This window comes from Streptomyces deserti, from assembly GCF_054782695.1.
Window position 1 is genome coordinate 1 of the sequence record NZ_BAAGRZ010000018.1, and the last position, 115343, is coordinate 115343.

Sequence of the window (115343 nt, forward strand, 5' to 3'; positions counted from 1 at the left end):
ACCCGATTCCCAGTCGGCGGGATTCGCCTTTCGGCTGCCTTTCCAGGTTCCCGCTTCCGCGTTTCCCTTTCCGGCGCATCCGACTTTATCAGAGGTTCTGAGTCGGAATTACCGCCCCCTTCGGGGACTGGATCCGGCGCACGAGGTGGCCGGGTTCCCGGTTGGGCGGAGCTGTAAACGTACTGGAGCGGGGCGCCTCGATGCAAATCGAGGCGCCCCGCTCCCAGTTGGCGCGGACGACGGTCCGACGGTCCGACGGTCCGACGGACCGTCAGACCTCCACCACCACAGGCAGGATCATCGGCCTGCGCCGGTACGTGTCCGAGACCCACTTGCCGAGGGTCCTCCTCACCAGCTGCTGGAGCTGGTGGGGTTCGACGATGCCCTCCTGGGCGGAGCGTTCGAGGGACTCCGTGATCTTGGGGATCACGTCGCCGAAGACCGAGTCCTCGATGCCCGAGCCGCGGGCCTGGATGTGCGGGCCGCCGGTGATCTTGCCGGTGGACGAGTCGATGACCACAAAGACCGAGATGATGCCCTCGTCGCCGAGGATCTTGCGGTCCTTGAGGGCCGGCTCGCCCACGTCGCCGACCGAGAGGCCGTCGACGTAGACGTATCCCGCCTGGACCTTGCCGGAGATCTTGGCCTTGCCCTCGACGAGGTCGACGGCCACGCCGTCCTCGGCGATGACGATGCGGTCGTGCGGGACGCCGGTGAGGGCGCCCAGCTCGGCGTTGGCACGGAGGTGGCGCCATTCGCCGTGCACCGGCATCAGGTTCTTCGGACGGCAGATGTTGTAGAAGTACAGCAGCTCGCCGGCCGAGGCGTGGCCCGAGACGTGAACCTTGGCGTTGCCCTTGTGGATGACGTTCGCGCCCCAGCGGGTCAGGCCGTTGATCACGCGGTAGACCGCGTTCTCGTTTCCGGGGATGAGTGAGGACGCCAGGATCACCGTGTCGCCCTCGACGATGCGGATCTGGTGGTCCCGGTTGGCCATGCGGGACAGGGCCGCCATGGGTTCGCCCTGGGAGCCCGTGCAGACCAGGACCACCTCGCTGTCCGGGAGGTCGTCCAGGGTCTTGACGTCCACGACCAGGCCCGGCGGGACCTTGAGGTAGCCGAGGTCCCTGGCAATGCCCATGTTGCGGACCATGGAGCGGCCGACGAAGGCGACCCGGCGGCCGTACTCGTACGCCGCGTCCAGGATCTGCTGGATGCGGTGGACGTGGCTGGCGAAGCTCGCCACGATGATCCGCTTGCGGGCGCCGGCGAAGACCTGGCGCAGGACGTTGGAGATGTCCCGCTCGTGCGGGGTGAAGCCGGGGACCTCGGCGTTCGTGGAGTCGGAGAGGAGGAGGTCGATGCCCTCCTCGCTCAGGCGTGCGAACGCGTGGAGGTCCGTCAGGCGGTTGTCCAGCGGGAGCTGGTCCATCTTGAAGTCGCCGGTGTGGACCACCATGCCCGCGGGGGTGCGGATGGCGACGGCCAGGGCGTCGGGGATGGAGTGGTTGACCGCGACGAACTCGCAGTCGAAGGGGCCGATGCGCTCGCGGTGCCCCTCCGCCACCTGGAGGGTGTAGGGGCGGATGCGGTGCTCCTGGAGCTTGGCCTCGATGAGGGCGAGGGTCAGCTTGGAGCCGATCAGCGGGATGTCCGGCTTCTCGCGCAGGAGGTAGGGGACGCCGCCGATGTGGTCCTCGTGGCCGTGGGTGAGGACGATGCCCTCGATGTCGTCGAGGCGGTCCCGGATGGACGAGAAGTCCGGCAGGATCAGGTCGATTCCGGGCTGCTCCTCCTCGGGGAAGAGCACTCCGCAGTCGACGATCAGCAGGCGGCCGCCGTATTCGAAGACCGTCATGTTCCGGCCGATCTCGCCGAGGCCGCCGAGCGGGGTGACCCGCAGGCCGCCTTCGGGGAGCGGCGGGGGTGCGCTGAGTTCAGGATGCGGATGACTCAAAAGACTCTCCTCACCACACGCGCCACGTACCGGTAGGGCACGTGGCGCGCATGACGTTCGTGCAGAAGCAGTTGTCGTTGTGGGGTGCAGGCACCGGTGGCCTGCTTATTCAGTTGTGGAGTCTGCGTGCGCGTGCGGTCGCGCGAAGTCTGTTGTCAGAGCTGTACCCCGCCTGCGGCAAGATCGATCTTGAGTTGTTCGATCTCTTCCGGCGTGCACTCCACCATGGGGGCGCGCAGGGGACCGGCGGGCAGGCCCTTGAGGGCGAGCGCGGCCTTCGTGGTCATCACGCCCTGGGTGCGGAACATGCCCGTGTAGACCGGGAGGAGCTTCTGGTGGATCTCGGTCGCCTTCTGGACGTCGCCCGAGGTGTACGCCTCGACCAGGGCGCGCAGCTCGGGGGTGACCAGGTGGCCGACGACCGAGACGAAGCCGACCGCCCCCACGGAGAGCAGGGGCAGGTTCAGCATGTCGTCGCCGGAGTACCAGGCGAGGCCGGAGCGGGCGATGGCCCAGCTGGCGCGGCCGAGGTCGCCCTTGGCGTCCTTGTTGGCGACGATCCGGGGGTGCTCGGCGAGGCGGACGAGCGTCTCCGTGTTGATCGGCACGCCGCTGCGGCCCGGGATGTCGTAGAGCATGACCGGCAGCTCGGTGGCGTCGGCGATGGCCGTGAAGTGCCGGTACAGGCCCTCCTGCGGGGGCTTGTTGTAGTACGGCGTGACGACGAGCAGGCCGTGTGCGCCGGTGCGCTCCGCCGCCCGGGCCAGTTCGATGCTGTGGTGGGTGTCGTTCGTACCGACACCGGCGACCACATGGGCGCGGTCGCCGACCGCCTCCAGGACCGCTCGTACGAGATCCGATTTCTCCGCGTCACTGGTGGTGGGCGACTCGCCGGTGGTGCCGTTGATGACCAGGCCGTCGTTGCCTGCGTCCACCAGGTGCGTGGCGAGCCGCTGCGCGCCGTCGAGGTCGAGTGCGCCGTCCGCCGTGAAGGGCGTGACCATGGCGGTGAGGACCCGCCCGAAGGGGGTCTGCGGAGTGGAGGTCGGAGCCATGGGTTACACGCTACTCGTTGCTCAGGACCGGGTCTGCCCTCGGGGCAGGCGACAAGTCGCGACAAAGGGGGAGCCCGGCACTGCCTGCTCGGGGGTTCAAGCAGTGCCGGACCCGTTTGATCAGGCTAGATGAACTTCGCCAAATGCCGCAATACGGACACTTCGCGCGACTGATGCGCACATCTGTGCCCTGCTGGGGAACGGAGGTGCGTTACGGCGCCACACGGCCGTTCGCGTTGAAGGCGGCGTAAGTGAGCGGCATGAGCTTGGCCCACTCCGCTTCCATCTGCTCGCCGACCATCTCGATCTCCCGCTGCGGGAAGGACGGGACCTTGGCCAGCTCGTGCTGGGTGCGCAGGCCGAGGAAGTGCATCAGCGAGCGGGCGTTGCAGGTGGCGTACATGGAGGAGAACAGGCCGACGGGGAGGACCGAGCGGGCGACCTCGCGGGCGACGCCGGCGGCGAGCATCTGGCGGTACGTCCGGTAGGCCTGGCGGTACGTCTCCTCCATGGCGTCGCTCACGAGTGTGTGCTGCTCGGGGGTGCCTTCGACGAACTCGTACTTGCCCGGCCGGCCCTGCTGCACCAGCTTGCGGGATGCGTCCGGCACGTAGAAGACGGGCTGCAGCTCGCGGTAGCGGCCCGACTCCTCGTTGTACGAGTTGTGCACGACAATCCCGTCCGCGAGGAAGTTGTGCCAGGGACCTTCGACGGAGAGGTCGTACGTCATCTCCTCGCCGTCGTCCTCAATGGTGACGATCACGTCCGGAACGGCCTGTGCGACCGTGCCGCCGCGCCGGGCCAGCGCCTGTTCTCCGGCGCTCTTGGCAGCGTGGCAGGGCTCGCAGGCGGGGGCGAGGTTCTTCTCGTCGAGAGCCTGGACCAGATCGCGCGCGACGGGGATCACATGGTCAAGGGCGAGCTGGTCGCGAGGGAGGTCGCGCCCGCAGAGATGGCAGGCGTCGATCTCCTTGATCAGCCGCTCGCGCTGCATGGCGGTCCATACGCCGATGCCCCGTCGCAGGCTGGGCGGGACGAGGGCCTGGGAGGGGCGCGGGCCTGTGCCCGCGGCCATGACCGCGTCCCCGACAGCGAGTTCGCCCGCCTTGCACCAGCCCTCCGGGGTGAACACGGCGTGATCGACCGTGCACCGGAGCACCTTCCCGGAGGCCGTGGTGATCTTGATCAGGGACTTCACGCCGGACTGGATCACGTCGACGATCCTGGCCCGCTGGGCGAGGAGCGTCTCCTCGTCGTAGCAGCGCACGTGGTTGCGGCGCACCGATTCGAGCTTGGGCAGACGCGTGCTGGGGTGCTGCTCGCGGAATTCCACAACGGCGGACTCGGCCGCCTCCCGGTTGTGGTAGAGGCCGAGATGGTGGTTGGTCTCGCCGCTGCGGACCTGGGCCATCCACTTGCCGGCACCGCGGTGCCAGCTCACACCGCCCGCCGAGTGCGGGAGCCGGTCCTCGACGCCCGCGTGCCAGAGCTCGTACAGCTCGGCGATGGTGCGTCGACGGAGGTTGCCCGCTTCGCTCTCGAGTGTGATCTCGGTGTCGCCGGCGAGGCACCAGCCCACGCGGTGACGCATGAACTCGCGGAAGACGAAGATCGGGGCGCTGATGAAGAACGTCATCGAGTTGTGCTCGAACGGGCTGCCGTGCCGGTCCCGCATGAGGAAGTTGATCAGGCCCTTCGAGCGCTCCGGGTCCTTCTTGAGCTCGTCCAGGGACTGCTCCCCGAGGGTCGACACACGGGCCGCGAACAGCACGTCGGAGTCGCTCGCGCTGTGCTTCACCAGTTCAACGGTGACGTCACTGCGGAGGTCGATCTTGAAGTCGTCGGGGGTCTCGGTCACGGTTCGCAGGGCCTTCCCATCTCGTCTCTTGGCGACGCCACTCTACGGCCCCCCTCTCCGCGGCCCACCGAACGGGGCTTTTGTGCCGCGCCGCTATGAAGTCGGTGAAACAGGGCACCTCTGGGGGAGTTCGTTCGTCTCTACGGATGACAGTGATCCGTACTACCCCGAAGGGAGCTGCACCCCCGATGTTCGGTCGGCGCGAACCCGTACCGTTCGCCTTCCTCGCCGAAGCCGACAGGTTCCGCAGCAATGTCACTCCCCCGCCCCGTGAGCGGGCGTCCGCCGGTCAGATGGCCGGGCGCTGGCTGCTGGGCCTCACCATCGTCACCGGCCTCGTGGGTTCCCTGGTGCTCGGGATGCCCGCGCTGTCCCTCGATCACTCGGCGACGCAGACCCAGCAGTCACAGGCGTCCGACAACCGTTGAGCCGTCACAGGGCCAGGGGCTGACTCCACCGGACCCCCGAGGGTGGTGACCGGGGACACAGGTCCATTAACCTCACCGGGCACAGCCCACGTATGGATCGAGTGAGGACCAGTCGTGCCCCTGCCCTTCCTGACGGCCGACCGCGCTTTCGAGGGAGCGGACGATGTCCCGCTGCCGTACCACGACCGGGACCGCTGGCGGCGTCCGTACCGTCCCGGGCCGTGGCGCGTGGGGGCGTCCGCGCTTGCGCTGCTGCTCGCCTCGTTCGTGCTCTTCGCGGCGGTGATCATCGCGGCGACGGCCTCGGTGTCCTCTGCCGGAGTGGTCTTCGGTATCGCGCTGGCCGTCATCGCCGGTGCCCTGCGGCTGCTGCGCATGGGTGTGTGGGTGAGTGCCCAGGGGCTGCGTCATGTGGGGTTCTTCAGCACGCGTACGGCGCCCTGGGAGCAGGTGGTCTCCGTGCGCACAGTGCAGCAACCGGTGCGCTTGCTCGGGCTGCCGCGGGCGGTGCAGGGGCAGGCGCTGCTTCTCGTACGGCAGGGGCGTGCGGCGGACGCCGTGCCGCCGCTGCTGACCTCGCACAGCGCGGACTTCCTCGCGCGTCCGGAGGCGTTCGACCGGGCGGCCGACACGATCGAGGCGTGGGCCGCGGAGAACAGGCCGGGCGCCGCAGTGGTCCGCGGCTGAACCCGGGGAATTCCGAGAGCGGCACGAAGGGGCCGGTCCGCACTCGCCGCGGACCGGCCCCTTCGGCGTGACCGCCGTACGCCTCAGACCTCGGCGTGCTTGCCGTCGTGCAGGGCGATGGCGCGTTGCATCGCCTTGCGGGCGCGGGGGGTGTCGCGGGCGTCGTGGTAGGCGATGGCGAGGCGGAACCAGGTGCGCCAGTCGTCGGGGGCCGCCTCGGTCTCGGCCTTGCGTTTGGCGAAGACCTCGTCGGCCGAGTCCCGGTCGATGCGGCCGCTGGGGGTGCGCTTCAGCTCGTCGACGGGCAGGCCGCCCTCGGCGTCGAGCTCGGCGGCGAGCTGGTTGGCCCTGCGGACGAACTGGGTGTTCTTCCACAGGAACCACACGCCGATCACTGGCAGGATCAGCACAGCTAGGCCGAAGGTGACGGTGAGGGGCGTGCCGGCTTCGATGAGCAGGACGCCGCGGCTGCCGACCAGGACGAAGTAGACGACCAGGACGGCGGCCGTGAGGGCGTAGGAGATCTTCGCGCGCATGACGGTCAGGGGCTCAGCTCAGGTCCAGGAAGTGTTCCAGGCCGAAGGTGAGGCCCGGGGTGGTCACCACCCGGCGAGCGCCCAGCAGGATGCCCGGCATGAAGCTGCTGTGGTGGAGGGAGTCGTGGCGGATGGTGAGGGTCTCGCCCTCGCCGCCGAGCAGCACCTCCTGGTGGGCGAGCAGGCCGCGCAGGCGGACGGCGTGGACGGGGATGCCGTCGACCCTGGCTCCGCGCGCGCCGTCCAGGGCCGTCACGGTGGCGTCCGGGGCCGGGGCGGAGCCGGCGGTGCGGCGGGCCTCGGCGATGAGCTGGGCGGTGCGCGTGGCGGTGCCGGACGGGGCGTCGACCTTGTTCGGGTGGTGCAGTTCGACGACCTCGACGGACTCGAAGTACGGGGCGGCGATCTGCGCGAACTTCATCGTCAGGACCGCGCCGATGGAGAAGTTCGGCGCGATCAGGACGCCCGTCTCCGGGGACTGGGCGAGCCAGCTCTTCAGCTGCGCGAGGCGGTCGTCGGTCCAGCCCGTCGTACCGACGACCGCGTGGATGCCGTGGCGTACGCAGAAGTCGAGGTTGCCCATGACCGAGGCGGGCGTGGTCAGCTCGACGGCGACCTGGGCGCCGGTCTCGGCGAGACTCTCGAGCTTGTCGCCCCGGCTGAGGGCGGCGACCAGTTCCATGTCGTCGGCGGCTTGGACGGCTCGTACCGCCTCCGAGCCGATCCGGCCCTTGGCGCCGAGGACCGCCACGCGCAGCTTGCTCATCTGTTGTGCTTCCTTACCGGAGGGGATTAGGCGACGGCGTCGTTCAGCCGGGACGCCTGCTTGTCCTTCAGCGGGCCGATGACCGACAGGGAGGGCCGCCGTCCCAGGATCTCGCGGGCGACCGAGCGGACGTCGTCCGGGGTGACCGAGGCTATCCGGGCCAGCATGTCGTCGACGGACATCTGCTCGCCCCAGCACAGCTCGCTCTTGCCGATACGGTTCATCAGCGCGCCCGTGTCCTCCAGGCCGAGGACCGTGGAGCCCTGGAGCTGGCCGATGGCCCGCCCGATCTCGTCGTCGGAGAGGCCGTGCTCGGCGACGTGGTCGAGCTCGTCGCGGCAGATCTTCAGCACGTCGTGCACCTGCGACGGCCTGCAGCCCGCGTACACGCCGAACAGGCCGCAGTCGGCGAAGCCGGAGGTGTACGAGTACACGCTGTAGGCCAGGCCGCGCTTCTCTCGGACCTCCTGGAAGAGGCGGGAGGACATGCCGCCGCCGAGGGCCGTGTTCAGCACGCCGAGGGCCCAGCGGCGCTCGTCCGTGCGGGACAGGCCCGGCATGCCGAGGACGACGTGCGCCTGTTCGGTCTTGCGGTCGATGAGATCGACGCGGCCCGCGGTGCGGATGGTGCGGCTGCCGCTGCGCGGGGTGACGGGCTCGGCGCCGAGGTCCCGGAAGGCGTCCGCCCTCTCGAAGGCCGCGCGGACCTGGCGTACGACCTTGCCGTGGTCGACGTTGCCGGCGCAGGCGACCACGAGGTGGGTCGGGTCGTAGTGCTTCTTGTAGAAGCGGCGGATGCGGTCGGCCGTGAGGGCGTTGACCGTGTCGACCGTGCCGAGGACCGGGCGGCCGAGGGGGTTGTCGCCGAACATCGTGTGCGCGAACAGGTCGTGCACGCAGTCGCCCGGGTCGTCCTCGGTCATCGCGATCTCTTCGAGGATGGCGCCCCGCTCGACATTGACGTCCTCTTCGAGGATGAGGGAGTCGGTCAGCATGTCGCAGACGACGTCGATGGCGAGCGGCAGGTCGGTGTCGAGCACGCGCGCGTAGTAGCACGTGTACTCCTTCGCCGTGAACGCGTTCATCTCGCCGCCGACGGCGTCGATGGCGGAGGAGATGTCCAGGGCCGACCTGCGGTTCGTTCCCTTGAAGAGCAGGTGTTCCAGGTAGTGCGTGGCGCCGTTCAGGGACGGGGTCTCGTCGCGGGAGCCGACGTGCGCCCAGATGCCGAAGGTGGCGGAGCGGACCGAGGGCAGCGTTTCGGTGACGATGCGCAGGCCACCGGGGAGGGTGGTCTTGCGGACGGTGCCGATGCCGTTGGTGCCTTTGATGAGGGTTTGGGTACGGGCGACGGCCCGCGCCTCCGAAGAGGTGCGGGCCGTCGCCTTCGAGCCGGGGGACGTCACTGGTCGGCGTCGTCCTTCTTCTCGTCGGAGGAGCCTTCCTCGCCCTCGATCACCGGAACGAGGGAGAGCTTGCCGCGGGAGTCGATCTCGGCGATCTCGACCTGGACCTTGGCGCCCACGCCGAGCACGTCCTCGACGTTCTCCACGCGCTTGCCGCCGGCCAGCTTGCGGATCTGCGAGATGTGCAGCAGACCGTCCTTGCCGGGCAGCAGGGAGACGAACGCACCGAAGGTGGTCGTCTTCACGACCGTGCCGAGGTAGCGCTCGCCGACCTCCGGCATGGTCGGGTTGGCGATCGAGTTGATCGCCGTACGGGCGGCCTCGGCGGACGGGCCGTCGACGGCGCCGATGTAGATGGTGCCGTCGTCCTCGATGGTGATGTCCGCGCCGGTGTCCTCCTGGATCTGGTTGATCATCTTGCCCTTGGGGCCGATGACCTCGCCGATCTTGTCCACGGGGATCTTGACGGTGATGATCCGCGGGGCGTTGGGGGACATCTCGTCCGGCGTGTCGATCGCTTCCATCATCACGTCGAGGATGTGGAGGCGGGCGTCGCGGGCCTGCTTGAGGGCGGCGGCCAGGACGGAGGCCGGGATGCCGTCCAGCTTGGTGTCGAGCTGGAGGGCGGTCACGAACTCCTTGGTGCCGGCGACCTTGAAGTCCATGTCGCCGAAGGCGTCCTCCGCACCGAGGATGTCGGTGAGGGTGACGTAATGCGTCTCGCCCTCGATCTCCTGGGAGATCAGGCCCATGGCGATACCGGCGACCGGGGCCTTCAGCGGCACACCGGCGTTCAGCAGCGACATGGTGGAGGCGCACACCGAGCCCATGGACGTCGAGCCGTTGGAGCCGAGGGCCTCGGACACCTGGCGGATCGCGTACGGGAACTCCTCGCGCGTCGGCAGGACCGGGATCAGGGCGCGCTCGGCGAGGGCGCCGTGGCCGATCTCGCGGCGCTTCGGGGAGCCGACGCGGCCGGTCTCGCCGGTGGAGTACGGCGGGAAGTTGTAGTTGTGCATGTAGCGCTTGCGGGTCACCGGGGAGAGGGTGTCCAGCTGCTGCTCCATGCGGAGCATGTTCAGCGTGGTGACGCCCAGGATCTGGGTCTCACCGCGCTCGAACAGGGCCGAACCGTGGACCCGCGGGATCGCCTCGACCTCGGCGGCCAGGGTGCGGATGTCGGTGAGTCCGCGGCCGTCGATGCGCTTCTTCTCCTTGATCACGCGCTCGCGGACCAGCTGCTTGGTGAGCGAGCGGTACGCGGCGGAGATCTCCTTCTCGCGGCCCTCGAACTCCGGCAGGAGCTTCTCGGCGGCGAGCTGCTTGACGCGGTCCAGCTCCGCCTCGCGCTCCTGCTTGCCGGCGATGGTGAGCGCCTGGGCGAGCTCGGGCTTGACGGCGGCGGTCAGCGCCTCGAACACGTCGTCCTGGTAGTCCAGGAAGATCGGGAACTCGCCGGTCGGCTTGGCGGCCTTGGAGGCCAGGTCCGCCTGGGCCCTGCAGAGCACCTTGATGAAGGGCTTCGCGGCGTCCAGACCGGCGGCGACGATCTCCTCGGTGGGCGCCTCGGCGCCGCCCTCGATCAGCTTGATGGTCTTCTCGGTGGCCTCGGCCTCGACCATCATGATCGCGACGTCGCCGTCCTCCAGGACACGGCCCGCGACGACCATGTCGAAGACGGCGTCCTCGAGCTCGGTGTGCGTCGGGAAGGCCACCCACTGGCCGCGGATCAGCGCGACGCGGACGCCGCCGATCGGGCCGGAGAAGGGCAGGCCGGCCAGCTGCGTGGACGCGGAGGCCGCGTTGATCGCGACGACGTCGTACAGGTGGTCGGGGTTGAGCGCCATGATCGTGGCGACGACCTGGATCTCGTTGCGCAGGCCCTTCTTGAAGGACGGGCGCAGCGGGCGGTCGATGAGGCGGCAGGTGAGGATCGCGTCCTCGGAGGGCCGGCCCTCACGGCGGAAGAAGCTGCCGGGGATCTTGCCGGCGGCGTACATCCGCTCCTCGACGTCGACCGTCAGCGGGAAGAAGTCGAGCTGTTCCTTGGGCTGCTTGGAGGCGGTGGTGGCCGACAGCACCATGGTGTCGTCGTCCAGGTACGCCACGGCGGAGCCGGCGGCCTGCTTGGCCAGTCGGCCCGTCTCGAAACGGATGGTGCGGGTGCCGAAGGCGCCGTTGTCGATGACGGCCTCGGCGTAGTGGGTCTCGTTCTCCACTAGCGTTTTCTCCTCGTCTTCGTCCCTCCTTGCCCGTGTGGCAGGGGGACGGTGGCGGAGAAGCGCTCCGTCTGGTGCGGGCCGGTCTTCGATCGAAGCACCCGGGGCTCGTTGCCCGGGGGCCACTACCGAGGACCGGCGGCGGCGAGGTGCGCTTCTCCTCGTTACTTTTTGTCGTCGTGACGGTCGTCAGGATGACGGTCGTCGGGTGACGGCCGTCCTGGGGACGGTCGTGTTGACGTTCGTTGTGACGACGTACCCGGTACCGGACCGGGTCATCACGCTGAGTCGTACCTATTGCGTTGTGCTACCACACTACAAAGGGGCAGTGACACTCCGCACGTACAGCAAAGGGAGCGGCCCCCTTTCCCCAGGGAACCGCTCCCTTCACGGCGTCTTACTTGGCGCCCGCCGCGCCGCGGCGGATGCCGAGGCGGTCGACCAGCGTACGGAAGCGCTGGATGTCCTTCTTGGCGAGGTACTGCAGCAGGCGGCGGCGCTGACCGACCAGGATCAGCAGACCACGGCGGGAGTGGTGGTCGTGCTTGTGGGTCTTGAGGTGCTCGGTCAGGTCGGAGATCCGACGGGACAGCAGAGCGACCTGGACCTCGGGGGAGCCGGTGTCACCCTCCTTGGTACCGAACTCGGAGATGATCTGCTTCTTCGTAGCGGCGTCGAGCGACACGCGTACTCCTCATAGTCTGTGAGTGGCCACCGAGTGCCCCCGGTCTTCTTCTCGGGGGATCTTCCGTGACTCGGAAGGCGGGGATCCGCTGGGCGCGGCCTCCAGAGCGGTGGGCTCCGGGGGTGCGTACACAAACGGCCGTCACTCAGGGTACCAGCCCCGCCGGATGCGATGGTCCGGGGGCTGGTGCGGGCCTCGGCCGACGCTCGTCGGTGCCGACCGCGACCACGTCCCATTCCCCGCCTCGCCCTCGGCGGCGAGGTCGTACGCCACGACGTCGTTCGCCGTCGTCATGTACAGCCGGCCCATTCCCACGACCATCCTGTCGCAGCCCTCGACCACGGCGCTGAAGACCCTGTCACAGGCGAAGAGCTGGTGGTCGGCATACCAGTCTGATCGTCGCCCGGGCCTTGCCGCCCTCTGCAGAGAGGTCAGGTCGGTGATCGATATCCGTCGGCGGCGACGGCGATGACAGCGGCGACGCGGAGACGAGGAGGACGCCCTCGATGCTCGGGGCCACTTTGCAGTCCACTGCGTCTTCCCGGTGCGCGGGGCGATCCGCTGCGCCCGGAACGTCGGTGACGCCCGTATCCATGGAGACCTGCTCTCCGAAGGCGCCGATCCGGAGGCCTGCGACACGGTTGCCGAATCCCTCGGCGAGGATCGTGTCTGTCGGCCACGTGCCCATCGCCGGAACCTTCTGGCCTACGGTGCGGATCGTCTCGGTGCAGTAGACCGTTCCGTTCTCCTCCGGGGACTTCGAGCGGGTCTCGGCCATCTCCCGGATGTCGTCCGGGTGATGCGTATGAGCAAACCTCTGACCAGCGAGAACGGCGGCAAGTAGGGTAGCTGCACAGCTCGTTGGAACAGACAGAAGGGGCCGAGCCACGATGGCCGAAGCCGAGGACAGGGAACTCAAGGCACGCAAGGAGCGCGAGAGGGACGAGCTGTACGCACTCGACATCTCGGGCGTGGAATGGCACTGCGCGCCCGGTACGGAGGAGCACGAGGAGCGGGTCGAGATCGCCTACCTTCCCGGCGGCGCCGTGGCCATGCGGTCCTCCCTCGATCCGGACACCGTGCTGCGCTATACGGAGGCCGAGTGGCGGGCGTTCGTGCTGGGCGCGCGGGATGGGGAGTTCGATCTGGAGCCGGCGCCGCACAACGGTGGGATGGCATCGGAGTGAGGCGTTGACGGGCGGCACGTATACGTGCCGCCCGTCAACCCGTCAACCCGTCAGCGCGCGGCCGGAGGTTACGGCGATCCGTTGCCGGTCATCGACCGGGCAGCCGCGTACACGTCGCGCCGGTACTCCGCCGACGGGTTCAGGGCGAGCCCGAGACCGAGGAAGACGAGGCAGGCCAGGCCGGCGGCGAGCGTGGCCGCCACCCGAGCCGTGTAGCGGAACGGCTGGGCGGTTCCTCTTCGCCGTGGGGCAAAACCCAGAAGTTACGCAGCCGACGGACGCAGAGATCGGGCGTGATGGGTACCCCGCGTCGGATGGACTAGCGGGTCGGGCCCTTGACCCCTCACGGGACGGTCGGGCCGAGTTCGACGGCGTGCGACGATCGAAGCGTTCCCCTGGTGACCATTTCGCGCTATTGAGTTCTGAATGTTCACATCCCTTGCCGCTGCGGGCGGCGTGAACGGCTGGTGCCGAGAGGTGGACGGGGCTGCCGGGGCAGGGCTTGTGGTGATTAGGCTGGGACTGGGCGCGACGTCAGACCCGTGGACCGGGCGTCGGCGCCTCAGGGGGAGAGCGGGGGAAGCCGGTGGATCGGACGACCTCGAACGCCTTCGGACTTATTCGAAGCACTTCGGACGACAAGCAAGGGTCGCCCCAGCACGGCATGAGGGTGCTCGACCACACCAGGAGGAACTGTGAGCAGCGAGCGGGACGGGAACCGCGGGGGCTGGGCGACACCCGGCGATGACCAGCCCGACGCGGAGTCCGCAGTAGAGACGACGGGCGAGTTCACCATCGACTACGCGCCGCCTGCGTGGTACACGCAGAACGCGTCGGGGAGTTCGGGGGCCGGGGCGGGGGGTTCTGGTGCGTCCGGGAGCTCTGGGGGTGCCTCGGATGGGGGGGCGGCCTCGGGCGGTTCCTCTTCGTCTTGCTCCCCCTCCTCTTCCTCCCCCTCCTCCGCTTCGCGTGCCTCTTCCCCGTCTTCTTCGGGTGCGCCCATGCCCCCGCTGCCGGGGCTGACTCCGCCGCCGCACGCGACCGGCGCCGGGGGGCCGAGCGCCATTCCGGCTCCGGCGCCCGGGGCACCGTTCACGCCGTCGGCGCCCGCGCCCGCTCCTGACGCTCCGTTCACGCCGCCCGCGCCCGCTCCTGACGCTCCGTTCACGCCGCCCGCGCCCGCTCCTGGCGCCCCCTTCACGCCGCCCGCGCCAGCGCCCGGGCCGGTTGCGCCTTTCACGCCGCCCGCGCCGCCCGTGGGGAGCCCGGTCGCCGTGCCCAAGCTTCCGGTGGGGAGCGGGTTCGAGCCGCAGCAGCCGCAGTCGGAGGAGCGGACCGAGGCGCCTGCGGCGGATCCGGCCTCTCCCACGGCCGTGCCGAACATCCCGGTCGGCGGGTTCCAGGCGCAGTGGACGCAGCCGGCTCCGACTGCTTCCGAGGAGGCCGAGTCCGGTAACGGGGATCTGGAGAGCGGCGCCACCATGCGCTTCTCCTCCGCCGCCCTGAAGCGGGAGATCGCGGAGCGTGCCGCCGCGGTCGAGGCGCGGCTGGAGTCCGTGGACGGCAAGGACGACGACGAAAACAACGACGACGACAAGGACGACAAGGACGCCCGGTCCGCTGTCGGCGAGGCCGGGCAGGACGCAGGGGTCACGGCAGGTGGTGCCCGTGAGCCCCAGGGCGTCGGCGGTGACGCCGAGGGTGCGGTAGCCGATGCCGCCGGCGATGCTGCCGATACTGCTGATACCGCTGGTGTTGATACGGCTGATGGGGTCGGCGACTCCGACGTGAGCGCCGTGTCCGGCTCCGCTGAGGCGGAGGGCGATGGCGCCGCCCCCGGCGCGGACGATGCCTCCGGCGTCAGCGACGCCGATGCCTCCCAGGACGCCGAGCCCGCGGACGCGGAGCTCGCGGTGACCGGGCCGGAGGACGCCGCACCGGCGGAGCCCGAGGACGCCGCGCCTCAGGACGCCGCGCCTCAGAACGCCATTACTCAGGACGCCGTTACTCAGGATGCCGAGGCCGAGGCAGACGCCCAGGAGGGCGCCGAGCCGCAGGACGCGGTGCCCGCGGACGTGGCGCCCGCTACGCCCGAGCCCGCTGACGCGGAGCCCGCCGACGCGGCTCCCTCGGACGCCGCGACCGCCGACGCCGCGCCTCACGACAGCGCACCCCAGGACGCCGTCCCGAACGGCCCGTCGGACGCCCCGCCGCCCGCCTGGACTCCCCCGGCGCCGCAGGGTGGCCTGCCGCCGTTGCCGCCGACGTACCAGCCGGCCGCGCCGGCGCCCGCGGGCCAGTGGCCCGCCCAGCCGCAGCAGCAGCCCCAGCCCTCCGCGCAGCCGACGGACCCGAACGCTCCGGCTCAGCCGCAGCCGGCGGCCGCGCAGGGCCACCCGACGGCACCTGCCCAGCCGTCGGTACCGCCCCAGCAGCAGCCGTTCCAGCCCCAGGCGCCGCAGTCCGCGCCCGCCGCGTGGAACCCGGCGGCCGTACCGACGCCGCCGAACCAGGCGCCGGCCCAGCCCGCACCGCAGCCCGGCTACGGCTTCCCCCACCCCGGCGCTCCGGCCCCGGCGGCGCAGCAGCCCCCGGCCCAGCAGCCGGACGGCACGCCTGCGCCCATGCCGAACCCGCAGGGCGGCTACGGCTTCCCGCAGGCGGGAGCCCAGACCCCTGCCGCACCCCACGCCCAGGGCGGCTACGGCTTCCCGCAGCCCGGCGCACCGACTCCGCCCGCACCCAACGCCCAAGGCGGTTACGGTTTCCCGCAGCCGCCGGCACAGCAGGCAGAGGCACAGGCACAGGCACAGCCGCAGAGCCAGCCGCAGTACGGCGTCCCGCAGCCAGGGCAGCCGCAGCACGACGTCCCGCAGCCAGGGCAGCCGCAGCACGACGGCCAGGCCCCGTCGGCCGCTCCGCAGGGCGCACCGCAGGGATTGGCCCAGCCCACCCATCCTGGCCAGGCTCCCCAGCAGCCGCAGGCCGGACCACCACAGGCATCCCCGCACGCCCCCCAGCAGCCGCAGCCCGGACAGCCGCAGCCCCCGAACCAGCCCCCGCAGCCCGGCTACGGCTACCCCCAGCCCGGCCAAGCCCCGCAGCCGGGACAGCCCGGACAGGCCCCGCAGCCCGGCCAACCGCACCCCCCGGTCGACCCCCGCGCCGGTGCCGCCTGGCCGCAGCCCATGCAGCACGACCAGCGGCAGCCGACCAACCCCGGTGCCGCGCCGCTCGGTTACACCGCGGCCGTGGAGCTGTCGTCCGACCGGCTGCTCAACAGCAAGAAGCAGAAGGCGAAGAGCAGCCGTCCGGCGGCCGGTGGTGGCCGGTTCAAGCTGGGCGGCAAGAAGGAGGAGGCCGCGCGGCAGCGGAAGCTGGAGCTGATCCGTACGCCGGTGCTGTCCTGCTACCGGATCGCCGTGATCAGCCTCAAGGGCGGGGTCGGCAAGACGACCACGACCACCGCTCTCGGTTCCACGCTGGCCAGTGAGCGGCAGGACAAGATCCTCGCGATCGACGCCAACCCGGACGCCGGTACGCTGGGCCGCCGCGTGCGCCGCGAGACCGGGGCCACCATCCGTGACCTCGTCCAGGCGATCCCGTACCTCAACTCGTACATGGACATCCGGCGGTTCACGTCCCAGGCGCCGTCCGGGCTCGAGATCATCGCCAACGACGTCGACCCGGCCGTGTCCACGACCTTCAACGACGAGGACTACCGGCGCGCGATCGACGTGCTCGGCAAGCAGTACCCGATCATCCTGACCGACTCGGGTACCGGTCTGCTCTACAGCGCCATGCGCGGTGTGCTGGACCTCGCCGACCAGCTCATCATCATCTCCACCCCGTCCGTGGACGGTGCGTCCAGCGCCAGTACGACGCTCGACTGGCTGTCCGCGCACGGGTACGCCGACCTCGTCTCGCGCTCCATCACCGTCATCTCGGGGGTCCGCGAGACCGGGAAGATGATCAAGGTCGAGGACATCGTGGCGCACTTCGAGACCCGCTGCCGCGGGGTGATCGTGGTGCCGTTCGACGAGCATCTGGCCGCCGGTGCCGAGGTCGACCTCGACATGATGCGGCCGAAGGTGCGGGAGGCGTACTTCAACCTCGCGGCGATGGTCGCCGAGGACTTCGTCCGTCACCAGCAGATGCACGGCCTGTGGACCTCCGACGGCAACCCGCCGCCGGTGGCCGCCCCGCCGCTGCCGGGCCAGCCCCTCCCGGGCCAGCAGCCGATGCCCGGCCATCAGGTCCCGGGCCAGCCGGGCCCGTATCCGCAGCAGCCGCAGCCGCAGCCGCAGCCCGGTCAGCCGTACGCCCCCGGCCAGCCCTACGCCCAGCCGGGACAGCCGTACCCGCAGCCGGGACAACCGGGGCAGCAGCCGTACCCCCAGCCCGGCCAGCCCCCGGCAGGCCCCCCGCAGCCGGGCTACGGCTACCCGCAGCCGGGCGGCCAGACCCCGCCGCCTCAGCCGCCCGCTCAGGCCTGAAGCCGTCCCCCTGTCACCCGATCGGCCCCTTTCGAGGGGCCGATCCCCTTCCCGGCCCGCGCCGATCCCCTCGGCGCGGGCTTTTCGTGTCCGGGGAGGCTCCGAACGGCGAAACCCGTCGTCAGGCCCTGGCCAGGAGGGCGTCAGTGGTCTCGACCAATGGTCGAAAAACCCTCGTCAATTCGTTATTTCCGCAGGCCACAAGGGGTTCACGCGCCGTTGACGCGTGCAGACGGCCGCTGATAGACACACTCATCATCCATCTGACACCTGATCAACCGTCCTTCCCGTGCGAGCGATGACGCGAGGTCACCGAGCCATGGACACACCCGATCAGACCCGTAACCCTGCGCGCGGCGTGCGGCTCGCCGCAGCGGCCGGCGCGGCCGCGCTCTCCCTCACCGCCTCCCTCGCGACTCCGCTCAACCCGGCGCCGCCGCAGGCCCGGGCGGCCGACGACGGCAAGAAGGTGCTGACCGTCGCGGTGGCGCAGAGCGTCGACTCGCTCAGCCCGTTCCTCGCGGTCCGGCTGCTCAGTACGAGCATTCACCGGCTCACGTACGAGTACCTGACCAACTACGACCCCAAGGACAACCACGTCGTCCCGGGTCTGGCCACCCGGTGGCAGTCGTCGCCGGACAAGTTGACCTGGACGTACACGATCCGCTCGGACTCCACGTGGTCGGACGGGAAGCAGGTCAGCGCCGAGGACGCGGCCTGGACGTTCAACACGATGATGACCGACGACGGCGCTGCCACCGCCAACGGCAGCTTCGTCGCCAACTTCCGGAAGGTGACGGCCCCCAGCCCCACCAAGCTGGTCATCGAGCTGAAGAAGCCCCAGGCCACGATGACCGCCCTGGACGTGCCGATCGTGCCCAAGCACGTGTGGGAGAAGGTCACCGACTTCTCGAAGTTCAACAACGACAAGAGCTTCCCCGTCGTCGGCAACGGGCCGTTCATCCTCACCGGATACAAGCCCGACAGCTACGTACGCCTCAAGGCCAACAAGGACTTCTGGCGCGGCGCCCCGAAGTTCGACGAGCTGGTCTTCCGCTACTACAAGGACCAGGACGCGGCGGTGTCGGCCCTGCGCAAGGGCGAGGTCTCCTTCGTCGCCGGGTCGCCGACCCTGACACCCGCTCAGGCCGCCTCGCTGAAGGGCGAGAAGAACATCCACGTCAACGACGCCCCCGGCCGGCGCTTCTACGCCCTGGCCACCAACCCGGGCGCCCGGGCGAAGAACGGCCAGAAGTTCGGCGACGGGCACCCCTCCCTGCTGGACCAGCGGGTGCGGCACGCCCTGTTCATGGCGGTCGACCGCAAGGCCATCGTCGACAAGGTGTTCCAGGGCCACGCGGTCGAGGGCCAGGGCTACATCCCGCCGCGCTTCTCGCAGTACTTCTGGAAGCCCTCCCCGAGCCAGGAACTGGCGTACGACCCGGCGCAGGCGGCCCGGCTCCTCGATCAGGCGGGCTACAGGAAGAACGGCGACGGCAGGCGGGTCGGCAAGGACGGCAAGCCGATCACCTACCGCGTGCTGTGCCACGCCACCGACCCGAACGACAAGGCGGTCGGCAAGTACCTCCAGGAGTGGTGGGGCGAGCTCGGCATCGGGGTCACCCTCAACTGCCTGGACAACGTGACCGATCCGTGGCTCGCCGGGAAGTACGACCTCGCCTTCGACGGCTGGTCCGTCAACCCCGACCCCGACTTCGTGCTGTCCATCCACACCTGCGCGGCGCTCCCGGCGACCCCGAAGGACACGGGCGCCACCGACAACTTCATCTGCGACAAGCGGTACGACGAGCTCTACGCGCAGCAGCTCGCCGAGTACGACCCCGCGAAACGGGCCGAGATCGTCAAGCGGCTGGAGTCGCGGCTGTACGACCTCGGGTACATGAACGTCATGGCGTATCCGAACGCGGTCGAGGCCTACCGCACGGACCAGATCGAGTCGATCACCACCATGCCGGCGAAGGCGGGCAACATCTACGGCCAGGACGGCTACTGGAGCTGGTGGTCGGCGGTGCCGGCCGACTCCGGTGACTCCTCCGGCGGTTCGTCGTCGACGGGAGTCGTCGTCGGCATCGTCGCGGCGGTCGTCGTCCTCGCGGGGCTCGGGGCGTTCGTGGCGATGCGCCGGCGGGCCACCGCCGAGGACCGTGAGTAGGCGATCGGATCCACATGACCGCTGACGCGACACCCGCGCTGGTCGAGAAGGCGGAGACGGCCGGGACCCGGGCGCGCCGCAGCACGGCCTATCCGCGGTACGTGGCGTGCAAAGTGGCCGGGGCGGCCGTGTCTTTGCTGGCCGTCCTCGTCACCAGCTTCTTCCTCTTCCGGCTGATCCCCGGCGACCCGGTGAAGACCATGACCGGCGGACGCCAGGTGTCGGAGGAGCAACTGGCCGCGTACCGCAGGGAGTTCGGGCTCGACCTGCCGTTGTGGCGGCAGTTCACCGACTACTGCGGCAAGGCGCTCACCGGTGACTTCGGCACGTCGTACCAGTTCCGTGCGCCCGTCGTCGACAAGATCACCGAGGCGCTGCCGAACACGCTGCTGCTCACCGGTACCGCCTTCGTCCTGTACACCGTCCTCGGCATCTTCCTCGGCACGCGCTCGGCGTGGCGGCACGGCCGGCTCGGCGACCGGCTCAACACCGGCCTCGCGCTGACGCTGTACTCCGTTCCGTCCTTCTGGCTGGGGCTGCTGCTGATCATCACGCTGTCGGTGGGCATCGGGCCGGTTCCCGGGCTGTTTCCCACGGGCGGCATGGAGTCGGGCGGCAAGGAGGGCTTCGCGTACGTCGTGGACGTGGCGCACCATCTGATGCTGCCGGTGGTGACGCTGGTGGCCGTGGAGTACGGGCAGACGCTGCTGGTCACGCGGTCGGCGCTGCTCGACGAGATGGGCAGCGACTATCTGACGACCGCGCGGGCGAAGGGCCTGCGCGACGACCTCGTACGGCGCCGGCACGCCGTGCCCAACGCGCTGCTGCCGACCGTGACGCTGATCTTCATCAACCTCGGCCGGACGGTGGCGGGCGTGATCCTGGTGGAGACCGTGTTCTCCTGGCCGGGGCTCGGCGGGCTGTTCTACCAGGCGCTGAGCGTGCCCGACCTGCCGCTGGTGCAGGGGCTGTTCTTCGTGTTCGCCGCCGCGGTGATCGTGATGAACACGCTCGCCGACCTGATCTATCCGCTGCTCGACCCCAGGGTGGGCCGATGACCGCCGAGATCGTTCCCGTGAGTCCACGCGCCCTGGCCTGGCAGCGGCGCCGGGCCTCTGCCGCGCGCTTCTGGCGGCAGTACCGCACCCACCGGACGGGGCTGTTCGGCCTGGCCGCGCTCGTGCTGTTCGGGCTGCTGGCGATCGCCGCGCCGCTGCTCGTCGGCTCGGACGTGAGCAGTGTGACCGACGCTCCGGGCCGTCCGATGGAGAGCCCGAGTGCCCGATTCCCCTTCGGTACCGATCAGTTCGGGCGGAACCTGCTCGGTCTGGTGGTGTGGGGCGCGCGGGTCTCGCTGCTGGTGGGGCTGCTGGCCGCCGTGCTGTCGGTGGCGATCGGCACGCTGATCGGTGTCACAGCCGGGCACTTCCGCGGTTGGTACGCGACGGTGATGATGCGGATCACCGACTGGTTCCTGGTGATGCCGACGCTGGTCCTGGCGATCGCCCTGGCCACCGTGATGTCCCGCTCGCTGACCACGATCGTCGTGGCGATCGGTGTGACGACGTGGCCGACGACGGCCCGGCTGGTGCGCGCGCAGACGCTGGCGGTGGAGACCCGGCCGTACATCGAACGCGCCAGGGCGCTCGGCGGCGGCCACTGGCACATCATGTCCCGGCACGTGCTGCCCAATGTCATGCCGCTGGTGCTGGCCCAGACGACGCTGATCATCTCCTCGGCGATCCTGGCCGAGGCGACCCTCGCCTTCCTCGGCCTCGGCGACCCGACGGTCGTGTCGTGGGGCGGGCTGTTGCAGGACGCCCGGGAGGCGGGGGCGGTCAGTGCCGGGGACTGGTGGTATCTGGTGCCGCCGGGCATCGCGATCGCGGGGGTGGCGCTGGCGTTCACGCTGTGCGGGCGGGCCGTGGAGTCCGTCCTCAACCCCAGGCTGGGGGTGGCGCGGTGAGCCTGCTCGACGTCAGGGATCTGACGGTGACGTACGCCGGTGGCGCGGCCGCCGTGCGCGGGGTGGACGTGCGTCTGGAGGCGGGCCGGAAACTCGGGATCGCCGGGGAGTCCGGCTGCGGCAAGTCCACGCTGGCGCTGGCGCTGCTGCGGCTGCTGCCGGCCGGGACCCGGATCACCGGCGAGATCCTGCTCGACGGCGAGGACGTCCTGACGATGAAGTGGGGCCGGGTCCGGGCGGTCCGCTGGGCCGGGGCCTCCATCGTCTTCCAGGGCGCGATGCACTCCCTCAGCCCCGTGCACCGCGTCGGCGACCAGATCGCCGAGCCGATCCTGCTGCACCGGAAGGCGACCGCGGCCGGGGCGAAGAGGCGGACCGGCGAGTTGCTGGAGCACGTCGGCCTCCCGGCGGCCCGCGCGGACGCCTACCCGCACGAACTGTCCGGCGGGCAGCGGCAACGCGTCATGATCGCCATGGCTTTGGCCTGCGATCCGCGGCTGATCATCGCCGACGAGCCGACCACCGCCCTGGACGTGATGATCCAGGCCCAGATCCTGCGGCTGATCGAGCAGCTGGTCACCGAGCAGGACCTGGGCCTGATCATGATCAGTCACGACTTGGCGGTCCTCGCCGACACCTGCGACCGGCTCGCGGTGATGTACGCGGGCCGCGTGGTCGAGGAGGGCCCGGCCCGGCAGGTCTACGAGGACGCCCGGCACCCGTACGCCCGGGCCCTGTCGGCCGCGTTCCCGCGGATCGGCGACCCGGCCTCGCGGTTCGCGCCGCGCGGCCTGCCGGGCGACCCGCCCGACCCGGCGGCGCTGCCGTCCGGCTGCACGTTCCATCCGCGGTGCCCGGTGGCGCTGGAGTCCTGCGCGACGCGGGACCAGCCGCTGCGTGAGGCGGGCCCTGAGCGGCGGGCGGCCTGCGTCCATGTACCGGACACCGCGGCGGAGCCCCTGGAGGAAGCGAGGCGCAGCACCCCATGACGACGTCCCCCGAGGTCACCGTGGCGCCTCTGCTCAGCGCCCGGGGCCTGCACGTCACCTTCCCCGGCCAGCACGGCGCGCCCCGCGCCCGCGCTGTGGACGGCGTCGACCTCGACATCCGGCCCGGCGAGATCGTCGCGCTGGTCGGCGAGTCGGGCTGCGGCAAGACGACGCTGGCCCGCTGTCTGCTGGGCCTGGTCGCGCCGACCGAGGGCCGTGTCACCTTCGACGGACGGCCGCTGGAGTACTCCGGCCGGGCCCTGAAGGCGTACCGCCGGCGCGTCCAGCTGGTGCTGCAGGACCCGAGCGGCTCGCTCAACCCGCGGCACACCGTGTACGACGCGGTGGCCGAGGGGCCACGCATCCACGGGTACGGCGGCGACGAGCGGGCGGCGGTCGCCGAGGCCCTGTCCCGGGCCGGGCTTCGCCCCCCGGAGCGCTTCTTCCTGCGCTACCCGCACGAACTGTCGGGCGGGCAGCGCCAGCGCGTCGTCATCGCCGGCGCGCTCGTCCTGGAGCCGGAACTGCTCGTCGCCGACGAGCCGGTGGCCTCCCTCGACGCCTCGGTGCGTGGCGAGATCCTGGCCCTGCTGCTGCGGCTGCGCGACGAACTCGGCCTGTCCGCGCTGGTGGTCACGCACGACCTGGGGCTGGCCTGGAACATCGCCGACCGGGTCGCCGTGATGTATCTGGGCCGGATCGTGGAGACGGGCGCCGTGGAGCAGGTCCTCACGGCGCCCAGGCACCCGTACACGCAGGCCCTGTTGTCCGTCCTGCCGGAGGCTCCGGGCGACCCGGTCGTCCTCACCGGCGAGCCCCCGGACCCGTCCCGCATCCCGGCCGGCTGCCGTTTCCGCGCCCGCTGCCAGATCCTGGCGAGCGGCGAGGCGGACCGGGCGGGCGTCGCCGGAGCGTGCCGCGACCGGGACCTGGAGGTCCTCGACGGGAGCGGGGCGGCCCAGGTGGCATGCCACTGGGCACGCGCCAAGGGGACCGCCCAGGCCCTCTCAGAGCTGCCGGAAGGCGGCTTCAGCCCCGCTCGGCCTCGGCCTCGGCCTGGGCCACCAGCTCCCGGCACCGCTTGACGTCCTCGGCCATCTGCTCCAGCAGCGCCTCGACGGTGTCGAACTTCGCCTGCCCGCGGACGAAGGCCAGGAAGTCCACGGCGACATGCAGCCCGTACAGGTCCAGCCCGACCCGGTCGATGGCGTACGCCTCCACCGTGCGCTCGGTGCCGTCGAACTGCGGGTTGGTGCCGACGGAGATCGCGGCCGGCATCGCCTCACCCTGGGCGTGCAGCCAGCCGGCGTAGACGCCGTCGGCCGGGATCGCGGTGTGCGGCAGCGTCTCGACGTTGGCGGTCGGGAAGCCGAGCTCGCGGCCGCGCTGGGCGCCGCGCACGACGATGCCCTCCACCCGGTGCGGCCGGCCCAGGATCTCGGCGGCGCCCTCGACGTCCCCCTCGGCGACCAGGCGCCGGGTCAGCGTCGAGGAGAACGGCTGCCCGCCGCCCGCCGCGCCGGTCACATACAGGTCGACGACCTCGACCTCGAAGTCGTAGATCTTGCCCTGTTCGGCGAGGAACTCCACGTTCCCGGCCGCCTTGTGCCCGAAGCGGAAGTTGGGGCCCTCGACGACGGCCTTGGCGTGCAGCTTGTCGACCAGGACCTTGACGACGAAGTCGGCCGGGGACAGCTTCGAGAACTCGGTCGTGAAGGGCAGGATGAGCACGGCGTCCACGCCCAGTTCCGCCATGAGTTCGGCGCGGCGGTGGTGCGGGGCGAGCAGCGGCGGGTGGCTGCCGGGGCGGACGACCTCGCTGGGGTGCGGGTCGAAGGTGACGACCACGGCGGGCACGCCCAGTTCACGGGCGCGGTCCACGGCATGCCGGATGATCAGCTGGTGTCCGCGGTGCACTCCGTCGTAGGAGCCGATGGTGACGACGCTGCGCCCCCAGTCCTGGGGGATGTCCTCCAAGCCACGCCAGCGCTGCACTGTGCCTGCTCCTTGTCGAAACCTCGTCGAACCCGGGTACGTGGTTGCCCCTACGCAGGTCTAAGGGTGCCATGCCGGGTGCCCCCGCCCCGCATCGGCATGGGCGCTGTGACGGGGTGCACGCACGGCGGGCCAGGGTGCCGGGGACACAGACAGCCCGGTACGGGGGTGGTTCACGCGAGGACCCGGACCCCCGCCAGGTTCTCGAGCGTCCGGCAGGCGCTGGGTCCCACCAGCACCGCCCACTCCTGCGGGGCCTCGGCCAGCCAGCCGGTCACGCGGGAGGCGAAGCCGGGGACGTGGCGGCCCAGGTCGACCAGGGCGCGGTCGAAGCGGGCGGCACCCTCCGGGGTGCGGACGAGCAGGCGGCCGAGGCGGTGGACGAGGGCGCGGAGCTCGTCGCCGCCGGTCCGCGCGGCGGCGCGCAGGAGGGCGTCCAGGACGGCGGGGTCCTGCTCACGGGCCAGCAGGAGGTCGCGCAGTTCGCGGCGCAGCGGGCCGGCGTCCGGGGCGCCGGGGTCGCCGAGTACGCCGGCGAGCGCGGCCCGCAGCGGCTCCGGTCCGCCGTCCAGCAGCCCGGTGACCAGGGGCAGGAGCACGGCCCGGGCGGCGGGCCCCTGGTCGAGGCGCCGGTCGACGTACGCGGCCACCTGCCCGGCGAGCTCCGGCCGCCGCGCCACGGCCTCGCCCACGAGCGCGGCGACGCGTGGGGCCAGGCCGGGCGTGGTGGCGTCGGCGAGCGCCCGCAGGGCCTCCCCGGCGTCCGGGCGGCCCAGCCGTGCCCGGAAGGCGTCGAGGGCCGGCTCCGGGTGGCCGCCGAGCGCGTCGGCCGCCACGCTCGGCGCCAGATACGGGTCGCCCGCCGCGAAGTGCTCCAGCGCCTGCGGGAGATACCGGGCGCGGGTGAGGGGGTCGCGGACCAGGAGGGCGAGCGCGCCGCCGTGCAGGGCGTGGTCGGCGGGGCGGGCCAGCAGGGCGAGGGCGGCGTGGCGCAGCAGGGCGCCGTCGGCCTCGCCACGGACGTGCGGTGCGGCCCGCAGCCCGTACGCCGGGGCCGCCGCTCGGCGGGCGGGGCGTTCGTCGTGCGCCCACCGGCCGACGGCCCGGCACACCGCGGACGGCTCCTCCTCCGCCAGCACCTCGAGCAATTGACCGGCCCGCCGGTGTCCGCTGTGGACGAGTACCTCCGTCAGGTCATCCAGGGCGCGGTGCCGGTGCGTGTGCAGCAGCGCCTGCGCGGCCGCCGCGACGGTGGCGTGCGGGGTGGCGGGCAGCGGCCGCTCGTCGTCGAGCCAGCGGGCGAGATGCCGTTGGACGGCGGTGGGGTCGGCGGCGAGAAGGCGTGCTACGGCGTCGAGGTAACGCGGGCCGGCCTCGCACGGCGGACCGTCGGCCAGGACCAAACGGCGCAGCAGCGCGAAGCGCGCGTCCGCCGCCACGGGCAGGGCGGTCCAGAAGGCGGGCCCGAACTCCCCGGGCACGGCCCCCTCCCGCCGCCGCCAGGCCACGATCCGGTCGGCGAGCAGCCCCAGCACGCCCAGGTACGGCGTCGCGTCCGGCACCCGCGTCAGGGTCCGGGCAAGCAGCCGGGCGGCCCACCAGGAGTGCGGGTCGGCGTCCAGGGCCTGCACCAGGTCGGCGAGACGGGAGGCGAGGTGGCCGGTGCCGTGCTGGCGGGCGAGGAGCAGCAGGGCCTCGACGACGGGGCCGATGCGGTGGTGCGGTACGGGCACGGCGTGGTCCGCGTGCGCGGGGCGGTGGACCAGGGCGAGCAGCGCCTCGTCGAGGTCGAGGTGCATGCCGTGGATCCAGTCGGCGAGTTCCTCGTGGGCGAAGCGGTAGCCGGTCCCGGCGGGGACGATCAGGCCCTCGGTCAGGACGGCGGAGGCCCAGCCGGTGCCGCCGCCGAGCCGCGCCGGGGCGGGCCCCCACGGGAACACCGCCTCGAACGACTCCCGGTCCAGCTCCCCCTGCCCCGGGCCCAGGCTGCGCCGGGCGGCCTCGTGGACCTGCCCCGCGACCTTCGCGGCCAGCCGGCGCACGGCGGTGCCGCGCAGCCCGTTCTCGGCGGCGAGCCGGACCGCGATGCGCAGGCACATCAGGTCCAGGTAGGCCGAGAAGACATCGTTACGGTCGACGCGGATGCCCGGGGCGCCGGGGGCGTCGGCCAGGGCGGCGCGGACGTCCGCGAGCAGCCGGAGGGTGAGCGGGTGCCGGGCGTCGGCGTCGACGAGGGCGCCCTGCGGGAGGCCGTACCGGAGGTGGGCCTCCCGTGCCTGAGCCGCCGTGAGATCACCGAGGTACACGCACGGGGGAAGGCCGTCGGGGCCCGCTGCCCGGTCCCCGCCGTGCAACAGCTCCGCCGGGAACTCGGCCCCCGCGCTCTCCCAGTGCTCCTCCCGGCACGCCACCACCAGCCGTGCCCCCGTCTCCCGCAGCCACCGCACCGTCCCGTCGGTCCACTCGGCGAGCCGGTGGGCAAGCAACGGCGGCATCTCCTCCGGTCCGTCGAGGAGGAGCAGCAGGGGGTGCCCGGCGGCGCGGGCGAGGTGCGCGAGGCGTTCGGGGCCGGTGTCGCCGAGGCCGGCCGGGAACGGTGCGCGCGAGGCGGCCACGATACGGGCGGCCCGCTCCAGTGCCCGGCGCGCCGCGTCCGCCACCGACCCGTCGCCGTCGCGCAGCTCGGCGCCGCGCAGCCACAGCGTGGGCTCCCCGCCGCGGCCGCGGCGGGCGGCGAGCACCGCCAGTTCCGTCGTACGACCGCTGCCGGGCGCCCCGACGAGGCCGAGCACGGCCGCCGGGCCCTGGGTGAACGCGGCGAACTCCGCCGCCGTCGCGGCCCGTTCGACCGGTTCCACTCCGGCGAGCTCTGTCGGCCCGTCCTGCCCCACCGAGGTGGCGGTGAGCTCCAGCACCCCGGCGAGGTTGAGGTCGGCGCCGTACGCGGGGACCGTCGCCGCGTTCTCGGCGAGCAGTTCGGCGAGCGTTCCGCCCCCGGCGAGGGAGGCCCCCTCCGGCCGGGCGAGGCCGAGAAACCGAGGAAGCAGCGGTACGGCGAAGCCGACGTCGCCGTGGCTCGCCCTGAGCGCGGTGCCGAGGACACCGATGACGGTGCCGGTCGCGGCGTCGAGCACGGGACCGCCGGCCGCGCCGCCGCCCAGCCGCAGCGCGTCACGGCCCGCCGTGCCGATCGCCAGCTCCAGCACGTCGTCGAGGGAGCGGGAGCGGTCCGTGGCCGGGTACGTCACGGCGGTCGTACCCAGCACGCGGGCCTCGCGCCAGCACCCGGCGGCGATCCGCACATACGTGCCCGTCTCGATCCGGTCCCGCACGGTGACGGGGAGCGGTGGGACGCCGAGACCTTCGGTACGGACGACGGCGAGATCCAGCCCCGGCAGCGGCGTGACGGCGTCGGCGGTCACGACGCACTGGCGGTCCCCGGCGGCGTGCAGGACGAGCCGGGACAGGCCGTCGACGGCTTCGTGGCTGGTGATCACCGTGCCGTGGTGGTCGGCGACGAAGCCGGTGCCGCGCGGACGGCCGGCCAGGTCGTGGATGCGGACGAGGACGCCGTCGGGCGCCTCCCGGGACCCTGGCGCGCCGTCGGGCGCCTCGCAGGATCCCGGTGCGCTCTCGTGTGTCTCCCGGGACCGGTTCCGCGACACCATTGCCGGACCTCCCCGCCGTACATCCGTGCCCTCGTCCTCGACGGTACGGGCGGGATGATCAGCGGGGCAGATGACGTCGCGAACGCGCCCCCTTCCGCTCCCCCGGTTCACTCCGAGCGCCTGCACGGACGGGTGAACGAACGGGGGCGGGTGGATACACCCTAGGGGTGGGGGAACCGAGGGGGGACCGTGGAGCGGCGGCATCGCAGTTCCCTGTGAACCGCCGCTCCACGGGCGGACGTCCACCGCCCGCCACGACCATCAGAGCGGTGCAGGCCGTCAGGTGAAGACGGCGACGCTCTTGGCCTTGCCCCGGTGGTGCTCGACCAGGGCGAGGAAGCGGCCCTCGGGACCGAAGACGGCGACCGGACCGGAACCGGCGTACTCGTCGGGCATCTCCAGCCGTACGCCGTTGGTCAGCAGACGGGCCCGCCGGGCATCGACGTCCCACCGGGGGAACGCGGCCACGGCCGCCTCGGCGATCGGCATCACGGTCAGCTCCTTCTGGAGCTGGTCGAGGGTCCGGGCGGCGTCGATCCGGTACGGCCCGACGCGGGTGCGGCGCAGGGCGGTGAGATGTCCGCCGACCCCGAGGTCGGCGCCCAGGTCGCGGGCCAGGGCCCGGATGTACGTGCCGGACGAGCAGACCACCGACACCACCAGGTCGAGCACGGCCGTGCCGTCCTCGGCGACGGCGTCGCGGACGTCGTACACGCCGAACGACGACACGGTGACGGGCCTGGCCGGGATGTCGAACTCCTCGCCGTCCCGGGCCCGCTTGTAGGAGCGCACGCCGCCGATCTTGATGGCGCTGACCTTCGACGGCACCTGCATGATCTCGCCGGTCAGCTTGGCGATGCCGGCGTCGATGGCGTCACGGGTGACCTGGGAGGCGTCAGTGGAGGAGGTGATCTCCCCCTCCGCGTCGTCCGTGACCGTGTTCTGCCCGAGGCGGATGGTGCCCAGGTACTCCTTCTCGGTCAGCGCGAGGTGGCCGAGGAGCTTGGTCGCCTTCTCGACGCCGAGGACGAGGACGCCTGTCGCCATGGGGTCCAGCGTGCCGGCGTGCCCGACGCGCCGCGTCCGCGCGATGCCGCGCATCTTCGCGACGACGTCGTGCGAAGTGAAGCCCGACGGCTTGTCGACGATGACGAGGCCGTCGGGCGTGGTGTGCTTGTGGGTCATTCGGCGGTGTCGTCCGTCTCGTCGTCCTCGCCCGGCTTCTTGTACGGGTCGGCGTCACCGGCGTACTTCGCGCCCGCGGACGCCTCGCGCACCTTCGCGTCGGACTGGCGGGCCTTGTCGAGGAGGTCCTCGATGGTCCGGGCGGTGTCCGGGAGGGCGTCCATGACGAAGGTCAGGGTCGGCGTGAACTTCACGCCCGCCGCGCGGCCGACCTCCGAGCGCAGGATGCCCTTGGCGCTCTCCAGACCGGCGGCCGCGGCCTGCCGCTCCTCGTCGTCGCCGTACACGGTGTAGAAGACGGTCGCCTCCCGCAGATCGCCGGTCACCCGGGTGTCCGTGATGGTGACGTGCGAGCCGAGCCGCGGGTCCTTGATCCCGCGCTGCAGCTTCTGGGCCACCACCTCTCGGATGAGGTCCGCCAGCCTTTTAGCCCGCGCGTTGTCGGCCACTGGTCCGTCTCCCGTTCTTTCTTCTTCTGCGTTCGTTGGCCTGGGGCCTGGATGGTCAGTCGTCGTCGCCGTGGAAGCGCCGTCTGACGGACAGCAGTTCCACCTCGGGGCGTCCGGCGACCAGCCGTTCGCACCGGTCGAGTACGTCGGTCAGGTGCCCCGCGTCGGCGGAGACCGCGGCGAGGCCGATGCCGGCTCGCCGGTGGAGGTCGATGTGGTCCACCTCGGCCGCGCTCACCGCGTACTTGCGCTGGAGCTCGGCGACGATCGGGCGGACGACGGAGCGCTTCTCCTTCAGCGACCGTACGTCACCGAGGAGAAGGTCGAAGGACAGCGTCCCCACGTACATGTGTCAAACCGGATGACCCGCCGGTACGGGATCGATGGCCCTGCCATCTGGGTGGGCAGGGACATCAAGAACGGTACAACGAACCTGCCCGGTGGCTCGATCGGGTTTTGCCCGGCCCCCACCCGACACGGCCGGCCGGGAGGCAACCGCCGCCTGGGGCTCCCCAGCGGGTGCTCGCCCACCCACCCGAATCGGCGGTAGGTCCCGCTCCGGGGCTCCGCCCCGGACCCGTCAGCCCCTCCAGAGGACAGCGCACGAACCGATGGCCCTGCCGGCAGACGCCTCGCAGAACCGGCCGGCACGTCCCAGGCGGGTCGACGCGGGACCCGGGACAGCTGCCCCGGCACGACGGTGCGCCGGCCGAGAGGAGGCGACTCCTCTCGGCCGGCGCACCACCGTGTTACGCCCGCGGCTTCTCGCGCAGCTCGTACGTCGCGATGACGTCGTCGACCTTGATGTCGTTGAAGTTGCCGAGGTTGATACCGCCCTCGAACCCTTCGCGGATCTCGGTGACGTCGTCCTTGAAGCGACGCAGACCCTCGATCGTGAGGTTCTCCGCGACCACCTTGCCGTCGCGGATGAGGCGCGCCTTGGCGTTCCTCTTGACCTCGCCGGAGCGGATGAGGACACCCGCGATGTTGCCCAGCTTGGACGACTTGAAGACCTCGCGGATCTCCGCCGTACCGAGCTCGACCTCCTCGTACTCCGGCTTGAGCATGCCCTTGAGGGCCGCCTCGATCTCCTCGATCGCCTGGTAGATGACCGAGTAGTACCGGACGTCCACGCCCTCGCGCTCGGCCATCTGCTGCGCACGCCCTGCGGCGCGCACGTTGAAGCCGATCACGATGGCGTCCGAACCCATCGCCAGGTCGATGTCCGACTCGGTGACGGCACCCACGCCGCGGTGCAGGACGCGGATGTCGACCTCCTCGCCGACGTCGAGCTGGAGCAGGGAGGACTCGAGGGCCTCGACGGAACCAGAAGCGTCGCCCTTGATGATCAGGTTCAGCTGCTGGACCTCGCCGGCCTTCAGCACCTTGTCCAGGTCCTCCAGCGACACGCGGCGCGTGCGCTTGGCGAAGGCCGCGTTGCGCTCGCGGGCGGCACGCTTCTCCGCGATCTGACGGGCCGTACGGTCCTCGTCGACCACGATGAAGTTGTCGCCGGCACCCGGGACGTTGGTCAGACCCAGCACCTGGACCGGCGTGGACGGGCCCGCCTCGGCGACGTTGTTGCCGTTGTCGTCGAGCATGGCGCGGACGCGGCCGTAGGCGTCGCCCACGACCATCGTGTCGCCGACGCGGAGCGTGCCTCGCTGGACCAGAACCGTGGCGACAGCGCCTCGGCCGCGGTCCAGGCGGGACTCGATCGCGATGCCCTGCGCGTCCTGGCTCGGGTTGGCCCGCAGGTCGAGCGAGGCGTCGGCGGTCAGGATGACCGCTTCCAGCAGCGCGTCGATGTGCAGACCCTGCTTGGCGGAGATGTCGACGAACATGGTGTCGCCGCCGTACTCCTCGGCCACCAGGCCGTACTCGGTCAGCTGACCGCGCACCTTGGTCGGGTCGGCGCCCTCGACGTCGATCTTGTTGACCGCGACCACGATCGGCACGTCGGCCGCCTTGGCGTGGTTCAGGGCCTCGACCGTCTGCGGCATCACACCGTCGTTGGCCGCGACCACGAGGATCGCGATGTCCGTCGACTTCGCACCACGGGCACGCATGGCGGTGAACGCCTCGTGACCCGGGGTGTCGATGAAGGTGATCTTCCGCTCTTCCTCGTTGACCTCGGTCGTGACCTGGTAGGCACCGATGTGCTGGGTGATGCCACCGGCCTCGCCCGCGATGACGTTCGTCTTGCGGATGGCGTCCAGCAGGCGGGTCTTACCGTGGTCGACGTGACCCATGACGGTGACGACCGGCGGGCGGACCACCAGGTCCTCCTCGTCGCCCTCGTCCTCGCCGAACTCGATGTCGAAGGACTCGAGGAGCTCGCGGTCCTCCTCCTCCGGGCTGACGATCTGAACCGTGTAGTTCATCTCGTCGGCCAGGAGCTGCAGCGTCTCGTCCGAGACGGACTGCGTGGCCGTGACCATCTCGCCCAGGTTCATCATGACCGCGACGAGGGACGCCGGGTTGGCGTTGATCTTCTCCGCGAAGTCGGTGAGCGACGCACCGCGCGACAGGCGAATGGTCTCGCCGTTGCCGCGAGGCAGCATCACGCCGCCGACCGACGGGGCCTGCATGGCCTCGTACTCCTGACGGCGCTGCCGCTTCGACTTGCGGCCACGACGCGCGGGACCGCCGGGGCGACCGAAGGCGCCCTGCGTGCCACCGCGACCGCCCGGACCGCCGGGACGACCGCCGAAGCCGGGACGGCCACCGCCGCCACCGAAGCCGCCACCGCCACCGCCACCGGGACGGCCGGCGAAGCCGCCGCCACCACCGGGACGACCGCCACCGCCGCCGCCACCACCGGGACGGCCGGCGAAGCCGCCACCGCCACCGGGACGACCGGCGCCGGCGGGACGACCCGCACCGCCCGGACCACGGCCACCAGGGCCGCCGCCGGGACGCGGGCCGGCAGCGGGACGCTGCGGCATCATGCCGGGGTTGGGACGCGGACCGGCGGGACCGCCACCGGGACGCGGGCCGCCGCCCTGCGGACGCGGCATCGAGCCCGGGGTCGGGCGGGAGCCGCCCGGAGCCTGCGGACGCGGACCGCCGCCCTGGGCGCCGGGCGCCTGCGGACGGGGACCGGCGCCGGCGGGGCCGCCACCGGGACGCTGACCCTGCGGACGGGGCGCCTGCGGGCGCGCCATGCCGGTGGAGCCACCGGAGGTGAAGGGGTTGTTGCCCGGGCGCGGACCGGCCGGACGGGAACCCGGACGCGGCGCGGGAGCGCCGGGGCGCTGCCCGCCCTGCCCAGCGGGGCGCTGCCCCTGCTGGCCCTGGCCGGGGGCCGGACGGCCACCGGGCTTGGGGGCACCGGGACGGGAGGCGGGCTTCGGCGACGCGGCCGGAGCCGGAGCCGAGGGCGGCGCGGTGAATTCGGGCGCGGCCGGGGCCGGGCGCGGCGCGGGCTTGGGGCCCGGCGTCGGGCGCGGACCGGGAGCCGGCGCGGGAGACGACGGGGCAGCGGGCTGCTGCGCCGTCGGGGGCTTGGGTGCGGCCGGCGGCTTCGGGGCAGCCGGACGTGCCGCCTGCGCCGGAGAGGCCGGCGAAGGCGCTGCGGGACGGGGGGCGGCCTTCTTGGGGGCCGCGGGCTTGGCAGCGGACTTGCCGTTGCCACTGCCGCCCTGGAAGGCGTCAGTCAGCTTGCGTACTACGGGCGCTTCAATCGTCGAAGACGCCGAACGGACGAATTCACCGAGCTCCTGGAGCTTGGCCATGACGACCTTGCTCTCGACACCGAACTCCTTGGCGAGTTCGTAGACCCGGACCTTAGCCACTTCGCTCCTTTGAGGTCCGGGGGTGAACTCCGGACCGTCGCTAGTTCATGGGCGTACTCATCGCGTACTCATCGAGTGCTCATCGCAATCTCGACCTGCTTTCGACTCGCGAGGTACCTAAACCGCACGGGGTTCCGTACGGCACGTCTTACTGTGTTGCCTGCTCAGCAACTGTCGTCTGCTCGACGTATCGGCGCAACGCCTTTGTGTCGAGCGCTCCCGGGGCGCGCAGTGCCCGCGTGAACGCCCGGCGGCGTACCGCCTGGTCGAAACAGACCAGAGCGGGGTGTACGTAAGCACCCCGGCCGGGCAGCGTACCGCGAGGATCAGGGACGCATGCATCCTCGATCGCCACGATCCGCAGCAGATCAGTCTTGGCCGCTCGCTCCCGACACCCCACACAGGTGCGTTCAGGGCATGCTCGGGCACGCGTCCGGCCAGACACTGTTAAGTCTACCTCCCCGTACGCTCCTCACCCCTGTGGGGCAGGAATCGAACGGCCGTTGTCGTGATCTCAGCGAACTGCGGCCTGGATCTATTCCCCGGCCTGCTCCGTGTCCGGGCGGATGTCGATGCGCCAACCGGTCAGACGGGCAGCAAGCCGGGCATTCTGCCCCTCCTTGCCGATCGCCAGGGACAGCTGGTAGTCCGGCACGGTCACGCGCGCGGAGCGGGTGGCCATGTCCACGATCTCCACCTTCGACACCCGCGCGGGTGACAGCGCGTTCGCCACCATCTCGGCCGGGTCGTCCGACCAGTCGACGATGTCGATCTTCTCACCGTTCAGCTCGGCCATGACATTGCGCACCCGGCCGCCCATGGGGCCGATACAGGCGCCCTTGGCGTTCAGGCCGGAGCGGGTGGACCGGACGGCGATTTTCGTGCGGTGACCGGCCTCACGGGCGATCGCGGCGATCTCCACCGATCCGTCGGCGATCTCCGGCACCTCCAGGGCGAAGAGCTTCTTCACCAGATTGGGGTGCGTACGGGACAGAGTTACGGACGGTCCGCGCACGCCCTTGGCCACGCGGACGACGTACGAACGCAGCCGCATGCCGTGCGGGTACGTCTCGCCCGGGACCTGCTCCTGCACCGGCAGGATGGCCTCCAGCTTGCCGATGTCGACGAGCACGTTCTTCGGGTCGCGGCCCTGCTGGACCACGCCGGTGACGATGTCGCCCTCGCGGCCGGCGTACTCGCCGAGCGTCGCGTCGTCCTCGGCGTCGCGCAGGCGCTGCAGGATGACCTGCTTGGCCGTGGTGGCGGCGATACGGCCGAAGCCGGACGGGGTGTCGTCGAACTCGCGGGGCTCCTGCCCCTCCTCCAGGTCCTCGGGGTCCTCCTTCGCCCACACGGTCACATGCCCGGTCTCCCGGTTGAGCTCCACGCGCGCGTGCCGGCGGCTTCCCTCGGTGCGGTGGTAGGCGATGAGGAGGGCCGACTCGATCGCCTCGACCAGCAGGTCGAAGGAGATCTCTTTCTCCCGTACCAAGCCCCGCAGGGCACTCATGTCGATGTCCACGGCTACGCCTCCTCTTCCTTCTTGACGGCCCTACTCGGCGGGCTGCTCGTTGTCCTTGCGGCTGAACTCGACCTGGACGCGCGCCCTGCTGATGTCGTCGAAGGCGAGTCTGCGCGCCGTGGCCTTGCGGCCCTTGACTCCGGGCACTTCGAGGTCGACTCCGTCGTCGTCGACCTTCAGGATCCTGGCGACCAGCTCCGCGCCCTCGCTCAGCTGGAACTTCACCAGCCGGCCGGTGGCGCGTGCGTAGTGCCGGTGCTCCGTGAGGAGGCGCTCCGCGCCCGGGGTGCCGACCTCGAGGGTGTACTCCCCCTCGCCCATCGCGTCCGTCTCGTCGAGCTTCGCCGAGAGCGTGCGGCTCACATCGGCGATCTGGTCCAGGTCCGCGCCCGTGTCCGAGTCGACGACGACGCGCAGCACACGCTTGCGTCCGACCGAGTCCACTGCGATCTCTTCGAGATCCAGGCCCTGGGAGGTGACGAGCGGTTCCAGCAGTTCTCGCAGCCTCTCGCTCTGGGTGGTGCTCATCCGGGTGACTCCTCGGCCGCGTGTGCTGTTGTGGGATGGTCGCGTGTCTGGTCAAAGGGTATCCGGTCGCAGGGTGTGTTGCCGTCCACCCGGTCGCGGACGGTGCCGATGAGTGGTGCCGGGCAAGGGCCCGGGTACCGTGATCACCGGGCGTGCAGCCCTTCCCGTCGCCTTCTTTTCGTACGAGCCCCAAGGACGTCTGCCGTGCCGTTCCCCCCATCGCCGCGCGCCCGCTCGGGGCCGCGCAGAAGGAGCCTGCTCGCCGTCACCTCGACGGCCGTCGTCCTGGCGGGCTGTTCCGCCGGCGCCGGGGACTCCGACGGCACCGGCGGCCGTCCCTCTCTCGCGGACCGGGCACGCGCGCGTGCGGCGCGGGACAGTGCGTGGATGGTCGAGCAGTACGACGCCGTGATCGCCGCCCACCCGGGGCTGGCCGAGCGGCTGCGGCCGCTGCGCGCGGAGGTGGTCCGGCACGTGGCGGCGTTCGGAGGGGCCGGCGAGGCGTCCCCGGCGCCTGCGTCTTCCGACCCGCCTTCGCCTTCCGACTCGCCTTCGCCTTCCGACTCGCCTGCGTCTTCCGGCTCCCGTTCGCCTGCCGTTTCCCCCTCGATCATCGCCCCGGGGAACGAGAAGGACGCGCTCACCGCGCTCGCCGCCGCCGAGCGGGACCTCGCCGACCGGCGGACCAGGGAGCTGCTCCAGATGCCGGGCGAGCTGGCGCGGCTGCTGGCCTCGGTGGCGGCGGCCGGGGCGGCGCACATGTATCTGCTGACGGAGGGTGACGGGTGAGCGAGGCGCAGAAGCAGGAGCTGCGGGCGCTCCAGGCGGCCCTGGCGGCCGAGCACGCGGCGGTGTACGGGTACGGCGTCGTCGGCGGCCGGATCGACCCGAAGCGGCGCGCCGAGGCACGGACGGCGTACGACGCGCACCGGGCGCGCCGGGACGCGCTGGTGCGCGAGGTGACGGACCTGGGCGGCAGGCCGGTCGCCGCGGCCGCCGGGTACGCGCTGCCCTTCCCGGTGCCGGACCCGGCCGCGGCCGTCCGGCTGGCCGCCGTGCTGGAGGACCGGGTGGCCGGGGTGTACGCCGACCTGGTGCGCGCCTCCGGGGGCGATCGGCGGGCCTTGGCCGCCGAGGCGCTGCGGGAGGCGGCGGTGCGGGCGGTGCGCTGGCGCGGCGGAAGCGTAGCCTTCCCTGGGCTCGCCGAGCGGGCGCCCGGTGCCCCGTCGGGAGCGGCGGCGCCGACGGGGTGAGGCGTACGGCACGCACGCGGACAGCACGAAGGGAACGACTCGCGCATGGTTTTCGAACCGCCGCAGCGTCTGGTCAGGGCGCTCGGTGAGACGGCACCGGAAGGTGACGACTGGCTGGACAAGCTGCCCGGGCTGGCTCAGCAGGTCGTGGCGCTACGCGAGTTGACCGTGGAGCGGGTGCAGGTGCCCGGCGGGCGCAGCAGCCTGGTCGTGCTGGTGCGCAGGCCCGACGGGACGCCCGCCGTGCTGAAGCTCGCCCCGCGCCGGGCCCGTCCGGAGAGCGAGCGGGCCGCGCTGGCGCACTGGGGCGGGCGGGGTGCCGTACAGCTTCTGGAGCCCTGCGTGACGGAGGGTGTCCTGCTGCTGGAGCGGCTGCATCCGGATGTGTCGGTGCGGTCGCTGCCGGAGGCGAAGGCGCTGCTGGAGGCGGCGGGGACGCTGCGCCGGCTGTGGGTGGAGCCGCCCGGAGACCACGTCTTCGAGACGGTGGCCGAGCGGACCGGGCGGCAGGCCGAGGCGATGCGGGCGAGCGCCGGCACGGCCCCGGAGGTCGCGCCGCTGGTGGAAGCGGCGCTCGCGGCGCGCGAGGAGCTGGTGGCCGCGCCGCCCGAACACCGGCTGCTGCACGGCACGTTCCGGCAGAGCAAGGTGCTCGCCGGGGAGCGGATGCCGTGGCTCGCGGTGGGTCCGGACCCGGTGGTCGGCGAGTGCGCCTTCGACCTGGCCCGGCTGGTCCGCGACCGGGTGGAGGACCTGATCGCCCAGCCGTCCGGCGCCGCGACGACCCGCCGGCGGATCAAGCGGCTCGCGGAGTCGCTGGACGTGGACCAGGAGCGGCTGCGCGGCTGGACGCTGTTCAGGGCGGTGGAGTCGGGTGTGCGGGCGCGGCGAGTCGGGCGGGAGCGGGACGCGGAGTTGTTGCTGGAGTTCGCCGGCTGGCTCTGAGCGACACGTTCCGCACCCGCCCCCCCGGCTGCCTATGCGGTGAGGCGCGCGAGGGCCTCCTCGACCGTCACTTCCTCGCGCTCGCCGGTCCGGCGGTCCTTCAGCTCCACCACGCCCTCGGCGGCGCGCCGCCCGGCCACCAGGATCTGCGGTACGCCGATCAGCTCGGCGTCCGTGAACTTCACGCCCGGGGAGACGCCGGCCCGGTCGTCGACCAGGACCCGGACACCGGCGGCGGACAGCTTCTCGGAGACGTCCAGGGCCAGTTCGGTCTGCAGGGCCTTGCCGGCGGCGACCACGTGGACGTCGGCCGGGGCGACCTCCTTGGGCCAGCTCAGGCCCTTGTCGTCGGCGGTCTGCTCGGCGAGCGCCGCGACCGCGCGGGAGACGCCGACGCCGTAGGAGCCCATGGTGACGCGGACCGGCTTGCCGTTCTGGCCGAGGACGTCGAGCTTGAGAGCGTCGGTGTACTTGCGGCCCAGCTGGAAGATGTGGCCGATCTCGATGGCGCGGTCGAGCTTGAGGCCGGTGCCGCACTTCGGGCAGGGGTCGCCCTCCTGGACGACCACGACGTCGACGTACTCGTCGACCTCGAAGTCGCGGCCCGCGACCACGTTCTTGGCGTGCGTGTCGGCCTTGTTGGCGCCCGTGATCCACGCGGTGCCGGGGGCCACGCGCGGGTCGGCGATGTACCTGACCTTCTCCAGGCCCTGCGGGCCGACATAGCCGCGGACCAGGTCGGGGCGGCCCGCGAAGTCCTCCTCGGTGACCATCTCGACGACCGCCGGGGCGAAGCGCGCCTCGACCTTGTCCATGTCGACCTCGCGGTCCCCGGGGACGCCGACGGCGACGATCTCGCCGTCCACCTTCACCAGCAGGTTCTTCAGCGTCGCCGAGGCCGGGACGCCGAGGGAGGCGGCGAGGGTCTCGATGGTCGGGGTGTCGGGGGTCGGGATGTCCTCGGCGGCCGGGACGTCCGAGGCGTCGACGGGCTTGAGCTCGTACGCGACCGCCTCGGTGTTGGCGGCGAAGTCGCAGTGGGGGCAGTCCGCGAAGGTGTCCTCGCCGGCCTCGGCCGGGGCGAGGAACTCCTCGGACTTGGAGCCGCCCATGGCGCCGGCGGTCGCGGCGCAGATGCGGTAGTCGAGGCCGAGACGCTGGAAGATCTTCTGGTAGGCCTGGCGGTGCAGGGCGTACGACTCGGCGAGGCCCTCGTCGGCCAGGTCGAAGGAGTAGGAGTCCTTCATCAGGAACTCGCGGCCGCGCAGGATGCCCGCGCGGGGCCGGGCCTCGTCCCGGAACTTGGTCTGGATCTGGTAGAGGATGACCGGCAGGTCCTTGTAGGAGGACGCCTGGTCCTTCACCAGCAGCGTGAAGATCTCCTCATGGGTGGGGCCGAGGAGGTAGTCGCCGCCCCTGCGGTCCTTGAGGCGGAACAGCTCCTGGCCGTACTCGTCCCAGCGGCCGGTCGCCTCGTACGGCTCGCGCGGCAGCAAGGCGGGGAGCAGCACCTCCTGGGCGCCGATAGCGTCCATCTCCTCGCGGACGATGCGCTCGACGTTGGCGAGGACCTTCTTGCCGAGCGGCAGCCAGGTCCAGATCCCGGCGGCGGTACGGCGTACGTAACCGGCGCGGACGAGCAGCTTGTGGCTGAGGACCTCGGCGTCCGCCGGGTCGTCGCGCAACGTCTTCGCCATCAACTGGGACATGCGCTGGACCGGTACGTTCGCCATGGCTCTTCTGCTCCTGCTGCGTAAGGGTGAATGGCAGGAGGTTAGCCGGGCGGGCCATCCCGGTGGAAATCGGTTAAGCGCGTGGCAGCGGCAAGTGGGCGCCCATCACGGCGTACGGCATCGGGGCGCTGGGGAACAGGACCTGACGGGCGAGGTCCACGTAGCCGAGGGAGCGGTAGAGGCCGCGGGCGGGGCTCTCGGTGTCGATCGCGGAGAGGATCGAGCGGGGTTCGGCGGCGCTGTCGGTGATCGTGGTGATCAGGGAGCGGCCGATGCCGCGGTTCTGGTAGCCGGGGTGGACGTGGAGCTCGGTGATCACGAAGGAGGCGTCGAGCCAGTGTTCGTGCCCCTGGGCACGCAGGTACGGCTCCACGACGGTGGACCACCAGTGGGTGCGGTCGTTGGGCATGCCGTAGACGAAGCCCACGAGGCGGCCTTCGGCCGTGGTGGCGCCGAGGGCGCGGGCGCCCGGATAGGTCATGTGGCGCAGGACGATCTGGCGGCGTACGGCTACCTCGTCGGGGCCCAGACCGAAGGCTACGGCTTGGACGGCGAGGGCCTCGTCGACGTGGGTTGTGAGGTCGAGTGGGCCGATCACGAAGTCCATGGCGGGGAGCCTACAGGGGGGTTTTGCTTAAAAGAGCACGCTCATGAAAGCTCCCACTTCCTGGAAACCCACCCTCTTGTACGCCCGCCTCGCCGCCGTGTTGAAGTCGTTCACGTACAGGCTCACCATCGGCGCCACATCGGCCAGGGCGTACCGGAGCACGGCCGCCATGCCCGGGGCCGCAAGGCCCCTCCCCCGGTACTCCGGGGCCACCCACACGCCCTGGATCTGGCAGGCGCGGTCCGTCGCGGCACCGATCTCCGCCTTGAAGACGACCTTGCCGTCGGTGTCGAAGCGGGCGAAGGAGCGGCCGGAGCCGACGAGTTCGGCCACCCGCGCCTGGTAGAGCAGACCGCCGTCGCCGGCGAGCGGGGAGACGCCGACCTCCTCGGTGAACATCGCCACGCACGCCGGCATGATCGTCTCCATCTCGTCCTTGCGGACGCGGCGGACGTGGGGGTCCGGGGCGATGTCGTCGGGCATGCGGTCGGTGACCATCAGGGGCTGGTGGCGGCGGACCTCGCGGGCCGGGCCCCAGTGCGGTTCCAGGAGGCGCCACAGCTGGGCGGTGGATTCGGCGGGGCCGACGACGGAGGAGCAGCGGCGGCCGGCGCGGCGGGCGCGGTCGGCGAAGGCGCGCACGGCGCGCGGGGTGGCGCAGATGGGGACCAGGTTGGCGCCCGCGTAGCACAGGGACGTCAGCATGCCGTCCTCGTACCAGCCCCACATCTCGCCGCCGAGCCGCCACGGGTCGAGGCCGGCGACCTGGACCCGGGAGGTCACGAAGGCGTTCGCGACCGGCTCGCGGTCGAGGACGGCGAGGGCGGCGTCCAGGTCGCTCGGTTCGAGGACCCGGGAGGTGGTCTGCGTCAACACGTGCGGGGCCTCACACACTGGGGTCTGCTGATCTCCGCACTGTACCTGCCGAAAATGTGCCGCGCCGCCCCCGGGGACGGCGCGGTAGGACAGGCGCGGCCGCTGTGGCCGGTGGGACGGTCAGCCGGCGACCGACACCTCGGGCTCGCCGGAGGCCACGCCGTCCTTCTCCATCTGCTCGGCCAGCTTCATGGCCTCCTCGATGAGGGTTTCGACGATCTTCGACTCCGGGACGGTCTTGATGACCTCGCCCTTGACGAAGATCTGGCCCTTGCCGTTGCCGGAGGCGACGCCGAGGTCGGCCTCGCGGGCCTCGCCGGGGCCGTTGACGACGCAGCCCATGACGGCGACGCGCAGCGGGACGTCCATGCCGGTCAGGCCGGCGGTGACCTCTTCGGCGAGCTTGTAGACGTCGACCTGGGCGCGGCCGCAGGAGGGGCAGGAGACGATCTCCAGGCCGCGCTGGCGGAGGTTCAGCGACTCCAGGATCTGGATGCCGACCTTGACCTCCTCGGCGGGCGGGGCCGACAGGGACACGCGGATGGTGTCGCCGATGCCCTGGGAGAGCAGGGCACCGAAGGCGACGGCCGACTTGATCGTGCCCTGGAAGGCGGGGCCCGCCTCGGTCACGCCGAGGTGGAGCGGGTAGTCGCACTGCTCGGCGAGCTGCCGGTACGCCTCGATCATCACGACCGGGTCGTTGTGCTTGACCGAGATCTTGATGTCGCGGAAGTCGTGCTCCTCGAAGAGGGACGCCTCCCACAGGGCGGACTCGACCAGGGCCTCGGGAGTGGCCTTGCCGTACTTCTGGAGCAGGCGCTTGTCCAGGGAGCCGGCGTTGACGCCGATGCGGATCGGCGTGCCGTGGTCGCGGGCCGCCTTGGCGATCTCCTTGACCTGGTCGTCGAACTTCTTGATGTTGCCGGGGTTCACACGGACCGCGGCGCAGCCCGCCTCGATCGCGGCGAAGACGTACTTCGGCTGGAAGTGGATGTCGGCGATCACCGGGATCTGCGACTTCTTCGCGATGATCGGCAGGGCGTCGGCGTCGTCCTGGGTGGGGCAGGCCACGCGAACGATCTGGCAGCCGGAGGCGGTGAGTTCGGCGATCTGCTGGAGCGTGGCGCCGATGTCGGACGTCCGGGTCGTGGTCATCGACTGCACCGAGACAGGGGCGTCTCCGCCGACCGCCACGGATCCGACCTGGATCTGCCGGCTCTTCCGGCGCTCGGCGAGCTTGGTCGGAACGGACGGCATGCCGAGAGAAATCGCAGTCATCTGCTGTGCAACCCCATGTCGTGGATCAAGTCCGGTCCCGTAGGCAGCGGGCTCCGACCCTCGAGATTACGGCACGGAGGTGAACGGAAGCACACGACGCCCTGAAGGGTCGCCGCACAGGCGCGGCCTCGCCGGCCCGCACAGGCTCCACCCCGGCACCGGTGGGAGACATGGTTCCCGCCGTCGGGGCACGTCGGCTCCTGCCACACTGCTCTCATGCATGGGTCAGCCTGAAGGGCCGGCTCGACTCCCCGGAGCCGCACTCATACAAGGCGTACGAGTTCTCGTCTGCGGAGGGCCGGACACTGCTGTACTGCGAGGAGTTCTGCTGATTCCCTCGCCGCTTCCGGCAGGTCACCGGGCGGAACGGTCGCCGCCCCTGAGCTTCGGATCGGCGGAGGGTCTCAGGGGAGCTGCTCCTCCCGCTCCCCCAGAGGGTCGAGGCTGTCCGCCACGGACCATTCGTCTCCCACGCACTCGAGTCCGTGGTCGTCGAGGCAGGTCCCTGGACCGGCGAACTCCAGGAGCGCCGCCGCGGCCTGAGCGGGGTCCCCGGACAGGCGCACGTCCTGAGCCGCGCCGATGCCGTCCAGCCGCCGGGCCACATACCGGGTCCACGCTTCCCGGTCGGTGACCAGGAAGTCCCACGTCCCCGACACCCTGAGGCAGTCGCCGGTACCGGCAGCTGCGAACGCGTCGGCGTCGTCGCCCTCAGGCGCGTCGTCGGACAGCAGTTCCAGGTCGTAGAACGGCCCGTCTCCCCCGGACGCGGTGGCCGAGCTCTCGGAGTATCTCCGCGCTGCCGCACGGACGGCCTCGGACGCCTCTCGCAGCGCATGCTCCGTGGCGTCGGACGACGACACGGTGTCGGCGTGGGTGCGCAGGGCTGACACCAGTTGCGCGAGCGACGCCTCAACGTCCATGGGACCTGTCCTTCCGCGCGTCCGCGGCTTCTTCGCCGACGATCGGCTGCCATGCGTCTTCGGATGCCCACTTCCGCCGGTAGACGACTCCGGGAGTGCTCACCGCGAGAGCCACCGCGTCCGGCGCCGGTTTCAGCCGGTCGGGTTGCCTGGGAACGTGCCGATAGCCCCGCTCGCGCATGAGCCGCGCCGCTGTGGCCCAGTTCGGGGCGCCGACGAGCACTTCGTCGTTGGGGTCGCAGTCCCCGCTGCCGTCGTCGAGCACCGCTATGGCCACGCCCAGGGACCCCGAGCGGACGAATCCTGTCATACCACTCATGACCATGTCCTGTTTCCGTAGGTCGGTGACGGGCTCCCCGGGGCGGAGCACTGCTCCGCCCCGGGGAGTCACGCTGCGGGGGCCGTCAGCCCCGGCGGCCCAGGCCGCGGCCGTGCCACCGGTAATGGATCGTGCCGGACTTGTTGCCGCGCCACCAGTCCAGGTGCGCGTGGCCGCCGTTGCGGCACGGACCGCGCAGCTGGCACACGTAACCCCGCTGCCGCATCCGGTTGTAGTCGTTGCGACGCGCCCGGTAGGCGGCCCGGCGGCTGCCGAACCACTTGCTGCTCATGATCCGGCAGTTGTGGACCAGCGCCGGTGCCCCGTCGATCACGACGTAGTAGGTGTGCGTTCCGGCGACCGTGAGGTTCCGTACCTGCCGCACCGCCTGGTACCGCACCGTGCGGGTGACGACCGGTGTCGTACCACCGGGGGCCAGGAGCCGGTCCCCGGTGCGTACCTTGCCGGCGTCCACCCAGCCGCGGCCCTGGAGGTACAGGGGGTGCTCCGCGGTCGCGGTGAGGCGCTCGGTCCGGCCGTCGCCGTCGGAGTCGACGGTGAGGGTGACGAGGTCCTTGACACCGTCACCGGTGATGACGTCGCTCACCGGGGACACCGTGATCTCGCCGGTGACCTCGTCCGCCGCCAGGACACCGTCACCGATCTCGATCTCGCTGATCGGCTTGGTGGATCCGTCCGCCATCACGACCGGGGTGTCCGGCAGGAAGGAGTTCCGCCGGCAGGTGCGCGAGATGGTGCGCGCGGCGCGGATGGCCCGGTAGCCGCGGTAGGCGCGGTAGCCCCAGGCGGCCGCTCCGAGCCCCGGCACGAATCCGGCGGCGGTGAGCGCGATGTTCCACTTGTTGCGCCAGGCCCAGCGCTTGGCCCGCTTGAAGAACTTCTTGAAGCCCCACTTTCCGTCGAGGTCGAAGCAGTTCACGGGGTCGGCCGTGCAGTACTCGTAGGGGTTGGCGTTGCCGCCGTACTCGGGGTCAATAGACAGGAAGCGCCCGGTGGTGGGGTTGTACTGGCGGACACCCATGAGGGTGAGGCCGGCCACCGTCTCGCTGGAGCGCTGCTTGCCGCCGAGCCATCCGTAGCGGACCGCCTGCTGCCGGTCGCGGGGGTTGCCGTACTCGTCGGTGTCGAGGACGACCGGGGCCTCGCTCGCGTTCAGCGGCAGTTGGAGCGCGACGTCGCCGTGGATGTCGGTGAACTGCAGAACCGTGTCGCCGGTGGCGCTGGTGATCGCGCCGAGGTCTCCGGAGAGGGTGTCGACGTTGCGGGTCAGGGCGCCGGTGGCGGTGTTCTCCACGATCCAGCGGGGGTTGTCGCTGTCGCTGTCGTAGTGGTTGAGCTTGTTCTCGGTCGGCGACCATGTGCCGCCGTTGTCGGTCTCCACCGTCCAGGACCGGAACCGCAGGGCGGCGTCCAGCTGCCAGGTCTGGCGCTTGCCGTTCGCGGTCTGCTGACGGGCGAGGTCGTTGACGTAGTAGCCCACGGTCACGCCGCCGGGCAGGGTGGTGGTCCGGCCGAACGCGTCGTAGCCGTATCCGCTGTCGGTGACGCGGTCGGCGCTGTCGTAGGCCGAGCTGGTGGTGGTGCCTCCGGTGGTCGGGCAGTCCTGGCCGGGAGCCGAGGCCGCGGTGGTCAGGGACTTGCGGTTGCTGCGGTTGTCGAACGCGTAGGTGCGGCGGGTGCAGACGGTCTCCACCGTGTCCTCGACCGTGGTCAGGCGACCGGCGGCGTCGTAGCGGTAGGTCTGGTCGGACCAGCCGGCGTGGCCGGTGACCTGACCGTGCACGGATTCGGTGACCGCGTCGGACATGACGACGGTGCCGTCGCTGTCCCGGGTGTAGGTGCGGCCCGCGGGCGAGCCGGTGGTGTCCTCGCTGACGGTGAGGGTGTATCCGCCGGGCAGCTTCTCGGTGGCCACCGAGCCGTCCGCGTCGTAGGTGGCGGAGAAGGTGCCGGCGATCGAGTCGGTCGCCTTCGTGGCCAGGCCGCGCGGCTCGGCGGTGTGGTCGTAGGTGTAGGTGACGGTCGACGGGACGGTGTCGGTGACCGTGACCGGGCGGTTGAGCCGGTCGTACTCGGTCGTGGTCGTGGCGCCGTCGGCGTCGGTGTAGGAGACCAGGCGGCCGAGGGTGTCGTACTCCTTGGTGATCGTGCCGGCCGTCGGCGAACTGGTGGTGGTCTGTCGGCCCGTGACCTCGTCGTAGCCGAGGGTGGTGGCCGGCACGGCCTGTCCGGTGCCGCCGGTCACCGTCGTGGTGGTGGGGCGTCCGGCGCTGTCGTGGGCGGTGCTGGTGGTGCGGGTGACGCCGTTCGCGGTCTCGATCTCGGCGGTGGTGTTGCCCCAGGAGTCGTACTCGAACGTGGTCGTGGGCAGCTGGGTGGGGTTGCTGCCGCCGCCCGTGATGGCGCCGCCGGGGCCGGTGGAGCAGAGCAGGTCGGCCCATTCGGGGCGGCCCTGGCAGGCGCCGGTACCGGTGGCGGACCAGTAGGTGGTCACGCGGGTGCCGGCGTCGGTGCCGGTGGCGCCGGGCAGCAGCTCCTTGATGATGCGGCCCTGGGCGTCGTACTCCTTCGTGCCCGTGATCGCCAGGCCGCCGGGGTCCTGGACCGTCGTGGTCGGCAGGCCCTTGGCCCAGTCGTAGGCGGTCTGGGTGACCCGGGTCTCACCGTGGACGGTGGGGTGTTCCCGGATCTGGGCGCCGGTCGTGGCCTTGGTGACCTGGTCCTTGACCTTGGCGGTGCCGTCCGTCGGGCGTCCGGCGTCGTACTCGTTGACCGTCCAGCTGCGGGCGGTCACCGGGGAGCCCGCCGGGACCAGGGTGGTGGTGCCGGACTTCAGGTCCGCGGTGAGGTCGATCCGGCGCAGCGGGCCGAACTCCTCCAGCTCACGGGTGCCGGTGTCGCTGTAGACCGACTTGGTGGCCAGCAGGTCGGCCCGCTCGGCGCCGGTGAGCTGGGCGATGCCGAGATCGGCCTGGGTCGCCCTGTCCGCGGCGGTCAGGCCGAGCGCGACGGCCCGGTTGGCGGCGGTGAGCTCCCGGACGGTGTTGCCGAAGCGGTCGTACTCGGTGGTCGAGATGTGTCCGCCCGGGGTGGCGGAGTTGACCTCGCGGCCGGACACGCCCAGGTAGTGGATCTCGGCACGCGTGTAGGCGCCGCTGGTGAGTGCCGCACCGGCGTTCGACGACGGCACGGAGTCGGCCGGGAACACGGCGGTGGCGTCGGTCGGGGCGTCGGTCTGGCCCCAGGCCTTCACGTCCGACGCGCCCATCTTGTACGGGGCGTTGGTGCCGGTCAGCGGCACGTCGTAGACGACCGTGGTGGCGGCGGTGCCGTCGGCGGTGTCCTTGGTGCCCTGCTTGAGCGTCGGCCGGCTCGCCTTGAGCAGCATGCCCTCACCGGCGGTCGCGGCGGAGCCGGCCTTGCCGTAGGTGAAGGTCCAGGGCTGGTCGGTCGACGACCGGTGGGAGACGACCCGGCCAGCGCTGTCGTACTCGTACCGGGTCTGCGTGGACTGGGCCAGGCGGGGGTCCCACTGCTGGCGCAGCCGGCCCTGGGTGTCGTAGCGGTAGGTGGCCACGACGCGGGCGGAGGAGGTGGTGCCGCCCTTGCCGGTGGCGTAGAGGCGGATCTCCTTGACCTGTCCGGTGTAGTCACCGAGGGCGTCCGCCGTGGCGGTGGTGGAGGTGGCGTAGACGAACTCCAGCACCCGGCAGCCCTTGGTGGTCGGGTCCGTGGTGCAGGTCGCCGCGGACACGGCCGAGGTGGGGGCGATGATCCGCCGGGGACGGGCCAGCTTCTTGCCGTCCACCGTCACCGTCTCGGAGACCACGGTGGTGGTGGAGTTCGACAGTCCGTCCAGCAGTGTGCTGGAGACCTGCCAGGTCGTGGCGGCCGCGTCGGTCTTGGTGAACTCCGTGACCGTGCCGTCGGTGTCGGTGAGGGTGAAGCTGCCGCTGACGGCGCCCTTGAGGGTGAGGTCCTCGGCGCCGGGCTCGGGCACCCAGCCGGTCTTCGCCGCGTTGGCGGTGAAGTGGATGGCGTCGCCTTCCGCCGTCACGACGTCGACGGCCGTGTCGGAGACCCTGCGCAGGTGGCCGTAGTCGGACTCGGTCTGCTCCGCGGTTGTCCCGGCGACCCACTCCTTGCCGAAGATCGGGACCTGCCCCTCCTGCTTGGCGCCCTTGTCCGGGACGCGCGAGGAGGCGGTGCGGCTGACGGCCATGTCGTAGAAGGAGGCGTCCTCCTCGGTGAGGGAGAAGTCACCGGTGAGGAGGTTCACCGTGCCGGGGCCGACCTCCTCCGAGGCGGCGCCGTCGGCGTTGCGGTCGACGACGACGGTGAGCGGTTCGGTGCTGCCCGACGCCGCGTTGGGACCGGTGAAGTCGGCCTTGATCTGCACGGTCCCGTCGGGGTCGACGGTGCCGGCGGCGTTCCACACCAGTGCCGCGTTCGTGCCGTTGGTGAGGGCGACCGGCCACGCGGTGAGGGTGGTGCCGCCGGAGGTGACGTCCCCGACGGGGATCCTCACCCAGCCGTCCGCCTCGGAGCGGCGCCAGGAGAAGGAGACCTTGTCGTACTTGGCTGCGTCGGCCTCGGCGACCAGGGACAGCCGGCGTGCGGTGCGCTCGCCGTCGGAGGGCTGGACGAAGCCGCCGGGACCGGCGTGGAAGGTGTACTCGATCGCCTCGGACTTGTTGTCCGCCTTGTCCACGGCCCGTACCTGGAGGGTGTGGGTGCCGTTCTTCGGCGGGGTGATGGACAGCGCCTTGTCGGCGGAGGAACCGCCGGTGGCGGCCTTGGTCCAGGTCACCCCGTCCAGCGACCACTCCAGCCAGTTGTGGTCGGTACCGGACGGGGGCGTGACGGTGAAGGTGCCCGCCTGGCCCGCGCCCTTGACCCAGGCGGTCGAGGGGTAGTCGGTGGAGGTGATCTTTGTCGGGGCGGACGGGGCGCTGGTGTCGACGGTGAAGGTCTTCCACGCCGACCAGCCGGTGTTGTAGTGCGTGCCGTCGTACGGGCTGGTGCGGAACTTGTACGTCTTGCCGTTCGTCAGCACACCCGAGGGCACGGTGACCGAGGCGACCTGTCCGGAGGGCACGTACTTGGAGACGATGACGTCGCCGACCTGGGTGTTGGTGGCGTTGTCGTAGATCTGGAAGGTGCCGTTGACCTTGTCACCGTCGGCGTCGACGAAGGTGTCCCGCAGGGTGGGGGTGGTGGTGTTGACGACGTAGGCGCCGCCGTAGGAGAAGTACGGCGGGCCGGCCTCCTGCTTGGTGCCGGTGCGGGGCCGGTAGTTGTAGTTGACCACCAGCTTGGGCGGGTTGGAGGAGGCGTTGGCGGAGTTGACCCGCTTCCACTGCGCGACCACCGACTCGTCCGAGGCACGGATGCCCATGTGGCCGCGGGTGGCCTTGGCCGAGGCCCACTCCTGCACGAGGGTCGTCACGTCGGCGTTGATCCAGCCGTCCGGCTGGGTGGAGCATCCGGCGTTGCCCCGGGTCTCGGTGGAGGTGGCCTTCTTCGCCGTCATGGTCGGGCGGTTCGTCCACCGGCTGGAGGTGGACGCCGCGCCGGAGGACCACACCTCCCACGGGTGGAGCTTGCAGTCGGTGTTGCCCGAGTGGAAGTTCCACAGGCTCAGCTTGGCGCTGGACACCAACGCGTCCTGGACAGGCGTGGTGTTCCACGAGATGAACGACTGTGCGGTGCGCGGCGTGCCGTCCGCGTTCTTCGTGCCCGGGTTGCCGAAGTCGAGTTCGGTGTCGGTGGACCAGTCGACCGTCTCGCCCTGCTGGACGTAGGTGTCGAACACGTTCGACAGCGACGAGGTGGACGGGTCGACGGTGACCGGGTACTTGGTGTCCGGGTCGGCCAGGAACTTGGCGTCCGGGGTGACCACCAGGTCGACCGTGGAACCCCTCTGCACGGCCTTCAGGCCAACCCTGGCCTTGCGGGTGTGCTCCCCGGAGCGCTTGTCGACGGTGGCGTCCCACATCACCGGCGCGGGCATCACGGCCCGCTTCTTGTTCTTCCGGTCGGTGAACAGGACGCTGCCGTCCTTCAGTTGCTTCGCCTTCAGGCCCTTGGCCTTCAGCGGCAGCGTGTAGGTGTAGCCGTCCGTGGCGGGGCGCTGCTTGAGCTCCACGTACTGCTCGAAGCCGGTACGCGTGGCCTCCACGACCACGTCCGCGCCCGGCACGGCGTCGACGTACTCGGCGCGCGTGCCGTGCAGCTTCGGCTGCGGCAGCCCACCCTTCCACTGCAAGGTGATCCGCTGGTCGCCCTCGCCGAGCGTGACCAGGTCGGTGGCCTTCGCCTCCCGCGCTGCCCGCCAGGACTTCACCGGGCTCCCCACCCTGCCGGCCAGGCGCAGACCCTCCGGGTGGGCCTTGGGCTCGACTCCGCCGGCCACTTCCCGCAGCCGCACGTCGACGTTGGTCCACCGGCCGCCGTCGCCCTGGAACCGGACTGGTCCGGCGGCCATCTCGGTGGTGAGACTGCCGTCCTTGTTGACCCAGGTCACCGACGTCTCGGTACGCTCGCTCAGCGCCTCCACCCGGTGGCCGTACAGGCGGGCGGCGACCCGGGCCGAGGGTATGTCCGCGGCCTCGCGTACGCCGCTCTTCTTCGGTGGTGCGGCTTTCGCCTCCTGACGTTGCCCGGACAGGCCGAGTGCCACCGCGTCGCCCGTGTCGGCGACCAGCAGGGCGGCTTCGGCCGCCAGCAGCATGGCGGCGCCGAGCGCGAGGCGCGGCAGCACCGGTCTGCGGCGGTGAAAGGCAAGGACAGAGCCTTCCCACTCCGGCGGTGGGGGCGCGGGATGTCTCATCGGGCAGGTACCCCTTGCGAATCGATCGAAGGACACAGCCGCCCGATCGGATCATCTTCCCGATCACCAAAGAAGTGAGATCTTCACGAGTTCGCCGTACAACCTTTCGGTGTCCTGCGCCGTCGTACCCTTTCGGTGGAGTGTGTCGGGATACGGGCCTGATGGACGGGGCACCTGCGCCGACGGTGTGACCGGGGCACCGGAGTTGGGGGAAGCGACGCTGTGATACGCAGGGCACACCTGTCCCAGGCCAACGGGGTCGCGTTGGTCTCTCTGGCCCTCCTGGTCATCGGCTCGCTCGTCCTGCTGGCCGTGGAGCTGCTCGCCCAGCCCCTGAGCAAGGGGACGCTGATCACCGGGATCATCCTGCTGCTCCTGCTCCCGGCGGTCCTGCTCGGGCAGTACGCGCCTCCGCCCTACCGCCTGCCGCACCTGTGGCGTTGGGCCCTGCTCGGCCTGCAGGCGCTGATGACGTACCTTCCGGTCCTGGCCTTCGAACGCTCGTGGCTGAGCCTGCTGGGCTTTCTGGCCGGGGCCGTGCTGCTCACCGTGCCCCGCCCGGCGTCCGTGGTCATCGGGCTGGCGGTCACGGCCAGCGGTCCCGTCCTGGTCCACAGCAGTCTGGTGAGCACGCACCGCAGCGGTATGAGCGTGCTGGTGTCCACGCTGATCACCGCGAGCGCCGTGTACGCGGTGGTCCACCTGGCCCTGCTCGTCGCCCGTCTCCAGGCGTCGCAGGCCCAGGCGGCGCGCCTGGCCGAGTACCGGGAGCGGGCCCGCATGGCCCAGGACCTGCACGACCTGTTCGGATCCTCGCTCGTCTCCATCGCTGTGCAGAGCGAGAACGCACTGCGCGGCATGTCACCCTCCGCGCCGGGACACCAGGTGCTCAGCGAGATCGCGACACTGGCCCGGCGCGCCCACGCGGAGGTGCGGGGCATCGCCGCGGACCGGGTCTTCGCGCAGCTGCGCACGGAGCTCATGCACGCCCGGCGGGTGCTGGTGCAGGCCGGGATCGTCACCCGGGTCACGGTCGCGCCGCATCCTGAGATCCCGGGGCCGGTGAGCCACTGTCTGGTGGCCGTGCTGCGGGAGGGCATCGGCAATGTGCTGCAGCACAGCCGTGCGACGTGGTGCAGCGTCGAAGTGACGGTGCAGCAGTCGCAGGTCCGGCTGACCGTCGGCAACAACGGCGTCTCCACCGCGTCCGCGACCGCTCGGCACGGCAGTGGGCTGGCGAGCCTGAGATTACGGGCCCTGGCCCTGGGCGGCACGCTGGAGGTGCGGGCGGCACACGGCCGTTTCCTCCTGGTCGCCCGGCTCCCCCTAAATCCATCCGTGCCGCTCGGCGATGCGGATGGCGTCCACCAGAGTGCGGGCGTGTAGCTTCCCCACGGCGGACGACAGGCGATTGCGTACGGTGCCCACGCTGAGGAACAGGTCGCCGGCGATCGCGCGGGCATCGGCCCCGCTCGCGGCGAGCCTGAGCACTTCGGCCTCGCGCGGTGTCAGCGGGGTCACCGTTCCCCCCATCTCGACGAGTTCACGCGGCTCGATCACCCGCCCGCCGGCGGCGGCCGTGCGTACGGCGGCCGCGAGCTCCCTGGGCGAGATGCTTTTCAGAAGGTAGCCAGACACCCCTGACTCCACAGCGCGCCGCACATGGCCGGGCCGGTCCATGGCCGTGAGCATGACGGAACGGCAGGCCGGTGCCCGCTCGGCCAGCTCACGTGCCAGCGCCAGCCCGTCCATACCCGGCAGGTCGATGTCGAGCAGGGCGACATCCGGTGTCGCACGGTCGACGGCGGCCAGGGCTTCGGCCGCGTCGGCCGCCTGTGCCACGACCCGCATGCCGAACTCACCGTCGAGAAGGGCGACCAGACCCGCCCGGACCACTTGCATGTCTTCCACGACGAGGATCTTGATCATGAAGGGGATGCTCCCGTGCGCTGGGCGCGAGCGCGGTCACAAGGTGCGGAGGCCGCCGAGTGCGGCGGGAGCGGACCGGCCGATGCCGGCCCGCTCCCGGCCGTCAGGAGGGTCGTCAGAACAGTCGTCAGGACGCTCGTCAGGAGATGCGCACGGGATTGACGACGTCCGCGACCAGCACGAGCAGGGTGAAGCAGATGAAGATCCCGGCGACGACGTAGGCGACCGGCATGAGTTTCGCCACGTCGAACGGGCCCGGGTCCGGGCGGCGCAGCAGCTTGGCCGTGTTGCGGCGCAGCGACTCCCACAGGGCGCCCGCGATGTGGCCGCCGTCGAGCGGCAGCAGCGGGAGCATGTTGAACAGGAACAGGGAGAGGTTGAAGCCGGCGACCAGCATGATGAACATGGCCAGCTGCTGGGTCGCGGGGATGTCCAGCGTGGCGATCTCACCGCCGACGCGGGCGGCGCCGACCACGCCCATCGGGGAGTCGGCCTCGCGCGGGCCGTCGCCGAAGGCCGCGTCCCACAGGGCCGGGACCTTGCCGGGCAGGGCGGCGATGGAGTCGGCGGCCTCGCCGATCCGGTCGCCCATCCAGGTCACGGACTCGCCGAAGTCCTGTTTGACCACGCCGGTGGCGGCGCTGAAGCCGAGGAAGCCGGCGGTGACGTACTGGCCCTCGACGATCTGTCCGCCGGCGTCCTTCTTCGCGACCTGGTTGGTGGCGATCTTCGCGTGCAGGGTGACGTTCTCGCCCTTGCGGTCGACGACGATCGGCACCTCCTTGCCCGGGTTGGCGCGGATGAGGTCGGAGAGGTGGTTCCAGTCGTCGGTCCTGACGCCGTTGAAGGAGACGATCCTGTCGCCCGCCTTCAGGCCCGCCGCGGCGGCCGGGCTGGCCGGGTCGGACGCCTTGCAGTCGTCGCGGTTCTCGCTCTGGGCGATGACGCACTTGGAGACCGAGCTGACCGTGGTGGTCTGCTGGGTGATGCCGAAGCCCATCAGGACGGTGAGGAACAGCACCACCGCCAGGATCAGGTTCATGAACGGGCCCGCGAACATCACGATCACGCGCTTCCAGGGCGCGCGGGTGTAGAACAGGCGGGTCTCGTCGCCGGGCCGCAGTTCCTCGAAGGCGGCCGATCGCGCGTCCTCGATCATGCCGCGCCACGGCGACGTGGAGCGCTTCTCCAGCCGGCCGTCCGGGCCGGGCGGGAACATCCCGATCATGCGGATGTAGCCGCCGAACGGGATGGCCTTGATCCCGTACTCGGTCTCGCCCTTCTTGCGCGACCAGAGGGTCGGGCCGAAGCCGACCATGTACTGCGGCACGCGGATGCCGAACATCTTGGCGGTGGACAGGTGGCCCAGCTCGTGCCACGCGATGGAGAACAGCAGGCCGACCGCGAAGACGACTATGCCGAGGATGAACATCAGGGTCGTCATGCACGGGCCTCCGCCGTCTGTACCGCCAGTTCCCGGGCCCGCATCCGCGCCCAGGTCTCCGCTTCGAGGACGTCCGACACGGTCAGTGAGGTTCCCGCACGGGGAGTGCCGTGCTCCTCGACCACGCGCGTGACGGTGTCGATGATCCCGAGATATGGCAGCGCGCCCTGGCGGAACGCCTCCACGCACTCCTCGTTGGCCGCATTGAACACCGCCGGGGCGGTGCCCGCCAGCTCACCGACGTGCCGGGCGAGGTTCACCGAGGGGAACGCCTCGTTGTCGAGTGGGAAGAACTCCCAGGTCGACGCCTTGCTCCAGTCGAAGGTGGGCGCCGCGTCGGGGACGCGTTCGGGCCAGCCTAGGCCGATGGCGATGGGCCCGCGCATGTCGGGCGGGGTCGCCTGGGCCAGTGTCGATCCATCCGTGAACTCAACCATCGAGTGGACATACGACTGCGGGTGCACCACCACCTCAATGCGATCGAAGGGAATGTCGTACAGCAGGTGCGCCTCGATGACCTCCAGGCCCTTGTTGACGAGGGTCGCGGAGTTGATCGTGATGACCGGGCCCATGGCCCAGGTGGGGTGGGCGAGGGCGTCCTCGACGGTGACGTGGGCCAGCTCTTCCCTGGTGCGGCCGCGGAAGGGGCCGCCGGAGGCGGTGACGACCAGTTTGCGCACGTCCGCGCTGGTGCCGGCGGCCAGCGCCTGGAACAGGGCGGCGTGCTCGGAGTCGACCGGGATGATCTGCCCGGGCTTGGCGAGGGCCTTGACCAGCGGGCCGCCCACGATGAGCGACTCCTTGTTGGCGAGCGCGAGGGTGCGGCCCGCCTCCAGGGCGGCCAGGGTCGGGGCGAGTCCGATGGAGCCGGTGATGCCGTTCAGGACGGTGTGGCAGTCGGACGCGGCCAGCTGCGTGGCCGCGTCCGGGCCGGCCAGGATCTCGGGGAGCGGCTCCCCCGCCCCGTACTGCGCGGAGAGCGCCTCGTGCAGTGCCGGTACGACGTCCTCGCGGGCGACGGCCACGGTCCGCACCCGCAGCCGGTACGCCTGCTCGGCGAGGAGGGCGACCCGGCCGCCGTTGGCGGACAGGCCGGTGACCCGGAACCGGTCGGGGTTGCGCAGGACCAGGTCGATGGCCTGCGTGCCGATCGACCCGGTCGAGCCGAGGATCACCACGTCCTTGGGGCCGTCTCCCGCCAGGGGGTCGTACACGAGGTGTGGGTCGGCGAGGGCGCGGGCCGGAAGCCCCGTCGTCCGCCCGGAGGGCGGGCCCTGCGGCGTCAGGTGCGTGCTCTCGGCGTGCCGGGCCCTGGCCCACGTACTGGACGTACTTGGGTCAGGGCCCGGTGCGCCGAGAGTGCGTGCATGGCGTCGCAGGGCAGACGGGGCTTCCGGCCCGCGCCCTGAGGGGGCTGGAGAGTCGCTCATTCCTCCATTGTGGCCGCACCGGGGCACTGCGAGGACAGCGCGTCCCTCTCCCGGGGGCGCGCGCCGCATGAGCTCGCGCCCCCGGGGGCCGGGGTCACCGGACCGGCCGGTGCACGTTCTCCCGCCGGGACGGGCCGGGTGTCGCGTCCGCGATCCAGGCGCCCTCTCCGGACGGGTCGATGACGCCCTGCTCCAGCCACTCGTACGTGCCGGACAGCACACCCTTGACGACCGTGCGGTCGAGGTCGTCGGTGTTGGTCCACAGGCGGTTGAAGAGCTCCTCGACGCGGATGCGGGCCTGGCGGCAGAAGATGTCGGCGAGTTGGTAGGCCTCGCGGCCGTGGTCGCCCTGGCCGCGCAGGAGTTCGGCACGGACGCAGGCCGCGCTCATCGCGAAGAGCTCGGCGCCGATGTCGACGATCCGGCCGAGGAAGCCCTGCTTGGTCTCCATCCGGCCCTGCCAGCGGGACATGCCGTAGAAGGTGGAGCGGGCGAGCTTGCGGGCGGTGCGTTCGACGTAGCGCAGGTGCGGGGACAGGTCCACTTCGTGCTTGAACTCGCTGAAGGAGTTCGGGAGTTGGCCGGGTCCCGCGACCAGTTTCGGCAGCCACTTGGCGTAGAAGGCGCCCGCGTTCGCGCCCGCCTTCGCCTTGTCGGAGAGGGACTTGTCGGGGTCGATGAGGTCGCCCGCGACCGACAGGTGGGCGTCGACGGCCTCGCGGGCGATCAGCAGGTGCATGATCTCCGTGGAGCCCTCGAAGATGCGGTTGATGCGCAGGTCGCGCAGGATCTGCTCGGCGGGCACCGCCCGCTCGCCGCGGGCCCGCAGGGACTCGGCGGTCTCGAAGCCGCGGCCGCCGCGGATCTGGACCAGTTCGTCGGCGATCTTCCAGGCCATCTCGGAGGCGTACAGCTTGGCGAGCGCGCCCTCGATGCGGATGTCGTTGCGGTCCTCGTCGGCCATCTGGGAGGACAGCGTGGACACGGCCTCCAGGGCGAAGGTGGTGGCCGCGATGAAGGAGATCTTCGACCCGACCGCCTCGTGGTGGGCGATCGGCTTGCCCCACTGCTCGCGCGCGGCCGACCACTCGCGGGCGATCTTCAGGCACCACTTGCCGGCCGCGACGCAGGACGCGGGCAGGGAGAGCCGTCCGGTGTTGAGCGTGGTCAGCGCGATCTTCAGGCCCTGGCCCTCCGCGCCGATGCGGTTGGCGGCGGGGACGCGGACCTGGTGGAAGCGGGTGACGCCGTTCTCGATGCCGCGCAGGCCCATGAAGGCGTTGCGGTTCTCCACGGTGATGCCGGGCGAGTTGGTCTCCACGACGAACGCCGTGATGCCGCCCTTGTGGCCCTCGCTCTTCGGAACCCGGGCCATGACCACCAGCAGATCGGCGACCACGCCGTTGGTGGTCCACAGCTTCACCCCGTCGAGGACGTAGTCGTCGCCGTCCGGGACCGCGGTCATGGCGAGGCGGGCGGGGTCGGACCCGACGTCGGGCTCGGTCAGCAGGAAGGCGCTGATGTCGGTGCGGGCGCAGCGCGGCAGGAACCGCTCCTTCTGCTCCGGTGTGCCGAACAGCTTCAGCGGCTGCGGCACGCCGATCGACTGGTGGGCGGACAGCAGCACGCCGATCGCCGGGCTGGCCGAGCCGGCCAGGGTGAGCGCCTTGTTGTAGTAGACGTGCTTCAGGCCGAGCCCGCCGTACTTGGTGTCGATCTTCATGCCGAGCGCGCCGAGTTCCTTGAGCCCGTTGATCACCTCGTCGGGGATGCGGGCCTCGCGCTCGATGAGGGCGCCGTCGACCTTCGTCTCGCAGAAGTCGCGGAGCTTGGCGAGGAACTCCTCGCCGCGCTGGGCGTCCTCGTCGGCCGGCAGCGGGTGGGGGTGGATGAGGTCCAGCCGGAAGCGCCCGAGGAACAGTTCCTTGGCGAAGCTGGGCTTGCGCCAGTCCTGCTCCCGGGCGGCCTCGGCGACCTGGCGGGCCTCACGTTCGGTGACGGTGGGTCGGGATGGAGACGCGGGTACTGCGGACATGAGGCTCACCTCGCCGCGAATCGGGACGTGTAGGGGTGTACGCCTCACAAGATCGTCTTGCGTGATCTTGCGGGCGTACGCTACTGACCGGTGCTACTCGATCGTATGTACCCGATTCCGGGCGCCCCCACCACCCTTCGTGCGGCCGTTCAGCCGATGGTGACGGAGTACGCCCTGGTGTCCAGGCGGCCCGAACCCTTGAAGACCTCGGTGCCGGACTCGATGCCGGAGACGTACTTGTCGTCGCTGAGCGGCTTGCGCCGGACGAGGGCCTGGGTGAAGTCGTCGAGGTTGAGCGCGGCCTTCGTGCCGAGCGGGCCGGCGCCGCCCTGGCGGTTGAGCAAGCGGGGGCGGCGGTATTGCATCGGAGGCCCTTCCGGGGGGACGGTTCGGGTAGGTCCTCCCAGTGGCCGCCGCCCGCCCGGGAGGTTGCCGCGCACCCGCGGGAAACACCGGTCGAGTGTCCGTCGAAGGAAAGCTGTCGAAGCGCTTCGACAACCTATGGACACCCACTCCCGCTAGAGCTACTGTCGAACCACCCTCACACCCCGTTATCAGCAACGCGCACTGTCGAAGCGCTTCACAAAGCTTGGAGAGCTGGATGGTCACCCTCGCCGAGGTCGCCCAGCACGCCGGAGTCTCGGCGAGCACGGTGAGCTATGTCCTCAGCGGCAAGCGGTCCATCTCCGCGACCACCCGGCAGCGGGTCGAGCGGAGCATCCGCGAGCTCGGGTACCACCCGAACGCCGGGGCCCGCGCCCTGGCCAGCAGCAGGTCGAACATCATCGCGCTGATGATCCCGCTGCGCACGGACATGTACGTGCCGGTGATGATGGAGATCGCCATCGCGGTGGCCACCACGGCCCGCACCCATGGGTACGACGTGCTGCTGCTCACCGGCGAGGAGGGTCCCGACGCGGTGCGCCGGGTCACCGGCAGCGGGCTCGCCGACGGGATGATCCTGATGGACGTCGAACTCGACGACGAGCGACTGCCGTTGCTGCGGGCGACGGACCAGCCGGCGGTGCTGATCGGTCTGCCCACCGACACGACCGGCCTGACCTGTGTCGATCTCGACTTCAAGGCGACGGGCGCGCTGTGCGTGGAGCATCTGGCGAAGCTGGGGCACCGCGACATCGCGGTCATCGGCGAGGCGCCCGCGGTCTACGAGCGGCACACCGGCTTCGCCGAGCGGACCCTCGACGGGCTCAGGTCCCGTTCCAGGGAGCTGGGGGTGGGGGTGCTGCACCGGCCGTGCGAGGGCGGGTACGACGCGATGGCCGTGACGCTCGCCCGGGTCCTCGACGAACGCCCCGACACCACGGGGTTCGTCGTACAGAACGAGTCGGCGGTCGAGCCGCTGCTCGCCCTGCTGCGGCAGCAGGGCCGGGCCGTGCCGGAGGACGTGTCGGTGGTCGCGATCTGCCCCGACCAGGTCGCCACGCAGGCCTCGGTGCGGCTGACGTCGGTCGCCATCCCCGCGCAGGAGATGGGCCGGCACGCCGTGGAACACCTGGTCGCCAAGTTCGACGGGCGCGGAAAGGACGAGGTCGTGCTGCTCGCGCCCGAGCTGACCGTGCGGGCGAGCACGGGGCCGGCGCCCAGCCGGTCGTAGCCCCTCGCACGCGCACGACACTTCGCAAGCCGTTCGCCCCACGAGGGCACCCCCCTGTCTGCACTCCCTTCAGGAGCACCCCACGTGACTCAGCCTGCCGAAAACCTGCCTCCGCACGGCGCTGTCAGCCTCGCGCAGTCCTCCCCGACCGTCGGCACGTTCCGCGAGCGGGACGGCGCGCTGGAGTGGAGCGGCCGCCAGGAGACCGTACGGATCGAGCCGTGGGGACCGGACGCGGTCCGGGTCCGGGCCCGGCTCGGCGGTCCGATCCTTCAAGGCCTGCCCGGGGCGCTGCTCGACACGGCCCCGTCGACGTCGTCGACGGTGAAGATCGAGGACGGGCGGGGGCAGGTGACCGTCGGCGCGCTCACCGTCGAGGTCGACGCGGAGGGCCTCATCCGGTTCACGCGCACCGGCGACGGCGGCGAACTGCTGGCCGAGGAGCGCGCCCACTTCTGGTGGCCGGGCTCGCGCCTGTACACGGCGGTCGGCAACGGCTACCACCGCCTGGAGCAGCGCTTCGCCGCCTACGACGACGAGAAGCTGTACGGCCTGGGCCAGCACCAGCACGGCCGCCTCGACCAGAAGGGCCTGGTCCTGGACCTGGTGCAGCGCAACGCCGAGGTCGGCATCCCGGTGCTCACCTCCAGCCGGGGCTACACCCTGCTGTGGAACAACCCGGCGATCGGCCGTGTGGAGCTGGCGCACAACGGCACCCGCTGGGTCGCCGACTCGGCCCGCCAGATCGACTACTGGATCACCGCGGGCGCCCCCGCCGAGGCCCAGCGCCGCTACAGCGCGGTCACCGGCCGTACGCCGATGCTGCCCGCGTGGGCGGCCGGCTTCTGGCAGTGCAAGCTGCGCTACCGCACGCAGGACGAACTCCTCGCCGTGGCGCGGGAGTACAAGCGCCGCGGGCTGCCCATCGACGTCATCGTCTGCGACTTCTTCCACTGGACGCACCTGGGCGAGTGGAAGTTCGACCCGAAGGAGTGGCCGGACCCGGCGGCGATGGCGCGCGAGCTGGACGAGCTCGGCATCAAGCTCGTCGTCTCCGTGTGGCCGTCGGTGTCCCCGCTGTCCGAGAACCACCCGGTGATGGAGCAGCGCGGCTACTTCATCGGCTCCCAGTACGGCCCGATGGCGCACGCCGACTGGCCCGACAAGGAGGTCGCCTCCACGGTCCAGGTGGCGTTCTACGACGCCACCAACCCGGACGCCCGCGAGTTCGTGTGGTCGAAGGTCAAGGAGAACTACCTCGATCCGTACGGCATCACGGCGTTCTGGCTGGACGCCTGCGAGCCGGAGCTGAAGCCGGGCTTCCAGGAGAACCTGCGCTACTGGGCGGGCCCGGGCCTGGAGGTCGGCAACCTCTACCCGGCCGAGAACGCCCGCACGTTCTACGAGGGCCTGCGCGCCTCCGGCGAGGAGGAGATCGTCACCCTCAACCGCTCGGCGTGGGCGGGCAGTCAGCGCTACGGCGCCGCCCTGTGGTCCGGTGACATCGGCACCGACTTCCCGACCCTGCGCCGCCAGATCGCGGCCGGCCTCAACACGGCTTTGTCCGGCATCCCCTGGTGGAACACCGACATCGGCGGCTTCCACGGCGGCGACCCGGACGACCCGGCCTACCGCGAGGTCATGGTCCGCTGGTTCCAGTTCGGCGCCCTGTCCCCGCTGATGCGCCTGCACGGCTTCCGCGACCCGGGCATGCCGCTGGGCCCGGAGATGACCGGCGGCCCGAACGAGGTGTGGTCGTACGGTGAGGAGGCCGGCGCGATCCTGGAGAAGTACCTGCGGCTGCGTGAGCGCCTGAAGCCGTATGTCCTGGACGTGATGCGCGCGGCCCACGAGGACGGGCTGCCGGTCATGCGGCCGCTGTTCCTGGAGTTCCCGGAGGACCAGGCGACCTGGTCGGTCGACGACGCCTACCTCTTCGGCCCGGACCTGCTCGTCGCGCCGGTGCTGACCGCGGGCGCCACCGTCCGCACGGCGTATCTGCCGGCGGGCGCGACCTGGACGGACGCGTGGACGGGTGAGACGTACGAGGGTGGCCGGACCGTGACGGTCGACGCGCCGCTGGACCGCATCCCGCTGTTCCTGCGGGACGGGGCGGAGCTCCCGATCGCGCGGTGAGGACGCGCGAGGGGGGCCGGTCCCTTCCGGGACCGGCCCCTTTCGCCGTGCCGCGGCTCAGCGTGCGGCGGCTCAGCTGCTGCTGACGGTGAGGTTGTTGGTGCGGAAGTCCAGACCGCCGGACGACGAGGTGATCTCGTAGCCGAACTGCACGTCACCGATGGTCTCGTTGCCCATCCAGCGCTTGGTGTCCTTGATCCACTTGAGGATCGGCAGGATGTTGACGGTGCCGGAGCTGGAGTCGGACGTGCACAGGAACGAGAAGACCTCGTTCGCGCCGTTGTTGCCCTTGTAGACGTTCCAGGTGTGGCCGCCGAGCGTGACGGTGCCCTGCGAGGTGCCGAGCGGGCCGACGGCTCCGTTGTAGTTCACCCAGAGCATGATCTCGTAGTCGTAGTCGGTGTCCCAGATGTCGTACGACGTGTTGTACGCGCCGGACGACGGGACCGTGACGTTGTAGCTGCTGGTGAGCGAGCCGAGTGAGGTGATCGTCTTGTTGATCACCTTCTTGGAGTTGGGGTAGGACTTGATGCCGCCGGTGTTGGGGTGGTTGGCCCACACGCCCCAGTTGGTGCCGGAGTTGGCCCAGATGCACTGGCTGCCGGCGCCGGAGCCCCAGATGTTGTTGTAGAGCGTGTAGCCGTTCAGGCTGGTGTTGCCCCACTGGTCGCAGGAGTTCCAGACGGCGGCGGAGGCGGGGGCGGCGGCGAGGCCGATGGTGGCGCCGAGCGCCAGGGCGGGGGCCAGCAGGACCTTGGTGATCCTGCGCGTCGTGCGTGATGCCATGGTGTCCCTTCCATGGGTGGGGGGAATTGCGGGGGAGTCACCACGCCCTCAGGGTGAGGACGTGGTCTTCTCCGGCGACCAGGTCGAGGGGTTCGGCGCCGGAGGAAGTCCTGAGTTCGATGCGGAGCGTGCGGCCGGGGAGCAGGACGGCGGTCACTTCGCCGTCCGGGCCCCAGGTGAGGTCGAGTTCGGCCCCGAACCGCGTCCGCACACCCCGCAGCCGGCCCTGCCGGTACGCCGTCGGCAGCGCGGGCAGCAGGACCGGCCGGTCCGGGGTCGACTGCACGAGCGTCTCGATCAGCACGGCGGGCAGGGTGTGGGCGGCGTCGGCGTTGTAGACGTCGCGGTTCGGGTAGTGCGCGCTCATCAGGGAGGCGTGGAAGAAGTCGCCGTCGAGGACCTGCCCGAGGGCGTGGGCGACGCGGTCGCCGTCCCTGAGCCGGGCCGCGACGAGGGCGTGGTGGAGGTGGCCGTGCGCGGAGTCGTTCTCGGCGCCGCGCAGTTCGAGGGCGCGGTGGGCGGCGGCGGCGAGCTCGGGGGTGTCGTAGGGGGTGATCTCGTCCAGCGGCCAGACGCCGTAGAGGTGGCTGAGGTGCCGGTGGTCGTAGGAATCCTCCAGGCCGGGCCAGGCCCACTCCGCCAGAGCTCCGTCCTGGTTGATCCGGTGGGGTGGGAGGCGGTCGGCGAGGGCGCGCCAGCGGTCGGCGTCCGGGGTGTCCGGGTGGTACTCGGCCGCCGTACGCAGGGCGTGGCGGGCCGCCGAGAGGTCCATCGCCGCGTTGATGGTGCCCCAGCCGGCGTTCGCCGGCCGGTTCTCGGGCGAGTAGGAGGGGACGACGACGAGGTGGCCGTCGGCGTCGGTGCGGGTGAGGAAGTCCTCGTAGAACAGGGCGACTTCGGCCAGCGCGGCGGCGGTGCGCGGATCGCGTTCGCCGCGTGTGTCGTCGTGGTCGACGAGCGGCTTGAGCAGCCAGTCGGCGCCGGCGGTCCACAGGTGCTGGGGGTATTCGCGGGCGAAGTGGTACGTGAGTCCGGACTCGCCGTCGGTGTGCGTGGGGGCGACGACACCACGGGCGCCGAAGATGGCGCGGGCGTTGTCACGCCAATCCGGAAGCTGGCGGTCGATCAACGACGCGAGCGACTCCGTCACTTCGGGGAGCGCGGCGGCGGCCGCGGACGCGCTCTGGAGGTTGAGGTTGGCGTTGGTGGTGAACGCGCCGGACCATGCGGTGTTCCAGTCGCCGGTCCACAGCCCGGTCAGGCGGGGCGGATTGAGGCCGCTCGCGGACAGCAGGTGGTACCGGCCGGCCGCGAAGAGCCGCTCCAGCAGGGCGGCGCTGCGCGTCCGCTTGAGCAGCTCCGAGCCGGGCAGGGCGCGTTCGTCCGGGTCGGCGGCGAGGTCGAGGGTGACGCGCCGGTAGGCGGTGCGGTGCAGGGCGAGGTGGCGGTCGAGGAGGTCGTCGTACGAGGTGCCGTCCAGCAGGTCGCGCAGGGCGCGGCCCTCCCCGACCACGTCCAGTTCGCCGGTGTGCCGCCGCACCCGGGTGAGGAGCAGCAGGGACCGGGCCTGCTCGATGTGCACGCCCGGGGGCGCGAGCGTCGCCGTGCCGCCCGTGACGGCGGCCAGGGTGACCCCGGTGTACGCGCGGTCGCTGCCCGGGTAGCGGGCGCGCAGGCTCAGCAGGGCGCCCTCGGGGGTGAGGACGGCGCCGTGCCCGACGGCCAGCCCGGCGGGGGCGCCGGGGAGCCGGTGGTCCAGGGCGACGTCGAGGGTGAGGCCCGGGCCGGTGACGTGCTGGACGATCACGTCGTCGGCGCGGGAGACGAAGACGCGGCTGGTCCAGCCCGCGCAGGCCGCCTGCACGACTCCTGTGGTGAAGTCGACGGACCGGCGGTAGTCGCGTGGGTCGCCGGAGGGCCGGTGCAGCCGGATCTGGAAGGCGGGGTGGAAGGGCTGCACCCACAGCGTCGGGCGGCCGTCGGTGAAGCCCTCGGCGGCGGTCGGGTCACCGTCGAGCAACCGGTCCTGGAGGGCCGGGAGTTCGGCGGCGAGCTGAGGCGGCCGGGCGTGTTCGGAGCCGTTGGGCCGGACGAGCGTGTGGTGCGTGACAATGACACGGTCGGCGTTCGGATCACCGAACACAAGGGTGCCGTGGTGGCCGTTGCCGCTCAGGAAGGCGTCCTCCCAGCGGGCGGCCGGGCGCGGCTCCCAGGTGCCGTGGGCGGGTCCTTTGGTCATGGCCGCAGCACCGCCACCCCGTAGCGGCCGAGGGTGACCCGGTCCGTGACGGCCGTCTCCGCCAGCAGGTCGCGGTGCGTACCGGGGACGTCGACGGTCACCGGCTCGCGCCCGTGATTGAGCAGGAACAGCAGGTCACCGCGCCGGACGGCCTCGACCTGGTCCGGGAGGCCGGCGAGTACCGGGCGCACACCGGCGTCGGCGGCGATCCGGGCGAGCAGCTCGCGCAGCGCCTCCGGCTCGGGGAGGGTGGAGACGTACCAGGCGCGGTCCTTGCGCAGGACGGCGGGCAGTCCGTCCAGTTCACCGCCCTTGTACGGGATCGTCTCGTCCTCGGTGCCGTCGGTCTCGAGCTCCTCCGACCACAGGGTGCCGCGAAAACCCCCTCGGGGTCCCTCGCACTCGACGGTCTCCCCCGCGTCCAGCGGCCACCACTCGTGCAGCGTGCGGATGCCGAACGCCGCGCGCAGGCGGGCGTCCATACCGCCGGGCCGCACCCGGTCGTCCTCGTCGGCGACACCGGTGAGGAAGCCGGAGACGAGGGTGCCGCCCTGCCGTACGTACGTGAGGAGGTTCTCGATCGCCGCCTCGGTGAGCAGGTACAGCTGCGGCACGACGACCAGCCGGTACGCGGACAGGTCGTGCTCGGGGTGGGCGAAGTCGGTGGTGAGGTGGGCCTGCCACAGGGCGCGGTGCCAGGCGCGCAGGACGTCCGGGTGGTCGACCTCGGTGGACAGCCGGCCGTCCTGGGCGCCGGCCCACCAGGCGTGCCAGTCGTGCAGGACGGCGACGTCGGCCGTGCTGTGCCGGCCCGTCACGTGGGGGCTCAGTCGGGCCAGGTCCGCGCCGAGCTGCTTGACCTCCTGGTAGGTACGGCCCTGTTCCCCCGCGTGGCTGACCATGCCGGAGTGGAACTTCTCGGCGCCCTGCCGGGACTGGCGCCACTGGAAGTAGCAGATCGCGTCGGCGCCCCGGGCCACCGCCTGCAGGGACCACAGGCGGTTCAGGCCGCGCGGCTTGGGGTGGTTCACGCCCCGCCAGTTGACCGGTCCGGCCGCCTGCTCCATGAGCATCCAGGGGCCGCGCGCCTGGGAGCGGGTCATGTCCTGAACGAGGGCGCCCTGTTGCGCGCCGAGAGGGTCACGGGGGTCGGGATAGAGGTCGACGGAGACGACGTCCTCCTCCTGCACCCACCGCCAGGCGTCCTGCCCGATCCACAGCGGCATGAAGTTGGTGGTGACCGCAAGGTGCGGGGTGTGGCGGCGCACGATGTCGCGCTCGGCGACGTAGCACTCCAGGAGCATGTCCGAGGTGAAGCGCCGGAAGTCCAGGACCTGGGCGGGGTTGCGCATGTAGTGGGGCAGGCGGGGCGGCAGGATGCCGTCCCAGGTGTCGTAGCCCTGGCTCCAGAAGGCGGTGCCCCAGGCGGTGTTGAGGGCGTCGAGCGTGCCGTACCTCTCCCGCAGCCAGCGGCGGAAGGCGGCCGCCGCCTCGTCGCCGTAGTCGAAGGTGCAGTACTCGTTGTTGATGTGCCACATCGTCAGGGCCGGGTGGCCGCCGTAGCGGGCGGCCAGGTCCTCGGTGATGGCGGCGGCGTAGCGGCGGTAGGTGGCGCTGGAGTGCGAGAAGTGCTGGCGGCCGCCCCACCACTCGGTGCGGCCGTCCTCGGTGCGGGGCAGGGTGTCGGGGTGCAGCCGGCCCATCCAGGGGGGCGGTGCGGAGGTGGGGGTGGCCAGGACGACGCCGATGCCGTGGTCGTGCATCAGGTCCATCAGCGTGTCCAGCCAGCCGAACTCCCTGGCGCCCGGCTCGGGTTCGAGCTTCGACCAGGAGAAGACACCGAGGGTGACGGAGTTGACGCCGGCGTCCTTCATCAGGCGGACGTCCTCGTGCCAGACCTCCTCGGGCCACTGCTCGGGGTTGTAGTCGCCGCCGTAGAGGACGCGGCCCCGGGTGGCGTCGCTCAGCAGTGGCATCAGACGGGCTCCCCGTACTGGATGCCGCGCCCGTTGGTGGCGAGGTACACGCGGCCGTACACGCGCGGGTCACCGGTGATCGTCTCGCCGATCCAGCCCCACTGGTGCTGGTCGTCGTTGATCCGCACCCAGGTCTTCGCCTCGTCGTCGGAGCGGTAGACGGCGGTGATGTCCTGCGTCGAGCCGACCTGGTAGACCGCCGGGTAGGAGGCGCCGTCGGCGGCCTTGCCGAAGCCGAGGCAGTGCGAGGCCCTGCAGCTGGTGATCTTGGTGAAGGCCGCGCCGCCGTCGGTGGAGCGGTACAGGCCGTTCCATTTGACGCTCAGCCACAGATCGCCGGATCGGCCCGGCGCCGCGACCAGCTTGAACTGGCTGTCCCCGGAGGGCAGCCCGGTCGCCCGGGCGGTGAAGGTGAGGCCACCGTCAGTGCTGGCGAAGAGCGTTCCCGTGTCGGTGTCGTACGCGTAGAAGCGCGTCGGGTCGGCCGGGTCGGCGACCGGTGTGGCGCCCTTCGGGAAGGAGGCGACCTCGGACCAGGTAGCGCCGTTGTCCGCCGAGCGGTGGGCGGCGTACTTGGTGCCGTCCCAGTGCACGAAGGACCACAGCAGCACACTGCCGTCGGCGTTGGTGGCGATCGGCCCCGGTGCGCTCTTGGCGATGTCGGGCTGGGTCTTGAAGGGCGTCCAGGTCCGGCCTCCGTCGTTCGAGCCGGCGCCGTTGCCGTGGTCGCCCCAGCCGCTGCGGACGACGTACGACGGCCTGTCCGCGGCCTGCGCGAGGCCCGTCGCCGTCCCGAACACCGGGTTGGTCGCCATGCCGCGCGACGGGGACGCCGTGAGCCGCTCGTGGTACATGACGCCGATGTCCCCGAGTCCGCTGATCAGGTGCGCCTCGCCGGCCGGCGGCGAGATCAGCTGGCGCACGGAGGTCTCCTCCAGGCCGCGGATCTGCGGGGCCCAGTTCCTCAGGTCCCGGGTGCCGTAGAGGGTCGCGCCGGTGCCGTAGACGACGTGCCGGGAGTCGTACGGGTCGAGCGCGAGCGCCTGGATCCACCAGCCGAACTTGGGCTTGTCGCCGCCCCAGTTGAGGTACGGGGTCTCGGAGACGTCGAAGACGGCCGTGTCCTTCAGCGACGTCCAGGTGCGGCCGCCGTCGGTGGAGCGGAACACGGTGTCGACGGCCGCCCAGCGGTTGTTGGTGGAGACCACGAGCGTGCCCGGGCGGCGGGCGTCGACGGCGACACCGCCGTAGCCGAAGGTGTCGGCGGACCCGTCGGCGGTGGTGCCGCCCGGCTTCACGGGCGTGACCTCGGTCCACTTGCCGTCCGTGGTGCGCAGCTTGTGCACGCTGCCGTCGGACTGGCCGTTGGGCCCGGGCGCGTTGGCGTACGTCACGTACAGCTCGCGGGTGTACCGGTCGTACGCGGCGCGGATCGGCACCTTGGCGGCGGTGCCGGAGGGCCGGCCGGGGACGGCCTGCCAGGTGGTGCCGTCGGTGGTTCGGTAGAGGTTCGCGGAGGTGCCGTCGGAGTCGCCCCAGCCGGCGTACACGGCCCGGCCGGCGGCGACGAGGAGGGTGATGCCCTGGCCGGTCGCGCTCGGGGTGGCCGGGAAGCTCACCGCCTTCCACGTGGCGCCCCGGTCGGTCGACTTGAGCAGCCCGTCGTGCCGGGTGCCCAGCCACAGCGTGTCGCTGTCGCGCGGGTCGACGAGCAGCCGCTCGCCCGTGCCCCGGCCGTCCTCGTTGGCGCCGAGCTTCACGGTGAGGTCGGTGCGCTGCCAGGTGGCGCCACGGTCCTCGGACCGCAGCACGGCACCGTTGCCCGCCCAGGACTGGGTGTAGGTGCCGAGGGCGAGGTAGAGCCGGTTCGGGTGGGCGGGGTCGACGGCCATCGCCTCGACCCCGAGCAGGTTCCAGTCGTCCCAGCCGAGATGGTCGGTCAGCGGGGTCCAGCGGCCGAGGCGGTCCTCCCAGCGGTAGGCGCCGCCGATGTCGGTCCGGGCGTAGGCGAGGCCGCGGACCGAGGGGTGGAACAGCACGCCGGTGATGAATCCGGTGCCGCCGATGACGACGTTGCGCCAGCGGTAGGCCGGGGCCTGTGCCGCGCCTTCGGCGGCCCGCGCGCGCCCGGGGAGGAAGGGAACGGTGGTGAGCGCGGCGGCGGCCGCGGTCCCGGCCAGGACGGTTCGCCTGCTGAGGGGGGACGTGGGCATGACATACCTCGTTCTGTGCGGCTCGGGGGATCCCGGAGAAGGCGGAGGGAGAGGCTTGGGGCCGCCGCGGCCGACCGCTGGACAGGAGCAGGTCGGCCGCGGCGGGATCAGGGGCCGGGCGGTGGGCGGGTCAGCCCTTGACCGCGCCCGTGAGCATGCCCTTCCTGAAGTGCTTCTGGACGAAGGGCGACAGCACGGCAACCGGCAGCAGAGCCATCACCATGACCGCCATCTGCACCGCCAGCCCCGACAACTGCCCGGTCTTGATGGCCTGGCCCAGCCCGACCGGGGCCTCCTGCTTCTGCACGAGCTGGATCATGACGTTCTGCAGCGGCATCATGTCCTGGTCGTTCAGGTAGATCGACGCGTTGAACCAGGCGCTCCAGTAGCCGACGGCGTAGAACAGCGTGATCACGGCGAGCACCGCACGCGACAGCGGCATGACGATCTGCCAGAGGATGCGTAGGTCCCCGGCGCCGTCGATGCGCGCGCTGTCGATGAGTTCCTGCGAGACCCCCATGAAGAAGCCGCGCAGCACCAGGATGTTGAAGACGCTCACCGCGCTCGGCAGGATCAGCGCGAGATAGGTGTCCGTCAGGCCGAGGGACTGCACCAGCAGGTAGGTGGGGATGAGGCCGGCGCTGAAGAACATGGTCGCCAGCAGGGTCATCAGGATCCAGCGGTGACCGAGGGACCCGCTGCGGGACAGGCCGTAGGCGCACAGGACGGACACCGTCATCGAGAACAGCGTGCCGACCAGGGTGACGAGGACGCTGATGATCGTGGCGCGGGTGACCTGGCCGCCACTGAGCAGTTCCTTGTAGGCGATGAAGGTGATGCCTTTGGGCACCAGCACCAGGCCGCCCGCCTCGTCGATGGTCTTCCGCGAGGAGAGGCTGGTGACGACAACGATCCACAGCGGGAAGAGGATCGCCAGGCAGGCGAACGACAAGGCGATGCCCTTGCCCGCGAGACCGGCCTTCGAGGGCTTCTCCTCCCACGCCGGGCGAGGCGGGGCCTGCCACCAGCGGGGGGCCTTCTGCTGCGGAGCCGGTTCGGTGTCCGGGTGCGGCTCCAGCATCATGGACGTCATTTCTTGTACACCCCCTGCTCGCCCATGAGATGGGCCACCTTGTTCGCGGCGAGGACCAGGCCGATGCTGACCACGCCCTTGATCAGACCGGCGGCGGCCGCGTAGCTGAAGTCCTGGTTGCGCACGCCGTTCCACCACACGAAGGTGTCGAGGACCTCCCCCGCGCCCGGTCCGACGCCGTCACGTTGCAGCAGGATCTGCTCGAACCCGACGGTCAGGGCGTCGCCGACGCGCAGCACGAGGAGGAGGGCGATCACCGGGCGCAGGGCGGGAAGCGTGACGTGCCACATGCGGCGCCAGCGTCCGGCGCCGTCCATCGCGGCGGCCTCGTACAGGTCCGGGCTGACCGACGCCAGGGCGGCGAGGAAGACGATGATCCCCCACCCGGCGTCCTTCCACACGCTCTGCGCGGTGAGGAGGAAGGGGAAGGTGTCCGGGTTGGTCATGATGTCGATGCCGTCGTACCCGTTCTGCCGCAGCAGCTGGGAGAGCATCCCCGCGCCGCCGAACATCTGCTGGAAGACGGCGATGACCAGCACCCACGAGAAGAAGTGCGGCAAGTAGAGAACCGCCTGCGCGACGGCCCGCACCCGGGGCCGGACCACGCTGTTGATGAGCAGCGCCAGCAGGATCGGGATCGGGAAGAACAGCACGAGCTGGACGAAGAACAGCACCAGCGTGTTCTCGACGGCATTCCAGAAAGCCGAGTCCTCGAAGATGCGCTGGAAGTTCTCCAGGCCCACGAAGGGGCTGTTCAGAATCGAGACGATGCCGTTGTCGCTGATGTAGGGGTCGTAGTCCTGGAAGGCGACGACGTTGCCGAGGATGGGCAGGTAGTTGAAGACCAGCACCAGCAGGACGGCCGGCAACGTCATGAGGATCAGGACGCGGTCGCGTCGAAACCTGTGCCCAAGGCTCAGCTTGCCCGCAAGTGGCTTCTCCCGGGAACCGGTGGCGTCACCGGACGCCACCGGTGTCTTCTCGGTTCCGGCCTCGGCGCTGCTCCGAGGCACCGTGCTGTGGGACACGGCTGTTCTCCTTGCCTCAGAGCCTGGTCAGCTCGCCGCCGAGCCGTTCTCGTCGAGGATCTTCTTGTACCAGTCGCGTAGCTTGTCGCCGCCCTTGCTCCTCCACTCGGCGACGGCCTGCTGCATGTCGCTGATCTTCTTGCGGCCCCGGACGATGTCGTCCTCGAGCTGCTCGAAGTCGTTGGCGAGGTTGGTGTACCGGGCGGGCTCGGTGATCTGCATGCCCCAGAAGGAGGACTTCTTGGCGAAGGCGCCCATCCGCTGCTGCCACTCGACCTGGCCCTTGGCGACCTCGGGGAAGTCGGGGTGCGCGAGGGTCGCGGCGGGGCTCGCGACCATGACGTAGGCGTTCATCACCTGGTTGTTGCCTTGGTCGGTCTTCACGGGGACGCCGTCCTTGACGGTGTAGTGGGTGCCCTCGACGCCGTAGTTGGTCATCATGTACTCCTTGGTGCCGTACGGCGCCGCCGTGACGTTGGCGACGGCCAGCACGTCTCGGATGACCGACTCGGAGGCCTTCTTGTTGACGAAGGCGAAGATGCCGGCGGGCTGTTCGGCCCACAGGGTGGGGTTGCCGCCGTCGTGGCCCCAGATGTCCATGCCCCAGATCTTGAACTCCGGGTTTTGGGTGGCCTGTTCGGCGGTGCGGCCCCACCACTGGGAGATGTTGTTGGGGTAGATCAGGAACTCGCCCGCCGCGAACTTGGGGCCCGGGTCGGGGGCGTTCTTGCCCATCATGGAGTCGGGGTGGACGACCCCGGCGGCGAAGAGCTTGCGGGACCACTCCAGCGCCTCGAGGAACTCCTCGGTCTCGATGCGGTTGATGAGCTTGCCGTCGACGAGGTTCCAGCCGAGCGGCTTCTCGGCGCCCGAGAGCACGCCGAAGGCCTGGAAGGCGGTCCACTTCATGTCCAGGCAGGCCCACCGCTTGGCCTTGGCGTTGGTGATCTCCTTGGCCAGTGCCATGAACTCGTCGCACGACTTCGGGACTTCGTAGCCCTCCTTCTCGAAGATGTCCTGCCGGTACAGGGGCACCATGGAGGGGGCGGACGACTGCGGCATCGGCAAGCCCCGCAGCTTGCCGCCGAAGATGGAGCGCTGCCAGGCGTCGGTCGGGATCGCCGCGAGGTTCGGGTACTCCTTGACCTTGTCCCCGGACAGGTAGGGGCCGAGGTCGGCGAACTTGCTGATGATGGCGCTGGGTATCTTGCCGCCCATGTTCCAGCCGGGGACCACCACCACGTCGGGGACGTCACTGGAGGCGAGGACCGCGCCGAGCTTCTGGTCGTAGGTGTTCCCGTCCTGGTTCTGCCAGACGACGTCGACGCCGATCAGGTCGTTCATCGCCGTGTAGTAGGCGTTGTTCTGCTTGGGCGGCGAGCCCCAGAACGGCGCCATGATGGTGACCTTGCCGCCCTTGCCGAGCTTCTTCGGGACCGAGGTCTTCAGTGTGGAGAGGTCCAGCTTGCTGGTGAAGCCGATGGCCGAACCGTTCTTGGACGGGATGTCCGGCTTGACCACGTTGCTGGCGACGTACGTCGGCAGGACCTTCTTCGCGTCCTTGCCCGACGTCGTGCCCTCACGCGAGCCGCTGTCCGAACCGCCGCAGGCGGCGAGCAGCGGCATCCCTCCGGCCACCGCTGCGGTGGCGACCGCCGTGGAGGCGAGGAAGCTTCTCCGGCTCGGCCCGGAGGAGGTGGAGGCGGCGTTCGGCGTCATTGCGTCAACCCTTCATGGCGCACCAGGACACCCGGCGGAAAAGCCGTCGGCTGCGGTGTCTCGAGTGGAACTGGCTGAGCTGAAGTTCTTCCGGCGGATCTGCCGAGGTCCGCACGCCGCCCGGCGGCGGGCCTCGCAGTCGAAGCGCTTCGATGTTGCTGCGAGGTTAAGTGAACACCCAGGGGCGCACAAGGGTCGCTTCCAAGTTTCCTGCGGGGTGTGCCCGATCGCGACCTCTCTCTTATGCCGCTTGGAATGTCCGTGAGAGGCCGGAGTTGTGTCGGCGGGATGTCTTGACACCTGACCACTCGTCGAATGAGCATCGAAGCGCTTCGAAAGCGCCTCGCCGCTCCATTCCAAGGGGAACCCCACGTGACCGCACACACGCCGCCTACGCCGCCTTTCCGCGATCCGCACCTGCCGTTCGCGAAGCGCATCGACGACCTGATGTCGCGGCTCACCCTCGACGAGAAGATCGGGTTCCTGCACCAGTTCGCGCCCGCCGTCGAGCGCCTCAGCATCGCCGCCTTCCGCACCGGCCAGGAGGCGCTGCACGGCGTGGCGTGGATGGGCCCGGCAACCGTGTTCCCGCAGGCGGTCGGCCTCGGCGCGACCTGGAACGAGGACCTCGTACGCCGGATCGGCGAGGCGGTGTCCAAGGAGGCCCGGGCGATGCGTGCCCGCGACGAGCGGGTCGGCCTCAACGTCTGGTCGCCGACCGTGAACCTGCTGCGCCACCCGCTGTGGGGCCGCAACGAGGAGGGCTACTCGGAGGACCCGAAGCTGACCTCGGCCATCGCCACCGCGTACACCCGTGGCCTGCGCGGCGACCACCCGACGTACTGGCGCACGGCCCCCGTCCTCAAGCACTGGCTCGCGCACAACAACGAGACGGACCGGTCCACGTCCTCGTCCTCCGTCCGCCCGCGCGTGCTGCACGAGTACGACCTGCGCGCGTTCCGCGAGACCGTCGAGGCGGGCGCGGTGGCCGGGGTGATGCCGGCGTACAACCTGGTCAACGGCCGCCCCAACCACGTCTCCCCGTACCTGCGCGAGCACCTGCGCGCCTGGACCGACGAGGACCTGCTGGTCTGCTCGGACGCGGGCGCGCCCAGCAACCTGGTGGACTCCGAGCACTACTACGACACCCACGAGGAGGCGACCGCGGCCTCGCTCCAGGCGGGCGTGGACAGCTTCACCGACCACGGCACGGACTCCTCGATCATCACCGCACGCATCCGGGGGGCCCTCGACCGGGGCCTGCTGACCGAGGCCGACCTCGACACCGCCGTCCGCCGCCAGCTCTCCGTCCGCTTCCGCCTCGGCGAGTTCGACGGGTACGAGGAGGCGGGTGCCTTCGACACGCCGGAGCACCGGGCGCTGGCGCAGGAGGCCGCCGAGCAGGCGATCGTCCTGCTGAAGAACGACGGTCTCCTCCCCCTCGCCCCCGACACGCGCCTGGCCGTGGTCGGGCTGCTCGCCGACGAGTGCAAGCTCGACTGGTACAGCGGCACGCTGATCCACCGCTCGACGCCGCTGGAGGGCCTCTACGAGCGGTTCGGCGCCGAGCGCGTGGAGTTCGCGGAGGGCGCGGACCGGGTGCTGCTGAAGACGTCCGCGGGTACGTTTCTCCACGTGCCTGCCGTCGAGGACACCCCCGACGAGGCACGCGGCGCCGAGGGCGCCCTCGACCCGGCCCTGCTCGCCGGCCGCACCGACCTGCCCCCGCTCACCACCGACGCGCGGGGCACCGAACTCGCGCTCGTCGACTGGGGCGAGGGCGTCCTGACCCTGCGCGCGCCCGACGGCCGCTACCTCTCGGTCGCCGAGGACGGCTACGTGCGCGCCTCCGCCGACCAGCCCGGCGGCTGGATCGTCCAGGAGACGTTCCGCCTCGAACCGCACGAGCACGGTCACCTCCTCAGGCACGTGGGGACAGGTCGCCACGTCACTGTCGCCGCCGACGGCGTGAAGGTTGCCGCGGAGCGTCCCGAGGTCTTCGAGCTGGTCGTCGTCGAGCGCGGCGAGGACGCGGTGACGCGCGCCGCCGCGCAGGCCGACGTGGTCGTGGTGGTCGCGGGCAACGACCCGCACATCAACGGCCGCGAGACCGAGGACCGTACGACGCTGCGGCTGCCCGGCCACCAGGAGCGGCTGCTGCGCGCCGCCCGCGCGGCGAACCCGCGCACGGTGCTGACGCTGACCTCCGCCTATCCGTACGCGGTCGACACCGCGGCCCTCCCGGCGGTGCTGTGGACCGCGCACGGCGGCCAGGCCGCGGGCACCGCCCTGGCCCGGGTGCTGGCCGGTGACGTCTCCCCCGCCGGCCGTCTCCCGCAGACCTGGTACGAGGACGACGCCGACCTGCCCGACCTGCTCGACTACGACGTGATCGGCGGCCGGCAGACGTACCTGTACTTCGAGGGCATCCCGCTGTTCCCCTTCGGGCGCGGCCTGTCGTACGTGTTCTTCTCGTACGGCGACCTCGCGGCCCGCGTCGAGGACGGGACGGTCCGCGTCTCCTTCACGGTCACCAACACCGGCGACCGCACCGCCGACGAGGTCGCCCAGCTCTACTCGCGCGCCGTGGACCCGTCGGTCCCGCGCCCGCGCCGCGAGCTGGCGGCCCACCGCCGCGTGACCCTCGCCCCCGGCGAGCAGGCCGAGCTGACCTTCGAACTCCCCCTGGCCGCCTTCGAGTTCTGGGACGTGGCACAGGGCCGGTGGCGCCTGGAGCCGGGCCCGTACGAGCTGCTGGCCGGCGCCTCCAGCGAGGACATCCGCCTGCGGACGACCGTCACGCTCGACGGGGAGCCGGGCGGGCCCCGCCCGGTCGTCGCACGCGGCCTGGACGCGGCCGACTTCGACGAGCAGAGCGGCACACAGATCGTCGACCGTACGAAGGTGTCGGGCGACGCGGTGACGCCCGTGCCCGGCACGACGGGCGAACTGCTCTTCCGGAACTGCGACTTCGGGACCGGGGTCACCCAGCTGTCCGCCGAGGTGGCGGGCGAGGGCGTGCTCGAACTGTCCCTCGACGGGGGCCCGGCACTGGCGGTGCTCACGGCGGACGGTTCCGGACCGTACGACTACACCACCCTCGGCGCCGCGATCGCCGCCGAGGGCGTGCACGACGTGCACCTGAGGCTGCGCGGCCCGCTGCGGCTCGCGCACGTCGGCTTCTCCGGTTGAGGGTCCGGACGAAGCCGGCCAAAGGAGGGGCCCGGCACCGGAAGGCATCGGTGCCGGGCCCTTTCGGGACGCGAGCTCGCGTCACCGGCCCCGAGCATATATGAAAATGGTTCCCATTAGCCATGGGGGGGCGCATTTCCTGCTCGCGCTGACCCGCTGCGGCGCCGTCTGGCCGCCCGTACGGCGGTCGCCGCCGCGCTCCTCGTCGCCCGCCTCCCACCCCGCCGTATCCGCGCCGTGCTCAACGCCGTACGCCGCGGCGCCCGGCCCGCCGACTACGCGCAGGCCCTGCGGGCACGGCAGGACGTCACAGCCGTCAGCACCCTGTGCGCCGGCCGCTTCTGCCTGCAACGCTCACTGGCGACCGCCCTGTTGTGCCGCATGCGCGGCAGCTGGCCGACGTGGTGCTCGGGGGTGCGTATGCCGCCGTTCGCCGCGCATGCCTGGGTGGAGGCCGAGGGGCGGCGCGTGGGGGAGCCGCAGGACACCGTCACGTACCGCACGATCATCAGCATCCCGGCGAAGGACTGAGCGTCCGGCCGTACCCCGGCGCGCGGAGGACAACGGCCGGAGCCCCCGCACAGCGGGCTCCGGCCGTTGGACGGTGGGCGGTGTCAGAGAGCCAGGCCGGTGAGGACCAGGACGCGCTCGTAGGTGTAGTCGTCCATCGCGAACCGGACGCCCTCGCGGCCGACGCCCGACTGCTTGGCGCCGCCGTACGGCATCTGGTCGGCGCGGTAGGAGGGGACGTCGCCGATGACAACGCCGCCGACCTCGAGGGCGCGGTGGGCGCGGAAGGCGACCTGGAGGTCGTGGGTGAAGACGCCCGCCTGGAGGCCGTACTTGGAGTCGTTGACGGCGGCGAAGGCCTCGGACTCGCCGTCCACCTTCTGCACGGTGAGGACCGGGCCGAAGACCTCCTCGCAGGAGATCGTGACGTCGGCGGGTACGTCGGTCAGGACGGTCGGCGCGTAGGAGGCGCCGTCGCGCTTGCCGCCGGTGAGGAGGGTGGCCCCGGCCTCGACTGCCTCGTTCACCCACGCCTCGACACGCTGGGCGGCGTCCTCGCTGATCAGCGGGCCGACGTCGGTGGCGTCGTCGTTCGGGTCACCGGTGACCTGGGCCTCGACGGCGGCGACGATGCGCGGCAGCAGCCGGTCGTACACGGAGGCGTCGGCGATCACGCGCTGCACGGAGATGCAGGACTGGCCGCCCTGGTAGTTGGAGAAGGTCGCGATGCGGTTCGCGGCCCAGTCCAGGTCCTCGTCGCTCACCCAGTCGGCGAGCACCACCGCCGCGCCATTGCCCCCCAGCTCGAGGGTGCAGTGCTTGCGCGGCACCGAGTCCATGATCGCGTAGCCGACCTGCTCGGAGCCGGTGAAGGAGATGACCGGCAGCCGCTCGTCCTGGACAAGGGCGGGCATACGGTCGTTGGGGACCGGCAGGATGCTCCACGAGCCCGCCGGGAGCTCGGTCTCGGCGAGCAGCTCACCGATGACCAGCCCGGACAGCGGGGTGGCCGGGGCGGGCTTCAGGATGATGGGCGCGCCGGCGGCGATGGCCGGGGCGACCTTGTGGGCGCACAGGTTGAGCGGGAAGTTGAAGGGCGCGATGCCGAGGACGACGCCCTTGGGGAAGCGCCGGGTGAGGGCGAGCCGCCCCTGACCGCCGAGGTCGGTGTCGAGCCGCTGCGCCTCGCCGCCGTTGAACCGCCGCGCCTCCTCGGCCGCGAACCGGAACACGGACACGGCCCGGCCGACCTCACCGCGGGCCCACTTGATCGGCTTGCCGTTCTCGGCGGAGATCAGCCGGGCGATCTCCTCGGTGCGCTCGACGAGACGCCGGCTGACGTGGTCGAGGGCGGCGGCGCGCACGTGCGCCGGGGTGGCGGCGAACTCGTCCCGTACGGCGTACGCGGCGGCCACGGCCTCCTCGACCTGCGCGTCCGTCGGCACACTGACCTTGCCGACGAGACGGCCGTCCCACGGGGAGGTGACGTCGAAGCTGTCCTCGCCGGTGACCTGGCGGCCGGCCAGCCAGAAGGCGTGGGTGGCCCCCACATTCTGTTCTTGGGGCATGTGCGAGTCCCGGCCCTTCCGCGTTGAGGGTGGTTGCTTGGCTTGCTGGGTCCACGGTAGGGCGGGGGCGGACGAGGGACGTTTGGCCAGGGTGGAGTGGAGGGGGATGGGGACACTCCGGTTTGGCGTAGACGAAGGGCCCTAGTCGGCGGAGGTCGCCTTCAGCGCCAGCCACAGCTCCATCCGCACGTCCGGATCGTCCAGCGAGCGCCCGAGGATCTCCTCGACCCGCCGCATGCGGTACCGCAGGGTGTGCCGGTGTACTCCGAGGTCGGCCGCCGCGGCGTCCCACTGGCCGTGCCGCGACAACCACGCCCGCAACGAGGCGACGAGATCCCCCCGCCCCGTCGCGTCATGCTCGTACAGCGCCCGCAGCAGCCCGTCGGCGAAGGCCCGCACCGCGTCGTCCGCCAGCAGCGGCAGCACCGATCCGGCGGCCAGCTGCTCGTGTTCCACCAGTACCCGGCCCCGCCGCCGCGCCACGGACAGCGCCTGATCGGCCTGCTTGTACGCGGCGGCAGCGGCGATCGGTCCGGCCGGGGCCGACAGCCCGACGACGAGTTCGTGGTCACCGCCCACGGCCTGCTCCGGCACGGTGCCGGTCCGCGCCGCCTCCAGCGCCGCCGCGTAGTCGCCGCAGGCCGCGACGGCCGCACCCCCGTCCGCGGCCAGCACCACCAGCCGCTCCCCCTCCGGCACGACGAGCACCGCCTCGCCCGCCCGGGCCGCCGCGGACTCCACGACGTCGGCGAGGGCCCCGAGGGGGTCCCCGTTCGTGTCGGCGGCGGCGAGCGCGGCCGCCGACGAGGGCTTGGTCACGGGCGCGCGTGTGTGCGCGTCGACCTGGGCCCGCGCGGCCGACACCGCGACGGACTCGGCGACGAGCATCCGGAAGGGAGCGTCCAGCAGCCCGCCGTACAGGTCCCCGGCGACCGCGCGGGCGTGGTCGGGCTCCCCGGCGAGCAGCATGCGCAGCACCGCCGCGCCGATCCGCTGCTCGGCCGCCTGCAGCGACCGGGAGCGTTCCGTCGTCAGCGTCAGCAGGGCGATGGCCGAGTGGACGGCGTACCGCTCGGCGGTGCCGAGGGCGGCGGCCGTGCCGACGGCGAGGGCGGCTCGCGGGCGGCGGCCGGTGCCGATGGTGTGCAGCTCGACCCGGTCCTCGTTCTCCGGCCCGCCCACCACCGAGGAGGCGGGCGCGGGCCGCTCCCGCAGCCGCTGTACGTCCGCCGTGAGCCGCGCGGCGCGCCGGCCCGCCCACTCCGGTGCCGTGGCGACGACGGCGCCCGAGGCGTCGTACAGCGCCGCCCACCCGTCGACCTGCGCGGCCAGCGCGGCCAGCAGCCCCTCCGGCCCGTCGGTCAGCGCCTGCTTGGTCAGCTCGCGCTGCGCCGCGAAGCCCGCCGTCACGGCCCGGTACTGGTCGGCGGCGATCGCGGCGGACACGGCCTTGCTGATGGCGAGGAAGGGCGTGCGGCGCGGCACCTCCAGCAGCGGCAGGCCCTCCTCCTCGGCCGCGTCGACGAGGGCCTTGGGGATCTCGTCGTAGTTGACGCCGACGGCGAACCCGAGCCCGACGACCCCGGCGCCGACCAGCCGCCGCACATAGCGGCGCATGGCCTCCGGGTCCTCCGCGTCCAGCTTGAGGGCGGTGATCAGCAGCAGCTCGCCGCCCTCCATGTACGGCACGGGGTCGGCGAGCTCGCTGACGTGTGCCCAGCGGACCGGCACGTCGAGGCGGTCCTCGCCCGCGCGCACGGTCAGTTTGAGCGCGGAGTGGTGGACGAGCGAGGCGAGCGTCGGGGGCATGAGGCCTTCAGGTCTGCGTCAGGACTGTGTGATCTTTGTGATCTTTTGGCCGTGACGTATGAACGGCCTGTGTTGATTCTGCCTCACTGTATGGTCCCCGCGCGCCCGCAATCCCCGCTCAGCGGGTCACTCCCGAAGGTCCACCAGCAGGGGCGGCGCGTGCTCGCCCTGCACATTCGTCAGCGACAGCACCGCGTGCCCCGGCGGCACCGCGTGCGCGAGCTCGGAGGCGGACCACCGCTCGCGTTCGACCTGCCGTACGGTCACCGCCCGCGCGGTCGGTGCCTTGCCGGTGATCACCCGGCGGAGCATGTGCACGGCCTTGCCGGCCGGGGTCTCGGCGATGATCTGCCGGTCGGTGACGTCGCGGGCCTCGGTCCACTCCTTGCCCCACACCTCGGCGAAGTCCTGCCCGTCCCACGGGGTGAGCCCGGACAGCGCCATGCGGCATCCGGTGGCGCCGAGCAGCGGCCCGCGCAGGGGACGCGGCACGTCGTCGAGCGTGCGCAGGGTCATGACGACGCCCGCGTTGGCGGACCGCAGCCGCTGGATGCCGCGCACGGCCTCGGGGGTCACCACACCCGTGGCGTCGTCCAGGACCAGGCAGGCGAACAGGGAGCGGTCCTCGCGCACCGCGACGCTCGCCGTGAACTGCGCGAGCACCAGCCTCGCCAGCATCCGTGAGGCGTCGGCGTGCCCGCGCTCGGGCAGGTCGATGCACACCCGCACCGGGTGATCGAGGGCTTTGAGAGAGAAGGGCCGCGAGGCGCCGGAGGTGTCGAAGAACCCGGCGAAGGCGGGCCGGTCGAGCAGCGCGACACGGTCCGCGAGCACCCCGCTCACATCGCCCGGACGCCCCATCTGCCGCTCCCGCGCGTCGAGTTCGCGCAGCAGAGACTCCTGCCCGGACTCGTGCAGTCCCTGGCGCAGCGCGTCCAGCGGCCCGGGCGCCCCGTCCAGCAGCTGCCGCAGCTCGGGCACGGAGGGGAAGCGTCCGTGGACCGCCCGGAACGGCCCGAGCAACTGGGCGAGGACGGTCGTGGACCGGCGGCTGTCGCTCCCCGGATGCGGATCGGCGAGGTCCCCGACCAGCGCCTCGGCGAGCACGGCCGCGGCCTCGTCGGGGTCGGTCGTCCCGCCGTACAGATCGAGGTCGTACACCGAGTCCGGGTTCCCGATCCGTACGACGACGTCGTACGCGTCGGCCGGGCCGAGCCCCGCGCCCGCCGCGCCGACCACGACGACGGCGGCCCGCCCGGCGAGCGCGTGCAGGCACAGCGACTCGGCGAGCGGCCTGATGACGCGGCCGGTCTTGCCGGAGCCGGCCGGTCCGACGGCGAGCAGGGAGGTGCCGAGCAGCTCGGGGCCGAGGCCGAGGCCGGCGCCGCGGTAGGCGTACGGGTTGCGGGGGTCGTCGGCGGTCGTGCCGAGCCGGACCTGCCCGGTGGCCAGGTCGTGCCGGGCCTGCCGGGCGGGCAGGTCGCGGGCGCCGGAGGGGTGCAGGCAGGCGGCGGCGCCCTCGGTGAGCACGGCGCCGGTGAACGTGGCGAGGCTGTGCCGTCCGCTGCGCACGCCCTGCCAGGCGCGGGCGATCCGGGCGTAGTCGACGTCGCGCATCAGCCCTGCGCGGGCCTCGGCGGCGAGCCGGTCGGCGGCGTCGGGGGCGCCGGCGGCGCGCAGCTGCGGCCACGCGGCGGGGTCCTGGTCCGGGGCGGGCGCGGGCTCGTTCCCGGGGGCGGCGCGGCGCCAGGCGGGCGGGCCGTAGCGGCGCCAGACCTCGCCCCAGCGGCCGAGGCGGCCCACGGCGAGCATGATGGCGAGGGCGATCAGCGTGTAGTAGCTGTACCAGAGGATCGCGTTGCCGACGCGGTCGTTGCCCTCGCGCCAGGAGTCCGGCGTGAACAGTTCCAGGGGCAGCACCCACCAGCCGCCGAGATAGCCGTTCCACAGCAGCGACCAGATCAGCCAGCCCACCAGGAACGCGATCAGCGCCCCGCTCAGCAGCTGCCGCCCCGGAATGCGCTCCGGCTCCTCCTCCGGGCGCGGCCGGTGCGCGAACCGCCACACACCGGGCGGCGCCTCCGGCCGGGGAGCCCGCAGCCACGCCAGGAACGCCGAGCCGTCCGGCAGGGGCGGCGCCCCCGGCGGCGCCGAGGGCAGCGGCGGTGGTGCCGAGGGCCGCGGCGGCGCCGCGGAGTGGTCGGGCAGTCCGGCGGAATGCTCCGGCGGTACCGCTGAGTGCTCCGGCGGCCCCGCCGGGCGCGGCACAGGATTCGCATGCGTACCCCGCGCGTCCCGCGTCCCGTCGCTGTCCATCGCCCTTGCCCCCTGACCAGCCGTTCCGTCCACCATCGCCGAGCCAATCTAACGCCCGGGCAACGCGAGTTCACCGATTACGCGGCCGGTCCTGGGGAGACTCGGTCCCGGGCATCTATATCCACGGCGGACAACGGGCACCGCCGACAGCGCCCACATGGAGCATGCCCACTCCTCCTCACCGGTCCTAGCCTGCGAGAAAAGAAGGCAAGCGTCCGCAAGACCCCGTTCGTAACCCAGGAGCCCCGCATGACCGCACTTCCGCAGGAGCGCCGCGTCGTCACCGCCATCCCCGGCCCGAAGTCGCTTCAGCTGCAGGCCCGCCGTACCGCCGCGGTCGCGCAGGGCGTGGGCTCCGTACTGCCCGTGTTCACCGCGCGGGCGGGCGGCGGCATCATCGAGGACGTCGACGGCAACCGTCTGATCGACTTCGGCTCCGGCATCGCGGTGACGAGCGTCGGCGCCTCCGCCGAGGCCGTCGTACGCCGGGCCACCGCCCAGCTCGCCGACTTCACCCACACCTGTTTCATGGTCACGCCGTACGAGGGCTACGTCGCCGTCGCCGAGGCGCTGGCCGAGCTGACCCCGGGCGACCACGCCAAGAAGTCCGCGCTGTTCAACAGCGGCGCCGAGGCCGTCGAGAACGCGGTGAAGATCGCCCGCGCGTACACCAAGCGCCAGGCGGTCGTCGTCTTCGACCACGGCTACCACGGCCGTACGAACCTCACGATGGCGCTGACGGCGAAGAACATGCCGTACAAGCACGGCTTCGGCCCGTTCGCGCCCGAGGTCTACCGCGTGCCGGTCGCCTACGGCTACCGCTGGCCGACCGGCCCGGAGAACGCCGGCCCGGAGGCCGCGGCCCAGGCCATCGACCAGATGTCCAAGCAGGTCGGCGCGGAGAACATCGCCGCCATCATCATCGAGCCGGTGCTCGGCGAGGGCGGCTTCATCGAGCCGGCGAAGGGCTTCCTGCCGGCGATCCGCCAGTTCGCCTCGGACCACGGCATCGTCTTCGTCGCCGACGAGATCCAGTCCGGCTTCTGCCGCACCGGCCAGTGGTTCGCCTGCGAGGACGAGGGCATCGTGCCCGACCTGATCACGACGGCGAAGGGCATCGCGGGCGGTCTGCCGCTCGCCGCCGTCACCGGCCGCGCCGAGATCATGGACGCCGCGCACGCGGGCGGCCTGGGCGGCACCTACGGCGGCAACCCGGTGGCCTGCGCGGGCGCGCTCGGCGCGATCGAGACGATGAAGGAGCTCGACCTCAACGCGAAGGCGAAGGCGATCGAGGCGGTCATGAAGGCCCGTCTCGGCGCCATGGCCGAGAAGTTCGACATCATCGGCGACGTCCGCGGCCGCGGCGCCATGATCGCCATCGAGCTGGTCAAGGACCGTACGACGAAGGAGCCGAACCCGGAGGCCACCACCGCGCTCGCCAAGGCCTGCCACGCCGAGGGCCTGCTGGTCCTGACCTGTGGCACGTACGGCAACGTGCTGCGCTTCCTGCCTCCGCTGGTGATCGGCGAGGACCTGCTGAACGAGGGCCTCGACATCATCGAGCAGGCCTTCGCGCGCATCTGAGCCGGTGACAGGGCAGGTGAGCCGCCCCGGTTCCGCCACCGGGGCGGCGAGCGGCAGAGCGTGTGAAGAACGTGTGCGAGGTGGATGACAGGGGGCCGTTCACCCTGTCGCACGCGCACCCCCTGTCGTACGTTCTACCCAGATGAGAGATACACCCCCGCCCACAGGGGACTGTGGGTGACATCAGGCCGGGGCCTCCCCAGCTTCGACCTGGTCGTGCCCTCGCGCACACAACTGGAGCCTCCGGCTTCGGATCTCCTCACCGATCGGAATGTCGCCCGCCCCAAACCCCCCGGGGCGCGCGACATTCCGATCCGGACGGCCGCCTCGGAACAACCCCCCCTGTTCCGGGGCGGCCGACCTCCTCCGGCGCTCCGGATGCACGGCGGCCGTGCCAAGCTGTCGGCCATGTCGACCTCCCGTGATCAGGGCCTCGAGATGCCCACCGCACCGGGCGGGAGACGGCCGTCCGTTCCGGCGGGGCCGGTCTGCCTCTCCCTTCTTCTCGGCCTTCCGGCCCTCCTCTTCGCCCTGATCACCTGGCAGGTCGTCGCCGACGGCCCGCTCGTGGGCGTCGACGAACGCGTCAGCCGTGCCCTGGTCCACCCCGACCGCTGCTCCGAACTCCTGGCCGACCTGGGCAACATCCCGGTCGCCGTACCGGTGCTGGCCACCGGCCTGGTCCACGTCGCCTGGCGAGCACGGGCCGCGGGGACGGGCCGCTGGTGGCTGCCGTCGGTCGCCGCGGCCCTCCTCATGGTCCTCGTCCCGGCCCTGATCGTGCCCCTCAAGGAACTGACCGACCGCCCCGGGACGCCGGCCGTGCCACCCGGCACCGACTTCTACCCCTCGGGCCACACGGCCACGGCCGCCGTCGCCTACGGCGCCACGACCCTGCTCCTCCTCCCCTGGCTCCGTACCGCCCTCGCCCGCTGCGTTCTCGTCACCGTCTGCCTCGTCGTCAATGCGGGCGTCGGCTTCGGTCTGGTCCGTCGCGGCTACCACTGGCCACTGGACGTCGTGGCCAGTTGGTGCCTGTGCACGGTGCTGCTGACCGGCCTCGTGCTCTTCCTCAGCCGAAGCAGCCGTCTTTCTGCGGTCGGCTGAGGTCAGCTGTCGAAGCCGAGCCCCAGCCGGTCCATCGTCCGCAGCCACAGATTGCGGCGCCCGCCGTGCGCGTCCGCCCGGGCCAGCGACCACTTGGTGAGGGCGATGCCCGTCCAGGCGAAGGGCTCCGGCGGGAAGGGCAGCGGTTTCCTGCGGACCATCTCCAGCGACGTGCGCTCCGTGCGCTCCCCCGCCAGCAGGTCCAGCATCACCTCGGCACCGAAGCGGGTCGCGCCGACGCCCAGCCCCGTGTACCCGGCCGCGTACGCGACCTTCCCCTGGTGCGCGGTGCCGAAGAACGCCGAGAAGCGTGAGCAGGTGTCGATCGCGCCGCCCCAGGCGTGCGTGAAGCGGAGGCCCTCCAGTTGCGGGAAGCAGGTGAAGAAGTGCCCTGCGAGCTTGGCGTAGGTCTGAGGGCGGTCGTCGTACTCGGCGCGCACCCGGCCGCCGTACGGGTAGACCGCGTCGTAGCCGCCCCACAGGATGCGGTTGTCGGCGGAGAGCCGGAAGTAGTGGAACTGGTTCGCCGAGTCGCCGAGGCCCTGGCGGTTCCCCCAGCCGATCGACGCCAGCTGGCCGGCGGTGAGCGGTTCGGTCATCAGGGCGTAGTCGTAGACCGGGACCGTGTAGGCCCGGACACGTCTGACGAGGTTCGGGAAGACGTTGGTGCCGAGCGCGACCTTGCGGGCGCGGACCCGGCCGTACGGGGTGCGTACGGCCATGCCGGCGCCGTACGGCTTCAGGGTCAGGGCGGGGGTGTGCTCGTAGACGCGGACACCGAGCCGCAGGCATGCCCGCTTCAGACCCCAGGCGAGTTTGGCGGGGTTGAGCATGGCCACACCCCGGCGGTCCCACAGGCCCGCCTGGAAGGTCGGGGAGTTCACCTGCTCCCGGACCGCGTCTGCGTCCAGGAGCTCGACGCCGTCGGCCAGGCCCCGCCGCTCCATCTCCTCGTACCAGTCGCGCAGTTCCCACGCCTGGTAGGTCTCGGTGGCGACGTCGATCTCGCCGGTGCGTTCGAAGTCGCAGTCGATGGAGTGGCGGGCGACCGCCGCCTCGATCTCGTCGAGGTTGCGGGCGCCCAGCTTTTGGAGCTTGTGGATCTCGTCCGGCCACCGGGCGAGGCCATTGGGCAGGCCGTGGGTGAGGGAGGCGGCGCAGAAGCCGCCGTTGCGGCCCGAGGCGGCCCAGCCCACCTCGCGGCCCTCCACCAGCACCACGTCCCGGCCCGGGTCGCGCTCCTTGGCGATCAGCGCGGTCCACAGTCCGCTGTAGCCGCCGCCGACGACCAGCAGGTCGCAGGTCTCGGCGGTGGTGAGCGCGGGGTCGGGGCGGGGTCTGCCGGGGTCGTCCAGCCAGTACGGGACCGGCTGGGCTTCGGAGAGAGACTTCGTCCAACGGCTCATGGCGCTCGGGGCCATGATTTCAACTCCCTACAGGGGCTTATGCCTTCTGTTTGTTTCTGCGGTTGCTGACGGCCATCGAGGCCAGCACGAGGAGTACGGCGACGACGAACATGGCCGTACCGATGACGTTGATCTGCACGGGCGTGCCGCGCTGCGCCGAGCCCCAGACGAACATCGGGAAGGTGACGGTCGAGCCCGCGTTGAAATTCGTGATGATGAAATCGTCGAAGGAGAGCGCGAAGGCGAGCAGTGCGCCCGCCGCGATGCCGGGGGCGGCGATCGGCAGGGTGACCCGGACGAACGTCTGGAACGGGCCGGCGTACAGGTCCTGCGCCGCCTGCTCCAGTCTCGGGTCCATCGACATCACGCGCGCCTTGACCGCCGTCACGACGAAGCTGAGGCAGAACATGATGTGGGCGATCAGGATCGTCCAGAAGCCCAGCTCGGCACCCATGTTGAGGAACAGGGTGAGCAGCGAGGCGGCCATCACGACCTCGGGCATCGCCATCGGCAGGAAGATCAGCGAGTTGACGGCGCCGCGGGCGCGGAAGCGGTAGCGGGCCAGCGCGAAGGCGATCAGCGTGCCGAGGAGCGTGGCGCCGAGCGTCGCCCAGAAGGCGATCTGGAGGCTGGCCGACAGCGAGCCGCACAGGTCGGAGACGCCGCACGGGTCCTTCCAGGCGTCCAGGGAGAACTGCTGCCACTCGTAGTTGAAGCGCCCCTTCGGCTTGTTGAAGGAGAACACCGTCACGATGACGTTCGGCAGGAGGAGATAAGCGAGCGTCATGAGCCCCGCGATGACCACGAGGTGACGCCTGAGCCAGTTGACGAAGGGCATTTAGACCAGATCCTCCGTCCCGGACCTGCGGATGTAGAGGGTGACCATGAGCAGAATCGCTGCCATGAGGATGAAGGAGAGGGCCGCGGCCGTCGGGTAGTCCAGAATCCGCAGGAACTGGGACTGGATGACGTTGCCGACCATGCGGGTGTCCGTCGAGCCGAGCAGGTCGGCGTTGACGTAGTCGCCGGCGGCCGGGATGAAGGTGAGCAGCGTGCCGGAGACCACGCCCGGCATCGACAGCGGGAAGGTGACCTTGCGGAAGGTGGTCCAGGGCCGGGCGTACAGATCGCCCGCCGCCTCGTGCAGCCGCGGGTCGATGCGCTCGAGCGAGGTGTACAGCGGCAGGATCATGAACGGCAGGAAGTTGTACGTCAGACCGCACACCACCGCCAGCGGTGTGGCCAGCACGCGGTCACCCGCGGTCCAGCCGAGCCAACTGGTGACGTCCAGGACGTGCAGCGTGTTGAGCGCGCCGACGACCGGGCCGCCGTCCGCGAGGATCGTCTTCCAGGCCAGGGTGCGGATCAGGAAGCTGGTGAAGAACGGCGCGATCACCAGGATCATGATCAGGTTCCGCCAGCGTCCCGCGCGGAAGGCGATCAGGTACGCCAGCGGATAGCCGAGCAGCAGGCACAGGATCGTCGCGGTGCCCGCGTAGAGCACCGAGCGGACGAACTGCGGCCAGTACTCGCTCAGCGCGTCCCAGTAGGTCGCGAAGTGCCAGGTGACCTTGTAGCCCTCCTCCAGGGAGCCCGTCTGCACGGACGTGGAGGCCTGGTAGATCATCGGCAGCGCGAAGAAGACCAGCAGCCAGAGGATGCCGGGCAGGAGCAGCAGATACGGCGTCCAGCGGCCCCGCCTGCGGGGCGGCTTCTGCTCCGGGGCGGGCGCCAGGGGTGGCGCTTCGGTGAGCGTCGTCATCAGGCGGCCTCTTCCACTCCTGCTTCGATGTCCTGGGTGGCATCGAGGCCGAAGGTGTGCGCCGGGTTCCAGTGCAGGACCACCTCGGCGCCCGGCACGAGGCGCGGGTCGCGGTCGATGTTCTGGGCGTAGACCTCGAAGTCGGGGCAGACCGGGCTGTCGACGACGTACTGCGTGGAGACGCCGATGAAGCTGGAGTCGGCGATCCGGCCGGTGATGCGGTTGCGGCCCGCCGGGATCTCCCCCGCGTCGTCGGCGTGCGTGAGGGAGATCTTCTCCGGGCGGACGCCGACCAGGACCTTTCCGCCGGTGGTCGCGGGCGCGCCGCACCGCGCCTCGGGGAGGACCAGCTTGCCGCCGCCGGCCTTCAGCACGATCTCGTCGCCGCTCCTGGAGTCGACCTCGGCCTCGATGAAGTTGGAGGTGCCGAGGAAGTTGGCGACGAACGTGGTCCGCGGGTTCTCGTACAGGTCGGTGGGTGAGCCGAGCTGTTCGACGCGGCCCGCGTTCATCACGGCGACCGTGTCGGCCATCGTCATGGCCTCCTCCTGGTCGTGCGTGACGTGGACGAAGGTGATGCCGACCTCGGTCTGGATGCGCTTGAGCTCCAGCTGCATCTGGCGGCGCAGCTTCAGGTCGAGGGCGCCGAGGGGCTCGTCCAGGAGGAGCACCTTGGGGTGGTTGATCAGCGCGCGGGCCACGGCGACGCGCTGCTGCTGGCCGCCGGAGAGCTGGTGCGGCTTCTTGCGGGCCTGCTCGCCGAGCTGGACGAGCTCCAGCATCTCCTCGACCTGCTTCTTCACGCTCTTGATGCCGCGCCGGCGCAGGCCGAAGGCGACGTTCTCGAAGATGTCGAGGTGCGGGAAGAGGGCGTAGGACTGGAAGACCGTGTTCACCGGCCGCCTGTACGGCGGCAGGGGCGTCACGTCCTGGTCGCCGAGGTGGACGGTGCCGGAGGAAGGTTCCTCCAGGCCCGCGATCATCCGCAGCGTGGTGGTCTTGCCGCAGCCGGACGCGCCGAGCAGGGCGAAGAAGGAGCCCTGCGGCACGGTCAGGTCGAGCGGGTGGACGGCCGTGAAGGAGCCGTAGGTCTTGCTGATACCGGAGAGGCGGACGTCGCCGCTGGTGCCGTTCGTCATGGTGGTCACGCCCCTGTGAGCTTCGCGAACTTCGCTTCGTAGGCCGTCTCTTCCTTCGCGCTCAGCGAGCGGAAGGCACGGGACTTGGCCTGCATGGCCTTGTCGGGGAGGATCAGCGGGTTGTTCGCCGCGTCCTCGTCGATCTTCGCCAGCTCTTCCTTCACGCCGTCGACGGGACAGACGTAGTTGATGTAGGCGGCGAGCTCGGCGGCCGCCTGCGGCTCGTAGTAGAAGTCGATGAGCCGCTCGGCGTTCGTCTTGTGGCGGGCCTTGTTGGGGATCAGCAGGTTGTCGCTGGACGTCATGTAGCCGCTGTCCGGGATGAGGAAGTCGACGTCCGGGCTGTCCGCCTTGAGCTGGACGACGTCACCGGCCCAGGCCAGGCAGGCCGCGAAGTCGCCCTTGGTGAGGTCGGAGGTGTAGTCGTTGCCGGTGAAGCGGCGGATCTGGCCCTTGTCGACGGCCTTCTGCAGGCGGGCGATCGCCGCGTCGTAGTCGTCGTCGGTGAAGTTCGCCGGGTCCTTGCCCATGTCGAGCAGGGTCATGCCGATCGAGTCGCGCATCTCGGTGAGGAAGCCGACCCGGCCCTTGAGCCTGGGGTTGTCGAGCATGTCGGAGACCGACTTCACCTCGACGCCGTCGAGCGCCTTCTTGTTGTAGGCGATGACGGTCGAGATGCCCTGCCAGGGGTACGAGTACGCCCGTCCCGGGTCCCAGTCGGGGCTGCGGAACTGCTGCGACAGGTTGGCGAAGGCGTGCGGCAGGTTGGACGGGTCCAGCTTCTGCACCCAGCCCAGGCGGATGAGGCGGCCGGCCAGCCAGTCGGTGAGGACGATGAGATCGCGGCCGGTGTCCTGGCCGGCGGCGAGCTGCGGCTTGATCTTGCCGAAGAACTCGTTGTTGTCGTTGATGTCCTCGGTGTACTTGACCCTGATGCCGGTGCGCCGGGTGAACTGCTCCAGCGTCGGGTGGCGTTTGCCGCTGTCGTCGACGTCCATGTACTCGGTCCAGTTGGAGAAGGTGACGACCTTCTCCTTGGCCGAGTGGTCCGCTGCGGGGACGCCACCCTGCGACTTGCCCGCCGCGGGAATGCCGCAGGCGCTCAGCGCGCCGAGTCCGCCGGCCGCGAGCGCACCGCCCGCGGAGGCGCGCAGCAGCGAACGGCGGGTGAGGGCGGCCCGGCCGTTGCGGAAGCTGCGCCGCATGGCGGCCACTTGGGCCGGGGACAGGCGGTCTGGCTCGTACTGCTCCATGCGCGTGGTGACCTTTCGGAGGGTTGGTCGGCCGTGGTCGGCGGCCTGTCGTCACACCCGGCGGTGGCCGGCGGTAGTCGGTGTCCGGCTACCGCCGGGCGGCGATCACCGCCGGTCCCCGAAGATGGTGCGGTGCCAGTCCTTCCTGGCCACCGCCGTGTTGTCGAACATGACGTGCTTGATCTGCGTGTACTCCTCGAAGGAGTAGGCAGACATGTCCTTGCCGAAGCCGGACGCCTTGTAGCCGCCGTGCGGCATCTCGCTGATGATCGGGATGTGGTCGTTGATCCACACGCACCCGGCCTTGATCTCGCGGGTGGCGCGGTTCGCCCGGTACACGTCCCGGCTCCAGGCGGAGGCGGCGAGGCCGTACGGCGTGTCGTTGGCGAGCCGGATTCCCTCCTCGTCGGTGTCGAAGGGAAGCACGGCCAGGACCGGCCCGAAGATCTCGGACTGCACGACCTCGCTGTCCTGGGGCGCGTCGGCGATGAGGGTCGGCCTGTAGTAGGCGCCCTTGGCGAGCTCCCCTCCCGGTGCCTCGCCGCCGGTCACCACGCGCGCGTACGCACGCGCCCGGCCGACGAACCCTGCCACCCGGTCGCGCTGGACGTGCGAGATCAGCGGGCCGAGGTCGGTGCCGGGGGCGAAGGGGTCACCGAGCCGGACGCTCTCCATGAGGGCGGCCGTGCGCTCGACGAACTCCTCGTAGAGGGACCGTTGTACGTACGCGCGCGTGGCGGCCGTGCAGTCCTGCCCGGTGTTGATGAGCGCGCCCGCGACCGCGCCGTGCACGGCCGCCTCCAGGTCGGCGTCGTCGAAGACGACGAACGGGGCCTTGCCGCCGAGCTCCAGGTGCAGGCGCTTCACGGTCGCGGTGGCGAGCTCGGCGACGCGCTTGCCGACGGCGGTGGAGCCGGTGAAGGAGGTCATGGCCACGTCGGGGTGGGCCACGAGGTGCTCGCCCGCTTCCTGCCCTGCGCCGGTGACGATGTTGATCACGCCGTCCGGGATTCCGGCGTCCGTGGCCGCCTGGGCGAACAGGAGCGAGGTCAGCGGGGTGAGCTCGGCGGGCTTCAGGACGATGGTGTTGCCCGCGGCGATCGCCGGGAGGATCTTCCAGGCGGCCATCTGGAGGGGGTAGTTCCAGGGCGCGATGGAGCCGACGACACCGATGGGCTCGCGGCGGACGTACGAGGTGTGGTCGCCGGAGTACTCACCGGCGGACTGCCCCTGGAGGTGCCGGGCGGCACCGGCGAAGAAGGCGGTGTTGTCGATGGTCCCCGGGACGTCGAACTCGCGGGTCAGCTTCAGCGGCTTGCCGCACTGCAGGGATTCGGCCCGGGCGAAGTCCTCGGCGCGCTCGGCGAGCACGGCGGCGAAGCGGTGCAGGGCGTCGGAACGCTCGCCGGGGGTGGCCGCCGCCCAGGCCGGGAAGGCCTCGCGCGCGGCGGCGACGGCGGCGTCCACGTCCGCCGGGCCGGCCAGCTCGTAGGTGTACACCTCCTCGCCGGTCGCCGGGTCGACGACCGCGTGCGTCCGGCCGGAGGTGCCCTTCGTCAGGCGGCCCGCGATGAACTGCGCACCGTCCGCGAAGCGGTCCTGGGCCGGGAATCGTTCCGGGGTGGCGTTGCCCGGGTTGTGCATGTCGCTCTCCTCCGTGTCCCCGGTGGGAGGCCGGCGTAGCTCAAGCTCGATTTGAGTGCCGATCCTGACAGAGGAGTGGCACTCCAACAAGTGATTCCGTTGTTGCCTTTTGATTACGCGACGGAATCTGTCGACCAGGTGTCGAGCAGGCCCGAAAAAGGGGGACGGAGTGTCAGTGGTGCCTGCGAGACTCGCGTGCATGGAAAGGATCACGGGGGCGAGGAAGAGGATCACGGGGGCGAGGGAAGGGATCACGGGGGAAATGGACGGGATCACAGGGGCGATGGACGGGATCACAGGGGCGATGGACGGGGTCACGGGCGCGATCGATTCCCGGGAAGCGCTGATCAGGGCCGTCCGCGCGGGGGCGAAGGTCAGGTATCTGCACTTCTGGGGACACCGGCCGCGGCCGGACGGGCGGATCGGGCCCAGCTGTCTGAGCCAGTGGTGGCCGGCGCCGTTCACGGTGGACGGCGTCACCTATCGGACCGCCGAGCACTGGATGATGGCCGAGAAGGCGCGGCTGTTCGGGGACGCGGAGGCGGAGCGGCGGGTGCTGGCGGCGGACCATCCCTCGCTGGCCAAGAAGGCCGGGCGGCTGGTGCGTGGCTTCGACGAGGCCGCGTGGGAGCGGGAGCGGTTCCGGATCGTCGTGGAGGGCAGCGTGCACAAGTTCGCCGCGCATGCGGATCTCCGGGCGTTTCTGCTCGGCACGGGCGAGCGAGGCGAGATGGGTGTCCCCCGGGCCGGAGGCCGGGGGAGGGTGCTGGTCGAGGCGAGCCCCGTGGACCGCGTGTGGGGCATCGGGCTGGCGGCGGATGACGAAGCGGCGCTGGATCCGGAGCGGTGGCGGGGAGCGAATCTGCTCGGGTTCGCGTTGATGGAGGCCCGGGAGCGGTTGCGGGCCGGGTGACACCCACGGCCCGCCGCACGCCGCACGGGCACGGCGAGGCTGTACACCGCCGGTTCGGCGGCCGCGGCTGCCGTCGGCTCACCGAGGTGGCCCGCGAGTCGCCCGGCCCCCCCAGTCCGGCGACAGCGCACTGGGGGCATGAGGAGCCGGGCCACGGTTTGGGGGCCCGTCGGCTGCGGGCCCCGCCCTCACGGACCCGGCCGTGGCACGGGCACGAGCCGCTGGACCGGGTCAGCGAGGGGGCAGAACGGAGACCACCGCGCCGGGGCCGGCGCCGTAGTAGGGATCGGGGTCGTCGTTGTCCTCGTTGATGGCAGCCGTGATCCCGACGACCATCAGGACGATCACGGCGATGCCGAGGACGATGCCGATGATGCCCATGATCAGACCCGCCTGGGCCTGACCGTGGTTGGTGGCCACCCCGCGCTCGGCCCGCCTGCGTCCCTTGATCCCGAAGACCACGGCGAGGATGCCGGTCACGAGGGAGATCACGCCGTACAGGCAGAACAGGGTGCAGGAGACGATGCCCAGCACCATCGCCGCGATGCCCATGCCGTTCTGCGGCGGCATCGGCGTACCGGGCCAGCCGTAGCCGGGGTATCCGTATCCGCCGGGCGCGGCGGGGCCGGGGGCACCGGGGCCGGACGGGGCGATCGGCGGTGGCGGCACGGCGGGCTGCGGGCTGCCCGCGGCCGGGGTTCCGCCGGCGGGGCCGAAGCCCGGGGAGGCGAATCCACTCGCGGGCATCGAGGTCATGGTGACCTGGTCGTGCACGGACGGCGGCTGCGCCGTGGGCTGCCCCATGGGCTGCTGCGCCGTGGGCTGCTGCGCGGACGGCTGGTCCGATGCCCCGGACTGCCGGGTCTGCTTCTCGAGCGAGGTCCTGTGCTCCGGCGGCGCCCACGGGTCCCGGCCGGCCCCTGCGCCACCGCCGGCCTGCGTTCCGTCCGTCACGTCCTGTCCCCCCTCGGTCGACCGTCCCGCCATGCTAAGCCCTTGGCGCCGCCGCTCGGTCGCCCCCTCCGCTTCCGCCCTCCCCGCCGCTGCGGCCCCCGGCCCCCGGCCTACGATGATCCCCGAGTCACCGATCAGCCGATCACCCGCGTCCCGCCGCAGCCAGGCCGGGGACGCCGTTCCGGGGAGGAACCTTGACCGACCGTCCCGCCGCGCCCGCCGCCGGTGAGGCCCGCGACCTGCGTGCCTTCATCGCCGGACTGCCCAAGGCCGAACTGCACGTGCACCACGTCGGCTCCGCCTCCCCCCGCATCGTCTCCGAGCTGGCCGCCCGCCACCCGGACTCGAAGGTCCCCATCGACCCCGAGGCCCTGGTCGACTACTTCACCTTCACGGACTTCGCCCACTTCATCGAGGTGTACCTGTCCGTCGTCGACCTCATCCGCACGCCGGAGGACGTACGGCTGCTCACCTACGAGGTGGCCCGCGAGCTGGCCCGGCAGCGGGTGCGCTACGCCGAGCTGACCATCACGCCGTACTCGTCCACCCGCCGCGGCATCGACGCCCGCGCCTTCATGGACGCGATCGAGGACGCCCGCAAGGCGGCCGAGGCCGAGTTCGGGACCGTGCTGCGCTGGTGCTTCGACATCCCCGGCGAGGCCGGGCTGGAGGCCGCCGAGGAGACGACACGGCTCGCCACCGACGACCGGCTGCGCCCCGAGGGCCTGGTCTCCTTCGGGCTGGGCGGGCCCGAGATCGGCGTACCACGGCCGCAGTTCAAGCCGTACTTCGACCGGGCGATCGCCGCCGGGCTGCACTCCGTCCCGCACGCGGGCGAGACCACCGGCCCGGAGACCGTGTGGGACGCCCTCACCCACCTGCGCGCCGAGCGCATCGGCCACGGCACCAGTTCCGCGCAGGACCCGAAGCTGCTCGCGCACCTGGCCGAGCACCGCATCCCGCTGGAGGTGTGCCCGACCTCCAACATCGCCACCCGCGCGGTGCGCGTCCTCGACGAGCACCCGATCAAGGAGTTCGTGCGGGCCGGAGTCCTGGTCACCATCAACTCCGACGACCCGCCGATGTTCGGCACCGACCTCAACGGCGAGTACGCGGTCGCCGCCCGCCTCCTCGGCCTCGACGAACGCGGCCTGGCCGAGCTGGCGAAGAACGCAGTCGAGGCGTCCTTCCTCGACGAGCCCGGCAAGGCCCGGATCAAGGACGAGATCGACACGTACACCTCGACCTGGCTCGCGCCCTGACCCCACCATGACTCCCATGCAGAACGTGACCGCCGTGGCCCACCGCGGCGACCCCTACCGCGCCCGGGAGAACACGGTCGCCTCGCTGCGTTCCGCGCTCGCCCGGGGCGCGGACGCCGTCGAGATCGACGTACGGCTGACCCGGGACGGCGTGCCGGTGCTGCTGCACGACCAGACGCTGAAGCGGCTGTGGGAGCACGACCGGCCGCTGCTCGGGCTGTCGTGGGAGGAGGTGCGCGGGCTGACCGGCGGCGGGGTGCCGACGCTGGCGGACGCGCTGACCGCGACCGACGGGCACCGGGTGATGCTCGACCTACCGGGCACGCCCGACGTGCGCTCGGCCCGCCGGGTCGTGGACGTCGTACGGGAGTGCGGGGCGCAGGAGCGCGTGTACTACTGCGCGGGCGCCCCCGCCATGCTCGCCGTGCGCGCCGCGGACCCGGCCGCCGAGATCGCGCTGACCTGGACGACACTGGCCCCGCCACGGCCGGTCCTACTGGAGGCGATCCGCCCGCGCTGGCTCAACTACCGCTTCGGCCTGGTGAGCCGCCCCCTGGCCGAGCGGGTCCACGGTGATGGCTACCTGCTGTCGGCCTGGACCCCGGACACCCGCCGCTCCATGCGTCGCCTCCTGGACATGGGCGTGGACTCGATCACCACCAACCGCATCGACACGCTGTGCGCGCTGCGCAACCAGCCCTAGGGACCTAGACGCCCGAGAAGGCGAGCGGGGGCGCGATCGCCTGCGCGTCCGCCCCCTCCCCCACCCACAGCCCGATCAGCAGTGCCGCCGTGGCCTCCAGCAGCCCGGCCCGCTCCAGTCCCCCGGCGTTCAGCGGCGCGCAGCCGAGGTCGCGCACGAGACGTCGTACGACGGACAGCGCGTGCGCGTCGTCCCCGCACAGCGGCACCGCGAGGGGGCGGCCGTCGAAGACGGGCTGGGTCAGACGCCAGACGTCGACATGGCAGAGGTTGAACGCCTTGACCACATGGGCGGTGGGGGCGGCGGACGCGATGCGTTCGGCCGCCGAGGGGCCGCCTGCCGTGCGCAGGGCGAAGCCCGGTCCGACCGGGTTGGTGCAGTCGATCAACGTCCGTCCGCGCAGCGCCTCTTCGAGCCCGGCGACCACGTCCACCACGGCGTCGTACGGCACCGCCAGCAGCACCGCGTCCGTGCCGGACTCCGCCGCCTCCCGCAGCCCGCCCGAGCGTCCCCCGGTGACCACGTCGTGCCCGGCGCGCCTCCATTGCGTCCCCAAGGCGTCCGCCATGCCGCCCGTGCCCACCATGCCTATCCGCAGGGTCCGATGCTTCCCTCGTCGTCGGATTTCCCACGACAGTAGGGAGCCGCTCGGGCACCATTCGGTACGTGACCACCGACCAGACGTTCCTCGCCGACTGCCGCGCCCGGCTCGCCTTCGATCTGCTCGCCCACACCTGGAACGCCGTGGTGCTGTGGGCCCTGCGCCACGGCCCGGTGCGCCACGGCGAGTTGCGCGAGAGCATCGGCGGCATCAGCCAGAAGGTCCTGACGGAGACCTTGCGGCGGCTGGAGTTCAACGGGCTCGTCGCACGGCGGGCGTACGGCGGTTCGCCGCCGCGCGTCGAGTACGAACTCACCGGCCTGGGCCGGACGTTGCTCGCCCCGATCGACGCCGTCGGTGCGTGGGCGTTCGAGCACGGCGACGAGGTGCTGGCGGCGCAGGACCGCTACACCGCTACACGCGCGAGCGCTGCGGCACCGTCGCCGGGTCCGCCGAGGTCCCACGGGTGACGTACTGCGGGACCGGGGCCGCGTCCGTGCCGGTGTCGCGGACCAGGCCGTAGCGGATCGCGCCCTGGGCGGGCCCGGTGTTGATGTCCTGGTCCACCGCCTCCCAGCTCGACGGGAAGACGGTGATGCCGTAGTCGCAGCCCCTCTCCTGCTGGGTGAGGGTGACGGAGCCGTCGATGTAGAAGTACTCGTTCTGCCACATCTGCTGGGTGCCGTCCGGCAGGACGGCGTAGCCGATGCCCGGTCCGCCCATGCCGGTGGCGTAGCCGTCGGGGGCGCCGGGCAGCGGGTCGTCCATCCGGCGGCCGCCGCCGGAGGCCACGTGGAACAGCCTGCCCTTCAGGCCGGTCCAGGTCGGCATGACCACCGCGCCGGGCCGCGACCTGGGCGAGATCTGCCAGCGCACCAGCACATAGCCCTGGCCGGTGAGCGTGACGCTGTCGCCGCGGTGCTGCATGACGGCCTTCGGGCCGCCGGTGCTGGTGATCCCGGACTCGGGGCGGCGCGGCAGGGCGGAGGGCTTCGCGTCGGGGTCCGGTGCCCGGTCGACGGCGTCGACGACCGTGCCGTACAGGTCGGCCTTCTTCGTGGCCGACGGAGTCGGGGTGGGCTGAGTCGGGGTACGCGGAGGCGGGGCGGAGGGGGCCGGAGGGGCGGCGGTGGTCGCCGTGGTGGCTGTGACGGCGGCGCGGGGCGGCGGGGCGTCGGGCGGCTGGGTGACGACGTACGCGCCGCCCGCGACGATGGTCGCACCCGCCGTCATCGCGACGGCCGGCTTGGTCAGCGCGCTCAGCACCTTGGCGGACCACCCGGCGGACGTGGCGGCTGTGGCGGCCGCCGCCGTCTTGCCGCCGAACGCCAGCGACAGGGTGAAGCCGACAGGCAGCGGGACGAGCGCGATGCCGACGAGCAGGCGCTCCGCCGGTACGACGGACTCGCGGGTGTCACCGCAGTAGCCGCAGCCCCGGATGTGCCGGGCCAGCCGCTTGCGCCACACCGAGTCGGGCCGCCCGTGCCAGCGGGCGGTCAGCTCCCGCAGGTCCGGGCAGGCGCCGTCCAGCGCCCGCACGATGCCGCGCGCGGTGTCCAGGCGTTCCTTCATGCGCTGGACGCGTACGGCGGCGTGCTGCCGGGTGATGCCGACGGCGGCCGCCAGTTCCCGCCGGGTCAGCTCGCCGGCGACCTCCAGCCACCACAGCGACAGCAGTTGCCGGTCTTCGTCGTCGAGCCACCGCACGGCCTCGGCGACCTCGCGCCGCTGGCCCTCCAACTGGAGCCGCAGGACGGTCAGTTCGGCGAAGTCGGCGGCGTGTGCCGGATCGTCGTCGTCCAGCCGGTCCGCGGGCTTCCGGCGCGCCCGGTCCCGTATCTGCCGCATGGCGATGGCCACCAGCCAGGACCGGAAGCTGTCCGGGTCGCGCAGCGTGCCGAGGTGGTCGACGGCGCGCAGCATGGTCTCCTGGACGACGTCGTCGACGTCGGCGTGGCCGTTCAGGGCGCGGCCGACGATGTTGTAGACCAGCGGCAGCCAGCCCGCGACCAGCTCGTCCAGCGCCCGCCGGTCGCCGGCCTGCGCCGCCGCGATAATGGGGCGCCAGTCCTGACTGTCCACGGTGCCCTTCCACTGGCTGAGATCACTACTGTTCCGCACGCACCCTCTCAGGCAGGCCGGGGCTCTTGGCCATGTGGGGCATCACAAGGGGGAGACGGTGTGAAGGCCCCCTCGATAACACTTTTTTGCGCGCACCTAGGGGACCTTCCTGAGAACACCCTTGCAGGGCAGGGCACTTGCTCGGGGTCCCGCCAGGGTTCGGGCCCTCCTCGTCGACGATCCGGGCGGGGACGTACGGCCGGAGGATGATCACGAATCCTTCACCGATCCTCTCGGGAGTCCCCTCGATGCGCGCTCGCCGCCGCACCACCCTCCTCACCGCCTCCCTCGCCCTCGCCCTCGCGGCCGGCCCGCTGGCCGCCCCCGCCTTCGCCTCGTCCGGCCCGCCGTCCGCCGCGCGCTGCACGGAAGGACCGCGGTTCAAGGCACTGTGCGACGCGCTCGCCGGGCTGCCGGACGGCGACGCGACGGCCGCGCTCGTCCGGGTCGGCGGCACCGCCGGGCCCTGGCGCGGCACGGCGGGCGTGCGCAACCTGCGCACCCACCGCCCCGCACTGGAGCACGGCCGCTTCCGGGCCGGCTCCACGACCAAGCTGGTGACCGCCGCGCTCGTGCTGCAGCTCGCCGCGGAGGGGCGCGTGGACCTGGACGAGCCGGTGCGGAGGTATCTGCCGGGGCTGCTCTCGGAAGACTTCCGCACCGTCACCGTGCGGCACCTGCTCACCTTCACGAGCGGGCTGAAGCCGGGTCTGTCCCTCGGCGACGCGGACGGCGAGGGCTACGAGAACCGCTACGAGACGCTCACCCCCGAGGAGGTCGTGGCCTCCTCGGTCGCCGAGGGACCGCGGTTCACGCCCCCCGGCACCCAGCAGCGTTACGGCAACATCGACTACACCGTGCTGGGCATGCTGATCGAGAAGGTGACGGGCGACTCGTACGAACACCAGGCGTACGTACGGGTGCTGAAGCCGGTCGGCATGCGGCACACTTCCTTCCCCGGCGGCCCCGCCCCCCGTATCCACGGCCCGCACAACCGCGGTTACCAGCTCCTGGCGGACGGCAGGCTGGTGGACGCCACCGAGTGGAACATGTCCGACCGCTGGGCGGCGGGCGACATGATCTCGACGACGGCGGATCTGGAGAAGTTCCTCGTCGCGCTCTTCGGCGGGAAGGTCGTGCCGCAGCCGCAGCTCGAGGAGATGATGCTCACGCTCCCGGACAAGGGCGGGGCGACGATGAGCGCGGGCGGCCTCAAGCCCTTCAAGATCGGCGGCCGTGACGCGTGGGTGAAGAGCGGCGCCCGCCCCGGCTACAGCACGGCCGTCGCCGCCACCGAGGACGGGTCCCGCACCTTCGTCTACTCGGTCAACGCGACCGAAGCGAAGAGCACGGACATGAACCCGGTGGCCAAGCGGATCATCGAAGCGGCGCTCAGCGGCTTCAGCGGCTGAGGACCGGGGTCGTCCCCAACACCCGGAAGCAGGGCGGCTCTGTCGCTGATGGCGGCAGCGCACGCCCGTGCCGGGACGCGTTCAGAAGCGCCATCCGGCCGGTCGGCGCACCCGCCGTGCCACCGCGTGCGACGCGGCGACGGCCGCACCGGCCGTGACGAGCCCCAGGACGACATCCCTCGGGCGCGTGGGCCGCAGCACCCCGGCGCGCCGCAGCCGGGCACGGGCCCAGAGAGTGAAGGGGATCACCACGGTGGCGGAGGTCACGGAGCCGGGGGTGTAGCCGCGCACGGCGGCCGCCTGGGCAGGTGGACCAGGCCGTGCAGGCCGAAGCCGTCCAGCATGGCCTGGTACGTGGCCGACCGCCCGCCGGTACGTCGCCCCGCGACCGCGCCGGCGCCGACGACGGCGGCCATCACACCCACCGCGACGGCGAACTCCCGCTCGTCGACGCCTTCCAGGGCCCGCCAGAGGCCCTCCGGCGCGCCGGGGAAACGGCCGCGCAGCTCGGGGAGGTGCTCGCGTATCCACCGCGGCCCGACCGCGAGTTCCTCTGTGTCGTGCACCGCCCAGGCCGCGAGCAGCCCGAGCGTGACGGCCGCACCCACTGATGCGTCACTCACTGATGCGTCACTCGGCGCATTGGTCACGAGCGGAAGTCTGCTACAAGCCGGCGCGGCCCCGGGCGGACCGTCCTCCGCCCGGGGCCGCGTACGTCTGGCAGGGTCAGGCATCCAGGGACGTCATCACGTGCTTGATCCGCGTGTAGTCCTCGAAGCCGTAGCCCGACAGGTCCTTGCCGTAGCCGGACTTCTTGAAGCCGCCGTGCGGCATCTCGGCGACCAGCGGGATGTGGGTGTTGATCCACACGCAGCCGAAGTCGAGCTTCTTGGACATCCGCATCGCGCGGGCATGGTCCTTGGTCCACACCGAGGAGGCCAGGGCGTACTCGACACCGTTGGCCCACTCCACCGCCTGCTCCTCGTCCGTGAAGGACTGGACGGTGATGACCGGGCCGAAGACCTCCTTCTGGATGATCTCGTCGTCCTGCTTGACGCCCGAGACGACGGTCGGCGCGTAGAAGTAGCCCTTGTCGCCGACGCGCTTGCCGCCGGCCTCCACGCGCGCGTGCGCGGGCAGCCGCTCGATGAAGCCCTCGACCTGCTTGAGCTGGTTGGGGTTGTTGAGCGGGCCGAACAGGACGTCCTCGTCGTCCGGCATGCCGGTCTTGGTCTCGGCGGCGGCCTTGGCGAGCGCGGAGACGAACTCGTCGTGGATCGCCTCGTGGACCAGGACGCGGCAGGCGGCCGTACAGTCCTGCCCGGCGTTGAAGAAGCCCGCGACGGAGATGTCCTCGACGGCCTTGGCGATGTCGGTGTCCTCGAAGACGACGACCGGCGCCTTGCCGCCCAGCTCCAGGTGGACGCGCTTGAGGTCCTTGGCGGCGGTCTCGGCGACCTGCATGCCGGCGCGCACGGAACCGGTGATGGAGGCCATCGCCGGGACGGGGTGCTCGACCATCATGCGGCCGGTCTCGCGGTCGCCGCAGATGACGTTGAAGACGCCCTTGGGGAGGATCGAGCCGATGATGTCGGCGATGAGGACGGTCGAGGCCGGGGTGGTGTCCGACGGCTTCAGGACGACCGTGTTGCCCGCGGCGATCGCCGGGGCGAACTTCCACACGGCCATCATCATCGGGTAGTTCCACGGCGCGACCTGGGCGCAGACGCCGACCGGCTCGCGGCGGATCATGGAGGTCATCCCGTCCATGTACTCACCGGCCGCCCGGCCCTCGAGCATCCGCGCCGCGCCCGCGAAGAAGCGGATCTGGTCGACCATCGGCGGGATCTCCTCGGAGCGGGTGAGCCCGACCGGCTTGCCCGTGTTCTCCACCTCGGCCGCGATCAGCTCCTCGGCACGCTCCTCGAAGGCGTCCGCGATCTTCAGCAGAGCCTTCTGCCGCTCGGCCGGGGTCGTGTCCCGCCAGCCCGGGAAGGCCTCGGCGGCGGCCGCCATCGCGGCGTCCACATCCGCCTGCCCGGACAGCGGAGCGGTCGCGTACGCCTCGCCCGTCGCGGGATTGACCACCTCGGTGGTCCGTCCGTCGGCGGCGTCCCGGAACTCACCGCCGATGTAGTTGCGCAGACGACGCAGCTCGGTGCTCACTGCAGGGCCTCCTGGTGGATTGTCCAATCTCTGAGACACCCACCCTAATCCGTGTCCCGACGTTTTCAACACCCCCGCGCGCCCCGTTACTGCGAAATCCGCAAGCTGCAACCCCGTAAACAACGAATTTCATCGATCGGGCCTTGCGAAACTGTCGAGACCTCGTGCACAGTGAGCTCGTGGCCAGTCGAAGCGCAGACCCCAGGGACCCGCGGGAGAGCCGCGAGTCCACCCGCGAGCCCTCTCGCGAGTCCAGGAACGGCAGCAACCCGCACCTGGACGCCGTCTCCCTCGCCATCATCGAGCAGCTCCAGGAGGACGGCCGGCGGCCGTACGCCGCCATCGGCAAGGCCGTGGGCCTGTCGGAGGCGGCCGTGCGCCAGCGCGTCCAGAAGCTGCTCGACCAGGGCGTGATGCAGATCGTCGCCGTCACGGACCCGCTCACCGTGGGCTTCCGCCGCCAGGCGATGGTCGGCATCAACGTCGAGGGCGACGTCGAGTCCGTCGCCGACGCGCTGACCGCCATGCCCGAATGCGAGTACGTGGTGATGACCGCGGGGTCCTTCGACCTGATGGTCGAGATCGTCTGCGAGGACGACGACCACCTCCTGGAGGTCATCAACCGACGCATCCGGGCCGTCCCCGGAGTGCGCTCCACCGAGAGCTTCGTCTACCTCAAGCTCAAGAAGCAGACCTACATGTGGGGAACCCGATAACCGTGAGGACCCGATAGCCGTGAGCACCGACCGTCCCAACGACCTCAGCCGGACCGCGTACGACCACCTGTGGATGCACTTCACCCGCATGTCCTCGTACGAGGACGCCCCCGTCCCCACCATCGTCCGGGGCGAGGGCACCTACATCTACGACGACAAGGGCAAGCGCTACCTCGACGGTCTAGCCGGCCTGTTCGTGGTGCAGGCCGGGCACGGCCGCGTCGAGCTCGCCGAGACCGCCTTCAAGCAAGCGCAGGAGCTGGCGTTCTTCCCCATCTGGTCCTACGCGCACCCCAAGGCCGTCGAGCTGGCGGACCGGCTCGCCGACTACGCGCCGGGCGACCTGAACAAGGTCTTCTTCACCACCGGCGGCGGCGAGGCCGTCGAGACCGCCTGGAAGCTCGCCAAGCAGTACTTCAAGCTGGTCGGCAAGCCCACCAAGCACAAGGTCATCTCCCGCGCGGTCGCCTACCACGGCACCCCGCAGGGCGCCCTGTCCATCACGGGTCTGCCCGCCCTGAAGGCACCCTTCGAGCCCCTCGTCCCCGGCGCTCACAAGGTCCCGAACACCAACATCTACCGCGCGCCGATCTTCGGCGACGACCCGGAGGCCTTCGGCCGCTGGGCCGCCGACCAGATCGAGCAGCAGATCCTCTTCGAGGGCCCGGACACGGTCGCGGCGGTCTTCCTGGAGCCGGTGCAGAACGCGGGCGGCTGCTTCCCGCCCCCGCCCGGCTACTTCCAGCGGGTCCGCGAGATCTGCGACCAGTACGACGTCCTCCTCGTCTCGGACGAGGTCATCTGCGCCTTCGGCCGCCTGGGCACGATGTTCGCCTGCGACAAGTTCGGCTACGTCCCGGACATGATCACCTGCGCCAAGGGCATGACCTCGGGCTACTCCCCGATCGGCGCGTGCGTGATCTCCGACCGCATCGCCGAGCCGTTCTACAAGGGCGACAACACCTTCCTGCACGGCTACACCTTCGGCGGCCACCCGGTCTCCGCCGCGGTGGGCCTGGCCAACCTCGACCTGTTCGAGCGCGAGGGCCTCAACCAGCACGTCCTCGACAACGAGGCCGCGTTCCGCACCACGCTGGAGAAGCTGTACGACCTGCCGATCGTCGGCGACGTGCGCGGCAACGGCTTCTTCTACGGCATCGAGCTGGTCAAGGACAAGGCGACCAAGGAGTCCTTCGACGCGGACGAGACCGAGCGCGTCCTGTACGGCTTCCTGAGCAAGAAGCTGTACGAGAACGGCCTGTACTGCCGTGCCGACGACCGCGGCGACCCGGTCGTCCAGCTCGCCCCGCCGCTGATCTCCAACCAGGAGACGTTCGACGAGATCGAGCAGATCCTGCGCGCGACGCTGTCGGAGGCGTGGACGAAGCTGTGAGCCGCCGACGGCTGTGACCTTCTGCGGAGTTGATCGTCAGGAAGGATCATTTACGGCCCCGGTGCCGCCCGTTCGAGTGAGAAACGGGCGCCCGGGGCCGCGTGCTGTCCGGCCTCCTGCCGTGGCCTGCCTAGCGTGCCCAGTGACCGATCGGCCCTGCCTTCGTTCCCCCACACGGGGGATACCGCGGAATCCAAACGGCATCCCGCACGGCATTTTTCGATCCGAACCGAGGTGTACGCCATGGTGGCCCCGCCGGACAACGACGTGCTCTGGGCACGCGCCCTGCACTTCCAGCACAACGACGGCTCGCCCGCGCTCAGCGGCGTCTCGCTCGGCGTCCGGGAGGGCGAGATCCTCGCCGTCAGCGGCCCGCGCGGCAGCGGCAAGACGACCCTCCTGCGGTGCCTGTCCGGCCTGGTGCCCGTGCGGCGCGGTGAGGTCTGGTTCAACAGCGTGCCCGTGCACACCATGGGGCCGCTGGTCCGCGAACGGCTGCGCCGCGACCGCTTCGGCTGGATCGACCCGGCCCCCGTACTCGTTCCCGAACTCAACGTCTGGGAGAACGCCGCCCTCTCCCTGATGCTGCGCGGCACCAGCCGCCGCCGCGCCAAGACGGCCGCCCGGGAGTGGCTGGACCGCCTCGATGTCGGCGACAAGGCCCACAAGCGCCCGCACGACCTGACCCAGGCCGAGCGGCAGCGCGTCTGCATCGCCCGCGCGCTGGCCCCCGCGCCGTCGGTGCTGTTCGCCGACGAGCCGACGGCTCCCCTGCACCGCGCCGACCGCGCCCACGTCCTGCGCACCCTCACCACAGCGGCCCGCTCGCACGGCATCACGGTCGTCCTGGCCACGCACGACGCGGAGACGGCCGCCCTCGCCGACCGCACGGTGGCGCTGCTGGACGGGCGGCGCGTGAAGACCGTGCACCTGCCCCCGGTCTCCGAGACCGCCGAGACGGAAGGGCGGACCGCGTGGTCGCTCTCCGTCTGACCCGCGGAGCCCAGCCCGTCGTCCAGCTGCGCCGTCTCCTGGTCGCGGCGGCGTCGGCGGGCACGGGCTTCCTGCTGCTGTGCGCCCTCGGCTACGCGCTGGGCCACCCGGACTCCCCCGGCACCTCGCTCCTCCGCCTGGCCTGGTGCGCGGCCCCCCTGGCCGCCACGGTGTACTTCGCGGTGGCGGTGGCCCGTACCGACCCCGGCACGAAGCCACGCCCGGGCCTGTCGGCCATCGGCCTGGGCCCGGCCCGCCTGATGGCCATCTCGGCGACGACGACGGCCCTGTCCTGCACCCTGGGCTCGATGCTGGCCCTGCTCTTCTTCCTCCACCTGCGCGGCGACCTGACGGGCATGCCCTTCGACGGCGCGGCCGCGGACTTCCTCGCGGCCGACCAGCCCCTGCCGCTTCCGGCGGCGCTGACGCTCCTGGCGGTGGTCCCGGTGACCGCGTCGGTGTCGGTGGCGGTGGTGCTGCGCCCGAGAGAAACCCGGCCGGCAGCGGCGAACGGCACGGCACGCGGATTCGGCCGCTTCGGCGCGTACGGCTTCGGGGTGGCGCGGGAGACGTTCGGGGCGTACGGGCGCTTCGGTGCGCACCTGACGGATGACCGGCGCACAGCGCCCGGGGCGCAGGAGACGGGCGACGTCGAGTCGGCGCCGTCCACGGACGGTCGGGCCGCCGGGGCGGCGCCCGCCCCACCGAAGGACGGCACACCGCGAGCACGGGCAGGCGAAGCCCACCCCCCGGCCACAGCCGACAGCACCCCGCCCCCGGCACCGGCCGACGCGTCCGCCCCTTCGTCGGCAACGCCGGGCACCCCCGACAACACCCGCACCCACACCGACGCACCCGGCGGCCTCCCCTGGGGCATCGCCGTACTCGCCGCGGGCCTGGCCGTGGAGACCTACGCGGGCCGCGCCAACCCGGCCGTCACCACCCCCAACGACCACCCCGGCGTCCTCCTCGGCCTCGCCCTGACCGCCCTCGGCCTCGCCCTCGCCGGCCCCGGCCTCACCCACCTGTGCGGCCGCCTGCTGCAAGCGGCCCGCCCCGGTGCCCTCCGCCTCCTGGCCGGGCGGGTCCTCATGGCGGAAGCCACCCGGATCGGCCGCCCCCTCGGCGTCGTCTGTGCCGTGGCGTCCGCCGCGTACGCCATGGCCTCGATGTCCGCCCCGAACGGCCTGTCCGTCGGCCCGCTCACCACCCTCGGCACGCTGCTGGTCACCGGCTGCACCGTGGCCACGCTGCTCACCGCCGCCGTGGAGGCCAAGCAGGCCCGCGCCGACACCACGGACGCGCTGCTGCGCATCGGGGCGCCCGTGACGATGCTGCGCAGCGCCGCCGCCCTGCGTGCGGGCGCGCTCCTCGCCGTGTTCGGCCCGCTCACGCTGATCACCGCCGAGCTGGCGGCCCTGCCTCTGGCCCGCTGAGCACGGCCCGAAGAACCGCGCGAAGAATCCTCGAAAAAGATCTCCGAGGGCCGATGAGTTCCGGTGGGACGGCCGGTCTACCCCATCGAACGGCACGCACCCGATGGGAGAGACCGATGACCACGACGTACCAGCAGATGATCTTCGTCAACCTGCCCGTGAACGACCTCGACGCCTCGAAGAAGTTCTTCACGGAGCTCGGTTACTCGATCAACCCCCAGTTCAGCGACGAGAACGCCGCCTCCGTCGTGATCAGCGACACCATCGTCGCGATGCTGCTGACCAAGCCGTTCTACTCGACCTTCACCCACAAGGAGATCGCGGACGCCACGAAGACCAGCGAGGTGCTGATCGCGCTGAGCGCCGAGAGCCGCGAGAAGGTGGACGAGCTGGTCGAGAAGGCGGTCGCCGCCGGCGGCACCGCGTCGGACCGGGTCCAGGACATGGACTTCATGTACGGCCGCTCCTTCGACGACCTCGACGGTCACACCTGGGAGGTCGTGTGGATGGACCCGGCGGCCATCGAGGGCTGAGACGGCGCTGTGCCAGCATGGGCGGGTGCAGACGATGCCCGCCCATGCGGCCCACCACAACGACCGTGAGATAGAGACGCTCGAGGAGTTCGACGCGACCGTCGCGGCGCGCGGCACACTCGCCGGATTCCGCGTCCAGGCCGTCGACCTGTCGGACCGTACGCGCGAACTGCTCACCACCGACACGGCGGGCGCCGTCTTCCTCGGCTGCCCGATGCGCGAGGACGCCGCCGCGAAGGTCCGCGCGGCCGGCGCCCTGGTCTTCCCGCCCGTCCCGGACCTGCCCTTCGACCCGTACCGGGGCCACGTCTACTCGCCCGACGAGCTCTTCGACTCCCTGTCGGAGGGCGGTTACGAGGCCACACCCGACGCCCGCGCCTACGCCTGGTTCCAGCAGACGAAGGCGGACGGGGACATATACGCCTCCATGCTGCGCGCGATCCACGACGACTCCGTGTCGGACGCCCTCGACGAACTCCTCGCCGGGGCACGGGTGGTGGGCGTGATGGGCGGCCACGCGATGGCACGCGGCACGGCCGCGTACGCCGGTGCCGCGGTGCTCGGCCGGGAGCTGGCGCGCGCCGGGTTCACGGTCGCCACCGGCGGCGGCCCGGGCGCGATGGAGGCGGCGAACCTCGGCGCGTACGCGGCCCCGTTCGACGACGGGATGCTGGAGGACGCCCTCCTGCTCCTCGCCAAGGCACCGTCGTTCGTGCCGTCGGTCACCGACTGGGCGCGCACCGCGTTCGAGGTGCGCGACCGCTGGCCGGGCGGCGGCCGCTCGGTCGGCATCCCCACCTGGTTCTACGGCCACGAGCCCCCGAACGCCTTCGCCTCGCACCTCGCCAAGTACTTCGCCAACGCCACCCGCGAGGACGGCCTGCTGGCCCGCTCAGGCGCGGGCGTGGTCTTCCTGCCGGGCGCGGCCGGCACCGTACAGGAGATCTTCGACAACGCCACGCCGAACTACTACGAGTCGCGCGGCGAGCCCACGCCCATGGTCCTGGTCAACCGCGCGCACTGGACGGAGAAGCTGCCGACGTGGCCGCTGCTCCAGTCGCTCGCGCGGGGGCGGTCGATGGAGGCGCGGATCGCGCTGGTGGACCGGATCGAGGAGGCTCCGGAGGCGTTGAAACGTCTCGGCGGTTAATAAGAAGGCAAAGCCGACGCTTGCCATCGGCCGCCGCGTTGACACTGCTTATGCGGCACTTATAGACCTGGGAGCCTCTTGGGAGTGCTGATGCGAAGTCAGCGCCCCCTCCACCCCCCGCATTTGCGCATCCTGTAAAGGACAAACGTGGCAGTTCTGTCCAAATTCCGACGTGCGGCATCGTGCCGTACGGTCGCGCGTTCCATGCGCGTCGTCGGTGTCGCCTCCGCTGCGACCGCGCTCGCGTTCGGTGTCGCCGGCAACGCTCTCGCCTGCGACATCAGCGAGTTCTCGGCCGAAGCGAAATGCGACGGCGCCAAGGGCGTCATCACCGTCACCGACGTGGACCCCTCCGGCATCCCGGCGACCGTCACCGTCTACCTGGAGAACAACGGCGCCGATGTGAAGAAGGTCGGCGAGCAGGTGGTCAAGGGCTCGCGCGAAGGTGTCACCATCACCTTCGACGAGGACTGGAAGCCGAACGCCGAGTACCGCGTCCACGTCAAGGCCGCGGGCTATGTCGACGAGGACATCAAGCCGAACCTGATCACTCCGGCCACGGCCTGCAAGAAGGAGGAGAAGCCCCCGGCCCCGCCGGCCACGCCGACCCCGTCGGACTCCGCCTCCAGCCCGGCCGACGAGACGGACGCCCCGTCGCCGTCGGAGCCCTCGGAACCCTCGGAGCCTTCACAGAACGAGAGCACCGCACCCGCAGGCACCACCAGCAACGCGCCGTCGCCCGCGGCCGGTGACTCCAACCTCGCCGAGACCGGTGCGAGTTCCAGCACCGGGATCATCGCCGGTATCGCGGCCGTTCTGGTCGTGGTCGGCGGCGGCGCGGTGTTCTTCGGCATGCGCCGCCGTGGGACGAGCAGCGACCGCTGACGCCCCTGAACACACGGTGGCCCGCCCCTGCTTCACGGGGCGGGCCACACGTGCCACTTCACCCGAACGTGGCCCGCTCCAGCCAGAACTCCAGCAGCTCCCGCTCGCCCAGCACCTCCACCTCCGGCGCGTCCAGCGGCAGTCGGCGGTAGAAGGCCAGCAGCACGGACGTGAGCGGCCCTCGCAGCGCCACCGATGCCTTCTCATGCCCCCGCCGCCAGGCGACGCCGTCCTCGGTGAGCTCGATCACCCACTCGGCGTTCAGCTCGGGCGGCGTGTCGGTGGCGTGCAGGTGGATGCTGCGGCCGGGGCCGCGCAGCTCTCGCACCGCGTCATGGGGCATCGTGCGCTGCACGAACCCGACGATCTGCAGCCACTCGTCGATCGCGTCGGCGGCGATGTCGGGCGGGGCCTCGAAGGGCAGCCCGGCGGCGAGCGTGGCGTCGGCGCGGTGGACGGTGATCTCGTGCGTCACTCGGCGGGCCCAGAATCCGGCGTTGAGGATCCCGGCCCAGCCCCACACCTTCGCGTCCGGCCCGGCCTCCCGCAGCGTACCGACGACCTGCTCGCCCGACTCCGCCAGCCACGCGTCCAGCACGGCGGCGTCGCCGCGGACGTCCGGGCCGGCGTACCCCGGAACGCTCCCCTCGGGGATCTCCTCCTCGGCCCGGGTGCGTACCATCAGCTCCACCCAGCGCAGGGCGCCGCCCACATGCCGTACCAGGTCCTCCAGGGACCAGTCCGGGCAGGTCGGCACGGCGCCGGCCAGGTCGGCGTCGGAGGTCACGACGGCCCTCAACTGCCCGACCTGGTGGGCGATCTCGTCGCAGTAGCGGTCATGTGCGAGAAGGGTCATGGCGCCCACCCTAGGAGCGGGTCGACCGGCCGAGCACCGCGTTTTCGGCCGCGCAGGTCACGCAGTCACTCGGTCATTCCAGTCACTCGGTCATTCCAGTCGCTCCGGTCATGCCAGTCGCTCCGGTCACTCCAGCACGACGATTTCGGCCGCGTCGAACTCCACCCCGACCTCGTCCCCGACCTCCGGCGCGTCCCGCAGCGCACACGCCGCCTCCAGCCGTGGCGCGTCCTCGGGCTGGAGGTGCACGGCGACATGGGTGCCCTTGAAGGTGCGTGCCGTCACCGTGCAGCGCAGGCCCGCGTCCGCGGGCACCAGGCGGACACCGGCGGACCGTACGAGCAGCGTCCGAGTGCCCTGCGCGGCGTCCTCCGGCACGGGCACCTTGCCCCACGGCGTCACCGCGGCCCCGTCCGAGACGGTCGCCTCCACCACGTTGTCGAAACCGAGGAAGCGGGCCACGAACGCGTCGGCCGGCCGCTGCCACACCTCAAGGGGCGTCCCTGACTGGGCGATCCGCCCGTCCCGCATCACCACGACCCGGTCGGCCAGCGCGAAGGCCTCGCCCTGGTCGTGGGTCACGGCGAGCACGGTGGTGCCCAACCGGCCGAACAGCTCGCGGAGTTCGACGACCAGGCGTTCGCGGAGGGACCGGTCGAGCTGGCCGAGCGGCTCGTCGAGCATCAGCAGCCGGGGGCTGGGCGCCAGGGCCCGCGCCAGCGCCACCCGCTGCTGCTCACCACCGGACAGCGCCGCCACGGCCCGGCGGTCCGCGCCCGGCAGTCCGACGAGGTCCAGCAACTCCCTTACGCGCTCGGCCTGTTGGCGCTTCGACGCGCCGCGCGTCCGCAGCCCGAAGGCGACATTGCCGCCCACGTCCCGCTGCGGGAACAGCTGGTGGTCCTGGAACATCAGCCCGACCCCGCGTCGGTGCGCGGGCACCCCCGCCTGGTCGCGCCCGTCGAGCAACACCCTCCCGGAATCCAGGGGTTGCAGCCCGGCGACCACCCGCAGCAACGTCGACTTGCCGCTGCCGCTGGGCCCGAGGACACACACGATCTCGTGCTCGGCGACCTCCAGATCGACGGCGTCGAGCACGGTCCGCCCCCCGAAGCGAACGGTCGCGCCTGCCAGGCTCAGCAGCATCAGAACTCCCCGGTCCGGTCGGTCCGCAGCCGCTCCAGCACCAGCAGCGCCACCGCGCACACGATCATGAGAATCGTCGAGAGGGCCATCGCCTGGCCGTAGTTGAGGTCGCCGGGCCGCCCCAGCAGCCGCGCCACGGCCACCGGCAGCGTCGGGTTGTCCGGCCGCGCGATGAACACCGTCGCCCCGAACTCCCCGAGCGACACCGCGAAGGCGAACCCGGCCGCGATCAGCAGCGCCCGCCGCACCATCGGCAGGTCCACCTCTCGCCACGCCCGCCACGGCGACGCCCCGAGCACGGCCGCCGCCTCCCGCAGCCGTACGTCCACCGCCCGCAGCACCGGCAGCATGGTCCGCACGACGAAGGGAACCCCGACCAGCGCCTGCGCGAGCGGGACCAGGATCCACGAACCACGCAGGTCCAGCGGGGGTTCGTCCAGCGCGATCAGGAATCCGAAACCGACGGTCACCGCGGACACCCCGAGCGGCAGCATCAGCAGCGCGTCGAAACCGCGCACGAACCGGCCCGCGTCCCGCCGGGTGAGCGCGACGGAGGCCAGGCCGCCGATCAGCACGGCGATGGCGGTGGCGGCGAGGGCGTACTGGAGCGAATTGCCGATCGCGTCGATCGGCGGGACGAGGAAGGTCCCGCCGTCCTCGCTGGTCAGCGCCCGGTAGTAGCCGAAGCCGGGCGCGTCGAGGGAGCGCTCCACCAGCACCGCCAGCGGCAGCAGGAGCAGGACGACGATCGTGACCAGCACCCCGGCCAGCAACGCCCACTGCCCGGTCCCCTGGGGCCGCCGCGCGGTCACGGACGCGTCCACCAGCCGCAGCGCGGTCTCCCGGCGCCGGACGGTCCAGGCGTGCAGGGCGATGATCGCGCCGACCGCGACGAACTGGATCATCGTCAGGACGGCCGCCGTGGACAGGTCGAAGATCTCGGACGTCTGCCGGTAGATCTCCACTTCGAGGGTCGAGAAGGTCGGCCCGCCGAGGATCTGCACGACACCGAAGGAGGTGAAGGTGAACAGGAAGACCATCAGCGTGGCGGCGGCCACGGCGGGCATGAGCGCGGGCAGGGTGACGGTCCGCCAGGCGGCGAACCGTGACGCGCCGAGCATCCGCGCGGCCTCCTCCTGCCGCGGGTCGAGCTGCGCCCAGAGCCCGCCGACCGTCCGTACGACGACCGCGTAGTTGAAGAAGACGTGCGCGAGCAGGATCGCCCACACGGTGGTGTCCAGCCGTACGCCCCACAGCTCGTCGAGCACCCCGCCCCGCCCGACGAGCGCCAGGAACGCCGAACCGACGACGACCGTCGGCAGCACGAACGGGACGGTCACGACCGCCCGCAGGATCTGCTTGCCCCTGAAATCGAAGCGTGCGAAGACGTATGCCCCGGGGAGCGCGATCAGCAGCGTGAGCGCGGTGGAGACGAGCGCCTGCCAGGTGGTGAACCACAGCACGTGCCGGACGTCGGACTGGGCGAGGACGTCCCCGACGCGTCCGAACTGCCAGGCCCCGTCCACCTTCAGACCCCGCGCGACGATCGCGGCGACCGGGTAGGCGAAGAAGACCGCGAAGAACGCGACGGGCACGGCCATGAGCCCGAGCCGCGCCGCGCTCCCGCTCCCGGTCCCCTTACGGGTCTTCCGGGTGGCTACTTCAGTACGAGCGAGGTCCACGACTTGACCCACTCATCACGCTTGTCGGCGATCTTCGCCGGGTCCATGGTCTCGGGGTCCTTCGCCTGCGGCCCGTACTTCACGAACTCCGGCGGCACCTGGGCGCCCTCGCGCACCGGGTAGACGAACATGTTGAGCGGCATGTCCTCCTGGAACTGCTGGGTGAGCAGGAAGTCGAGGAGCGCCTTGCCGCCCTTGCTGTTCTCGGCGTTGCTCAGCAGCCCCGCGTACTCGACCTGGCGGAAGCACGTACCGGTGGCCACCCCGGTCGGCGCCGTGCTCGGCTTCGGGTCGGCGAAGACGACCTCGGCGGGCGGCGAGGAGGCGTACGACACGACGAGCGGCCGGTCGCCCCCCGCCTTCTTGCCGCTGCTGGAGCCGGAGAACTCCTCGTTGTAGGCCTGCTCCCAGCCGTCGACGACCTTCACGCCGTTGGCCTTCAGCTTCTTCCAGTAGTCCTGCCAGCCGTCGTCGCCGTACTGGGCGGCCGTGCCGAGCAGGAAGCCGAGGCCGGGCGAGGAGGTCGAGGCGTTCTCGGTGACGAGGAGGTTCCTGTACTCGGGCTTGGTCAGGTCGTCGAAGGTCTGCGGCGGGTCGAGCTTGCGGTCGGCGAAGTACTTCTTGTCGTAGTTGACGCAGATGTCGCCGGTGTCGACGGGCGTGACCCGGTGCCGGTCCTCGTCGGCCCGGTACTCGGGCTTGATCAGGTCGGAGCCCTTCGGCTCGTACGACTGGAACAGGTCGTTGTCGAGCGCGCGTGACAGCAGGGTGTTGTCGACGCCGAAGAGGACGTCGCCCTGCGGGTTGTTCTTGGTCAGGATCGCCTTGTTCACGGCCTGCCCGGCGTCGCCGTCCTTGAGGACCTTCACCTTGTAGCCGGACTGCTTCTCGAACGCGGCGATGACGTCCTTCGACGCGACCCACGAGTCGTGGCTGACGAGGGTCACGGTCTTCGAGTCGCCACCGGACCCCTGGTCGCCGTCCGACGACCCGCACGCGGCCAGGCCGCCGACCATGCCCAGCCCGACGACCACGGCCGTGAACCGCTTCTTGGTGTTGCTCACTGGATTCCTCCTGGGGTGACCAGGAAGAGACGCGGCCCTGCCCGGGACCCCTGGCAGGTGTCCCGAGCAGGGCGCAACAGCTCGAGTGATGACCGATCTCCCTACCCAGAATGACCTGGGCGAGGTTCAGAGGGTCTGCGGCCGGTGCCGCACTCTCAGCGCTGTGGCGCTCCCCTGTCGGAATATGCAGATGTACTTACACGGTACTTACGCCGGTCAGGTTACCGCTCACTCGCGGCCAGCTGACCACAGGCCCCGTCGATCTCCTGCCCACGGGTGTCCCGGACCGTCACCGGCACACCATGGGCGGCGATCGCCTCCACGAACGCCTTCTCGTCCTCGGGCCGGGACGCGGTCCACTTGGACCCGGGCGTCGGGTTCAGCGGGATCAGGTTGACGTGGACCGGCCTGCCCTTGAGCAGCCGGCCGAGCCGGTCACCGCGCCACGCCTGGTCGTTGATGTCCCGGATCAGCGCGTACTCGATGGACAGCCGCCGCCCGGACTTGGCCGCGTACTCGAACCCGGCGTCGAGCACCTCCCGCACCTTCCACCGCGTGTTGACGGGGACGAGGGTGTCGCGCAGCTCGTCGTCCGGCGCGTGCAGCGAGATGGCGAGCCGGCACTTGAAGCCCTCGTCGGCGAAGCGGTGGATGGCCGGGACGAGCCCGACCGTCGAGACGGTGATCCCGCGCTGGGACAGGCCCAGTCCGTCGGGCTCGGGGTCGGTGAGGCGACGGATGGCGCCGACGACCCGGTTGTAGTTGGCGAGCGGCTCGCCCATGCCCATGAAGACGATGTTGCTCAGCCGCGCCGGACCGCCTGGAACCTCGCCGTCCCTGAGGGCCCGCATCCCGTCCACGATCTGATGGACGATCTCGGCGGTGGACAGATTCCGGTCGAGGCCCGCCTGCCCGGTCGCGCAGAACGGGCAGTTCATGCCACAGCCCGCCTGCGAGCTGATGCACATGGTCACCCGGTCCGGATACCGCATGAGCACCGACTCGACGAGCGTCCCGTCGAACAGCCGCCACAGCGTCTTGCGCGTGGCGCCCTGGTCGGTCGACAGGTGCCGCACGACCGTCATCAGCTCGGGCAGCAGCGCCTCCTGGAGCTTGCCGCGGGAGCCGGCGGGGATGTCGGTCCACTGCTCCGGCTGGTGCGCGTACCGCGCGAAGTAGTGCTGCGAGAGCTGCTTGGCGCGAAACGGCTTCTCGCCCACCGCGGCGACGGCCTCCCTGCGCTCGGCGGGCGTGAGGTCGGCGAGGTGCCGCGGCGGCTTCTTGGCTCCGCGCGGGGCGACGAAAGTGAGTTCTCCGGGCTTGGGCATGATTCCTCAAGTGTCGCAGATCGTCCGCGGTGGCCCGCGCCCCGTCTGCGGCACTGAGGGACACGCGGCACTGAGGGCACCCGGCGTCGAGGAGAACCCGCTACTCGCCGATGTGCTCCAGCCGGTCCTTGAGCAGCTGCTCGTTGCGCGGCAGTTCCTTGCGGACCTGGGGGCGGACGACGAGCGGTACCAGGACCTTCCCCATGCCGTGGCCCTCGAAGTCGACCTCGATGGTCACGTGGGAGCGCCGCCCCTCGTCGAACGGCTCCACCTCACCGTGCACCCGGGCCCGGACGGGGCCGTCGATGCCCTTCAGCCCCCAGGTGTGCGGCGGGTCGTACTCGGTGACCTCCATGGTCATCGGGATGGTACGGCGGCCGACGTGCCGGGTGACCCGGACCCGGGAGCCGACGCCGAAGGGTCCTTCGTCGAGGCGTTCCGCGGAGACCGCGCTCAGCTGCCATTCCGGCACGTGGGAGCTGTCCGTGACGTACGCGTAGACGTCCTCGGGATTGCGGTCGACGTCGATGGTTTGTCGGATGGCGGACATGATGACCCCTTTTGCGGCGTACACCTGCATCGTCCCACCGGACGATCCCCGAGGCATCCCGGAAACGACGACGAGCCCCCGCCCACCACGGGACGGGAGCTCGCCGGGGCGGATCCGCTCAGCCCGACCCCACGAAGATCACCAGCAGCAGCCAGACGACGGGCGCGGTCGGCAGGAGCGAGTCAAGGCGGTCCATGATCCCGCCAT

At 71.4% G+C, this 115343-nt stretch carries 87 protein-coding genes and 6 pseudogenes (1 of these 93 running past the window's edge); 32 read left to right on the plus strand and 61 right to left on the minus strand.

Translation table 11 applies throughout. The features are described from left to right. Positions 1 to 271 precede the first annotated feature (271 nt). The 5 genes and pseudogenes from ACYVMZ_RS25850 to ACYVMZ_RS25870 all read right to left on the minus strand — a co-directional run. A complete protein-coding gene (locus ACYVMZ_RS25850; protein WP_461083628.1) occupies positions 272 to 1957 on the minus strand; it encodes a ribonuclease J in 1686 nt (561 codons plus the stop codon). A gap of 155 nt (positions 1958 to 2112) precedes the next feature. Further along, a complete protein-coding gene (dapA, locus tag ACYVMZ_RS25855) occupies positions 2113 to 3012 on the minus strand; it encodes a 4-hydroxy-tetrahydrodipicolinate synthase (RefSeq protein WP_461083630.1) in 900 nt (299 codons plus the stop codon). Between the two features lie 211 nt (positions 3013 to 3223). Further along, positions 3224 to 3673, minus strand: a pseudogene (gene thyX, locus ACYVMZ_RS25860) (FAD-dependent thymidylate synthase); the annotation flags it as partial. A 3-nt stretch (positions 3674 to 3676) separates the two neighbouring features. Next, positions 3677 to 4603 (minus strand): annotated as a pseudogene (locus ACYVMZ_RS25865) (HNH endonuclease); the annotation flags it as partial. Beyond that, positions 4583 to 4870, minus strand: a pseudogene (locus ACYVMZ_RS25870) (FAD-dependent thymidylate synthase); the annotation flags it as partial. The pseudogenes ACYVMZ_RS25865 and ACYVMZ_RS25870, both read right to left, overlap by 21 nt. 188 nt (positions 4871 to 5058) lie before the next feature. Here ACYVMZ_RS25870 and ACYVMZ_RS25875 point away from each other — a divergent pair. Together ACYVMZ_RS25875 and ACYVMZ_RS25880 are read left to right on the plus strand one after the other, a co-directional pair. Beyond that, positions 5059 to 5298: a hypothetical protein gene (locus ACYVMZ_RS25875; protein WP_461083632.1), complete on the plus strand. Its 240-nt coding sequence runs from the start codon at positions 5059 to 5061 to the stop codon at positions 5296 to 5298. A 114-nt stretch (positions 5299 to 5412) separates the two neighbouring features. Continuing rightward, positions 5413 to 5985 (plus strand): PH domain-containing protein, encoded by a 573-nt coding sequence (locus tag ACYVMZ_RS25880; protein WP_461083634.1) that lies wholly within the window; start codon positions 5413 to 5415, stop codon positions 5983 to 5985. An 83-nt stretch (positions 5986 to 6068) separates the two neighbouring features. Here ACYVMZ_RS25880 and ACYVMZ_RS25885 read toward each other — a convergent pair whose 3' ends face one another. The 6 genes from ACYVMZ_RS25885 to ACYVMZ_RS25910 all read right to left on the minus strand — a co-directional run bounded on the left by ACYVMZ_RS25885 (position 6069) and on the right by ACYVMZ_RS25910 (position 12375). Then, positions 6069 to 6521, minus strand: coding sequence for a tetratricopeptide repeat protein (locus tag ACYVMZ_RS25885; protein WP_461083636.1), 453 nt, complete (start codon positions 6519 to 6521; stop codon positions 6069 to 6071). A gap of 13 nt (positions 6522 to 6534) precedes the next feature. Beyond that, the gene (gene dapB, locus ACYVMZ_RS25890; RefSeq protein WP_461083638.1) at positions 6535 to 7287 is read right to left on the minus strand and encodes a 4-hydroxy-tetrahydrodipicolinate reductase; all 753 of its coding nucleotides are present in this window, start codon (positions 7285 to 7287) and stop codon (positions 6535 to 6537) included. A 26-nt stretch (positions 7288 to 7313) separates the two neighbouring features. Next, positions 7314 to 8693: a M16 family metallopeptidase gene (locus ACYVMZ_RS25895; protein WP_461083640.1), complete on the minus strand. Its 1380-nt coding sequence runs from the start codon at positions 8691 to 8693 to the stop codon at positions 7314 to 7316. Continuing rightward, on the minus strand, positions 8690 to 10912 hold the full coding sequence (locus ACYVMZ_RS25900) for a polyribonucleotide nucleotidyltransferase (protein WP_461083642.1): 2223 nt from the start codon (positions 10910 to 10912) through the stop codon (positions 8690 to 8692). The genes ACYVMZ_RS25895 and ACYVMZ_RS25900 overlap by 4 nt, the downstream gene beginning before the upstream one ends. 397 nt (positions 10913 to 11309) lie before the next feature. Next, positions 11310 to 11597 (minus strand): 30S ribosomal protein S15, encoded by a 288-nt coding sequence (gene rpsO / locus ACYVMZ_RS25905; protein WP_023546329.1) that lies wholly within the window; start codon positions 11595 to 11597, stop codon positions 11310 to 11312. Positions 11598 to 11955: 358 nt separating this feature from the next. Then, positions 11956 to 12375, minus strand: coding sequence for a hypothetical protein (locus tag ACYVMZ_RS25910; protein WP_461083645.1), 420 nt, complete (start codon positions 12373 to 12375; stop codon positions 11956 to 11958). A gap of 112 nt (positions 12376 to 12487) precedes the next feature. On the opposite strand from ACYVMZ_RS25910, the gene ACYVMZ_RS25915 reads away from it, so the two are divergent. After that, positions 12488 to 12784 carry a DUF397 domain-containing protein gene (locus tag ACYVMZ_RS25915; protein ID WP_461083647.1) on the plus strand — a complete coding sequence of 99 codons (297 nt, stop codon included), beginning with the start codon at positions 12488 to 12490 and terminating at the stop codon, positions 12782 to 12784. A gap of 68 nt (positions 12785 to 12852) precedes the next feature. Here the strand turns inward: ACYVMZ_RS25915 and ACYVMZ_RS25920 are convergent, their stop codons facing one another. Further along, positions 12853 to 12987, minus strand: coding sequence for a hypothetical protein (locus tag ACYVMZ_RS25920; protein WP_461083649.1), 135 nt, complete (start codon positions 12985 to 12987; stop codon positions 12853 to 12855). A 492-nt stretch (positions 12988 to 13479) separates the two neighbouring features. On the opposite strand from ACYVMZ_RS25920, the pseudogene ACYVMZ_RS25925 reads away from it, so the two are divergent. The 7 genes and pseudogenes from ACYVMZ_RS25925 to ACYVMZ_RS25955 all read left to right on the plus strand — a co-directional run. Further along, a pseudogene (locus ACYVMZ_RS25925) lies at positions 13480 to 13560 on the plus strand (hypothetical protein); the annotation flags it as partial. A 705-nt stretch (positions 13561 to 14265) separates the two neighbouring features. Further along, a complete protein-coding gene (locus tag ACYVMZ_RS25930) occupies positions 14266 to 17280 on the plus strand; it encodes a MinD/ParA family ATP-binding protein (RefSeq protein ID WP_461083850.1) in 3015 nt (1004 codons plus the stop codon). 319 nt (positions 17281 to 17599) lie between these two features. Further along, on the plus strand, positions 17600 to 19453 hold the full coding sequence (locus tag ACYVMZ_RS25935; RefSeq protein WP_461083651.1) for an ABC transporter substrate-binding protein: 1854 nt from the start codon (positions 17600 to 17602) through the stop codon (positions 19451 to 19453). A 14-nt stretch (positions 19454 to 19467) separates the two neighbouring features. Then, positions 19468 to 20511: an ABC transporter permease gene (locus ACYVMZ_RS25940; RefSeq protein ID WP_461083653.1), complete on the plus strand. Its 1044-nt coding sequence runs from the start codon at positions 19468 to 19470 to the stop codon at positions 20509 to 20511. Next, on the plus strand, positions 20508 to 21419 hold the full coding sequence (locus tag ACYVMZ_RS25945; RefSeq protein ID WP_461083655.1) for an ABC transporter permease: 912 nt from the start codon (positions 20508 to 20510) through the stop codon (positions 21417 to 21419). Before ACYVMZ_RS25940 ends, ACYVMZ_RS25945 begins: the two co-directional genes overlap by 4 nt. Further along, entirely contained in the window at positions 21416 to 22408 is a 993-nt protein-coding gene (locus ACYVMZ_RS25950) for an ABC transporter ATP-binding protein (RefSeq protein WP_461083657.1), read from the plus strand. The genes ACYVMZ_RS25945 and ACYVMZ_RS25950 overlap by 4 nt, the downstream gene beginning before the upstream one ends. Further along, entirely contained in the window at positions 22405 to 23493 is a 1089-nt protein-coding gene (locus ACYVMZ_RS25955) for an oligopeptide/dipeptide ABC transporter ATP-binding protein (protein ID WP_461083659.1), read from the plus strand. The genes ACYVMZ_RS25950 and ACYVMZ_RS25955 overlap by 4 nt, the downstream gene beginning before the upstream one ends. Here the strand turns inward: ACYVMZ_RS25955 and ACYVMZ_RS25960 are convergent. The 9 genes from ACYVMZ_RS25960 to rimP form a co-directional block, all read right to left on the minus strand. Then, positions 23438 to 24403 (minus strand): bifunctional riboflavin kinase/FAD synthetase, encoded by a 966-nt coding sequence (locus tag ACYVMZ_RS25960; protein WP_461083661.1) that lies wholly within the window; start codon positions 24401 to 24403, stop codon positions 23438 to 23440. The two genes, ACYVMZ_RS25955 and ACYVMZ_RS25960, sit on opposite strands and share 56 nt — an antisense overlap. A gap of 173 nt (positions 24404 to 24576) precedes the next feature. Continuing rightward, positions 24577 to 28071, minus strand: coding sequence for a trypsin-like peptidase domain-containing protein (locus ACYVMZ_RS25965; RefSeq protein ID WP_461083663.1), 3495 nt, complete (start codon positions 28069 to 28071; stop codon positions 24577 to 24579). A 279-nt stretch (positions 28072 to 28350) separates the two neighbouring features. Beyond that, positions 28351 to 29256 (minus strand): tRNA pseudouridine(55) synthase TruB, encoded by a 906-nt coding sequence (truB, locus tag ACYVMZ_RS25970; protein WP_461083665.1) that lies wholly within the window; start codon positions 29254 to 29256, stop codon positions 28351 to 28353. After that, entirely contained in the window at positions 29253 to 29705 is a 453-nt protein-coding gene (gene rbfA, locus ACYVMZ_RS25975) for a 30S ribosome-binding factor RbfA (protein WP_461083667.1), read from the minus strand. Before rbfA ends, truB begins: the two co-directional genes overlap by 4 nt. A 55-nt stretch (positions 29706 to 29760) precedes the next feature. Continuing rightward, entirely contained in the window at positions 29761 to 30054 is a 294-nt protein-coding gene (locus ACYVMZ_RS25980; RefSeq protein ID WP_461083669.1) for a DUF503 domain-containing protein, read from the minus strand. Between the two features lie 400 nt (positions 30055 to 30454). Beyond that, positions 30455 to 33502, minus strand: a complete 3048-nt coding sequence (infB, locus tag ACYVMZ_RS25985; RefSeq protein WP_461083671.1) for a translation initiation factor IF-2 — start codon at positions 33500 to 33502, stop codon at positions 30455 to 30457. A 148-nt stretch (positions 33503 to 33650) separates the two neighbouring features. Next, on the minus strand, positions 33651 to 33947 hold the full coding sequence (locus tag ACYVMZ_RS25990) for a YlxR family protein (RefSeq protein ID WP_461083673.1): 297 nt from the start codon (positions 33945 to 33947) through the stop codon (positions 33651 to 33653). Positions 33948 to 34037: 90 nt separating this feature from the next. Further along, entirely contained in the window at positions 34038 to 35024 is a 987-nt protein-coding gene (nusA, locus tag ACYVMZ_RS25995; protein WP_461083675.1) for a transcription termination factor NusA, read from the minus strand. Positions 35025 to 35054: 30 nt separating this feature from the next. Continuing rightward, a complete protein-coding gene (gene rimP / locus ACYVMZ_RS26000) occupies positions 35055 to 35552 on the minus strand; it encodes a ribosome maturation factor RimP (protein ID WP_461083677.1) in 498 nt (165 codons plus the stop codon). Between the two features lie 204 nt (positions 35553 to 35756). Here rimP and ACYVMZ_RS26005 point away from each other — a divergent pair, with 204 nt between their 5' ends. From ACYVMZ_RS26005 to ACYVMZ_RS26015, 3 genes are read left to right on the plus strand one after another with little or no spacing between them, the layout of a single operon-like run. Beyond that, positions 35757 to 36341, plus strand: coding sequence for a hypothetical protein (locus ACYVMZ_RS26005; protein ID WP_461083679.1), 585 nt, complete (start codon positions 35757 to 35759; stop codon positions 36339 to 36341). Further along, the gene (locus ACYVMZ_RS26010; RefSeq protein WP_461083681.1) at positions 36338 to 36805 is read left to right on the plus strand and encodes a ferritin-like domain-containing protein; all 468 of its coding nucleotides are present in this window, start codon (positions 36338 to 36340) and stop codon (positions 36803 to 36805) included. The genes ACYVMZ_RS26005 and ACYVMZ_RS26010 overlap by 4 nt, the downstream gene beginning before the upstream one ends. Positions 36806 to 36850: 45 nt before the next feature. Beyond that, positions 36851 to 37750 carry an aminoglycoside phosphotransferase family protein gene (locus tag ACYVMZ_RS26015; RefSeq protein ID WP_461083683.1) on the plus strand — a complete coding sequence of 300 codons (900 nt, stop codon included), beginning with the start codon at positions 36851 to 36853 and terminating at the stop codon, positions 37748 to 37750. Positions 37751 to 37782: 32 nt separating this feature from the next. Here ACYVMZ_RS26015 and ACYVMZ_RS26020 read toward each other — a convergent pair whose 3' ends face one another. From ACYVMZ_RS26020 to ACYVMZ_RS26050, 7 genes are all read right to left on the minus strand, one after another. After that, positions 37783 to 39483: a proline--tRNA ligase gene (locus tag ACYVMZ_RS26020; RefSeq protein ID WP_461083685.1), complete on the minus strand. Its 1701-nt coding sequence runs from the start codon at positions 39481 to 39483 to the stop codon at positions 37783 to 37785. A gap of 73 nt (positions 39484 to 39556) precedes the next feature. After that, positions 39557 to 40090, minus strand: a complete 534-nt coding sequence (locus tag ACYVMZ_RS26025; protein ID WP_461083687.1) for a GNAT family N-acetyltransferase — start codon at positions 40088 to 40090, stop codon at positions 39557 to 39559. Positions 40091 to 40117: 27 nt separating this feature from the next. Next, entirely contained in the window at positions 40118 to 40966 is an 849-nt protein-coding gene (locus ACYVMZ_RS26030; RefSeq protein WP_461083689.1) for a GNAT family N-acetyltransferase, read from the minus strand. 120 nt (positions 40967 to 41086) lie between these two features. After that, entirely contained in the window at positions 41087 to 42244 is a 1158-nt protein-coding gene (gene ispG / locus ACYVMZ_RS26035; RefSeq protein WP_461083691.1) for a flavodoxin-dependent (E)-4-hydroxy-3-methylbut-2-enyl-diphosphate synthase, read from the minus strand. 404 nt (positions 42245 to 42648) lie between these two features. Further along, entirely contained in the window at positions 42649 to 43167 is a 519-nt protein-coding gene (locus ACYVMZ_RS26040; RefSeq protein WP_461083693.1) for a hypothetical protein, read from the minus strand. Then, positions 43157 to 43486: a hypothetical protein gene (locus tag ACYVMZ_RS26045; protein WP_461083695.1), complete on the minus strand. Its 330-nt coding sequence runs from the start codon at positions 43484 to 43486 to the stop codon at positions 43157 to 43159. Before ACYVMZ_RS26045 ends, ACYVMZ_RS26040 begins: the two co-directional genes overlap by 11 nt. An 85-nt stretch (positions 43487 to 43571) precedes the next feature. Further along, positions 43572 to 50240, minus strand: coding sequence for a polymorphic toxin-type HINT domain-containing protein (locus ACYVMZ_RS26050; protein WP_461083852.1), 6669 nt, complete (start codon positions 50238 to 50240; stop codon positions 43572 to 43574). Positions 50241 to 50561: 321 nt separating this feature from the next. On the opposite strand from ACYVMZ_RS26050, the gene ACYVMZ_RS26055 reads away from it, so the two are divergent. After that, positions 50562 to 51725, plus strand: a complete 1164-nt coding sequence (locus ACYVMZ_RS26055) for a sensor histidine kinase (RefSeq protein WP_461083697.1) — start codon at positions 50562 to 50564, stop codon at positions 51723 to 51725. Here the strand turns inward: ACYVMZ_RS26055 and ACYVMZ_RS26060 are convergent. The 5 genes from ACYVMZ_RS26060 to ACYVMZ_RS26080 all read right to left on the minus strand — a co-directional run bounded on the left by ACYVMZ_RS26060 (position 51666) and on the right by ACYVMZ_RS26080 (position 57542). After that, complete coding sequence (locus ACYVMZ_RS26060) at positions 51666 to 52268, minus strand: response regulator transcription factor (protein WP_461083699.1); 603 nt, start codon at positions 52266 to 52268, stop codon at positions 51666 to 51668. The two genes, ACYVMZ_RS26055 and ACYVMZ_RS26060, sit on opposite strands and share 60 nt — an antisense overlap. Before the next feature lie 139 nt (positions 52269 to 52407). After that, positions 52408 to 53700, minus strand: a complete 1293-nt coding sequence (locus ACYVMZ_RS26065; RefSeq protein ID WP_461083854.1) for a M50 family metallopeptidase — start codon at positions 53698 to 53700, stop codon at positions 52408 to 52410. 8 nt (positions 53701 to 53708) lie between these two features. Next, positions 53709 to 54926 (minus strand): 1-deoxy-D-xylulose-5-phosphate reductoisomerase, encoded by a 1218-nt coding sequence (gene dxr, locus ACYVMZ_RS26070; RefSeq protein WP_461083701.1) that lies wholly within the window; start codon positions 54924 to 54926, stop codon positions 53709 to 53711. Between the two features lie 310 nt (positions 54927 to 55236). After that, a complete protein-coding gene (locus ACYVMZ_RS26075) occupies positions 55237 to 57177 on the minus strand; it encodes an acyl-CoA dehydrogenase family protein (protein WP_461083703.1) in 1941 nt (646 codons plus the stop codon). 149 nt (positions 57178 to 57326) lie between these two features. Continuing rightward, positions 57327 to 57542 carry a hypothetical protein gene (locus tag ACYVMZ_RS26080; protein ID WP_461083705.1) on the minus strand — a complete coding sequence of 72 codons (216 nt, stop codon included), beginning with the start codon at positions 57540 to 57542 and terminating at the stop codon, positions 57327 to 57329. A gap of 236 nt (positions 57543 to 57778) precedes the next feature. Here ACYVMZ_RS26080 and ACYVMZ_RS26085 point away from each other — a divergent pair, with 236 nt between their 5' ends. Together ACYVMZ_RS26085 and ACYVMZ_RS26090 are read left to right on the plus strand one after the other, a co-directional pair. Further along, the gene (locus ACYVMZ_RS26085) at positions 57779 to 58792 is read left to right on the plus strand and encodes a LacI family DNA-binding transcriptional regulator (RefSeq protein ID WP_461083707.1); all 1014 of its coding nucleotides are present in this window, start codon (positions 57779 to 57781) and stop codon (positions 58790 to 58792) included. Between the two features lie 84 nt (positions 58793 to 58876). Further along, the gene (locus tag ACYVMZ_RS26090) at positions 58877 to 60928 is read left to right on the plus strand and encodes a glycoside hydrolase family 31 protein (RefSeq protein ID WP_461083709.1); all 2052 of its coding nucleotides are present in this window, start codon (positions 58877 to 58879) and stop codon (positions 60926 to 60928) included. Positions 60929 to 61000: 72 nt separating this feature from the next. Here the strand turns inward: ACYVMZ_RS26090 and ACYVMZ_RS26095 are convergent, their stop codons facing one another. From ACYVMZ_RS26095 to ACYVMZ_RS26125, 7 genes are all read right to left on the minus strand, one after another. Continuing rightward, entirely contained in the window at positions 61001 to 61714 is a 714-nt protein-coding gene (locus tag ACYVMZ_RS26095) for a glycoside hydrolase family 12 protein (protein WP_461083711.1), read from the minus strand. A gap of 37 nt (positions 61715 to 61751) precedes the next feature. Continuing rightward, on the minus strand, positions 61752 to 63953 hold the full coding sequence (locus tag ACYVMZ_RS26100) for a glycosyl hydrolase family 95 catalytic domain-containing protein (protein WP_461083713.1): 2202 nt from the start codon (positions 63951 to 63953) through the stop codon (positions 61752 to 61754). Further along, positions 63950 to 65929, minus strand: coding sequence for a beta-galactosidase (locus tag ACYVMZ_RS26105; protein WP_461083715.1), 1980 nt, complete (start codon positions 65927 to 65929; stop codon positions 63950 to 63952). The genes ACYVMZ_RS26100 and ACYVMZ_RS26105 overlap by 4 nt, the downstream gene beginning before the upstream one ends. Then, entirely contained in the window at positions 65929 to 68142 is a 2214-nt protein-coding gene (locus tag ACYVMZ_RS26110) for a WD40/YVTN/BNR-like repeat-containing protein (protein ID WP_461083717.1), read from the minus strand. Before ACYVMZ_RS26110 ends, ACYVMZ_RS26105 begins: the two co-directional genes overlap by 1 nt. 130 nt (positions 68143 to 68272) lie before the next feature. Next, positions 68273 to 69226 carry a carbohydrate ABC transporter permease gene (locus tag ACYVMZ_RS26115; protein ID WP_461083856.1) on the minus strand — a complete coding sequence of 318 codons (954 nt, stop codon included), beginning with the start codon at positions 69224 to 69226 and terminating at the stop codon, positions 68273 to 68275. A 5-nt stretch (positions 69227 to 69231) separates the two neighbouring features. Continuing rightward, positions 69232 to 70263, minus strand: a complete 1032-nt coding sequence (locus tag ACYVMZ_RS26120) for an ABC transporter permease (protein ID WP_461083719.1) — start codon at positions 70261 to 70263, stop codon at positions 69232 to 69234. 27 nt (positions 70264 to 70290) lie between these two features. Beyond that, complete coding sequence (locus ACYVMZ_RS26125; protein WP_461083721.1) at positions 70291 to 71982, minus strand: extracellular solute-binding protein; 1692 nt, start codon at positions 71980 to 71982, stop codon at positions 70291 to 70293. Between the two features lie 372 nt (positions 71983 to 72354). Here ACYVMZ_RS26125 and ACYVMZ_RS26130 point away from each other — a divergent pair, with 372 nt between their 5' ends. Further along, a complete protein-coding gene (locus tag ACYVMZ_RS26130; RefSeq protein ID WP_461083723.1) occupies positions 72355 to 75174 on the plus strand; it encodes a glycoside hydrolase family 3 C-terminal domain-containing protein in 2820 nt (939 codons plus the stop codon). A 156-nt stretch (positions 75175 to 75330) separates the two neighbouring features. Beyond that, positions 75331 to 75705, plus strand: coding sequence for a lasso peptide biosynthesis B2 protein (locus ACYVMZ_RS26135; protein ID WP_461083858.1), 375 nt, complete (start codon positions 75331 to 75333; stop codon positions 75703 to 75705). 83 nt (positions 75706 to 75788) lie between these two features. Here ACYVMZ_RS26135 and ACYVMZ_RS26140 read toward each other — a convergent pair whose 3' ends face one another. From ACYVMZ_RS26140 to ACYVMZ_RS26150, 3 genes are all read right to left on the minus strand, one after another. Next, positions 75789 to 77234 (minus strand): aldehyde dehydrogenase family protein, encoded by a 1446-nt coding sequence (locus ACYVMZ_RS26140; protein ID WP_461083860.1) that lies wholly within the window; start codon positions 77232 to 77234, stop codon positions 75789 to 75791. 159 nt (positions 77235 to 77393) lie between these two features. Further along, on the minus strand, positions 77394 to 79061 hold the full coding sequence (locus tag ACYVMZ_RS26145) for a PucR family transcriptional regulator (RefSeq protein WP_461083725.1): 1668 nt from the start codon (positions 79059 to 79061) through the stop codon (positions 77394 to 77396). Positions 79062 to 79187: 126 nt separating this feature from the next. Then, on the minus strand, positions 79188 to 81377 hold the full coding sequence (locus ACYVMZ_RS26150; protein WP_461083727.1) for an ATP-binding protein: 2190 nt from the start codon (positions 81375 to 81377) through the stop codon (positions 79188 to 79190). A 249-nt stretch (positions 81378 to 81626) separates the two neighbouring features. On the opposite strand from ACYVMZ_RS26150, the gene gabT reads away from it, so the two are divergent. After that, positions 81627 to 82961, plus strand: a complete 1335-nt coding sequence (gene gabT, locus ACYVMZ_RS26155) for a 4-aminobutyrate--2-oxoglutarate transaminase (RefSeq protein WP_461083729.1) — start codon at positions 81627 to 81629, stop codon at positions 82959 to 82961. Between the two features lie 408 nt (positions 82962 to 83369). After that, positions 83370 to 84068 carry a phosphatase PAP2 family protein gene (locus tag ACYVMZ_RS26160; protein WP_461083731.1) on the plus strand — a complete coding sequence of 233 codons (699 nt, stop codon included), beginning with the start codon at positions 83370 to 83372 and terminating at the stop codon, positions 84066 to 84068. A gap of 2 nt (positions 84069 to 84070) precedes the next feature. Here the strand turns inward: ACYVMZ_RS26160 and ACYVMZ_RS26165 are convergent, their stop codons facing one another. The 6 genes from ACYVMZ_RS26165 to ACYVMZ_RS26190 form a co-directional block, all read right to left on the minus strand. After that, complete coding sequence (locus tag ACYVMZ_RS26165; RefSeq protein WP_461083733.1) at positions 84071 to 85489, minus strand: NAD(P)/FAD-dependent oxidoreductase; 1419 nt, start codon at positions 85487 to 85489, stop codon at positions 84071 to 84073. A gap of 22 nt (positions 85490 to 85511) precedes the next feature. Then, the gene (locus tag ACYVMZ_RS26170; protein WP_461083735.1) at positions 85512 to 86312 is read right to left on the minus strand and encodes an ABC transporter permease; all 801 of its coding nucleotides are present in this window, start codon (positions 86310 to 86312) and stop codon (positions 85512 to 85514) included. Next, complete coding sequence (locus ACYVMZ_RS26175) at positions 86313 to 87236, minus strand: ABC transporter permease (protein ID WP_461083737.1); 924 nt, start codon at positions 87234 to 87236, stop codon at positions 86313 to 86315. It lies immediately after the preceding gene. Beyond that, a complete protein-coding gene (locus ACYVMZ_RS26180; protein ID WP_461083862.1) occupies positions 87236 to 88375 on the minus strand; it encodes an ABC transporter ATP-binding protein in 1140 nt (379 codons plus the stop codon). The genes ACYVMZ_RS26175 and ACYVMZ_RS26180 overlap by 1 nt, the downstream gene beginning before the upstream one ends. Positions 88376 to 88380: 5 nt before the next feature. After that, positions 88381 to 89628, minus strand: a complete 1248-nt coding sequence (locus ACYVMZ_RS26185) for a polyamine ABC transporter substrate-binding protein (RefSeq protein WP_461083739.1) — start codon at positions 89626 to 89628, stop codon at positions 88381 to 88383. A 105-nt stretch (positions 89629 to 89733) separates the two neighbouring features. Further along, a complete protein-coding gene (locus ACYVMZ_RS26190; protein ID WP_461083741.1) occupies positions 89734 to 91272 on the minus strand; it encodes a gamma-aminobutyraldehyde dehydrogenase in 1539 nt (512 codons plus the stop codon). Positions 91273 to 91576: 304 nt separating this feature from the next. On the opposite strand from ACYVMZ_RS26190, the gene ACYVMZ_RS26195 reads away from it, so the two are divergent. Continuing rightward, entirely contained in the window at positions 91577 to 92185 is a 609-nt protein-coding gene (locus ACYVMZ_RS26195) for an NADAR family protein (RefSeq protein ID WP_461083864.1), read from the plus strand. A gap of 231 nt (positions 92186 to 92416) precedes the next feature. On the opposite strand, the gene ACYVMZ_RS26200 is transcribed toward ACYVMZ_RS26195, so the two are convergent. Then, a complete protein-coding gene (locus ACYVMZ_RS26200) occupies positions 92417 to 93139 on the minus strand; it encodes a DUF4190 domain-containing protein (protein WP_461083743.1) in 723 nt (240 codons plus the stop codon). Positions 93140 to 93280: 141 nt separating this feature from the next. Here ACYVMZ_RS26200 and ACYVMZ_RS26205 point away from each other — a divergent pair. Both ACYVMZ_RS26205 and ACYVMZ_RS26210 read left to right on the plus strand, forming a co-directional pair. Then, positions 93281 to 94401: pseudogene (locus ACYVMZ_RS26205) on the plus strand (adenosine deaminase). Positions 94402 to 94417: 16 nt separating this feature from the next. Next, on the plus strand, positions 94418 to 95104 hold the full coding sequence (locus ACYVMZ_RS26210) for a glycerophosphodiester phosphodiesterase (protein ID WP_461083745.1): 687 nt from the start codon (positions 94418 to 94420) through the stop codon (positions 95102 to 95104). 4 nt (positions 95105 to 95108) lie between these two features. Here ACYVMZ_RS26210 and ACYVMZ_RS26215 read toward each other — a convergent pair whose 3' ends face one another. Continuing rightward, entirely contained in the window at positions 95109 to 95702 is a 594-nt protein-coding gene (locus tag ACYVMZ_RS26215; RefSeq protein ID WP_461083866.1) for an NADPH-dependent F420 reductase, read from the minus strand. Positions 95703 to 95770: 68 nt separating this feature from the next. Between ACYVMZ_RS26215 and ACYVMZ_RS26220 the strand changes: the two genes are divergently transcribed. Continuing rightward, a complete protein-coding gene (locus ACYVMZ_RS26220; RefSeq protein ID WP_461083747.1) occupies positions 95771 to 96175 on the plus strand; it encodes a winged helix-turn-helix transcriptional regulator in 405 nt (134 codons plus the stop codon). Here the strand turns inward: ACYVMZ_RS26220 and ACYVMZ_RS26225 are convergent. Further along, positions 96120 to 97787 carry a sigma-70 family RNA polymerase sigma factor gene (locus tag ACYVMZ_RS26225; protein WP_461083749.1) on the minus strand — a complete coding sequence of 556 codons (1668 nt, stop codon included), beginning with the start codon at positions 97785 to 97787 and terminating at the stop codon, positions 96120 to 96122. The genes ACYVMZ_RS26220 and ACYVMZ_RS26225 overlap by 56 nt on opposite strands. A 287-nt stretch (positions 97788 to 98074) precedes the next feature. Between ACYVMZ_RS26225 and ACYVMZ_RS26230 the strand changes: the two genes are divergently transcribed. Further along, a complete protein-coding gene (locus ACYVMZ_RS26230) occupies positions 98075 to 99238 on the plus strand; it encodes a serine hydrolase domain-containing protein (RefSeq protein ID WP_461083751.1) in 1164 nt (387 codons plus the stop codon). Between the two features lie 81 nt (positions 99239 to 99319). Here the strand turns inward: ACYVMZ_RS26230 and ACYVMZ_RS26235 are convergent. Continuing rightward, positions 99320 to 99846: pseudogene (locus tag ACYVMZ_RS26235) on the minus strand (HXXEE domain-containing protein). 118 nt (positions 99847 to 99964) lie between these two features. Then, positions 99965 to 101404 carry a gamma-aminobutyraldehyde dehydrogenase gene (locus ACYVMZ_RS26240; RefSeq protein ID WP_461083753.1) on the minus strand — a complete coding sequence of 480 codons (1440 nt, stop codon included), beginning with the start codon at positions 101402 to 101404 and terminating at the stop codon, positions 99965 to 99967. A 164-nt stretch (positions 101405 to 101568) separates the two neighbouring features. Here ACYVMZ_RS26240 and ACYVMZ_RS26245 point away from each other — a divergent pair, with 164 nt between their 5' ends. The 7 genes from ACYVMZ_RS26245 to ACYVMZ_RS26275 all read left to right on the plus strand — a co-directional run bounded on the left by ACYVMZ_RS26245 (position 101569) and on the right by ACYVMZ_RS26275 (position 108510). After that, positions 101569 to 102120, plus strand: a complete 552-nt coding sequence (locus tag ACYVMZ_RS26245; RefSeq protein WP_461083755.1) for an Lrp/AsnC family transcriptional regulator — start codon at positions 101569 to 101571, stop codon at positions 102118 to 102120. A 19-nt stretch (positions 102121 to 102139) separates the two neighbouring features. Continuing rightward, entirely contained in the window at positions 102140 to 103513 is a 1374-nt protein-coding gene (locus tag ACYVMZ_RS26250) for an aspartate aminotransferase family protein (RefSeq protein ID WP_461083757.1), read from the plus strand. Between the two features lie 243 nt (positions 103514 to 103756). After that, a complete protein-coding gene (locus ACYVMZ_RS26255; protein WP_461083759.1) occupies positions 103757 to 104506 on the plus strand; it encodes an ABC transporter ATP-binding protein in 750 nt (249 codons plus the stop codon). Continuing rightward, the gene (locus ACYVMZ_RS26260) at positions 104488 to 105942 is read left to right on the plus strand and encodes a hypothetical protein (protein ID WP_461083761.1); all 1455 of its coding nucleotides are present in this window, start codon (positions 104488 to 104490) and stop codon (positions 105940 to 105942) included. The genes ACYVMZ_RS26255 and ACYVMZ_RS26260 overlap by 19 nt, the downstream gene beginning before the upstream one ends. A gap of 116 nt (positions 105943 to 106058) precedes the next feature. Further along, positions 106059 to 106475 (plus strand): VOC family protein, encoded by a 417-nt coding sequence (locus tag ACYVMZ_RS26265; protein WP_461083763.1) that lies wholly within the window; start codon positions 106059 to 106061, stop codon positions 106473 to 106475. Between the two features lie 25 nt (positions 106476 to 106500). Continuing rightward, entirely contained in the window at positions 106501 to 107625 is a 1125-nt protein-coding gene (locus tag ACYVMZ_RS26270) for an LOG family protein (protein WP_461083765.1), read from the plus strand. Between the two features lie 204 nt (positions 107626 to 107829). Further along, positions 107830 to 108510: an LAETG motif-containing sortase-dependent surface protein gene (locus ACYVMZ_RS26275; protein WP_461083767.1), complete on the plus strand. Its 681-nt coding sequence runs from the start codon at positions 107830 to 107832 to the stop codon at positions 108508 to 108510. A 58-nt stretch (positions 108511 to 108568) separates the two neighbouring features. Here ACYVMZ_RS26275 and ACYVMZ_RS26280 read toward each other — a convergent pair whose 3' ends face one another. The 7 genes from ACYVMZ_RS26280 to ACYVMZ_RS26310 form a co-directional block, all read right to left on the minus strand. Next, positions 108569 to 109366 carry a maleylpyruvate isomerase family mycothiol-dependent enzyme gene (locus ACYVMZ_RS26280; RefSeq protein WP_461083769.1) on the minus strand — a complete coding sequence of 266 codons (798 nt, stop codon included), beginning with the start codon at positions 109364 to 109366 and terminating at the stop codon, positions 108569 to 108571. A gap of 126 nt (positions 109367 to 109492) precedes the next feature. After that, positions 109493 to 110512 (minus strand): ABC transporter ATP-binding protein, encoded by a 1020-nt coding sequence (locus ACYVMZ_RS26285; protein ID WP_461083771.1) that lies wholly within the window; start codon positions 110510 to 110512, stop codon positions 109493 to 109495. Then, a complete protein-coding gene (locus tag ACYVMZ_RS26290) occupies positions 110512 to 112194 on the minus strand; it encodes an ABC transporter permease (RefSeq protein ID WP_461083773.1) in 1683 nt (560 codons plus the stop codon). The genes ACYVMZ_RS26285 and ACYVMZ_RS26290 overlap by 1 nt, the downstream gene beginning before the upstream one ends. Beyond that, on the minus strand, positions 112170 to 113210 hold the full coding sequence (locus ACYVMZ_RS26295; RefSeq protein WP_461083868.1) for a thiamine ABC transporter substrate-binding protein: 1041 nt from the start codon (positions 113208 to 113210) through the stop codon (positions 112170 to 112172). Before ACYVMZ_RS26295 ends, ACYVMZ_RS26290 begins: the two co-directional genes overlap by 25 nt. Positions 113211 to 113479: 269 nt before the next feature. Beyond that, a complete protein-coding gene (gene rlmN, locus ACYVMZ_RS26300) occupies positions 113480 to 114586 on the minus strand; it encodes a dual-specificity RNA methyltransferase RlmN (protein WP_461083775.1) in 1107 nt (368 codons plus the stop codon). A 100-nt stretch (positions 114587 to 114686) separates the two neighbouring features. Further along, complete coding sequence (locus ACYVMZ_RS26305; protein ID WP_461083777.1) at positions 114687 to 115136, minus strand: SRPBCC family protein; 450 nt, start codon at positions 115134 to 115136, stop codon at positions 114687 to 114689. 118 nt (positions 115137 to 115254) lie between these two features. Beyond that, positions 115255 to 115343, minus strand: the final stretch of a protein-coding gene (locus tag ACYVMZ_RS26310) for a phosphatidate cytidylyltransferase (RefSeq protein ID WP_461083779.1). The gene runs 1069 nt beyond the window's last position; the window shows 89 of its 1158 coding nt (coding positions 1070-1158); its start codon lies beyond the right edge, outside the window; it ends in the stop codon at positions 115255 to 115257.

What these genes read in the sequence shown, in the direction of transcription:
- dapA (WP_461083630.1), bottom strand. Translation starts at nt 3,012, where the DNA reads ATGGCTCCGACCTCCACTCCGCAGACCCCCTTCGGGCGGGTCCTCACC.
- ACYVMZ_RS25875 (WP_461083632.1), top strand. Translation starts at nt 5,059, where the DNA reads ATGTTCGGTCGGCGCGAACCCGTACCGTTCGCCTTCCTCGCCGAAGCC.
- ACYVMZ_RS25885 (WP_461083636.1), bottom strand. Translation starts at nt 6,521, where the DNA reads ATGCGCGCGAAGATCTCCTACGCCCTCACGGCCGCCGTCCTGGTCGTC.
- dapB (WP_461083638.1), bottom strand. Translation starts at nt 7,287, where the DNA reads ATGAGCAAGCTGCGCGTGGCGGTCCTCGGCGCCAAGGGCCGGATCGGC.
- ACYVMZ_RS25910 (WP_461083645.1), bottom strand. Translation starts at nt 12,375, where the DNA reads ATGGCCGAGACCCGCTCGAAGTCCCCGGAGGAGAACGGAACGGTCTAC.
- ACYVMZ_RS25915 (WP_461083647.1), top strand. Translation starts at nt 12,488, where the DNA reads ATGGCCGAAGCCGAGGACAGGGAACTCAAGGCACGCAAGGAGCGCGAG.
- ACYVMZ_RS25930 (WP_461083850.1), top strand. Translation starts at nt 14,266, where the DNA reads ATGCGCTTCTCCTCCGCCGCCCTGAAGCGGGAGATCGCGGAGCGTGCC.
- ACYVMZ_RS25935 (WP_461083651.1), top strand. Translation starts at nt 17,600, where the DNA reads ATGGACACACCCGATCAGACCCGTAACCCTGCGCGCGGCGTGCGGCTC.
- ACYVMZ_RS25940 (WP_461083653.1), top strand. Translation starts at nt 19,468, where the DNA reads ATGACCGCTGACGCGACACCCGCGCTGGTCGAGAAGGCGGAGACGGCC.
- ACYVMZ_RS25945 (WP_461083655.1), top strand. Translation starts at nt 20,508, where the DNA reads ATGACCGCCGAGATCGTTCCCGTGAGTCCACGCGCCCTGGCCTGGCAG.
- ACYVMZ_RS25955 (WP_461083659.1), top strand. Translation starts at nt 22,405, where the DNA reads ATGACGACGTCCCCCGAGGTCACCGTGGCGCCTCTGCTCAGCGCCCGG.
- ACYVMZ_RS25965 (WP_461083663.1), bottom strand. Translation starts at nt 28,071, where the DNA reads ATGGTGTCGCGGAACCGGTCCCGGGAGACACACGAGAGCGCACCGGGA.
- truB (WP_461083665.1), bottom strand. Translation starts at nt 29,256, where the DNA reads ATGACCCACAAGCACACCACGCCCGACGGCCTCGTCATCGTCGACAAG.
- ACYVMZ_RS25980 (WP_461083669.1), bottom strand. Translation starts at nt 30,054, where the DNA reads ATGTACGTGGGGACGCTGTCCTTCGACCTTCTCCTCGGTGACGTACGG.
- rimP (WP_461083677.1), bottom strand. Translation starts at nt 35,552, where the DNA reads ATGAGCACCACCCAGAGCGAGAGGCTGCGAGAACTGCTGGAACCGCTC.
- ACYVMZ_RS26015 (WP_461083683.1), top strand. Translation starts at nt 36,851, where the DNA reads ATGGTTTTCGAACCGCCGCAGCGTCTGGTCAGGGCGCTCGGTGAGACG.
- ACYVMZ_RS26020 (WP_461083685.1), bottom strand. Translation starts at nt 39,483, where the DNA reads ATGGCGAACGTACCGGTCCAGCGCATGTCCCAGTTGATGGCGAAGACG.
- ACYVMZ_RS26025 (WP_461083687.1), bottom strand. Translation starts at nt 40,090, where the DNA reads ATGGACTTCGTGATCGGCCCACTCGACCTCACAACCCACGTCGACGAG.
- ispG (WP_461083691.1), bottom strand. Translation starts at nt 42,244, where the DNA reads ATGACTGCGATTTCTCTCGGCATGCCGTCCGTTCCGACCAAGCTCGCC.
- ACYVMZ_RS26040 (WP_461083693.1), bottom strand. Translation starts at nt 43,167, where the DNA reads ATGGACGTTGAGGCGTCGCTCGCGCAACTGGTGTCAGCCCTGCGCACC.
- ACYVMZ_RS26045 (WP_461083695.1), bottom strand. Translation starts at nt 43,486, where the DNA reads ATGAGTGGTATGACAGGATTCGTCCGCTCGGGGTCCCTGGGCGTGGCC.
- ACYVMZ_RS26050 (WP_461083852.1), bottom strand. Translation starts at nt 50,240, where the DNA reads ATGCTGCTGGCGGCCGAAGCCGCCCTGCTGGTCGCCGACACGGGCGAC.
- ACYVMZ_RS26060 (WP_461083699.1), bottom strand. Translation starts at nt 52,268, where the DNA reads ATGATCAAGATCCTCGTCGTGGAAGACATGCAAGTGGTCCGGGCGGGT.
- ACYVMZ_RS26065 (WP_461083854.1), bottom strand. Translation starts at nt 53,700, where the DNA reads ATGTTCATCCTCGGCATAGTCGTCTTCGCGGTCGGCCTGCTGTTCTCC.
- ACYVMZ_RS26075 (WP_461083703.1), bottom strand. Translation starts at nt 57,177, where the DNA reads ATGTCCGCAGTACCCGCGTCTCCATCCCGACCCACCGTCACCGAACGT.
- ACYVMZ_RS26080 (WP_461083705.1), bottom strand. Translation starts at nt 57,542, where the DNA reads ATGCAATACCGCCGCCCCCGCTTGCTCAACCGCCAGGGCGGCGCCGGC.
- ACYVMZ_RS26085 (WP_461083707.1), top strand. Translation starts at nt 57,779, where the DNA reads ATGGTCACCCTCGCCGAGGTCGCCCAGCACGCCGGAGTCTCGGCGAGC.
- ACYVMZ_RS26095 (WP_461083711.1), bottom strand. Translation starts at nt 61,714, where the DNA reads ATGGCATCACGCACGACGCGCAGGATCACCAAGGTCCTGCTGGCCCCC.
- ACYVMZ_RS26100 (WP_461083713.1), bottom strand. Translation starts at nt 63,953, where the DNA reads ATGACCAAAGGACCCGCCCACGGCACCTGGGAGCCGCGCCCGGCCGCC.
- ACYVMZ_RS26105 (WP_461083715.1), bottom strand. Translation starts at nt 65,929, where the DNA reads ATGCCACTGCTGAGCGACGCCACCCGGGGCCGCGTCCTCTACGGCGGC.
- ACYVMZ_RS26110 (WP_461083717.1), bottom strand. Translation starts at nt 68,142, where the DNA reads ATGCCCACGTCCCCCCTCAGCAGGCGAACCGTCCTGGCCGGGACCGCG.
- ACYVMZ_RS26115 (WP_461083856.1), bottom strand. Translation starts at nt 69,226, where the DNA reads ATGATGCTGGAGCCGCACCCGGACACCGAACCGGCTCCGCAGCAGAAG.
- ACYVMZ_RS26125 (WP_461083721.1), bottom strand. Translation starts at nt 71,982, where the DNA reads ATGACGCCGAACGCCGCCTCCACCTCCTCCGGGCCGAGCCGGAGAAGC.
- ACYVMZ_RS26145 (WP_461083725.1), bottom strand. Translation starts at nt 79,061, where the DNA reads ATGCCCCCGACGCTCGCCTCGCTCGTCCACCACTCCGCGCTCAAACTG.
- ACYVMZ_RS26150 (WP_461083727.1), bottom strand. Translation starts at nt 81,377, where the DNA reads ATGGACAGCGACGGGACGCGGGACGCGCGGGGTACGCATGCGAATCCT.
- gabT (WP_461083729.1), top strand. Translation starts at nt 81,627, where the DNA reads ATGACCGCACTTCCGCAGGAGCGCCGCGTCGTCACCGCCATCCCCGGC.
- ACYVMZ_RS26160 (WP_461083731.1), top strand. Translation starts at nt 83,370, where the DNA reads ATGTCGACCTCCCGTGATCAGGGCCTCGAGATGCCCACCGCACCGGGC.
- ACYVMZ_RS26165 (WP_461083733.1), bottom strand. Translation starts at nt 85,489, where the DNA reads ATGGCCCCGAGCGCCATGAGCCGTTGGACGAAGTCTCTCTCCGAAGCC.
- ACYVMZ_RS26170 (WP_461083735.1), bottom strand. Translation starts at nt 86,312, where the DNA reads ATGCCCTTCGTCAACTGGCTCAGGCGTCACCTCGTGGTCATCGCGGGG.
- ACYVMZ_RS26175 (WP_461083737.1), bottom strand. Translation starts at nt 87,236, where the DNA reads ATGACGACGCTCACCGAAGCGCCACCCCTGGCGCCCGCCCCGGAGCAG.
- ACYVMZ_RS26180 (WP_461083862.1), bottom strand. Translation starts at nt 88,375, where the DNA reads ATGACGAACGGCACCAGCGGCGACGTCCGCCTCTCCGGTATCAGCAAG.
- ACYVMZ_RS26185 (WP_461083739.1), bottom strand. Translation starts at nt 89,628, where the DNA reads ATGGAGCAGTACGAGCCAGACCGCCTGTCCCCGGCCCAAGTGGCCGCC.
- ACYVMZ_RS26190 (WP_461083741.1), bottom strand. Translation starts at nt 91,272, where the DNA reads ATGCACAACCCGGGCAACGCCACCCCGGAACGATTCCCGGCCCAGGAC.
- ACYVMZ_RS26195 (WP_461083864.1), top strand. Translation starts at nt 91,577, where the DNA reads ATGGACGGGGTCACGGGCGCGATCGATTCCCGGGAAGCGCTGATCAGG.
- ACYVMZ_RS26210 (WP_461083745.1), top strand. Translation starts at nt 94,418, where the DNA reads ATGCAGAACGTGACCGCCGTGGCCCACCGCGGCGACCCCTACCGCGCC.
- ACYVMZ_RS26230 (WP_461083751.1), top strand. Translation starts at nt 98,075, where the DNA reads ATGCGCGCTCGCCGCCGCACCACCCTCCTCACCGCCTCCCTCGCCCTC.
- ACYVMZ_RS26255 (WP_461083759.1), top strand. Translation starts at nt 103,757, where the DNA reads ATGGTGGCCCCGCCGGACAACGACGTGCTCTGGGCACGCGCCCTGCAC.
- ACYVMZ_RS26265 (WP_461083763.1), top strand. Translation starts at nt 106,059, where the DNA reads ATGACCACGACGTACCAGCAGATGATCTTCGTCAACCTGCCCGTGAAC.
- ACYVMZ_RS26275 (WP_461083767.1), top strand. Translation starts at nt 107,830, where the DNA reads ATGCGCGTCGTCGGTGTCGCCTCCGCTGCGACCGCGCTCGCGTTCGGT.
- ACYVMZ_RS26280 (WP_461083769.1), bottom strand. Translation starts at nt 109,366, where the DNA reads ATGACCCTTCTCGCACATGACCGCTACTGCGACGAGATCGCCCACCAG.
- ACYVMZ_RS26285 (WP_461083771.1), bottom strand. Translation starts at nt 110,512, where the DNA reads ATGCTGCTGAGCCTGGCAGGCGCGACCGTTCGCTTCGGGGGGCGGACC.
- ACYVMZ_RS26295 (WP_461083868.1), bottom strand. Translation starts at nt 113,210, where the DNA reads ATGGTCGGCGGCCTGGCCGCGTGCGGGTCGTCGGACGGCGACCAGGGG.
- rlmN (WP_461083775.1), bottom strand. Translation starts at nt 114,586, where the DNA reads ATGCCCAAGCCCGGAGAACTCACTTTCGTCGCCCCGCGCGGAGCCAAG.
- ACYVMZ_RS26305 (WP_461083777.1), bottom strand. Translation starts at nt 115,136, where the DNA reads ATGTCCGCCATCCGACAAACCATCGACGTCGACCGCAATCCCGAGGAC.